Annotated in this window: 106 protein-coding genes (2 of these 106 cut by a window edge); 45 read left to right on the top strand and 61 right to left on the bottom strand. The window is 64.6% G+C overall.

All coding sequences use genetic code 11. The features are described 5' to 3' along the window. A protein-coding gene (locus tag HG549_RS05540; RefSeq protein WP_170028529.1) for a CaiB/BaiF CoA-transferase family protein crosses the window boundary here: on the top strand, positions 1–476 show its 3' portion. 724 nt of this gene lie to the left of the window's left edge; only the last 476 of its 1200 coding nucleotides appear in the window; the start codon falls outside the window, past its left edge; its stop codon occupies positions 474–476. 16 nt (positions 477–492) lie between these two features. Beyond that, positions 493–1368, top strand: coding sequence for a TIGR02285 family protein (locus tag HG549_RS05535; protein ID WP_170028527.1), 876 nt, complete (start codon positions 493–495; stop codon positions 1366–1368). A gap of 149 nt (positions 1369–1517) precedes the next feature. Here HG549_RS05535 and HG549_RS05530 read toward each other — a convergent pair whose 3' ends face one another. The 12 genes from HG549_RS05530 to ffh form a co-directional block, all read right to left on the bottom strand. Beyond that, a complete protein-coding gene (locus HG549_RS05530) occupies positions 1518–1799 on the bottom strand; it encodes a DUF3509 domain-containing protein (RefSeq protein ID WP_170028525.1) in 282 nt (93 codons plus the stop codon). 79 nt (positions 1800–1878) lie between these two features. Further along, on the bottom strand, positions 1879–2298 hold the full coding sequence (locus HG549_RS05525; RefSeq protein ID WP_170028523.1) for a histidine kinase: 420 nt from the start codon (positions 2296–2298) through the stop codon (positions 1879–1881). Between the two features lie 210 nt (positions 2299–2508). Continuing rightward, on the bottom strand, positions 2509–3918 hold the full coding sequence (gene thrC / locus HG549_RS05520; protein WP_170028521.1) for a threonine synthase: 1410 nt from the start codon (positions 3916–3918) through the stop codon (positions 2509–2511). 54 nt (positions 3919–3972) lie between these two features. After that, positions 3973–5277: a homoserine dehydrogenase gene (locus HG549_RS05515; protein ID WP_170028519.1), complete on the bottom strand. Its 1305-nt coding sequence runs from the start codon at positions 5275–5277 to the stop codon at positions 3973–3975. 83 nt (positions 5278–5360) lie between these two features. Further along, positions 5361–6104 carry a thioredoxin fold domain-containing protein gene (locus tag HG549_RS05510; RefSeq protein ID WP_170028516.1) on the bottom strand — a complete coding sequence of 248 codons (744 nt, stop codon included), beginning with the start codon at positions 6102–6104 and terminating at the stop codon, positions 5361–5363. Positions 6105–6257: 153 nt separating this feature from the next. After that, positions 6258–7154 carry a site-specific tyrosine recombinase XerD gene (gene xerD, locus HG549_RS05505; RefSeq protein ID WP_170028514.1) on the bottom strand — a complete coding sequence of 299 codons (897 nt, stop codon included), beginning with the start codon at positions 7152–7154 and terminating at the stop codon, positions 6258–6260. A gap of 168 nt (positions 7155–7322) precedes the next feature. After that, positions 7323–7730 carry an acyl-CoA thioesterase gene (locus HG549_RS05500; protein ID WP_170028512.1) on the bottom strand — a complete coding sequence of 136 codons (408 nt, stop codon included), beginning with the start codon at positions 7728–7730 and terminating at the stop codon, positions 7323–7325. Positions 7731–7823: 93 nt separating this feature from the next. Next, positions 7824–8174 carry a 50S ribosomal protein L19 gene (rplS, locus tag HG549_RS05495; protein WP_003252148.1) on the bottom strand — a complete coding sequence of 117 codons (351 nt, stop codon included), beginning with the start codon at positions 8172–8174 and terminating at the stop codon, positions 7824–7826. 42 nt (positions 8175–8216) lie between these two features. Beyond that, the gene (gene trmD, locus HG549_RS05490) at positions 8217–8969 is read right to left on the bottom strand and encodes a tRNA (guanosine(37)-N1)-methyltransferase TrmD (protein WP_003252146.1); all 753 of its coding nucleotides are present in this window, start codon (positions 8967–8969) and stop codon (positions 8217–8219) included. A 3-nt stretch (positions 8970–8972) separates the two neighbouring features. Continuing rightward, positions 8973–9509: a ribosome maturation factor RimM gene (gene rimM / locus HG549_RS05485; RefSeq protein WP_170028510.1), complete on the bottom strand. Its 537-nt coding sequence runs from the start codon at positions 9507–9509 to the stop codon at positions 8973–8975. Positions 9510–9514: 5 nt separating this feature from the next. Then, positions 9515–9766 carry a 30S ribosomal protein S16 gene (rpsP, locus tag HG549_RS05480; RefSeq protein WP_003259424.1) on the bottom strand — a complete coding sequence of 84 codons (252 nt, stop codon included), beginning with the start codon at positions 9764–9766 and terminating at the stop codon, positions 9515–9517. Between the two features lie 259 nt (positions 9767–10025). Beyond that, complete coding sequence (ffh, locus tag HG549_RS05475) at positions 10026–11402, bottom strand: signal recognition particle protein (protein ID WP_170028509.1); 1377 nt, start codon at positions 11400–11402, stop codon at positions 10026–10028. A gap of 325 nt (positions 11403–11727) precedes the next feature. Between ffh and HG549_RS05470 the strand changes: the two genes are divergently transcribed. From HG549_RS05470 to HG549_RS05460, 3 genes are all read left to right on the top strand, one after another. After that, the gene (locus tag HG549_RS05470; protein WP_170028507.1) at positions 11728–12537 is read left to right on the top strand and encodes an inner membrane protein YpjD; all 810 of its coding nucleotides are present in this window, start codon (positions 11728–11730) and stop codon (positions 12535–12537) included. Positions 12538–12546: 9 nt separating this feature from the next. Beyond that, entirely contained in the window at positions 12547–13746 is a 1200-nt protein-coding gene (locus tag HG549_RS05465; RefSeq protein ID WP_170028505.1) for a transporter associated domain-containing protein, read from the top strand. A gap of 277 nt (positions 13747–14023) precedes the next feature. After that, on the top strand, positions 14024–15325 hold the full coding sequence (locus tag HG549_RS05460) for an MFS transporter (RefSeq protein ID WP_170028504.1): 1302 nt from the start codon (positions 14024–14026) through the stop codon (positions 15323–15325). A 140-nt stretch (positions 15326–15465) separates the two neighbouring features. On the opposite strand, the gene purT is transcribed toward HG549_RS05460, so the two are convergent. The 5 genes from purT to HG549_RS05435 all read right to left on the bottom strand — a co-directional run bounded on the left by purT (position 15466) and on the right by HG549_RS05435 (position 18756). Then, positions 15466–16647: a formate-dependent phosphoribosylglycinamide formyltransferase gene (gene purT / locus HG549_RS05455; RefSeq protein WP_170028503.1), complete on the bottom strand. Its 1182-nt coding sequence runs from the start codon at positions 16645–16647 to the stop codon at positions 15466–15468. A 76-nt stretch (positions 16648–16723) separates the two neighbouring features. Beyond that, positions 16724–17191 (bottom strand): VUT family protein, encoded by a 468-nt coding sequence (locus HG549_RS05450; protein WP_170028502.1) that lies wholly within the window; start codon positions 17189–17191, stop codon positions 16724–16726. A 205-nt stretch (positions 17192–17396) separates the two neighbouring features. Next, positions 17397–17597 carry a DUF1289 domain-containing protein gene (locus tag HG549_RS05445; protein WP_170028501.1) on the bottom strand — a complete coding sequence of 67 codons (201 nt, stop codon included), beginning with the start codon at positions 17595–17597 and terminating at the stop codon, positions 17397–17399. Continuing rightward, positions 17590–18114, bottom strand: a complete 525-nt coding sequence (locus tag HG549_RS05440) for a gamma carbonic anhydrase family protein (RefSeq protein ID WP_170028500.1) — start codon at positions 18112–18114, stop codon at positions 17590–17592. Before HG549_RS05440 ends, HG549_RS05445 begins: the two co-directional genes overlap by 8 nt. A gap of 42 nt (positions 18115–18156) precedes the next feature. Further along, entirely contained in the window at positions 18157–18756 is a 600-nt protein-coding gene (locus HG549_RS05435) for a CoA pyrophosphatase (protein ID WP_170028499.1), read from the bottom strand. A gap of 124 nt (positions 18757–18880) precedes the next feature. Between HG549_RS05435 and HG549_RS05430 the strand changes: the two genes are divergently transcribed. Together HG549_RS05430 and HG549_RS05425 are read left to right on the top strand one after the other, a co-directional pair. Next, the gene (locus tag HG549_RS05430) at positions 18881–19432 is read left to right on the top strand and encodes an NUDIX hydrolase (RefSeq protein ID WP_170028498.1); all 552 of its coding nucleotides are present in this window, start codon (positions 18881–18883) and stop codon (positions 19430–19432) included. A gap of 22 nt (positions 19433–19454) precedes the next feature. After that, positions 19455–20009, top strand: coding sequence for a murein L,D-transpeptidase family protein (locus tag HG549_RS05425; RefSeq protein ID WP_170028497.1), 555 nt, complete (start codon positions 19455–19457; stop codon positions 20007–20009). Between the two features lie 53 nt (positions 20010–20062). Here the strand turns inward: HG549_RS05425 and HG549_RS05420 are convergent, their stop codons facing one another. The 12 genes from HG549_RS05420 to HG549_RS05365 all read right to left on the bottom strand — a co-directional run bounded on the left by HG549_RS05420 (position 20063) and on the right by HG549_RS05365 (position 30586). Beyond that, positions 20063–20722, bottom strand: coding sequence for a general secretion pathway protein GspN (locus tag HG549_RS05420; protein ID WP_170028496.1), 660 nt, complete (start codon positions 20720–20722; stop codon positions 20063–20065). Further along, entirely contained in the window at positions 20719–21105 is a 387-nt protein-coding gene (gene gspM / locus HG549_RS05415; RefSeq protein WP_170028495.1) for a type II secretion system protein GspM, read from the bottom strand. The genes HG549_RS05420 and gspM overlap by 4 nt, the downstream gene beginning before the upstream one ends. Next, positions 21102–22178, bottom strand: a complete 1077-nt coding sequence (gspL, locus tag HG549_RS05410) for a type II secretion system protein GspL (RefSeq protein ID WP_170028494.1) — start codon at positions 22176–22178, stop codon at positions 21102–21104. Before gspL ends, gspM begins: the two co-directional genes overlap by 4 nt. Continuing rightward, positions 22175–22726 carry a type II secretion pathway protein XcpW gene (locus HG549_RS05405; protein WP_178118833.1) on the bottom strand — a complete coding sequence of 184 codons (552 nt, stop codon included), beginning with the start codon at positions 22724–22726 and terminating at the stop codon, positions 22175–22177. The genes gspL and HG549_RS05405 overlap by 4 nt, the downstream gene beginning before the upstream one ends. Before the next feature lie 113 nt (positions 22727–22839). Continuing rightward, positions 22840–23208: a type II secretion system protein GspI gene (locus tag HG549_RS05400; RefSeq protein ID WP_170028492.1), complete on the bottom strand. Its 369-nt coding sequence runs from the start codon at positions 23206–23208 to the stop codon at positions 22840–22842. Continuing rightward, positions 23205–23642, bottom strand: a complete 438-nt coding sequence (gene gspH / locus HG549_RS05395; protein ID WP_170028491.1) for a type II secretion system minor pseudopilin GspH — start codon at positions 23640–23642, stop codon at positions 23205–23207. The genes HG549_RS05400 and gspH overlap by 4 nt, the downstream gene beginning before the upstream one ends. A gap of 3 nt (positions 23643–23645) precedes the next feature. Then, positions 23646–24080: a type II secretion system major pseudopilin GspG gene (gspG, locus tag HG549_RS05390; protein WP_170028490.1), complete on the bottom strand. Its 435-nt coding sequence runs from the start codon at positions 24078–24080 to the stop codon at positions 23646–23648. Positions 24081–24097: 17 nt separating this feature from the next. Next, on the bottom strand, positions 24098–25300 hold the full coding sequence (gene gspF / locus HG549_RS05385) for a type II secretion system inner membrane protein GspF (RefSeq protein WP_170028489.1): 1203 nt from the start codon (positions 25298–25300) through the stop codon (positions 24098–24100). Between the two features lie 2 nt (positions 25301–25302). Further along, entirely contained in the window at positions 25303–26751 is a 1449-nt protein-coding gene (locus tag HG549_RS05380; protein WP_170034058.1) for a GspE/PulE family protein, read from the bottom strand. After that, on the bottom strand, positions 26751–28520 hold the full coding sequence (gene gspD, locus HG549_RS05375) for a type II secretion system secretin GspD (protein WP_170028488.1): 1770 nt from the start codon (positions 28518–28520) through the stop codon (positions 26751–26753). Before gspD ends, HG549_RS05380 begins: the two co-directional genes overlap by 1 nt. 3 nt (positions 28521–28523) lie before the next feature. Beyond that, positions 28524–28946, bottom strand: a complete 423-nt coding sequence (locus HG549_RS05370) for a pilus assembly protein PilZ (protein ID WP_189665758.1) — start codon at positions 28944–28946, stop codon at positions 28524–28526. Continuing rightward, the gene (locus HG549_RS05365; RefSeq protein WP_170028486.1) at positions 28946–30586 is read right to left on the bottom strand and encodes a lipoprotein UxpA; all 1641 of its coding nucleotides are present in this window, start codon (positions 30584–30586) and stop codon (positions 28946–28948) included. The genes HG549_RS05370 and HG549_RS05365 overlap by 1 nt, the downstream gene beginning before the upstream one ends. Positions 30587–30810: 224 nt before the next feature. On the opposite strand from HG549_RS05365, the gene HG549_RS05360 reads away from it, so the two are divergent. Beyond that, entirely contained in the window at positions 30811–32856 is a 2046-nt protein-coding gene (locus HG549_RS05360) for a PhoX family phosphatase (RefSeq protein WP_170028485.1), read from the top strand. A 185-nt stretch (positions 32857–33041) separates the two neighbouring features. Here HG549_RS05360 and gspK read toward each other — a convergent pair whose 3' ends face one another. Continuing rightward, positions 33042–34007, bottom strand: coding sequence for a type II secretion system minor pseudopilin GspK (gspK, locus tag HG549_RS05355; protein ID WP_170028484.1), 966 nt, complete (start codon positions 34005–34007; stop codon positions 33042–33044). A 142-nt stretch (positions 34008–34149) separates the two neighbouring features. Here gspK and tatA point away from each other — a divergent pair, with 142 nt between their 5' ends. The 3 genes from tatA to tatC are packed head-to-tail and all read left to right on the top strand — an operon-like array spanning position 34150 to position 35431. Beyond that, positions 34150–34383: a twin-arginine translocase TatA/TatE family subunit gene (tatA, locus tag HG549_RS26205; protein ID WP_170028483.1), complete on the top strand. Its 234-nt coding sequence runs from the start codon at positions 34150–34152 to the stop codon at positions 34381–34383. Further along, positions 34383–34670, top strand: a complete 288-nt coding sequence (tatB, locus tag HG549_RS05345; RefSeq protein ID WP_170028482.1) for a Sec-independent protein translocase protein TatB — start codon at positions 34383–34385, stop codon at positions 34668–34670. The genes tatA and tatB overlap by 1 nt, the downstream gene beginning before the upstream one ends. Continuing rightward, positions 34670–35431, top strand: a complete 762-nt coding sequence (gene tatC / locus HG549_RS05340) for a twin-arginine translocase subunit TatC (protein WP_170028481.1) — start codon at positions 34670–34672, stop codon at positions 35429–35431. Before tatB ends, tatC begins: the two co-directional genes overlap by 1 nt. A gap of 103 nt (positions 35432–35534) precedes the next feature. On the opposite strand, the gene HG549_RS05335 is transcribed toward tatC, so the two are convergent. Continuing rightward, positions 35535–35846 (bottom strand): NGG1p interacting factor NIF3, encoded by a 312-nt coding sequence (locus HG549_RS05335; RefSeq protein WP_170028480.1) that lies wholly within the window; start codon positions 35844–35846, stop codon positions 35535–35537. Positions 35847–35849: 3 nt separating this feature from the next. Next, complete coding sequence (purL, locus tag HG549_RS05330; protein WP_170028479.1) at positions 35850–39749, bottom strand: phosphoribosylformylglycinamidine synthase; 3900 nt, start codon at positions 39747–39749, stop codon at positions 35850–35852. A 516-nt stretch (positions 39750–40265) separates the two neighbouring features. Between purL and mltF the strand changes: the two genes are divergently transcribed. Then, the gene (gene mltF, locus HG549_RS05325) at positions 40266–41723 is read left to right on the top strand and encodes a membrane-bound lytic murein transglycosylase MltF (RefSeq protein ID WP_170028478.1); all 1458 of its coding nucleotides are present in this window, start codon (positions 40266–40268) and stop codon (positions 41721–41723) included. A gap of 90 nt (positions 41724–41813) precedes the next feature. Here mltF and tadA read toward each other — a convergent pair whose 3' ends face one another. From tadA to HG549_RS05295, 6 genes are all read right to left on the bottom strand, one after another. Next, positions 41814–42293, bottom strand: coding sequence for a tRNA adenosine(34) deaminase TadA (gene tadA / locus HG549_RS05320; RefSeq protein WP_170028477.1), 480 nt, complete (start codon positions 42291–42293; stop codon positions 41814–41816). Further along, positions 42293–43675, bottom strand: a complete 1383-nt coding sequence (locus HG549_RS05315) for a multicopper oxidase family protein (RefSeq protein WP_170028476.1) — start codon at positions 43673–43675, stop codon at positions 42293–42295. The genes tadA and HG549_RS05315 overlap by 1 nt, the downstream gene beginning before the upstream one ends. Positions 43676–43764: 89 nt before the next feature. Beyond that, on the bottom strand, positions 43765–45237 hold the full coding sequence (locus HG549_RS05310) for a M48 family metallopeptidase (RefSeq protein WP_170028475.1): 1473 nt from the start codon (positions 45235–45237) through the stop codon (positions 43765–43767). 31 nt (positions 45238–45268) lie between these two features. After that, the gene (locus HG549_RS05305) at positions 45269–45934 is read right to left on the bottom strand and encodes a hypothetical protein (protein ID WP_170028474.1); all 666 of its coding nucleotides are present in this window, start codon (positions 45932–45934) and stop codon (positions 45269–45271) included. Continuing rightward, positions 45927–46592, bottom strand: coding sequence for a hypothetical protein (locus HG549_RS05300; RefSeq protein ID WP_306092893.1), 666 nt, complete (start codon positions 46590–46592; stop codon positions 45927–45929). Before HG549_RS05300 ends, HG549_RS05305 begins: the two co-directional genes overlap by 8 nt. After that, entirely contained in the window at positions 46589–47035 is a 447-nt protein-coding gene (locus HG549_RS05295) for a hypothetical protein (protein WP_170028473.1), read from the bottom strand. Before HG549_RS05295 ends, HG549_RS05300 begins: the two co-directional genes overlap by 4 nt. Positions 47036–47211: 176 nt before the next feature. On the opposite strand from HG549_RS05295, the gene HG549_RS05290 reads away from it, so the two are divergent. Next, positions 47212–48156: an AraC family transcriptional regulator gene (locus HG549_RS05290; protein WP_170028472.1), complete on the top strand. Its 945-nt coding sequence runs from the start codon at positions 47212–47214 to the stop codon at positions 48154–48156. 64 nt (positions 48157–48220) lie between these two features. Here HG549_RS05290 and guaA read toward each other — a convergent pair whose 3' ends face one another. From guaA to HG549_RS05270, 4 genes are all read right to left on the bottom strand, one after another. After that, positions 48221–49798, bottom strand: a complete 1578-nt coding sequence (gene guaA, locus HG549_RS05285; protein ID WP_170028471.1) for a glutamine-hydrolyzing GMP synthase — start codon at positions 49796–49798, stop codon at positions 48221–48223. A gap of 78 nt (positions 49799–49876) precedes the next feature. Next, complete coding sequence (guaB, locus tag HG549_RS05280) at positions 49877–51346, bottom strand: IMP dehydrogenase (RefSeq protein ID WP_085624113.1); 1470 nt, start codon at positions 51344–51346, stop codon at positions 49877–49879. Between the two features lie 86 nt (positions 51347–51432). Next, entirely contained in the window at positions 51433–51990 is a 558-nt protein-coding gene (locus HG549_RS05275; RefSeq protein WP_170028470.1) for a sugar ABC transporter ATPase, read from the bottom strand. A gap of 50 nt (positions 51991–52040) precedes the next feature. Beyond that, complete coding sequence (locus HG549_RS05270; protein ID WP_170028469.1) at positions 52041–52796, bottom strand: sulfite exporter TauE/SafE family protein; 756 nt, start codon at positions 52794–52796, stop codon at positions 52041–52043. 96 nt (positions 52797–52892) lie between these two features. Here HG549_RS05270 and HG549_RS05265 point away from each other — a divergent pair, with 96 nt between their 5' ends. The 4 genes from HG549_RS05265 (at position 52893) to leuA (ending at position 58224) form a co-directional block, all read left to right on the top strand. Beyond that, positions 52893–53771: a LysR family transcriptional regulator gene (locus tag HG549_RS05265; RefSeq protein ID WP_170028468.1), complete on the top strand. Its 879-nt coding sequence runs from the start codon at positions 52893–52895 to the stop codon at positions 53769–53771. A gap of 136 nt (positions 53772–53907) precedes the next feature. Then, positions 53908–55287: an exodeoxyribonuclease VII large subunit gene (xseA, locus tag HG549_RS05260; RefSeq protein WP_170028467.1), complete on the top strand. Its 1380-nt coding sequence runs from the start codon at positions 53908–53910 to the stop codon at positions 55285–55287. A 3-nt stretch (positions 55288–55290) separates the two neighbouring features. Next, positions 55291–56118 (top strand): M23 family metallopeptidase, encoded by an 828-nt coding sequence (locus tag HG549_RS05255; protein WP_170028466.1) that lies wholly within the window; start codon positions 55291–55293, stop codon positions 56116–56118. 432 nt (positions 56119–56550) lie between these two features. Further along, positions 56551–58224: a 2-isopropylmalate synthase gene (gene leuA / locus HG549_RS05250; RefSeq protein WP_170028465.1), complete on the top strand. Its 1674-nt coding sequence runs from the start codon at positions 56551–56553 to the stop codon at positions 58222–58224. A 228-nt stretch (positions 58225–58452) separates the two neighbouring features. Here leuA and HG549_RS05245 read toward each other — a convergent pair whose 3' ends face one another. Genes HG549_RS05245 through zwf form a run of 3 tightly spaced genes read right to left on the bottom strand, consistent with a single transcriptional unit; the run spans position 58453 to position 61320 of the window. Continuing rightward, positions 58453–59133 (bottom strand): bifunctional 4-hydroxy-2-oxoglutarate aldolase/2-dehydro-3-deoxy-phosphogluconate aldolase, encoded by a 681-nt coding sequence (locus HG549_RS05245; protein WP_170028464.1) that lies wholly within the window; start codon positions 59131–59133, stop codon positions 58453–58455. Between the two features lie 17 nt (positions 59134–59150). Further along, positions 59151–59864 (bottom strand): 6-phosphogluconolactonase, encoded by a 714-nt coding sequence (gene pgl, locus HG549_RS05240; RefSeq protein ID WP_170028463.1) that lies wholly within the window; start codon positions 59862–59864, stop codon positions 59151–59153. Then, the gene (gene zwf / locus HG549_RS05235; RefSeq protein WP_170028462.1) at positions 59851–61320 is read right to left on the bottom strand and encodes a glucose-6-phosphate dehydrogenase; all 1470 of its coding nucleotides are present in this window, start codon (positions 61318–61320) and stop codon (positions 59851–59853) included. Before zwf ends, pgl begins: the two co-directional genes overlap by 14 nt. Before the next feature lie 211 nt (positions 61321–61531). Here zwf and hexR point away from each other — a divergent pair, with 211 nt between their 5' ends. After that, positions 61532–62395 carry a DNA-binding transcriptional regulator HexR gene (gene hexR, locus HG549_RS05230; RefSeq protein ID WP_169774905.1) on the top strand — a complete coding sequence of 288 codons (864 nt, stop codon included), beginning with the start codon at positions 61532–61534 and terminating at the stop codon, positions 62393–62395. On the opposite strand, the gene HG549_RS05225 is transcribed toward hexR, so the two are convergent. From HG549_RS05225 to edd, 11 genes are all read right to left on the bottom strand, one after another. Beyond that, positions 62388–63242 (bottom strand): D-hexose-6-phosphate mutarotase, encoded by an 855-nt coding sequence (locus tag HG549_RS05225; RefSeq protein WP_170028461.1) that lies wholly within the window; start codon positions 63240–63242, stop codon positions 62388–62390. The genes hexR and HG549_RS05225 overlap by 8 nt on opposite strands. Positions 63243–63358: 116 nt before the next feature. Next, positions 63359–64702, bottom strand: coding sequence for a carbohydrate porin (locus tag HG549_RS05220; RefSeq protein WP_170028460.1), 1344 nt, complete (start codon positions 64700–64702; stop codon positions 63359–63361). A gap of 41 nt (positions 64703–64743) precedes the next feature. After that, complete coding sequence (locus HG549_RS05215; protein WP_170028459.1) at positions 64744–65898, bottom strand: ABC transporter ATP-binding protein; 1155 nt, start codon at positions 65896–65898, stop codon at positions 64744–64746. 3 nt (positions 65899–65901) lie between these two features. Then, positions 65902–66747 (bottom strand): carbohydrate ABC transporter permease, encoded by an 846-nt coding sequence (locus HG549_RS05210; RefSeq protein ID WP_170028458.1) that lies wholly within the window; start codon positions 66745–66747, stop codon positions 65902–65904. Beyond that, a complete protein-coding gene (locus tag HG549_RS05205; RefSeq protein WP_170028457.1) occupies positions 66740–67648 on the bottom strand; it encodes a carbohydrate ABC transporter permease in 909 nt (302 codons plus the stop codon). Before HG549_RS05205 ends, HG549_RS05210 begins: the two co-directional genes overlap by 8 nt. A 132-nt stretch (positions 67649–67780) precedes the next feature. Beyond that, positions 67781–69079: an ABC transporter substrate-binding protein gene (locus HG549_RS05200; protein ID WP_170028456.1), complete on the bottom strand. Its 1299-nt coding sequence runs from the start codon at positions 69077–69079 to the stop codon at positions 67781–67783. 107 nt (positions 69080–69186) lie between these two features. After that, positions 69187–70434 carry an AGE family epimerase/isomerase gene (locus HG549_RS05195; protein ID WP_170028455.1) on the bottom strand — a complete coding sequence of 416 codons (1248 nt, stop codon included), beginning with the start codon at positions 70432–70434 and terminating at the stop codon, positions 69187–69189. Positions 70435–70553: 119 nt separating this feature from the next. Next, the gene (locus tag HG549_RS05190) at positions 70554–72008 is read right to left on the bottom strand and encodes an ATP-binding protein (protein WP_170028454.1); all 1455 of its coding nucleotides are present in this window, start codon (positions 72006–72008) and stop codon (positions 70554–70556) included. Further along, positions 71989–72714 carry a two-component system response regulator GltR gene (gltR, locus tag HG549_RS05185; protein ID WP_170028453.1) on the bottom strand — a complete coding sequence of 242 codons (726 nt, stop codon included), beginning with the start codon at positions 72712–72714 and terminating at the stop codon, positions 71989–71991. The genes HG549_RS05190 and gltR overlap by 20 nt, the downstream gene beginning before the upstream one ends. Before the next feature lie 173 nt (positions 72715–72887). Continuing rightward, complete coding sequence (locus HG549_RS05180; RefSeq protein ID WP_170028452.1) at positions 72888–73847, bottom strand: glucokinase; 960 nt, start codon at positions 73845–73847, stop codon at positions 72888–72890. Further along, positions 73844–75670, bottom strand: a complete 1827-nt coding sequence (edd, locus tag HG549_RS05175) for a phosphogluconate dehydratase (protein ID WP_170028451.1) — start codon at positions 75668–75670, stop codon at positions 73844–73846. The genes HG549_RS05180 and edd overlap by 4 nt, the downstream gene beginning before the upstream one ends. Before the next feature lie 265 nt (positions 75671–75935). On the opposite strand from edd, the gene gap reads away from it, so the two are divergent. From gap to HG549_RS05145, 6 genes are all read left to right on the top strand, one after another. Next, positions 75936–76937, top strand: a complete 1002-nt coding sequence (gene gap / locus HG549_RS05170; protein WP_170028450.1) for a type I glyceraldehyde-3-phosphate dehydrogenase — start codon at positions 75936–75938, stop codon at positions 76935–76937. A gap of 236 nt (positions 76938–77173) precedes the next feature. Then, entirely contained in the window at positions 77174–77686 is a 513-nt protein-coding gene (locus HG549_RS05165; protein ID WP_170028449.1) for an RNA polymerase sigma factor, read from the top strand. 73 nt (positions 77687–77759) lie between these two features. Continuing rightward, a complete protein-coding gene (locus HG549_RS05160; protein WP_170028448.1) occupies positions 77760–78722 on the top strand; it encodes a FecR domain-containing protein in 963 nt (320 codons plus the stop codon). A 242-nt stretch (positions 78723–78964) separates the two neighbouring features. Then, entirely contained in the window at positions 78965–81553 is a 2589-nt protein-coding gene (locus HG549_RS05155; RefSeq protein ID WP_170028447.1) for a TonB-dependent receptor, read from the top strand. Positions 81554–81755: 202 nt separating this feature from the next. Further along, the gene (locus HG549_RS05150) at positions 81756–82349 is read left to right on the top strand and encodes a biliverdin-producing heme oxygenase (protein WP_170028446.1); all 594 of its coding nucleotides are present in this window, start codon (positions 81756–81758) and stop codon (positions 82347–82349) included. Positions 82350–82404: 55 nt separating this feature from the next. Further along, positions 82405–82818, top strand: coding sequence for a YbaN family protein (locus HG549_RS05145; RefSeq protein ID WP_170028445.1), 414 nt, complete (start codon positions 82405–82407; stop codon positions 82816–82818). On the opposite strand, the gene arcD (HG549_RS05140) is transcribed toward HG549_RS05145, so the two are convergent. Further along, positions 82798–84225 carry an arginine-ornithine antiporter gene (gene arcD, locus HG549_RS05140; protein ID WP_170028444.1) on the bottom strand — a complete coding sequence of 476 codons (1428 nt, stop codon included), beginning with the start codon at positions 84223–84225 and terminating at the stop codon, positions 82798–82800. The genes HG549_RS05145 and arcD (HG549_RS05140) overlap by 21 nt on opposite strands. Before the next feature lie 435 nt (positions 84226–84660). On the opposite strand from arcD (HG549_RS05140), the gene arcD (HG549_RS05135) reads away from it, so the two are divergent. The 6 genes from arcD (HG549_RS05135) (at position 84661) to HG549_RS05110 (ending at position 91686) form a co-directional block, all read left to right on the top strand. Continuing rightward, positions 84661–86088 carry an arginine-ornithine antiporter gene (arcD, locus tag HG549_RS05135; RefSeq protein ID WP_170028443.1) on the top strand — a complete coding sequence of 476 codons (1428 nt, stop codon included), beginning with the start codon at positions 84661–84663 and terminating at the stop codon, positions 86086–86088. A gap of 32 nt (positions 86089–86120) precedes the next feature. Further along, a complete protein-coding gene (gene arcA / locus HG549_RS05130; RefSeq protein ID WP_170028442.1) occupies positions 86121–87374 on the top strand; it encodes an arginine deiminase in 1254 nt (417 codons plus the stop codon). Between the two features lie 68 nt (positions 87375–87442). Further along, positions 87443–88453 (top strand): ornithine carbamoyltransferase, encoded by a 1011-nt coding sequence (locus HG549_RS05125; RefSeq protein ID WP_170028441.1) that lies wholly within the window; start codon positions 87443–87445, stop codon positions 88451–88453. Positions 88454–88628: 175 nt separating this feature from the next. Further along, positions 88629–89558, top strand: a complete 930-nt coding sequence (gene arcC / locus HG549_RS05120) for a carbamate kinase (RefSeq protein WP_170028440.1) — start codon at positions 88629–88631, stop codon at positions 89556–89558. Positions 89559–89614: 56 nt separating this feature from the next. Then, on the top strand, positions 89615–89983 hold the full coding sequence (locus HG549_RS05115) for a DUF5064 family protein (RefSeq protein WP_170028439.1): 369 nt from the start codon (positions 89615–89617) through the stop codon (positions 89981–89983). 194 nt (positions 89984–90177) lie between these two features. After that, a complete protein-coding gene (locus HG549_RS05110; RefSeq protein WP_170034054.1) occupies positions 90178–91686 on the top strand; it encodes a sigma-54-dependent transcriptional regulator in 1509 nt (502 codons plus the stop codon). Between the two features lie 11 nt (positions 91687–91697). Here the strand turns inward: HG549_RS05110 and HG549_RS05105 are convergent, their stop codons facing one another. Continuing rightward, positions 91698–92567: a LysR family transcriptional regulator gene (locus tag HG549_RS05105; protein WP_170028438.1), complete on the bottom strand. Its 870-nt coding sequence runs from the start codon at positions 92565–92567 to the stop codon at positions 91698–91700. A gap of 118 nt (positions 92568–92685) precedes the next feature. Between HG549_RS05105 and HG549_RS05100 the strand changes: the two genes are divergently transcribed. The 9 genes from HG549_RS05100 to HG549_RS05060 all read left to right on the top strand — a co-directional run bounded on the left by HG549_RS05100 (position 92686) and on the right by HG549_RS05060 (position 103177). Then, on the top strand, positions 92686–93108 hold the full coding sequence (locus HG549_RS05100) for an ester cyclase (RefSeq protein ID WP_170028437.1): 423 nt from the start codon (positions 92686–92688) through the stop codon (positions 93106–93108). Positions 93109–93111: 3 nt separating this feature from the next. Then, on the top strand, positions 93112–94134 hold the full coding sequence (locus HG549_RS05095) for an SDR family oxidoreductase (RefSeq protein ID WP_170028436.1): 1023 nt from the start codon (positions 93112–93114) through the stop codon (positions 94132–94134). A gap of 178 nt (positions 94135–94312) precedes the next feature. Beyond that, positions 94313–95767 (top strand): TrkH family potassium uptake protein, encoded by a 1455-nt coding sequence (locus HG549_RS05090; protein WP_170028435.1) that lies wholly within the window; start codon positions 94313–94315, stop codon positions 95765–95767. Positions 95768–96095: 328 nt separating this feature from the next. Continuing rightward, the gene (gene gcvH / locus HG549_RS05085) at positions 96096–96479 is read left to right on the top strand and encodes a glycine cleavage system protein GcvH (protein ID WP_170028434.1); all 384 of its coding nucleotides are present in this window, start codon (positions 96096–96098) and stop codon (positions 96477–96479) included. A gap of 11 nt (positions 96480–96490) precedes the next feature. After that, complete coding sequence (gene gcvP / locus HG549_RS05080) at positions 96491–99346, top strand: aminomethyl-transferring glycine dehydrogenase (RefSeq protein ID WP_170028433.1); 2856 nt, start codon at positions 96491–96493, stop codon at positions 99344–99346. Positions 99347–99501: 155 nt separating this feature from the next. Continuing rightward, positions 99502–100878: an L-serine ammonia-lyase gene (locus HG549_RS05075; protein WP_170028432.1), complete on the top strand. Its 1377-nt coding sequence runs from the start codon at positions 99502–99504 to the stop codon at positions 100876–100878. A gap of 27 nt (positions 100879–100905) precedes the next feature. Next, positions 100906–102027: a glycine cleavage system aminomethyltransferase GcvT gene (gene gcvT / locus HG549_RS05070; protein ID WP_170028431.1), complete on the top strand. Its 1122-nt coding sequence runs from the start codon at positions 100906–100908 to the stop codon at positions 102025–102027. A 358-nt stretch (positions 102028–102385) separates the two neighbouring features. After that, positions 102386–102598, top strand: a complete 213-nt coding sequence (locus tag HG549_RS05065) for a cold-shock protein (RefSeq protein WP_075043881.1) — start codon at positions 102386–102388, stop codon at positions 102596–102598. A gap of 90 nt (positions 102599–102688) precedes the next feature. Further along, positions 102689–103177, top strand: a complete 489-nt coding sequence (locus HG549_RS05060) for an RDD family protein (protein ID WP_170028430.1) — start codon at positions 102689–102691, stop codon at positions 103175–103177. Between the two features lie 92 nt (positions 103178–103269). Here the strand turns inward: HG549_RS05060 and lptG are convergent, their stop codons facing one another. Together lptG and lptF are read right to left on the bottom strand one after the other, a co-directional pair. After that, entirely contained in the window at positions 103270–104331 is a 1062-nt protein-coding gene (lptG, locus tag HG549_RS05055) for an LPS export ABC transporter permease LptG (protein WP_170028429.1), read from the bottom strand. Continuing rightward, positions 104324–105439, bottom strand: a complete 1116-nt coding sequence (gene lptF / locus HG549_RS05050) for an LPS export ABC transporter permease LptF (protein ID WP_170028428.1) — start codon at positions 105437–105439, stop codon at positions 104324–104326. Before lptF ends, lptG begins: the two co-directional genes overlap by 8 nt. Before the next feature lie 301 nt (positions 105440–105740). Between lptF and HG549_RS05045 the strand changes: the two genes are divergently transcribed. From HG549_RS05045 to rlmF, 5 genes are all read left to right on the top strand, one after another. Then, entirely contained in the window at positions 105741–107234 is a 1494-nt protein-coding gene (locus HG549_RS05045; protein ID WP_170028427.1) for a leucyl aminopeptidase, read from the top strand. Between the two features lie 49 nt (positions 107235–107283). After that, entirely contained in the window at positions 107284–107712 is a 429-nt protein-coding gene (locus HG549_RS05040; protein ID WP_170028426.1) for a DNA polymerase III subunit chi, read from the top strand. A gap of 5 nt (positions 107713–107717) precedes the next feature. Next, positions 107718–108083, top strand: a complete 366-nt coding sequence (locus HG549_RS05035; RefSeq protein ID WP_170028425.1) for a DNA polymerase III subunit chi — start codon at positions 107718–107720, stop codon at positions 108081–108083. Positions 108084–108291: 208 nt separating this feature from the next. Then, complete coding sequence (locus tag HG549_RS05030; RefSeq protein ID WP_170028424.1) at positions 108292–111138, top strand: valine--tRNA ligase; 2847 nt, start codon at positions 108292–108294, stop codon at positions 111136–111138. Positions 111139–111317: 179 nt separating this feature from the next. Next, positions 111318–112271, top strand: coding sequence for a 23S rRNA (adenine(1618)-N(6))-methyltransferase RlmF (gene rlmF / locus HG549_RS05025; protein ID WP_170028423.1), 954 nt, complete (start codon positions 111318–111320; stop codon positions 112269–112271). A gap of 50 nt (positions 112272–112321) precedes the next feature. Here rlmF and HG549_RS05020 read toward each other — a convergent pair whose 3' ends face one another. Further along, positions 112322–112603: an HU family DNA-binding protein gene (locus HG549_RS05020; protein ID WP_112250800.1), complete on the bottom strand. Its 282-nt coding sequence runs from the start codon at positions 112601–112603 to the stop codon at positions 112322–112324. Between the two features lie 371 nt (positions 112604–112974). Here HG549_RS05020 and yejK point away from each other — a divergent pair, with 371 nt between their 5' ends. Next, a protein-coding gene (gene yejK, locus HG549_RS05015; RefSeq protein WP_170028422.1) for a nucleoid-associated protein YejK crosses the window boundary here: on the top strand, positions 112975–113953 show its 5' portion. It continues 29 nt past the right edge of the window; the window shows 979 of its 1008 coding nt (coding positions 1–979); the start codon lies at positions 112975–112977; the stop codon falls past the right edge of the window.

Raw genomic sequence — 113953 nt, 5'->3', positions numbered from 1 at the left:
CCAGCGCCGACGGCAAGCATGTGCAGATCGGCGCCAATGGCGATGCCATCTTCAAGCGTTTCATGCAGGCCATTGGCCGCACCGACCTGGCCGACGACCCGAGCCTGGCCACCAATGATGGCCGCGACTTGCGCCGCGACGAGCTGTACGGGGTGATCGACCGCTGGGCCAACAGCCTGCCGCTGGAGCAACTGATGCAGGTGCTGACCACCGCCGAAGTGCCGGCCAGCCGCATCTATTCGGCCGAAGACATGTTCAACGACCCGCAGTACCTGGCGCGGGAAATGTTCCTGCACGCCAGGCTGCCGGACGGCAAGCCGTTCCGCATGCCCGGCATTGTCCCCAAACTGTCGGATACCCCCGGCTCGGCCGAGTGGGTTGGCCCGGCACTGGGCGAACACACCGAGGCATTGCTCGGCGCCCTGGGCTACGACGCAGCCGCCATCGCCAGCCTGCGTGCAGCCGGCACGGTCTGACCTGGCCCTGCCCCCCATGCGCGCTGCCCGCCGCCTACGTCACCTGGTCCTGCTGTGCGGGCTGCTGCCGGCCTTGCTGTGGCAACCTGCCAGCGCCAAGGAGCGCCTGTTCTGGCTGGTGCGCGACCTGCCACCGTTCACCATTTTCGAAGGGCCGGAAAAAGGCCAGGGGGTGATCGACCAGCTGTTGCCACTGCTCATCGGCCAGATGCCCGAATACGACCACAGCATCGTGCGGGTCAACCGCGCCCGCGGTATCCAGATGCTGCAAGACCACAACAGCTTCACCTGCGATCCGACCTTGCTGTGGACACCGGAGCGCGCCGGGTATGTACGCTTTTCCATGCCTGCTCTGGGCGTGCTCAGCGGCGGCCTGGTACTGCGCAAGGACAGCCAGGCGCTGGTGGCGCCCTACCTCGATGGCCAGCAGGTGGACCTGCATGGCCTGTTGAGCAAGACCACGCTGCAGCTGGGCGTGGTTGCCGAACGCAGTTACGGCACGCAGATCGACGCCATCCTGCGCCAGCTGCCCGACAGCGCCCTCAACCGCCACTACGGCAACGACGCCACTGCCAACCTGCTGCAGATGCAGCAACTGGGGCGCTTGCGCCTGGTGCTTGGCTATTGGCACGAAGTGCGCTACCTGGTCCAGCAGCAAGGCGGGTCACTGGCTGACTATCGGTTCTATCCGGTGCAGGGAGTGCCCCGTTACCAGTTTCTGCATGTAGGGTGCTCGGACACCGAGCTGGGGCGCACCGCCATTGCGCATATCGACCAGTTGCTGCCTACCCTGCGCCAGGAAGTACTGCCGGCACACTATGCGCGCTGGCTGGACCCGGCACTACAGGAAGGCTACCTGGAAGACAGCAAGCGCTTCTTCAAAAACCGCTGACAGGGCTGCTGCGGCCACCCAAAAAGAAACCCCGGACGCTGGGGAACACGCCCGGGGCCAAGCGAAAGTCCTTGGGGACTTCCCGTGACAGCCCTGCCAGTGCCGGAGCAAAGCACTGGCTGGCTGCCCTACAGTGTCTGATCAGCCACTCAGGCAAAGGTTCCAGGGGGCTGCTGGCGCTGCTGCAGTGCTGCGATTACGCAGGGCTGCAATCGCCCCTCGGCGATCTGCAAGTCACGGTGCAAACCATCCACCAGGTCGACCAGCAGGCGTTGCTCCTGCAACTGGCGTTCGCTGACCGTACGCCGCAAGGTTATATCGCCGAGCGGGTCACGCACGGTCAACTGGCGATTACCCTGGGCATCGGCGACGCCAAGGTGGGCCTGGTAAGGGGTCAGGGCTTCGTTGAGCAGTCTGCAGATTCTTTCCATCCGGATCACTCGCTGCGTGGTGGGATATAGAGGAACTGACCAACAGACGCAGCGGAAAGTTCGTCACACCGCGCCTTCGTCAGTGAGCATGCGGGGTGCAGGTGACAGTTTGAATACGCCGCCAGGGGCGCATTTGCAGTGCCTGCAAGGCATGCTGCAGGCGTGGCATCGACAGCGGCCAGGGCAGCTCGGCGAGCACCCACAGGCCACGGCTTCTGGCCTCCTGGGCAAGATCATGGTGCTTGCCGGTAGCCTGGCCGACGAATAGCAACGCGCGTGCGGGGTACCGCTGCTCGAACAGGGCAAGGCCGGCCAGGGTCGGCATGGCATGGTCGAGAATCAGCAGGTCGGGACGACGCTCGGCGCCAAGGCACGCGTCGAGTTCAGTGGTGTTTGCGCTGACGCGAACGTCGAAGACGCCCTGGGCGTTGAGGGCTTGGTGCAGGAGAATCTGGTGAGACGGGCGAGCCTGGTGGATCAACACGTAGGGCTGGTGCATGAGCCGCTCCTGAAGGGAGAGCCGGCTAATTTAGGTGTTGTGAAGGTCGACCTGAATAGGATGTTTCTGAGAGGGGCGAAGGAAAAGGCTGAGGTGCTACGGCCGCTTTGCGGCCTATCGTGACCCAAGGCCGCGCCTGCACGCGACGCGATGTTCTGCAGGAGTGGCCTTGGGGCGCGATGGGCTGCGGCGCAGCCCGATGCAAGGTGATTACAGCGGCTTGCCGCGGTTACCGTGCTGGCTGACAAAGCCCTGCACAGCCTTCAGGTCATTGGCCAGCACCGTGCAGCGTTCTTCACGGCTGAACAGGTCGCTGAGGTGCGCAGGCAGTTCCAGCGCCTTGCCCACACCGGCCTTCTCCACCGCTTCCGGGAACTTCACCGGATGCGCGGTACCCAGGACCACCATCGGCGTGTCGGGGCTGCGCCGGCACTCGCGCGCGGCCTTGACGCCAATCGCGGTGTGCGGGTCGAGCACCTCGCCGGTGGCAGCGAATACCTCGGCGATGGTTTCGCAGGTCTGCTCGTCAGTCACAGCCAGCGAATCGAACAGTTTGCGGGCTTCGGTCCAGCGGTCCTGTTCGACGCTGAAACCACCACCCTGCTTGAAGTTCGCCATCAGCTCGGCAATCGCGCCACCATTGCGGCCGTGCAGGTCGAACAGCAGGCGCTCGAAGTTGGACGACACCATGATGTCCATCGACGGCGACAGGGTCGCATGCAGGGTTTCCTTGACGTACTGATTGCCGCTCATGAAGCGGTGCAGGATGTCGTTGCGGTTGGTGGCGACGATCAGCTGGCTGACCGGCAGGCCCATGTTGCGCGCCAGGTAGCCGGCGAAAATGTCGCCGAAGTTGCCGGTAGGTACCGAGAACGCGACCGAACGGGCCGGGCCACCCAGCTGCAGGGCGGCGTGGAAGTAGTAGACGATCTGGGCCATGATCCGCGCCCAGTTGATCGAGTTCACCGCAACCAGGCGGGTGCCCTTGAGGAACGACTGGTCGGCGAAGCTGGCCTTGACCATTTCCTGGCAGTCATCGAAGTTGCCTTCGATGGCGATGTTGTGGATGTTGTCGCCGAAGATGGTGGTCATCTGCCGACGCTGCACTTCAGACACGCGCTGGTGCGGGTGCAGGATGAAGATGTCGACGTTGTCGCAACGGCGGCAACCTTCGATGGCGGCGGAGCCAGTGTCACCGCTGGTGGCACCGATGATCACCACGCGCTCGTTGCGCTTGGCCAGCACGTGGTCGAGCAGGCGCCCCAGCAGTTGCAGGGCGAAGTCCTTGAACGCCAGGGTCGGGCCGTGGAACAGCTCGAGCACCCACTCGTTGCTGTTCAGCTGGCGCAGCGGCGCCACGGCGGCATGAGCGAACTCACCATAGGTTTCTTCGAGGATCTTCTTGAAGTCGGCATCGGCGATGCTGCCTTCGACGAACGGGCGCATTACCCGGAAGGCCAGCTCGTGGTACGGCAGGCCGGCCCACGAGGCGATTTCTTCCTGGGTGAAGCGTGGCAGGTTCTCTGGCACGTACAGGCCGCCGTCGCTGGCCAGACCAGCCAGCAGGACGTCTTCGAAATTCAGGGCCGGTGCCTGGCCGCGGGTGCTGATATAGCGCATGGGTGCAAACCTTCGATACTGGGGCCGGGCCGCGCAGGCGGCCCGACGGCAAAATTAATTGAGCTGTTCGACGCGAATGCGCACGACCTTGCCGACCACGTCCTGCAGGGCTTCCAGGGCGACGATGGCATCGTTGATGTGCTGCTCGACCACGCCATGGGTGAGCAGGATCATCGGCACCAGGCCGTCCTGTTCCTCGGCTTCCTTCTGCATGATCGACTCGATGTTGATGCCGCGCGCCGAGAGGATGCTGGCCACCTGGGCCAGTACGCCCGGGTGGTCCTTGGCCTGGATGCGCAGGTAGTAGGCGCTTTTGCAGGCTTCGATCGGCAGGATCGGGTGGGCCGACAGCGAGTCCGGCTGGAAGGCCAGGTGCGGTACGCGGTTTTCCGGGTCGGAAGTCATCGCCCGCACCACGTCGACCAGGTCAGCGACCACCGACGAAGCGGTAGGCTCCATGCCGGCACCGGCGCCGTAGTACAGGGTGGAGCCGGCAGCGTCACCATTGACCATGACGGCGTTCATCACGCCATTGACGTTGGCGATCAGGCGGTCGGCCGGGATCAGCGTCGGGTGTACCCGCAGCTCGATGCCGTCGGCGGTGCGGCGCGCCACACCGAGGTGCTTGATGCGGTAGCCCAGGGCCTCGGCGTAGTTCACGTCAGCGGTGGTCAGCTGGGTGATGCCCTCGGTGTAGGCCTTGTCGAACTGCAGCGGGATGCCGAACGCGATCGAGGCGAGAATGGTCAGCTTGTGTGCGGCATCGATGCCTTCGACGTCGAAGGTCGGGTCGGCTTCGGCGTAACCCAGCGCCTGGGCTTCGGCCAGAACGTCAGGGAAGGCCCGGCCCTTCTCACGCATTTCGGTAAGGATGAAGTTGCCGGTACCGTTGATGATGCCGGCCAGCCAGTTGATACGGTTGGCCGACAGCCCTTCGCGGATGGCCTTGATCACCGGAATGCCACCGGCCACGGCGGCTTCGAAGGCGACGATGACGCCCTTCTCGCGCGCCTTGGCAAAGATCTCATTGCCGTGCACGGCAATCAGCGCCTTGTTGGCGGTGACCACGTGCTTGCCGTTTTCAATGGCCTTGAGCACCAGGTCGCGGGCCACGGTGTAGCCACCGATCAGCTCGATGACAATGTCGATCTCCGGGTTGCTGGCAACTTCGAACACGTCAGCGGTAATGGGGGTACCGGTAATCTGGCAGTTCGGGTTCTGCGAGCGCATGGCGATCTGTGCCACTTCAATACCGCGCCCGGCACGGCGGGCAATCTCCTCGGCGTTGCGCTGAAGTACATTGAAGGTTCCGCCACCGACGGTCCCCAACCCACAGATGCCTACTTTGACCGGTTTCACTGTGAACTCCCCATTGAACGGCCGACACCTTTGCCGGCCGTGAAACATGCCGTCACCCCATGACGACGGCGCACTGAATTGGATTACCTGGCCAGTGCCAGCTTGGCCACCTGCGGTGCCGGCTGGTAGCCGGGAATGACCTGGCCGCTTTCAAGCACGATCGCCGGCGTGCCGTTGACACCGATCGACTGGCCCAGCTGGAACTGCTTGCTGACCGGGTTGGCGCACTTGGCAGCCTTGATTTCCTCACCCTCGACCATCTTGTCCATCGCTGCACGGCGGTCGCTGGAGCACCACACGGCCTGCAACTGCTGGTCACCCGGCGAGCCGAGGCCCTGGCGCGGGAAGGCGACATAACGCACTTCGATACCGCGGCGGTTGAGCTCGGGCACTTCGGCGTGCAGCTTGTGGCAGTACGGGCAGGTGGTGTCGGTAAACACGGTGATGTGCGATTTGGTCTCGCCCTTGGCAGGATAAACCACCATCTCGGCGGCTGGAATGCCGTTGATGAGCTTGGCGATACCCAGGCGCTCGGCCTTCTCGGTCAGGTTGACCGGCTTGCCGTCCTGGATCTGGAACAGGTAGCCCTGCATCACGAACTGCCCGTCAGCGCTGGCATACAGCACGCGGCCACCCTGCAGCTTGACTTCATACAGGCCGCTGACCGGGCTGCTGGCCACGCTTTCTACCGGCACTTCCAGCTCGAGGTTCTGCAATGATTTACGGATGGCCTGCTCGGCGCCGGCAGGGCTATCGGTTGCCGCGGCAACGGCAAGGGTACTGGCCAGCGCCAACGCGGCGGCGGCGAAAAACTGGGTCACGCGCATGGGAACTCCTGAAGGCGGACAGGGGCCGGAGGGCGTCAACTGCGCAAAATGCGCGCTGACAATGCGGCCCTTGGTGCAAACCGCTCAAGCCTACCACATCACACTGCCAATGAAGGGCCCTGCAAGGACCGGTCGGCGGAACATGAAAAACATTCATCCACGCGGGTGATGCTGGGCGTGCAACTGCTGCAGGCGGGCCTTGGCGACATGGGTGTAGATCTGCGTGGTCGACAGGTCGCTGTGGCCCAGCAGCATCTGCACCACACGCAGGTCGGCGCCGTGGTTGAGCAAGTGTGTGGCGAAGGCATGGCGCAGGGTGTGCGGCGACAAGGGTTTGTCGATGCCGGCCACCCGGGCGTGGTGCTTGATGCGGTGCCAGAACGTCTGGCGGGTCATCTGCTCGCCACGCTGGCTGGGGAACAGCACGTCGCTGGGGCGGCCATTGAGCAGTTCGGCGCGGCCACCGCGCAGGTAGCGCTGCAGCCACACCACCGCTTCTTCGCCCATGGGCACCAGGCGCTCCTTGCTGCCCTTGCCCATTACCCGCAGCACGCCCTGGCGCAGGTTGACCTGGTCGAGGGTCAGGCTGACCAGTTCGGTAACGCGCAGGCCGCAGGCGTAGAGCACCTCGAGCATGGCGCGGTCACGCTGGCCGATGGCTTCGCCCAGCTCCGGGGCCTGCAGCAAGGCTTCGACGTCGGCTTCGGACAGCGACTTGGGCAGGGGCTTGCCCAGTTGCGGCATGTCCACTTGCAGGGTCGGGTCGATGGCCACCAGCTTTTCCCGCAGCAAGTAGCGGAAGAATCCGCGCAGGCCGGACAGGAAGCGTGCCGTGGAACGTGGCTTGTAGCCCTGGTCGAGGCGCCAGGCCAGGTGGTCGAGAATCAGCTCACGGCCGGCGTCGGGCAGGCTGACGGAACGTTCCTGCAGCCAGCCGTTGAACAGGGCCAGGTCGCTGCGGTAGGACACGCGGGTGTTGTCGGACAGGCCTTTTTCAAGCCACAGGGCGTCGAGGAACTGGTCGATCAGGGGGTGGTCGAGGGCGGGCATGCGGGGCTGCTGGGTGTTGAAGGTGGGCTTAGTGTTTCACAGCCACATGATTTTTGTCTGTACTGGCCTCTTCGCGGCTAAAGCCGCTCCTACAGGGATCGCACAGGCCCTGAGGGCGGTGATCCCTGTAGGAGCGGCTTTAGCCGCGAGAGGCCAGCACAAAAGAACTCAGACCTGAGGCAAGACCGGCACCGGGCGCTTGTCCTCGTCGATGGCGACGAAGCTGAATACCCCATGAATCGCCCGCTCGCGTCCGTCCAGGTACATGTTCTCGACGAACACATCCACCTGCACCTGCAAGCTGGTATTGCCGACCTTGATCACCGAACCCACCAGTTCGACGATCGAACCTGCCGGGATCGGGTGCTTGAAGTCGATACGGTCGGTGGACACGGTCACCAGTGGCAGACGGCAGAAGCGCGTGGCGGCGATGAACGACACTTCGTCCATCCACGCCAGGGCAGTGCCGCCGAACAAGGTGTTGTGGTGGTTGGTGGTGTTGGGGAACACCGCCTTGGTCACGCGGGTCACCGACAGTTCGGTGCGGCGCTGGATTTCCTGGTCTCGGGGGGTCATGACAATCACATCTACGGGTTTCAAAACGCAAAAAAGCAGCCCGAAGGCTGCTTTTTTCTCGCTAGGCGGCCGCGGCCACCGGGCAAACTGCACTCAGGACAGTTTTTCCTTGATGCGAGCGGCTTTGCCGGACAGGTCGCGCAGGTAGTACAGCTTGGCTTTACGCACGTCACCACGACGTTTCACGGCCAGGCTGTCGATCTGCGGGCTGTAGGTCTGGAAGGTACGCTCTACGCCAACGCCGCTGGAGATCTTGCGCACGGTGAAGGCGCTGTTCAGACCGCGGTTACGCTTGGCGATAACGACGCCTTCGAACGCCTGCAGACGGGAACGCTCACCTTCCTTCACTTTAACCTGGACGACAACGGTGTCGCCTGGTGCGAAGGTCGGGATTTCCTTGCTCATCTGCTCGGCTTCGAGCTGCTGGATGATCTTGTTGGTCATGCTGTGCTCCTAAGATGGATACGCGATCCACCATCGATACGTTTAACTATCGTCCCGCTCGCGGAGATATTCCTCGAGCAGCTTCTTCTCTTCTCCAGAAAGCGAGCGACTTTCCAGAAGATCGGCGCGTCGTTCGAAGGTCCTACCAAGGGACTGCTTCATTCTCCAACGCCGGATGTGTGCATGGTTGCCACTTAGCAACACGTCGGGAACACGCTGATCCGCATACACCTCAGGTCGGGTGTAGTGCGGGCAGTCGAGCAGACCGTCGGTGAAGGAATCTTCTTCCGCCGAGTCCACATGCCCTAAAGCTCCGGGCAGCAGCCGTGTAACCGCATCGATCAGTACCATGGCCGGCAGCTCGCCACCGGAAAGCACATAGTCGCCAATCGACCACTCCTCATCGACATGAGCCTCGATAAAGCGCTCGTCGATGCCTTCATAACGACCGGCGATCAGGATCAACGATTCCTGTTCGGCCAGGCCTTTGACCGCCTGCTGGGTCAGCTTGCGGCCTTGTGGCGAAAGGTAGATCACCTTCGCCGCTGCTCCGGTCGCCTGCCTGGCGCTAACCAGGGCGTCTTCCAGAGGCTTGATTTTCATCACCATGCCCGGACCACCGCCAAACGGCCGATCATCCACCGTGTGGTGACGATCTGTGGTGTAGTCCCGCGGGTTCCAGCAAGTCACCTGAAGCAACCCCTGTTTCACCGCGCGGCTGGTAATGCCGTACTCCGTGATGGCCGAGAACATCTCGGGGAACAACGTGATGACGTCTACGCGAAGGTTACCCATCGTCTAGAAGTCCGCGTCCCACTCAACCCGCATCACGCCTGCTTCCAGGTCGATATCGAGCACGCATTGCGCCGTATAGGGCAACAGACGCTCGCGATCATCCAGGCTGCCTGCGCAGGGCTTGACCACCATGACATCGTTCGCACCGGTCTCCAGCAGGTGATCGACCTTGCCGAACAGCTGTTCGTCCTGGTTGATGACCTTCAGGCCTACCAACTGGTACCAGTAGTACTCGTCGGCCGCCAGGCTGGGCAAAAGGCTCCGCGGAATGCAGATTTCGTAACCACTCAGAAGACGGGCTTCATCACGGTCATCGAGGCCTTTCAGTTTCACGACCAGGCCCTTTTGGGAGCCACGACCGTTGACCAGCTCGACCTGCTTTACCTTGCCTTCGTGCCGAAGCGTCCAGCGCGGATAATCCAACAGGTTTTCAATCGGATCGGTAAAGGAATACACCTTCACCTCGCCGCGAACGCCGTGAACCGAAAAAATCTTGCCAACGACGATGAGGTCGTCAGCCTTTTCTGGCGTCGCGTTCATACTGCTCAGGCAGCAGCCTTGGCAGCGTCCTTCAGCAGCTGAGCAACGCGCTCAGACGGCTGTGCACCCTGGCTCAGCCAGTAGTTGACGCGCTCTTGGTTGACCGACAGCTTGACTTCGGCGCCAGCAGCGATCGGGTTGAAGAAACCTACGCGCTCAACGAAACGGCCGTCACGGGCGTTACGCGAGTTGGTCACGGTCAGGTGGTAGAATGGGCGCTTTTTCGAGCCGCCACGGGCCAGACGAATGGTTACCATGTGAACATCGTTCCTATAGTCGGTGCTGCAGTTGATACAGCAGCTGGTACTGCAAATCTGAATGCCAAATAGGCACACGGGTGCCCAAAAGGCCGCATATTCTCGGGGAATACACGGACATTTGCAAATGACTTTTTCGGCAAGGCCCCGCCCTGCCGTCCAGATTCGCCGGTTGCGCCGCAAAATTCGCGGCCGTTGCCCCACCAAGGCGGGGGTTCAGGGCGCCGGCCGGACAAACGGCAGGCACCCGGAATAGGGGTTACAGCTTGGGCATGCCGCCACCTGGCAGCATCCCGCCCAGGCCACGCATCATCTTGGCCATGCCGCCCTTGGCGGAAAACTTCTTCATCATCTTCTGCATCTGCTTGTGCTGCTTGATCAGGCGGCCGACGTCCTGCACCTGGGTGCCGGAACCGATGGCGATACGGCGCTTGCGCGAGCCGCTGATCAGCTCCGGATCACGGCGTTCGGCCGGGGTCATGGAGTTGATGATCGCTTCCATCTGCTTGAACTGCTTCTCGGCCGCGCCCTGGGCATTGCCCATCTGCGACAGGTTGACCCCGCCGATGCTCGGCAGCTTGTCCATCAGCCCGCCCAGGCCGCCCATGTTCTTCATCTGCTGCAACTGGTCGCGGAAGTCTTCGAGGTCGAAGCCCTTGCCCTTCTTCAGCTTCTTGGCCAGCTTGTCGGCCTTGGCCTTGTCGATGTTCTGCTCGGCCTGCTCGATCAGGCTGAGCACGTCGCCCATGCCGAGGATGCGCGAGGCGACGCGGTCGGGGTGGAACGGCTCGAGCGCTTCGGTCTTCTCGCCCATACCGATGAACTTGATCGGCTTGCCGGTGATGGCCCGCACCGACAGGGCGGCACCGCCACGCGCGTCACCGTCGACCTTGGTCAGTACCACGCCGGTCAGCGGCAGCGCCTCGCCAAACGCCTTGGCGGTGTTGGCGGCGTCCTGGCCGGTCATGGCGTCGACCACGAACAGGGTCTCGATCGGCTTGACCGCAGCGTGCAACGCCTTGATCTCGTCCATCATGTCGGCATCGATGTGCAGACGGCCGGCGGTATCGACGATGACCACGTCGATGAACTTCAGCTTGGCTTCACGAATGGCCGCTTCGGCGATGGCCACGGGCTTCTGGCTGATGTCGGAGGGGAAGAAGGTGACACCGATGTCGTTGGCCAGGGTTTCCAGCTGCTTGATCGCCGCCGGGCGGTAGACGTCGGCAGACACCACCATCACGCTCTTCTTCTTGCGCTCCTTGAGGAAGCGCGCCAGCTTGCCGGCGGTGGTGGTCTTGCCCGCGCCCTGCAGGCCGGCCATCAGCACCACGGCAGGTGGCGCAGCGTTCAGCGCGAGGTCTTCGTTGGCCGCGCCCATCAGGCTTTCCAGCTCGGCCTGGACGATCTTCACGAAGGCCTGGCCCGGAGTCAGGCTGCGCGACACTTCGGTGCCGACCGCACGCTCCTTGACGCTGTTGACGAAATCCTTGACCACCGGCAGGGCGACGTCGGCCTCGAGCAGGGCCATGCGCACTTCGCGCAGCGTGTCCTTGATGTTGTCTTCGGTCAGCTTGGCCTTGCCGGTGACATGGCGCAGCGTCTGTGACAGGCGGTCGGTCAGGTTTTCGAACATGGTGATCCTTTCAGGCCCAGTAAAAGCCGAGGTTTGTCAGGCGCCCAGGGGGGGAATGCACACCCGCCGGGCACAGCAAGGCGGCGATTATAGCGAAGTGCGGCGGCGGCGCACACCTTGCTGGCGGCCTGGTAGATATTCGGTGGCTGTGCCGGCCTCTTCGCGGGCATGCCCGCTCCCACAGGCTCCTCACTGCTTGCAGGCCTGCGCCATACCTGTGGGAGCGGGCGTGCCCGCGAATGGCCTGACACCCCCCTTCAGTCTTCCTTGATCAACGGAATCTATGCCAAACTCCGTCTCTTTCAAGGCTCGCCAACCAGGACTTATGGTCTCCTCACCCAGCCTCATCCCCAACCTGATCGCCGCCGTCCTCTATATAGCTGCGGCCATCTACCAGGGCTCGTTCCTGGCCCGCAACCGCAAGGCCGACAAGCGCCTGCTCGCCCTGCTGGGCGCCTTCGCGGTGCTCGCCCAGGGCGGCGCGCTGTTCTTCCAGCTGATCACCCCGCTGGGCCTGAGCCTGGACTTCTTCAGCGCCGCCAGCCTGATCGCCGTGGCAGTCATCGCCCTGACCCTGCTGGCCTGCCTGCGCATACCAGTGGAAAACCTGCTGGTGCTGCTGTTCCCGCTAGGCGCGGTGACCGCGCTGCTGGCGCAGTTCGCGCCCCCCGGCACAGTGCCGCTGATCGACGAGGAACCGGGCATCCTCGCGCATATCCTGCTGTCGATCCTGGCCTACGGCCTGTTCACCATCGCGGTGTTCCAGGCACTGCTGTTGCTGCTGCAGGACCGCCAGTTGAAAAACAAGCACCCGTCCGGGCTGATCCGCAACTTCCCGCCCCTGCAAACCATGGAAAGCCTGCTGTTCGGCTTCCTCTGGGCCGGCTGGTGCCTGCTGTCGCTGTCGCTGATCTCCGGCTGGCTGTTCCTCGACAACCTGTTCGCCCAGCACCTGGTGCACAAGACCTTGCTGGCCTGTGTCGCCTGGGTGGTGTTCAGCGTGCTGCTGTGGGGCCGTACCCGCCTGGGCTGGCGTGGCCACAAGGCCATCCGCTGGACGCTGGCCGGTTTCTGCCTGCTGATGCTGGCCTATTTCGGCAGCAAGCTGGTTCGCGAATTCATCCTGCATATCTGACGGCCGCCCATGGATACCCTGCCGTACGCACCGCTATTCGGCACCCTGGCACTGGCGCTGTTGTGGTCGGCACTGTTCACCGCCGTGGATGCCGCCCGCCAGCTGCTCAATGGTGCGCGCACCGGCGAGGACAGCCCCGCGCTGCCCGCCCAGGCCCTGGTGCTGTGTGCCAGCCTGGGCAAGTTGCTGGTGCTGGGCCTGGCCTGCCTGATCGGCCAGCGCCACAGTGGCGAGCACGGTTTCTGGCTGGCCGGCCTGGCCGCCACCCTCAGCTTGCTGGTGTTCGCCGAGTACCTGCCACGACGCCTGGCGCGGCGCAACCCGCAGGCCTTGGTCAGCCTCGGTGTCAGCCTGCTGAAAGTGCCGCTGGCCCTGTTGCAACCACTGGCCTGCCTGCTGGATGGCATTGCCAGGTTGATCCTGCGCCCATTCCGCGTGCAACCCACGGCTGTGGCCGTGCACCCGCCGGAAGCGGATGACTTCGATGAGGACGACGAGCACGAAGCGCCGCGCCATGGCCTGCTCGACGGCCTGCAATCACTGGACAAAATCACCGTCAACGACATCCTGGTGCCGCGCAACGAAGTGGACGGCATCAACCTCGACGATCCGATCGAGCGCATCATCGAGCAACTGATCGTCAGCCGCCACACCCGCCTGCCGGTGTACCACAGCGACATCAACCAGGTTGAAGCGATCCTCAACACCAAGCTGATCAGCCACCTGCTGCCCAAGGCCGAGCTGACCCTGGAGAAACTCCACAGCGCCTGCTACGAGCCCTATTTCGTGCCGGAAAGCACGCCCCTGCAGATGCAGCTGTTGAACTTCCACAAACAGCAACGCCGCCTGGGCGTGGTGGTGGACGAGTACGGTGAAGTACTGGGCATCGTCACCCTGGAAGACATCCTCGAGGAAATCGTCGGCGAGTTCGAGGACGAGCACACCCTGGACAACCCCCACGTCCACCCGCAGCCCGATGGCACCTTCGTCATCGACGGCACCGCTTCGCTGCGCGAAATCAATCGCACCCTGGGCTGGCACCTGCCCTGCGACGGCGGGCCGAAAACCCTCAACGGGCTGGTCACCGAAGCGCTGGAAAGCATCCCGGAAAGCGCCGTTTGCCTGAAGATCGGCCGCTATCGCCTGGAAATCCTCGAAACAGAGGACAATTGTGCCAGCAAGGTACTGGTATGGACCGTGACCCGCTAGCTATACTCGGGCCACGCTTACCCAGCCTCGCCGTCCCGCCTGCTATCCGCACCCGGCGCTCCACGGCCAGTCCGCCCCACTGACACGCCCTGCGGTCCTGCTTCAACACCCCGAACAGTGCCCGCCCCCGCCCCTATCCCCCTTGGGCTATCGTCAGTCTGGCGCGCACAACAACAAAACGCTCCGGCGTCCGCATGGCCGTGCCTGGCTCTTTCGCTTAGCACGCTGTCGCAGGCCACGCCCATGGAGCCGGATCAGACTGTCAGGGACCTTCCAAATGACAACCAGCAGCACTTATGCCGAAGCGCCTGCCGCGCCGGTCAATTCGCCCGCGCGGGTAGCCACTGCCAGCTTCATCGGCACCGCCATCGAGTTCTATGATTTCTACGTCTACGCCACTGCCGCCGCCCTGGTGATCGGCCCGGTGTTCTTCCCTTCCGGGTCGGGTACCGCGCAGATGCTGGCGGCCTTCCTCACCTTCGGCATCGCTTTCCTGGCGCGCCCGCTGGGCTCGGCACTGTTCGGCCATTTTGGCGACCGCATCGGCCGCAAATCGACCCTGGTCGCCTCACTGTTGCTGATGGGCGTGTCCACCACCGCCATCGGGGTGTTGCCGGGCTATGACAGCATTGGCGTGTGGGCGCCGGTCATCCTCTGCCTGTTGCGCTTCGGCCAAGGTCTGGGCCTGGGTGGCGAATGGGGTGGCGCGGCGTTGCTGGCCACCGAGAACGCGCCGCAAGGCAAACGCGCCTGGTTCGGCATGTTCCCGCAGTTGGGGCCGTCGATTGGCTTCCTCGCCGCCAACGGCCTGTTCCTGACCCTGGCGCTGGTGCTCAGCGACGAGCAGTTCCGTGCCTGGGGCTGGCGCATTCCGTTCCTGCTCAGCGCGGCGCTGGTGCTGGTCGGCCTGTATGTGCGGCTGAAACTCGAGGAAAGCCCGGTGTTCGCCAAGGCAGTCGCGCGCCAGGAACGGGTGAAGATGCCAGTGGTCGACCTGTTTGCCAAACACTGGCGGCCTACCCTGCTGGGCGCGGCGGCCATGGTGGTGTGCTACGCACTGTTCTACATCTCGACGGTGTTCTCGCTGAGCTACGGCGTGACCACGCTAGGCTACAGCCGCGAAACGTTCCTCGGCCTGCTGTGCTTCGCAGTGGTGTTCATGGCCCTGGCCACGCCCCTGTCGGCCTGGCTCAGCGACCGCTACGGACGCAAGCCGGTGCTGGTCGTCGGCGGCCTGCTGGCGGTGCTCTCGGGCTTCACCATGGAACCGCTGCTGACCTCGGGGTCGACCGCAGGCGTGGCGCTGTTCCTGGCCATCGAATTGTTCCTGATGGGCGTGACCTTTGCGCCGATGGGGGCACTGCTGCCGGAACTGTTCCCGACCCATGTGCGTTACACCGGGGCGTCGGCTGCATATAACCTGGGCGGGATCGTCGGGGCTTCGGCGGCACCGTTCTTTGCCCAGAAACTGGTGAGCATGGGTGGCTTGAGCTGGGTCGGCGGCTATGTGTCGGCGGCCGCAGTGATCAGCCTGCTTGCCGTGCTGTGCCTGAAAGAAACCCGCAATACTGCGCTTTGAATGATTAGGGCTGCTTTGCAGCCCTATCGCGCCACAAGGCCGCGCCTGCAGGAGATCGCCCCCGCTTCAGCTTGCGCGATTCCCTGTAGGAACGCCCTTGTGGCGCGACAGGGCCGCAAAGCGGCCCCATGCGGCCTGGATCAGAACTCGACCTTGACCGCCTGCGCGGCACGGGTCGCCTTGGCCCGCGCCAGCTCGACCGACTCGTCCCGCGCCAGGCACACGCCCATGCGCCGCGTCCCGTTGATTTCCGGCTTGCCGAACAGGCGAATGGCGGTATCCGGCTCGCTCAGCGCTGCACCGAGGTTGGCGAAGCTGGTCTGCTGCGACTGGCCGTGCGGCAGGATCACCGCCGAGGCCGATGGGCCGAACTGGCGCACGGCCGGAATCGGCAGGCCAAGAATCGCCCGGGCATGCAGGGCAAACTGCGAGAGGTCCTGGGAAATCAGGGTGACCAGGCCAGTGTCATGCGGGCGTGGCGACACTTCGCTGAACCACACCTGGTCCCCCTTCACGAACAGCTCCACGCCGAACAGGCCACGGCCGCCCAGGGCATCGGTGACCGCCTTGGCCACCCGCTGCGACTCGGCCAGCGCTTTCGGGCTCATGGCCTGCGGCTGCCACGACTCCTGGTAGTCGCCTTTTTCCTGACGATGGCCGACCGGCTCGAGGAAAGTGGTGCCGCCCACGTGGCGCACGGTCAGCAGGGTAATCTCGTATTCGAAGTCGATGAAGCCCTCGACGATCACCCGGCCCTTGCCGGCGCGGCCGCCCTCCTGGGCGTAGGCCCACGACGGCTGCAGGTCGGCATCGCTGCGCAACAGGCTCTGGCCCTTGCCCGACGAACTCATCACCGGCTTGACCACGCACGGGTAACCGACATCGGCCACGGCCTTGGCATAGTCTTCATAGGTGTCGGCGAAGTGGTACGGCGAGGTCGGCAGGTCCAGCTCCTCGGCGGCCAGGCGGCGGATGCCTTCGCGGTTCATGGTCAGCTGGGTGGCGCGGGCCGTCGGCACCACGTTGAAACCTTCGTTTTCCAGTTCGACCAGGGTGGCGGTGGCGATGGCTTCGATTTCGGGAACGATGTAGTGCGGCTTCTCGGCCTCGATCACGGCGCGCAGGGCAACGCCATCGAGCATGTTGACCACGTGGCTGCGGTGCGCCACCTGCATCGCCGGGGCATTGGCGTAGCGGTCGACGGCGATCACTTCGACGCCCAGGCGCTGCAGCTCGATCACCACTTCCTTGCCCAGTTCGCCACAGCCGCACAGCAGTACACGGGTCGCGGTGGGCGACAAGGGGGTTCCGATACGGGTCATTTCAGGTCCTCGAAGGCGTCCGGGGCCGCACCAGGCATGGCGCCGCCCGCTGAAAAAGGACCGCTATTCTACACCATCAACCGACGGCGGCAGCGCGCCGCGCGCGAAATGCCATGGCCAGCCACACGGCGGTGACCCCGGCGAACTTCGAGGCCATGGCCGTGCCGATCACGGCCGGGGCCAGGGCACCGATCATGCCGAAGAAGATGAACGTGTCCACCGGGATGCTCAACGCCGAGCTCAGCCACAGGCGGTCGCGCAATGGCCGGCGGGTGATGCTGAATACCAGCCAGTCGATCAGCTCGGAGATGAAGAACGCGGTGGCGCTGGCCAGCGCAATGGCCGGCTCCGAAGTGACATAGGACAGCACCAGCGCCACCAGCATGGCAACCAGCGCGCCGTGGCCGAAGCGGGTCTGCACCATGTCGCGCAGGATGAACACCAGGCCGCCCCAGGCAGACCAGATGATGTCCAGGTGCGGCGCGCTGGAAAAGGCGTAGTTGATCAGCACTACGCTGCTGATGTAGGCAAGCAGATAGAACATGGCGAGTGGTCTGTGGGCAAGCCGCACAGATTACCGCTGGCTGCCCGAGCAGGCAACGGTACTCCGTGTAGGAGCGGCCTTGCGTCGCGATGGGCTGCGAAGCAGCCCCAATGTTTCGGCGCAGACGCTAACGTTGCTGGGGCTGCTTTCGCAGCCCATCGCGACGCAAGGCCGCTCCTACAAGCGACGCCAGCCTGCGGGGCATTCAGTTGTGGAAAACCAGGCCGGCCTCTTTCGCCCGTTCATGACACAGCGTCAGCACCGCACGACGCTCGTCATTGTCCATCCGCCCCCAGCGGCTGATTTCCGCCACGCTGCGCTGGCAACCGGTGCAGATATCCTGCTCGTCCAGCGCACAAATGCTCACGCACGGCGAGGCCACCGGCCGTTCCACGGCATCACTCATCGTCAACCACCAACTCCCGCGCATAGCGCTGGGCATTGGCCACGTAATGCGCGGCACTGGCTTCGAGCATGCGCTTCTGCTGCTCGGTCAGCTCGCGCACGACCTTGCCCGGCGAGCCCATCACCAGGGAGCCGTCGGGAATCTCCTTGCCCTCGGCAATCAGCGCATTGGCGCCAATGATGCAGTGCTTGCCAATCCGCGCGCCGTTGAGGATGACCGCGTTGATGCCCACCAGGCTGTAGTCGCCCACCGTGCAGCCATGCAGCATGGCGTTGTGGCCGACGGTCACGCCCTTGCCCAGGGTCAGCGGCGAGCCCATGTCGGTGTGCATCACCGTGCCATCCTGCACGTTGCTGCCTTCGCCAATGTCGATCAGCTCGTTGTCGCCGCGCAACACCGCGCCAAACCACACGCTGGCATTGGCCTGCAGGCGTACCTTGCCGATCAGGGTGGCAGTGGGTGCGGCCCAACTGGTGGGGTGGCTCTCGACCCGCAGGTCGCCCAGGCGGTATTTCATGCTTGCTCCTCAGGCTGCGACGCACGGCGGGGTAGGCCCCGCTCAGTTTTCGATGTAACGCTCAGGTGGCTGGTGCAGGCTGATGCCGGCATCGAACAGCAGGTTGACCAGTTCGACGATCATGATCGCCGACAAACCCCAGATCTTGTATTCGCCGTAGCGATAGCTGGGCACGTACCAGCTGCGCCCCTGGTAATCGATACGGTGGGTATGGTCGCGCGGGTCCTGGCGGAAGAATTCCAGCGGCACGCTGAATACTGCCGCGATCTCGGCATCATTGGCGCGGTATTCGACAAAATCCGGAATAAGCCCGACGAATGGCGTTACTTTCAGGCCATGCAGCGAAATCAGCGGGCTGAGCGGGCCGATCACTTCCACCAGGCCAGGCGGCAGGCCGATTTCCTCTTCGGCCTCGCGCAATGCGGTGAACACCAGGTCCGGGTCTTCCGGGTCGCGGCGGCCGCCGGGAAAGGCCACTTCGCCGCCATGTGTGGACAAGCCCTGGGCACGCAGGGTGAGGACCAGCTCGGGCGCTTCGCTACGGGTAATGGGCAAGAGGACCGCCGCTTCAGGGAACCGCCGGTCGGTTTCCATTGAGGCGGGTTGGTGGTTGCTCATTCGGCGAAGTAGCTCGTCCAGCATTGCGCACACTCGTATTCAAGGCCTGCCTTGCATGATGCACCAAAGCCGCGCAGCACCCAAGCCCCGTGCGCTTGCGGCGGCACGGCCGTCGCGCCAAGATAAGCCAGAGCGAAAGGAAACCGACATGAAATTCTGCAGCACGTGCGGCCAGCTGGTCACTCAGCGGATTCCTGCAGGCGACAGCCGCTTGCGGTATGTCTGCGAATCCTGCCAGACCATCCACTACCAGAACCCCAATATCGTTGCCGGCGTACTGCCGACCTGGGGCAGCCAGGTATTGCTGTGCCGGCGCGCCATCGAGCCGCGCCGGGGCTTCTGGACCCTGCCCGCCGGGTTCATGGAAAATGGCGAAACCCTCGACCAGGCCGCCCGTCGTGAAACCGTCGAGGAAGCCTGCGCCCGCCTCGGCAGCATGACCCTGTACCAGCTGTTCGACCTGCCGCACATCAACCAGGTGCATGTGTTCTTCCGCGCCGAGCTGGCGGACCTTGATTTCGCTATCGGTGTGGAAAGCCTGGAGGTGCGGCTGTTCGAGGAACGCGAGATACCGTGGGGCGAGCTGGCTTTCCGCACTGTCACACGCACACTAGAATGCTACTATCGCGACCGCATTGGGCAGCAGTACCCCATAGGCCATGAATACCTGCCGCCGATGCATGTCTCGACCACTACCTAGAAGCCTTCAGGGAAACCGTTACATGCGCTGGTTGCTTGCCCTTTTCTGCCTTTGCGTTACCTCGGTGTCCCAGGCGGCGTTCACCGAGACGATCATCCGCAAACCCCAGCCGGCAGCGCAAACCCAGTCGCCTTCGCAACAGGCCATGCAGCCGCTGATCGACAAGGTGCTGGTGATCAAGTCCGAGCGGCGCCTGCAATTGATCAGCCGTGGCGAACCCCTGAAAACCTACCGCATCTCCCTGGGCAAGCAGCCCAAGGGCCCCAAGGAACGCGAGGGTGACAAGAAAACCCCCGAGGGCCTTTACTGGCTGGACTGGCGCAAGCAAAGCGACCGCTTCAACCTGGCCATCCACATCAACTACCCGAATGTCAGCGATGCCGCCCGCGCGACCCGTGAAGGGGTGAGTGCCGGCAGCATGATCATGATTCATGGCACGCCGATCAACGACGAGTACCCGGAGTGGTACTTCCATACGCTGGACTGGACCGATGGCTGCATTGCCATGCGTAACCGCGACATGCAGGAAGTCTGGGACCTGGTGCGCGATGGCACGCTGATCGAGATCCGCCCTTGATATGAGCGGCTTTGCAGCAGCCTGAAGCGGGGCTCGGCGTTCTCCAGGCGCCCCTACCAGCGAAACTCCCGCTGCCCTGTCAGCGCCTGCGGCCCGAGCCACTGCGCCCCACGCAATAAAGGTGTCAACGCCGCTTCGGGCTGCAATTCGTACACCAACCGGGCCCGGCGCCCAGGCAGGTCTGCGTCCATTGCCAGGTGATGCTGCCCCTGTTGTGCCAGTTGCCCGCGCAGGTGCCAGCCGTTGCCGCAGTCGATTTCCAGCCAGCCCTGCCCCAGGCCCAGCGACCACGGCTCGGTCAAGGCGAGGTCGGTCACCTGCAGGCGGCCGTCACTGCCCTGGCATCGGCGCCCAGCGCCCTCGACCCGCAATCCACCCTGCCATTGCCCAGCCAGGCGGTAATCCGACGTTGTCGTCAGTTGCGGCCCCAGGGCCGTCGCCGTTAGCTGCCACTGCCAGGGCCAGCCTTCAGCACGCAGTTGCCAGGCCTGGCCCTGCCAGCCAACCTGCGCGCTCGCCTGCAAGCGCCACGGCTGTAGCGCCCAGCGCAGCGGCCCGAGCGGCCCCAGCTGCTGTGCCTGGCCTTGCCAGAGGCTGCCACTGGCCTCGCGCAGCGGCAGCTTGAATACATGCGCCACCCAGCTGGCCGGCAGCTCCAGCAATAGCGTGAGGACGAAAACCAGCAGCATCCACGCCGCACTTGTTCGGCTCATGGCTGCACCACCAGCTCGAAGCGCAGCCCCTTGCCGTGGCGTTCCAGCCCCCATTGCCGTAGCTGCACGCCTTCGCCCCGCAGGCTCTGCAGCCAGCCCTGCAACAGAAGCTCGTCGGCCACCTGGCCACGCAATTGCCAGGCCTCGCCTTGCGCATCGACTTCGGCCAGTTCGATGCGTCGGGCCTGGGCTGACTGGCGTAGCCGTTCCAGGTTCAACCCCGGGCCGTTGTGCAGACTGGCGGCCTGTTCGGCCAGCCCGCGCCACTGGCTGAGTTCGCGCCATTGCGCCAGGCCGGCGCGCAGGGCCAGCACGGCCAGCAACAGGGTAATCAGTGCCCAGGCGAAGGTGAAACGGTGACGCTGTATCCAGTCCCGGTTCATGAGGCCGCTCCCAGATCGAACAGCACTTGGTCAGCTTGGACCTGAACAGTCGCACCAGCAGCGGTGGCCATGTCCTGCCAGGGCGGTGCACTGCCCTCGCCCACCAGGCGCACCTGCCAACGCTGGCCATCGAAGCGCACCGCGCCCAGGTGCCAGCCGGGATGGTCACGCAGCCAGGCCTGCAATGCCGCTTGCAGGTCTTCGAGCTGGCGCATGCGCAGTTGCTGTTGCAACGCACCTTCGCGCAGCCGCTTGAGCGCCTGCGCGGCGTGACGCGGGCTGGCCTGAGGGCCGGTCACGGCAATGACCTGGCTGCGCCAGAGTTGCGCCTGGCGCCATTGCTGGGTCATCCACAGCCCAGCCCAGCCCACAGCCAATGCCAGGCAGGCGGCCAGCAGGCGTTGCTGCGGCCGGGATACCGTCGCCAGCACGCGCCTGTTGCGGGCATGCTCGAACAGGCCGGGCAGTTTATCCAGCGGCGGCAACGCCGTTGGCCAGTCACCGCTCAGCGGCACCTTGTGCAGCCCCGCCCACGGTTGGCGAGGCGCATCACCCAATGCATCCGGCCAGGCCAGCCAATGCTCCTGGCCATCTTCGCCCAGCCCTTTGCACAAGCGCAGATCGGCTGTGCGCTGCCAATGCCAGGCAGTGCCGGCCTCGGGTGTCGGCAGTAGCTGCAGCTCCGCCCAGCAACGCTGCGCTGGCAAACCCCACTCGGCACACTGCCGATGCCAACTGTCCAGTTGCTGGCGCGCCACCACCAGCAAGCGAAGGTAACCGGGCCCACGCGCCAGGCAGGCACAGGTCACTTCGTCCGCGGCCTGCAGCAGGCGATCTTCGAGCAACAGTGGCCATTCCTCTCGTTTGAGCCCGGGTGGTGCCGGCACGCGGAAATGGCTGCAGGCCTCGGCAGGCAGAATCAGTGCGACACGCGCCTGCAGGTTCAGCGGCGGCTCGCCCTGCCCCTGGCTTTGCACACGGCCGCCATCGACCAGCGCCCAGTGCCAGGTTGCACCCGGTCGCAGCAACAACCAGGGCCGGGCCGGTGTACGCCGCCGCCATTCAACTTTCATGAGCGCCCCCACGGGAGCGCGAAGGTGCAGACATAGGGGGCTCCATCACGCTGCAATTCCAGGCGCACGCCACGGCCGGGGTGCGCGGGTTGGTCGGAAGGCCAGGCCAGCCAGCGGCCGCCCTGGTAATACAGAATATTCAGGGCGCTGACCCGCTCGAGCCGTTCACGTTCGAGCCAGCGCGGCGCGGCAGCGGCGTACAGGTCGGCCGAGCTTTCCAGCAGCAGGCGCTGCTCGCGGGCCTCGAAGCGCAGGCGCTGGCGTTGCAGGCGCGAGCCACCTTCGGCTGGCGGCAGGCCGGTGGTGGCGACCCATAGCAGTTGGTTGCTGGCTGGCTGCCAGTCCAGCCAGCGGCTGGCCAGGGGTAGGCGCTGCTCGTAGATGCGACGCATCACCGGGCTGTCGAAGCGCCGTTCCAAGGCCAGGCAAAATTCCAGCACCGAGGTTTCCTGGGTGGTGTCCTGCAAGCGTTCGCGCACCTTGAGCCAGCCATTGACCAGGGCGGCGAGCAGAATGCCGAGCACGGCGGTCAGGGCCAGGGCGACCATCAGTTCGATCAGGGTCAGGCCAGCCTGGCGGCGCTTTACAGGTTTGCCGCCCGGGTGGCCGGTGTCCCCCGCTGCTACAGGGGGCAGGCAAGCCTTTGAAGCTGGCGGTCGGCTCATGGGCGCTCCAGGAATACGGTGTACTGGCCCAGCGGCAGGCGCTGGTCGCGATCGGCGAACAGCAGTAATTCCCCGCGACGCAAGTCACGCACGCCAGTGCGGCGCAGCTGCAACTGCCAGTGGCACGCCTGGCCACCCTGGCTCAGCTCACCGTTCACCTGGTTGTTGGCAGGCCAGTACTGCTCGACGGCAAAGCGGGTCTGCAATTCGCGCGCGCACAGCAGGCCGAGGCGGTGTTGCTGCAGGTTGCCCTGCACGGCCAGGCGCTGGCGCAACACCTGGCTGGTGATTACCGCCAGCACGGCAGCGATCGCCAGGGCCACGCTAACCTCGAGCAAGGTGAAACCGCGTTGATGCCGCTTCATGGCGCCACCGTTATGTGCAAGCGGCCATCACGGCTCCAGGCCCAGCGTTGGCTACCATCGGCCCAGCGCCAGTGCACGCTGCCCGGCTGTGCCCAGCCGTGCGGGGTGAACAGCAGCTGAGGTTGCGAGCTGGCTGGCCAATCCGGATGCAGGCCCTTGGGCCAGTCGCCCAGGGCCACCGTCTCGAGCGCCCAGGCATCGCCCTGGCGGCGCACGAACTCCGGGCGCTGGCCGTTCCAGCGCAGGCCACGCAGTTGCCCGGCATGCCGGGCCAGCACGGCCTGGCTGCGGGTCTCTGCCGCCAGCCGCTGCAAGGCCTGGTCGACCGCGGCCTGGCCGTTGCCGAGACTGGCCACCGCCAGCCCGGTCATCAGCCCGGCGATGGCCAGCACCACCAGCAACTCGATCAGGCTGAAACCCCGCTGCCGACGCACGGGCTACAGCTCCCAGTTGCCCAGGTCGGCATCCTGGCCTTCGCCCCCCGGCAGGCCGTCGGCGCCCAGCGAGTAAACATCGACCCGGCCGTGCTCGCCGGGCATGCGGTACTGATACGGGGTGCCCCAGGGGTCTTCAGGCAGGCGGCGCACGTAGCCGTCACTGCGCCAGGCCCGCGGCAGCGGTTCCTGGGCCGGCTTTTTCACCAGCGCGGCCAGGCCCTGCTCGTTACTGGGAAAGCGCAGGTTGTCCAGACGGTACATGTCCAGCGCCTGCTCCAGGGTGGCCAGGTCGGCCATGACTTTCTGTTTCATGGCCTTGTCCTGGTTACCGAGCACGCTGGGCGCGACCACGGCGATGAGCAGACCGATGATGAAGATCACCACCATGATTTCCATGAGGGTGAAACCGCGCTGGCGGTGGCGTCGATGCTGCATGGCAATACTCCTTGCGTTCACAGTTGCAGGCCCTGGTTGAGTTGCATGATCGGCAGCAGCACCGCCAGCACGATGAACAGCACCACGGCGCCCATCACCAGGATCATCAGGGGTTCGAACAGCGCCATGGCGGTGTCGACCTGGCGGGCGAAGCCGCGCTCCTGGTCGTCGGCCACACGCTCGAGCATATCGGCCAGGGTGCCGCTGGCCTCGCCACTGCCGACCATGTTCACCAGCAGTGGCGGGAACTGCTGGCTGGCATCCAGCGCGCGGTGCAGGCTGGTACCGCCCTGCACCTGCAGGCGCACCTGTTCCATGGCCTGGCGGATACGCCGGTTGCCGACGGTTTCGGTGGCCACGTGCAGGGCTTCGAGCAGGGCCACGCCGCTACCAGTGAGAATGGCCAGGCTGCGGGCCAGGCGCGCGCTTTCCAGCACCTGCAGCAGGTTGCCGATACGTGGCAGGCGCAACAGCAGCTGATCGCGGCGCAGGCACCATTGCGGCTTGCGCAGCAACCAGCCGCCGAGCGCCGCGAGCACCACGGCCAGCCCCAGCAGCCAAGGCCCGGCCTGGACCAGCCCTTGGCTCAGGCCGATCAACAGCGAGGTGATCAGCGGCAGGCTCTGCCCGGCATGGGCGAATTGCTCGGTGAGCTTGGGCACGACGAAGGTCATCAGGCCGATGACCACCGCCAGCGACACGCCCATCAGCACCGTGGGGTAGATCAGCGCAGTGCGCGCCTTGTGCTGTTGCCGTTGCACCTGTTCCAGGTGATCGGCCAGGCGGGCCAGGACCTGGGCCAGGCGCCCGGAGCGCTCGCCAGCCTCGACCAGCGCGCAGTACAGGCCGCTGAACGGTGCGCCCTGGCGCGCCAGGCTGCGGGCCAGGCCCAGGCCTTCGGCAAGCGAGCCGCGCAAGGCCACCAGCACGCTGTGCAGGGCAGGCTGGCGCAATTGACGTTCAAGGGTGGCCAGGGCGTCGACCAGGGGGATGCCGGCACCGGTCAGGGTGGCCAGCTGACGGGTCAGTTCGCACAGCTGGGCGCGGCTCAGGCGCTGGCGCCGGGGTTGCCGGGTACCGGCCTCATGGCGCTGCAACTGGCGAGCGAACAGTCCCTGCTCGCGCAACAACTGGCGCGCGTGGCGTTCGCTGTCGGCTTGCAGGCTGGCCTTGCGAGTCTTGCCGGCGAGGTCGACGGCCTGGTAGCGGTAGGTCGGCATGCTCAGCCCTGCACCACGCGCAGCACTTCGGCCAGGCTGGTCTCGCCACGCGCCAGGCAGTCGCTGGCCATCGCCAGCAGGCTCTGCCGGCGTTCGGCCAGGTAGTCGTGCATGGCCAGTTCGCTGGCGCCGTCATACAACAGGCCGACCAGCCCGGGGTCCAGCTCGATGAATTCGTACAGGCCCAGGCGCCCGCGGTAACCGCTGCCCTGGCACTGCTCGCAGCCCACCGCGTGGTAACTGCTGCCGAGTGCCGCCATCTCGGGCCACAGCTCACGTTCTGCCGCCTGCAGCGGGTGCGCCACGGCGCAACTGCACAGGCGCCGCACCAGGCGCTGGGCCAGCACGCCACGCAGGCACGAGGCGATCAGGAACGGTTCGATGCCCATGTCGCGCAGGCGGGTCACCGCGCCTAGCGCACTGTTGGTGTGCAGGGTGGACAGCACCAGGTGGCCGGTGAGGCTGGCCTGTACGGCGATCTGCGCGGTTTCCTGGTCGCGGATTTCGCCGAGCATGATCACGTCCGGGTCCTGGCGCAGTATCGCGCGCAGGCCGCTGGCGAAGGTCAACCCGGCGCGCGGGTTGATGGCAGTCTGGCCGATGCCGGCAATGGCGTACTCCACCGGGTCCTCGACGGTGAGGATATTGCGGCTGCCATCGTTGAGGCTGTTGAGGCTGGCGTACAGGGTGGTGGTCTTGCCGGAACCGGTCGGGCCGGTGGACAGGACTATGCCGTTGGGCCGCGCCAGGCAGCCACGCAGGCCCTGCAGTACCGCCGGCGGCATGCCCAGGTTGCCCAGCGCCAGCAGGCTGGCCTGCTTGTCGAGGACGCGCATCACCACCCGTTCGCCATGGATGCCAGGCAGGGTCGAGACCCGCACGTCCACTTCGCGCCCGGCCGCACGCAAGGTGATCCGGCCATCCTGGGGCTGGCGCTTTTCGGCGATGTCCAGGCGCGCCATCACCTTGATCCGCGACACCAGCATGGCTGACAGCGCACGCGGTGGGCGCAACACCTCGCGCAGGTGGCCATCGACCCGCAGGCGCACCACCAGGCTCTGCTCGAAGGTTTCGATGTGGATATCCGAGGCACGCAGGCGCAGGGCCTGGCCGAACAGGCCGTTGATCAGGCGGATCACCGGGGCCTCGTCGTCGCTTTCCAGCAAGTCCTCGATGCGCGGCATCTCGTTCATCAGGCTGTCCAGGTCCACCTGCTCGCCAATGCCTTCGATCAGTGCCTCGGTGGCGTTGGCACCTGCCTGGTACAGCTGGCCCAGGCGTTCATCGAACAGCGCGGGCTCCAGGTATTCGAGCAGGCTGGGCTGGCCATGCACGCGCAACAGTTCCTGCAGTTGCGCACTGTCGGCATCGGGCCGCAGCCACAGTTGCCAGCCTTGCTCGGCCGGGGCCATGGCTACCCCGCTCTGGCGCGCCTGGCGATATGGCAGCATCACCAGTCACCGCCTTCCAGGCGCGCGCGGCTGGCAGGGAATACCTGCAGCAACTGCGGGCTGCCGGCTGCCAGGTCCGGCAGTTGCAGCGGCGTGGTCTGTTGCAAGGTGCGGTACTTGCCCTCGCTGAGCCCGGCCAGGCTCGGCTCGTCACGCAGGATACGCGGGCGAATGAACACCATCAGGTTCTGCTTGGTGTTCTTGCTGGCATCGGAGCGGAACAGCCGGCCCAGGTACGGGATGTCGCCCAGCAGCGGCACACGCTGGTTGCTGGTGCTCAGCTCGTCGGAGATCAGGCCGCCGAGAATGACCAGGCCGTTGTCCTCGACCATCACCTTGGTCTTGATCTCGCGCTTGTTGGTGATCACGTCGCTGGCCGCGCTGGAGTCGGCGATCGACGACACTTCCTGGACGATGTCCAGGCGCACGCTGTTGTCGATGTTGATCTGCGGCTTGATGCGCAGCTTCACCCCGACTTCCTTGCGCTCGATGGTCTGGTACGGGTTGGCGTTGTTCTGGGTCACCGAACCGGTGACGAAGGGCACTTCCTGGCCGACCAGGATCGAAGCTTCGGCATTGTCCAGGGTCAGCAGGGTGGGCGTGGACAGCAGGTTGAAGCCACTCTTGCCCTTCAGCGCATTGACCAGCATGGCAAAGTTGAAGCCGCCGCCGAAATGGCCGATGCCAGCCGTGGCCCCGCTGGTCGACGACAGCAGCTCGCCCAGCGCCTCGCTGTCACCGCTGGCGGCCGCCCCGGCGATACTGGCGATGTTGACCCCGTTGCTGCCGAAATTGACGATGCCGGCACCGAACTTCTCATCGGCGAACAGCCACTGCACGCCCAGCTCCTGGGCACTGCTGTCGGAGACTTCGGCGATGATCGCCTCCACCACCACCTGGGCGCGGCGGATGTCCAATTGCTCGACGATGCTGCGGTAGGCCGCCAGCTCGCTGTCGGGGCCGACCATGACCACGGCGTTGGTGCCTTCCTCGTACTCCAGGCGGATACCACTGCCACCACCGGCAGCCACCACCGGCCGGTCCTTGGCCTCGGCTTCAGCAGCGCCTTCCGCCGCCACCATGCCCTCCTGGCTGAGGCCGCGCAGCACCTTGACCACTTCGCTGGCACTGGCGTGGCGCAGGTAGATCACCTGGGTGCCGGTGTTGTCCGCCACTTCGCCTGGGCGGTCGAGGTGCTGCAGCAAGCTGGCGATACGATCCAGGTTGCTGCGCCAGTCGGTCACCACCAGTTGCTGCGCTGCGGGGTAAGGGGTGATCACGCCCACCCGTGGATCGATCAGCGGCTTGAGAATACCTAGCACTTGTTCGCTGGCAGCATTGCGCACATTGAAAACCCGGGTAGCCACGCTGTCGCTGCCCTGCCCCTGCTGCCCGGCCGGCTCCACCGGCACCGGTTCCAGGCGCGCCGCCTGGTCGGGGACGATCTTCACGCTGCCGTTGGGCAGGTCGACAGCGGCATAGCCCTGGGCGCGCAGCTGCGCCAGGAAGATGTCGTAGATCGCATCGGCGTCGTGCATGTCGACGGTGCGCACGGTGACCTTGCCTTTGACCCGGGGGTCGACGATGAAGGTGGTGCCGGTAATGCGCGACACGCTGTCGATGAACTCGCCCAGATCGGTGTCGACAAAGTTCACCTCATACAGGGGCGTGCCGTTGTCGTCGAATACCGGCTCTTCGGCATTGGCGGCGGGCAGGCCCATGGACAAGGCCAGGCTCAAGGCGGCCGCTAGGCAATATCTGACAGGCATCGTTCATCCTTGCCGCTTGAAGCCGGTCACGACGGGGCGTGGCGGCCAGGGCAAGCGTTCACGCCGCCCCTGGTTGTTGAAAATCAGGCCATCGCTGTCGATGTCCTGCAGCACGATCCCGGGCGCCAGGCGCTGGCCACGGGCCAGGGTGCGCACCTGCTCGCCATAGCGCAGCACTACCACGCTGGCGGCCAACGGCTGGGCCTTGAGGCCGCCGAGGTAGTGCAGCGGCAGGCGGGTAAGGGCAATGGCGCCGTCGTCCACGGGCAGCTGCCAGTGGCCGACCATCAACCCGGGCAGCGGCGTGTCGGCCATGCCGGGTGCAATCGCAGGTTGCGGCTGGCGGCTCAGTTGCAGCACGCACTGGGCGGCCAGCCAGCCGGCCAGGGTCAGGCCAGCGCCAGTGAGCAGGCGCGAGATGAGCATCACGAGGCCAACTGCCGTGGGTGCCAACCCGGGTGCCCCTGTACGTAGCGCACTTCGGGCAATTGCAGCGGCGCCAATTGCCAGTCCGCAGGCTGGCGGGCGAGCCAGGCCTCAACGCGTTGCCACAGGGGCTCACCCGCCTGGGCCTGGAATTGCAGGCCGAAGGTGCGGCACAGGCCCGGTAGCGGTGCCAGGTCGCTGATGCGCTTGCCTTGCGGGCTGTAGCTGACCCGCCAGGGCTGGCCCTGCCAGCGCGGCAGGTCCTGGCTGTTGTCCAGCAGCAACGGGTCGCCGAACAGTTGCTCCGCAGCGTTCTCCAGCACCTGCTCGACCTGCCGCGCTGGCGCTTCGACCACCGGGGCCGGGTAGCCACCGGTGAGGCTGATCAGGTGTTCGCGGGTAATGGCCGCCCCTGCTGGCAGCGGGTAGTCATAACGCAGGCCGGGCAGCAGCACCGGCATGTCGCTGTCGCCGGCCAGGGCTTGATGCAGCAGGCGGTCCCAACTGCCGCCCCGAGTATCGCGGCGCCACAGGGCCTGGGGCGCGCGGGCCAACGGTTGATCGAGCCAGGCCGCATGGCCGGCGCGCTGTTGGCGCAGTTCGGCCTGCAATGGCGCGACACGCAGCTGCGCCGCGGCGGCCAGCTGGTGTTCAAAGGCCGGGAAGAAATGCCCGTCGAACTGCCACGCCCCGGCCACCCGCCGACAGCGCAGACGGAAGGCGCCGCTACCCCGGCAACCGGCGAACAGCACCGGTACCCGGCGGCCGCTGGCCTGGGTCACCTCAACCGGTGCCGGCCACAAGTCCTGGCCACGGGCAGATAACAGCACGTCGATCTGCGGTACCCGCTCGGCCAGCCACAGCCCTGGGCCAGTGCCCGCATCGGCCAGCGCCACCACCAGGTCGGCGTCGCGCCGGGCCTGCTCGAACACCGGCTGGAGCGCCTGGTACCACTGCTTGAGCGACGCCTTCTGGTCCTGGGCGTAGGGGTCGGTGACACCGACCACGGCGACCCGGGCACCGCCCCGCTCGAAGATATGCAAGCTGTCCAGGCCCAGGGCCTGGCGTTGCCCGTCAGCCAGCCCGGCCCCCAGGGTGATGGCGCTAGCCTGGCGATACAGGCCTGGGCAACGTTGCGGCCACAGCACGCGCTCGTCGCTGCTGACCCGCGCGTCGATTCCCAGCAGCTGGCTGCCCTGCACACCGCTTTCGCCCTGGGTCAGGTAGGCCAGGCCACTGCCATTCCAACCCTGGCCGTTCTCCAGGGTCAGGCTGTTGCCCGCCCCGGCCTCGCCGCGCAACTGCTCCAGCAACGCCGCCAGCACTGCATAGCCGCCCAGCTGGGCAGACGCCGCCTGGCCGGCGTCGAGCAGTGACGCCAGTTGCGGGTGGGCGACGCTGGCGTTGCTGCCGGTCATCCATGGCGCGCGGCCCAGATGGCTGACCGGCCCCAGGCGCGTGGCCGGCACCACGGCCAGGCCAGGCTGGCGGGCATCGAGGGTATCAGCCACGTACAGCAGGTCGAGGCCGGCATTACCGCGCGCTTGCCCAGGAAAGGCGGAGCAGGCGCCGAGCAACGGCGCCAAGGCACCGACACCCATCCAGCCGATCACTTCGCGCCTGTGCACACTGCTTGCCATCGAACCCGCCATCCTTTTCCATGTTCATTCAGGGCACCGGATGTTGCGGCGTTGGCATTACAGTTTGATGGCAGAAATCCGACAGCCATTCCAAACTGATCTGTCGGTCATGTTTTTAAGCGCCCGGTGTTTTAAAGGCGCGTTCACATTTCTGCCAATGAATCATCATATTTGCCCACTAAAGTCGCGGTTTCCTCCAACTCAGCCAACATAAGGACACCCTGATGAGTCGAGATACCGGCGACAACCTGGACCGGAACCACAGCGGCAACCTGCCGATGGCCCGCGTCATGGACGCCTACCTGAGCCGCCGCAGCGTGATGCGCGGCAGCCTGGGCGCTGCCATCGCCATGATTGCCGGTACCGGCCTGACAGGCTGCTTCGACAGTGGCGGTTCGGATCATGATGATCCGGTCACCGAGCCGGAAGTGCCAAAACTGGCGCTGGGCTTCCAGTCCATCCCCGGCTCGCGCACCGATGCCTGCGTGGTTGCCGCTGGCTACAGCGCCTACGTGCTGGCGCCATGGGGCACGCCGATCAACAGCAACGGCAACCCGTGGAAGGCCGACGGCAGCAATACCTCGACCGACCAGGCCAACGCCATGGGCATGCACCACGACGGCATGCACTTCTTCCCCATCAACGGCAGCTCGGAAGACGGCCTGCTGGCAATCAACTTCGAGTACATCGACACCGCCGCCCTGCACCCGGCCGGCCCGACCACCGATATCGACGGCAAACGCCCGGCCGAGGAAGTACGCAAGGAAATCAACGCCCACGGCGCCGGTGTAGTGCGCTTGCAGAAGGTCAGCGGGCGCTGGCAGGTGGTCGACAACGACCCGCTCAACCGCCGCTTCACCACGGCCTCGCGCATGGAAATCACCGGCCCCCTGCGCGGCACCGATCACGTGAAGACCAAGTATTCGCCGGACGGCACCCACTGCCGCGGCACCAACAACAACTGCGGCAACGGCTACACCCCGTGGGGCACCTACCTGACCTGTGAAGAGAACTGGCCAGGTATTTTCGTCAACAAAGGTACCCGCCCCGAAGACCAGCGCCGTATTGGCGTGAGCACTTCCAGCGGCCAGTACAAATGGGAAACCGCGGCGGGTGACAGCAGCGAGGTAGCCGACGAATTCGCCCGTTTCGACGTCACCGTCAAAGCGGCCAGCGCCACCGACGACTATCGCAACGAAGCCAGCACCTACGGCTACATCGTCGAGATCGACCCGTACAACAGCGCCACCCTGGCCACCAAGCGCACCGCGCTGGGCCGTTTCCGTCACGAGGGCTGCGCCCCGGGCCTGGCGGTCGCCGGCAAGCCGCTGGTGTGGTACATGGGTGACGACTCGAACAACGAGTACCTGTACAAGTGGGTATCCAACGCCGTGTGGGATGCCGCCGACGCCAACCCGGCCGACCGCCTGGCCACCGGCGCCAAGTACCTCGACCAGGGCAAGCTGTACGTGGCGCGCTTCAATGCCGATGGCAGCGGGGTATGGTTGCTGCTGGACGTCGCCACCACGACCACTGCCGGCAGCACCCTGGGCGCCCTGTATGGCGACCTGCCGGGGATCATCCTCAACACCCGCGGCGCCGCCGATGCCGTAGGCGCAACGCCGATGGACCGCCCGGAATGGACCACGGTCAACCCGCTGAACGGCGACGTGTACCTGACCCTGACCAACAACAGCGCGCGTACCCCGGACAAGGTCGATGCTGCCAACCCGCGCGGCCCGAACCGTCACGGCCATATCATTCGCTGGCACGACAGCGACGACCAGCTGAGCTTCACCTGGGACATCTTCGTGTTCGGCGCCAACGCGGCCGGCAGCGCCGACATCAACCGCTCGGGCCTGACCGAACTGAACCAGTTCGCCAGCCCTGACGGCATGAGCTTCGATAGCCGTGGCGTGCTGTGGTTCGAGACCGACAACGGCGAGAGCACGGTGACCGACTACACCAACGACCAGCTGTTGGCCGTGATCCCGACCAACCTGGTCGATGCCAGCGGCAAGCAGGTGCCGGTGAATGCGCAGAACCAGGTGGACCTGCGCCGCTTCTTCGTCGGCCCGAATGGTTGCGAGGTGACCGGGATTACCTTCACCCCCGACAACAAGACGCTGTTCGTCAACATCCAGCACCCGGACAACTGGCCATATACCGACAAGGCCACCGATGCCACCCCGGCGGGGACCACGGTAAGGCCGCGAGCGGCGACGGTGGTGATCCAGCGTATCGATGGCGGCGAGATCGGCACCGCCTGATCGAGCTGTGTACGGGGGCCGCTTTGCGGCCCTTTCGCGACGCAAGGCCGCTCCTACAAGGGTGAACTGCGTCCCTAATGGTGGACAGGTGTCCAACATCTGGGAAGCAGCTCAGGTCGCATTCCCCTGCAGGAGCGGCCTTGTGTCGCGAACGGGCTGCAAAGCAGCCGCGGCAATCTCAAGCGCTACCACACCATCGGCTCGCGGCTACGCACCCGCACCTGTTGCGCCGGCACCCGGGCATGCCACTGCACCACCCCCAGCGCTTCCACCTGGAACTCGCTGCGTATCACCCGCCCTTCCTCGGCGAACGACAGCTGCAACAGGAAATACCCGCTGTTCAGCAGCAGCCCTTCGCTCAGCCGCTCGAAGGTTTCGTCATCCACCGCTCCCAGTGCCTGGCGCAGCGCCGCCGCATCCGCATACCCAGACGCCGGTCGGCCGCTGATGATGCGGCTGAGCAGCGAACGCGGATAACGCCCTTCGTACAGCGCCTCCAGCAAAGGCAGATGCGCCAACCCCAGGGCATTGGCATTCAGCCGCCAGCCCGTGGTCTGCGGCAAGGCGCACAGCATCGGGTAGCGCCCCTCACGGCTGGCATCCGGCTCCAGCAACAGGTTCAGCTCGCTGGTGTCGAGCATCGGTTGGTTGGCCGCCAACCGTGCGGGTTGCTGGCGCAGGTACTGGCCGCTCTCGGCGCCCTGCAGGCGGGCATCGCTATCCGCATCGAGCCAGTCGGCCAAGGCATCGACCAGGCGTTCGGCCGCCATGTCGTCGCCCAGCAGGTAGCGCAACTGGCGTTCGGCGCGCTCACCATCCGCCCCGAGCAGCGCGTTGACATTGAAGCAGGTGTGCTGGTCGCGCACCTGCAGCTGCGCCTGGCCGCCACCAAAGTTATAGTTCAATGGCTGCCCGCGCAAGGCCTGCCAGAACAACGGGCTGAGACGCCAGGCGGGATCAAGCAGGGCCTGCTCGGCATAGGCCAGGCCGGCCTGTTCCATGGCCCGTGCCTGCACCCGTTGATGCAACAGGCGCACCTCATCCACCTGACGCCGGCCATCTTCCACCAGCCAGGCCATGCCCGCCGCCAGCATCGCCAGCACCACCATCACCATCAGCAGGGCCGCCCCCTGCTGTTGTCTGCCACCCATCCGTGCGCTCCTCACGCGAATGAAAACGCCAGTCAACACCTCGGGTGTTGCAGCGAGATGGCAGCCACCATCCGTCATGTGCCCGTCATCTACACAAGGCACGATTGCCCTTCCTTTTCATGGCCTTACAGGAGTGGTCGCAATGGGTGGCATTGGAATCTGGCAACTGGTGATCGTACTGCTGATCGTATTCCTGCTGTTTGGTACCAAGCGCCTCAAGGGCCTGGGCAGCGACGTGGGCGAGGCGATCCAGGGCTTTCGCAAGTCCATGGGCGGCGACAATGGCGCCAACGCCGCAGGCCACCCGCAGGTGCAGCAGCAATGCCCGCTGACCGGCCAGGCGGCGCAGCAGCAACAAGCGGAACGCCAGGCCTGATGTTCGAGGTAGGCTTCAGCGAGCTGCTGCTGGTCGGCATCGTCGCATTGTTGGTGCTAGGCCCGGAGCGCCTGCCGCAGGCGGCACGCACGCTCGGGCGTGGCCTGGGCCAGGCGCGCCGGGCGATGCAGGCCTTGCGCATGCAGGTGGAACGGGAGATCGAACTGCCTGGCTTCGACAACGCCCCGTTGCAGCGCCTGGAACAGGAAATTCGCCAAGGCGTGCGCCTGAGTGCAGCCCCCAGCCAAGGCGCGACCACGGTAACGCAGCCCAGGGAGAATGCCTGATGAGCATGGCCACGGAACCGCTTGCCGGCATGCCGCTGACCGAGCACCTGCGCGACTTGCGCAAACGCCTGGTGCGCTGCCTGGGGCTGGTCGCGCTGCTATTCGCCGGCCTGTTCCCCTTCGCCCAAACCCTGTACACCCTGGTTTCCGAACCGCTGCGGCGCTTTCTGCCGGAAGGCGCCAGCATGATTGCCACCAGTGTCACCTCGCCGTTTCTGACGCCGTTCAAGCTGACCGCGATGTGCGCGCTGTTCGTTGCCATGCCGCTGCTGCTGCACCAGGCCTGGGGTTTCATGGCGCCCGGGCTGTATCGCCGCGAACGGCGCATTGCCCTGCCGTTGCTGGTGTCGAGTATCGTGCTGTTCTATGCCGGCATGGCCTTCGCGTTCTTCCTGGTGTTCCCGATGATGTTCGGCTTCTTTGCCAGCGTGACGCCCGAAGGCGTAGCGATGATGACCGACATCAGCCAGTACCTGGACTTCATCCTGGCGCTGTTCCTGGCGTTCGGGCTGGCGTTCGAGATCCCGGTGGCGACCTTCATCGTGGTCTGGGTGGGGTTGGCCGATGTGGCCACGTTGCGGCGCAGCAGGCCCTATGTGATCGTCGGCTGCTTTGTGGTGGGGATGATCCTGACGCCGCCGGATGTGTTTTCGCAGACGATGCTGGCGGTGCCGATGTGGCTGCTGTTCGAGGTGGGGTTGCTGGCTTGTGCCTGGTTGCAGCGGCCTGAGCCAGGCAAGGAGAGTGTGACTGAATTGTAGGGCCCTTTCGCGGGCAAGCCCGCTCCCACAGGGATATCACAGTCTTCAGAACCCGTGATATCCCTGTGGGAGCGGGCTTGCCCGCGAACGGCCTTGATGCGACCTAGAACTCGGCGAGCCGCCAGACCTCGTAGGCTGGCGTCTCGTACGGGTGGCTCTGCCTGAGCGCAGCGACGACCTGGGCAATCAGCTCGTCGGCCACCACCAGCTCCACCTTCCACTCCTCCACCACCTCGACCTGGCCGGTTTGCCCGAGGTACGGCTGGCTGCCGTCCAACGGGCGGAACTGGCCCTGGCCCAGGGTCTGCCAGGCACAGTGGTCATAGTCGCCGATGCGCCCGCCACCTGCGGCGAACACAGCAGCCTTGACCACTTCGACGTGGCTGGCGGGGACGAAGAAGGCGAGCTTGTACACGCCTTAGTTCACCCACACCCGGGCATTACGGAACATGCGCATCAGCGCGGCATCTTCCTGCCACTCGTCCGGGCGCCAGGAGTTCTGCACGGCGCGGAACACCCGCTCCGGGTGCGGCATCATGATGGTCACGCGGCCGTCGCGGCTGGTCAGGCCGGTGATACCACGCGGCGAGCCGTTCGGGTTGGCCGGATAGGCTTCGGTGACCTTGCCGTGGTTGTCGACGTAGCGCAGGGCCACGCAGCCGGACAGGTCCGCAGCCAGCAGGGCCTCTTCGCTGGCGAATTCGGCATGGCCTTCACCGTGGGCGATGGCGATCGGCATGCGCGAACCGGCCATGCCCTGCAGGAAGATCGAGTTGGACTTCTGCACCTCGACCATGGCCACGCGCGCCTCGAACTGCTCCGAACGGTTGCGCACGAAGTGCGGCCAGTGCTCGGTGCCCGGGATCAGCTCGTGCAGGTTGGACATCATCTGGCAACCGTTGCACACGCCCAGGGCGAAGCTGTCGGTACGCGCGAAGAAGGCCTGGAAGGCATCGCGGGCGCGGCTGTTGAACAGCGCCGACTTGGCCCAGCCTTCACCGGCACCCAGCACGTCGCCGTAGGAGAAGCCGCCGCAGGCGACCAGGCCCTTGAACGCTTCGAAGTCGACCCGGCCAGCGAGGATGTCGCTCATGTGCACGTCGATGGCAGCGAAACCGGCGCGGTCGAAGGCGGCAGCCATCTCGACCTGGCCGTTGACGCCCTGCTCGCGCAGGATCGCCACTTGCGGGCGAATGCCTTTCTTGATGTACGGTGCGGCGATGTCGTCGTTGACGTCGAAGCCCAGCTTGACCGACAGGCCCGGGTTGTCTTCCTCGAGCAGCAGGTCGAATTCCTGGTCGGCGCAGTCGGCGTTGTCGCGCAGGCGCTGGATCTGGTAGCTGGTTTCAGCCCACTGGCGCTGCAGCATGCGGCGGTCGTCGTCGAACAGCACTTCGCCGTTCAGGCTGATGGACACCTCACCGTTGTTGACCGGCTTGCCGATCACGGCAACGCATTCTTCGCCCAGGCCAGCGGCGCTGAACTGTGCCAGCACGTCCGGGGTGGCATCCTGGCGAACCTGGATGACCGCGCCCAGCTCTTCGTTGAAGAGGATGGCCGCCACGTCGGCTTTGCTGTCGGTCAGCGGGTCCAGGTGCAGGTCGAGGCCGCAGTGGCCGGCGAAGGCCATTTCCAGCACGGTGGTGATCAGGCCACCATCGGAACGGTCGTGGTAGGCCAGCAGGTGACCGTCGGCGTTCAGGCCCTGGATCACGGCGAAGAATGCCTTCAGGTCTTCGGCATCGTCGACGTCCGGAGCCTCGGCGCCGAGCTTGCCGTAGGTCTGGGCCAGGATCGAGGCGCCCATGCGGTTCTTGCCGCGGCCCAGGTCGATCAGGATCAGGTCGGTCTCGCCCTTGTCCATGCGCAGTTGCGGGGTCAGGGTGCTGCGGATGTCGACCACCGGGGCGAAGCCGCTGACGATCAGCGACATCGGCGCAGTGACGCTCTTCTCGACACCGTCCTCGCTCCACTTGGTCTTCATCGACATGGAGTCCTTGCCGACCGGAATGGTCAGGCCCAGCTCCGGGCACAGCTCCATGCCGACGGCCTTGACGGTGTCGTACAGGCGGGCATCTTCACCGGGGTGGCCGGCAGCGGACATCCAGTTGGCCGACAGCTTGATGTCGGAGAGTTTCTCGATACGCGCGCCGGCCAGGTTGGTCAGCACTTCGCCGATGGCCATGCGGCCCGACGCCGGGGCGTCCAGCAGGGCCAGCGGGGTACGTTCGCCCATGGCCATGGCTTCACCGGTGTAGACGTCGAAGCTGGTGGCGGTGACGGCGCAGTCGGCGACCGGTACCTGCCACGGGCCGACCATCTGGTCGCGGGCCACCAGGCCGGTGATGGTGCGGTCGCCGATGGTGATCAGGAAGCTCTTGCTGGCCACGGCCGGGTGGCTGAGCACGCGCTGTACGGCGTTGTCCAGGTCCAGCTGGCTCGGGTCGAAATCATCGCCCAGCTCGGCTTCGCGGGTAACCGAACGGTGCATGCGCGGCGGCTTGCCCAGCAGCACGTCCAGCGGCATGTCCACCGGGGTGTTGCCGAAGTGGCTGTCGGTAACGGTCAGGTGCGGTTCTGCAGTGGCTTCGCCGACTACCGCGAACGGGCAGCGCTCGCGCTCGCAGATGGCCTGGAAGCGCTCGAAGTCCTCGGCGCTGACGGCCAGCACGTAACGTTCCTGCGACTCGTTGCTCCAGATTTCGTGCGGGGCCATGCCCGGCTCGTCATTGGGCACGTTGCGCAGTTCGAAGCGGCCGCCACGGCCACCGTCGTTGACCAGCTCGGGGAAGGCGTTGGAGATACCGCCAGCGCCAACGTCATGGATGAAGGCGATCGGGTTCTTGTCGCCCAGCTGCCAGCAACGGTCGATGACCTCCTGGCAGCGGCGTTCCATTTCAGGGTTTTCGCGCTGTACCGAAGCGAAGTCGAGATCAGCCGAGCTGGCACCGGTGGCCACCGACGAAGCGGCGCCGCCGCCCAGGCCGATCAGCATGGCCGGGCCACCGAGCACGATCAGCTTGGCGCCGACAGTGATCTCGCCCTTCTGAACGTGGTCTTCACGGATGTTGCCCATGCCGCCGGCGAGCATGATCGGCTTGTGGTAGCCGCGCACTTCTTCACCGCGCGGGGTGTTGATGGCCTGCTCGAAGGTACGGAAGTAGCCAGTCAGGGCCGGGCGACCGAATTCGTTGTTGAACGCGGCGCCACCCAGCGGGCCTTCGACCATGATGTCGAGGGCGTCGACAATGCGGCCGGGCTTGCCGTAGTTCTGCTCCCACGGCTGCTCGAAGCCCGGGATGCGCAGGTTGGACACGGTGAAACCGGTCAGGCCAGCCTTGGGCTTGGCACCACGGCCGGTGGCGCCTTCGTCGCGGATTTCGCCGCCCGAGCCGGTGGACGCACCGGAGAACGGCGCGATGGCGGTCGGGTGGTTGTGGGTTTCCACCTTCATCAGGATGTGCACCGGCTCCTGCACCGCGCCGTACTGGCGGGTTTCAGGGTTCGGGAAGAAGCGGCCGGCCACGTTGCCGACGATCACCGAGGCGTTGTCCTTGTACGCAGACAGCACGCCTTCGCTGTGCATCTGGTAGGTGTTCTTGATCATGCCGAACAGGCTTTTTTCCTGGGCCTGGCCGTCGATGTCCCAACTGGCGTTGAAGATCTTGTGGCGGCAGTGCTCGGAGTTGGCCTGGGCGAACATCATCAGTTCGATGTCGTTCGGGTTGCGCTTGAGGCCCTGGAAGGCGTTGACCAGGTAGTCGATCTCGTCTTCGGCCAGGGCCAGGCCCAGGTCGATGTTGGCCTTGGCCAAGGCGTCACGGCCGCCGGCCAGGATATCCACCGAGGTCATCGGCTTGGGCTGGGCGTGGCTGAACATATCAGCGGCCTGCTCCAGCTGGCCGAGTACGCGCTGGGTCATGCGGTCGTGCAGTTCGGCAGCGATCAGCTCGGCATCGGCGGCGCTCAGGTCGCCGGCGACGTAGTAGGCGATACCGCGCTCCAGGCGCTGGATGGCCTGCAGGCCGCAGTTGTGGGCGATGTCGCTGGCCTTGCTGGCCCACGGCGAAATGGTGCCCAGGCGCGGTACGACCAGGAACAGGCGGCCGCTCGGCTCCTGTACCGGTACGCTCGGGCCGTACTTGAGCAGACGGCCCAGCACCTGCTGCTGGTCGGCGGTCAGCTCGCCGTCGACATCGGCGAAGTGGGCGAATTCGGCATACAAACCAGTAACAGCGGGGACTTTCTGGCTCAGTTGCTCGAGTAATTTACCGTGGCGAAAGGCAGAAAGGGCAGGAGCGCCGCGCAGGATCAACATCGTCGGGACAGCCTCAGGAAGGGGTGTGCTTAGAGGCCGTGCATTCTAGCCTAATTCGAAGGGTTTCGGCACCCGCTCTAAGCCACGACTGCCGGGCGGTGGAACCGGACTTCGGGGTCAGATTTCTGGGGGGGGGGGTATTCGCCTCGACGCATGCTGTGCCTGTGAGACCGAGCGCCGCCCGCGCGGCGCATCGCGGATGAAATCCGCTCCTACACCTGTTGCAACGTGGCCACGCCTGTAAGGCCATGGTTGTCAGCCGGTTTGCACGGCTCAAGTGATGCGCCAAGGCTGGCGACCATGGCGTGACAGGTTCGGCACGTTGCAACAGATGTAGGAGCGGATTTCATCCGCGATGCGCCGCGCGGGCGGCGCTCGATCTCACCGGCGCTGAATGCGTCGAGGCGAGCGCCTGGCGGCCTTGACGCAATCCCCTCCAACCACACAACCCGCTACCAGACAAGCTAACAGTTGTCGAGATATGGTTGGGCCAGTCCTTTGCGTATACTGCAACCTATGTTCGCCCACACTGCTTTGCGCCAGCGTTGCGCCAGATGGCTTTTCGCAACCGGACTCTTTCTGCTGCTCGGTGCCTGCGTTGAAAAACCCAGCACCCTCGAGCGCGTGAAGGAGGATGGCGTGCTGCGCGTGATCACCCGCAACAGCCCGGCCACCTACTTCCAGGACCGCAACGGCGAAACCGGCTTCGAGTACGAGTTGGTCCAGCACTTCGCCGACGATCTCGGCGTGAAGCTGCAGATCGAAACCGCCGACAACCTCGACGAACTGTACGACGCCCTCGGCAAGCCCTCCGGCCCGGTGCTGGCGGCGGCCGGCCTGGTCAGCAGCGAACGGCGCAAGGCTCAGGTCAGGTATTCCCACCCTTACCTGGACGTGACCCCCCAGGTCATCTACCGCAACGGCCGCCCCCGCCCTACCGACGCCAACGGCCTGATCGGCAAGAAGATCATGGTGCTCAAGGGCAGCAGCCATGCCGACCAGCTGGCCGAGCTGAAAAAGCAGTATCCGGCCCTGGAATACGAAGAATCCGACGCCGTCGAGGTGGTCGACCTGCTGCGCATGGTCGACGAAGGGCAAATCGATCTGACCCTGGTCGATTCCAACGAACTGGCGATGAACCAGGTGTACTTCCCCAACGTGCGGGTGGCCTTCGACCTGGGCGACACCCGCGACCAGCGCTGGGCAGTCGCCGCCGGCGAAGACAACAGCCTGCTCAACGAGATCAACGAATTCCTCGACAAGGCGCAGAAGAACGGCACCCTGCAGCGCCTGAAAGACCGCTACTACGGCCATGTCGACGTACTGGGCTATGTCGGCGCCTACACCTTCGCCCAGCACCTGCAGCAGCGCCTGCCCAAGTACGAGAAGCACTTCAAGAGCTACGCCAAGGTCGAGCAGGTTGACTGGCGCCTGCTCGCGGCGATCGGCTACCAGGAGTCGATGTGGCAGCCGGAAGTCACCTCCAAGACCGGCGTACGCGGCCTGATGATGCTGACCCAGCGCACCGCCCAGGCGATGGGTGTGTCCAACCGCCTGGACCCGAAACAGAGCATCCAGGGTGGCGCCAAGTACTTCATGAAGATCAAGGAAGAACTCGACGACAGCATCCAGGAGCCGGACCGCACCTGGTTCGCCCTGGCCGCCTACAACGTCGGCACCGGCCACCTGGAAGACGCGCGCACCCTGGCCAAGCGCGAGAAGCTCAACCCGAACAAGTGGCTGGACGTGAAGAAGATGCTGCCGCGCCTGTCGCAGAAGCAGTGGTATCGGCAGACCAAGTACGGCTATGCCCGTGGCGGCGAACCGGTGCATTTCGTGGCCAACATCCGCCGTTACTACGACATTCTCACCTGGGTGACCCAGCCGCAGCTCGAAGGCCAGATGGCCGAGGGCAACCTGCATGTGCCGGGGGTGAACAAGGACAAGCCGGCGGAACAGTCGCCACCGATGTAGGCCTGTACTGGTCTTTTCGCGGGCGTGCCCGCTCCCACAGGTGCAGCCACAGGCCCCAACGGAGGGTATTCCTGTAGCGACCGGTGCAGGTCAACCCTTGGCCCGGCGCGCCCTGAAGAACTCAGTCAGGATCTGCCCGCACTCCTCGGCCAGCACCCCGCCCTCCACCATCACCCGGTGGTTGAGAAAACCCTGCCCGAAGAACTGCCCCTGGCTCTGCACGATCCCCGCCTTGGGTTCCAGCGCGCCATACACCACCCGCATGACCCGCGAATGCACGATCAGCCCTGCACACATGCTGCAGGGTTCCAGGGTCACGTACAGGGTGCTGCCAGGCAGGCGGTAATTGCTGGCCGACCTGGCCGCCGCCCGGATCGCCACCATTTCGGCATGCGCGCTGGGGTCACTGTCGATGATCGGCCGGTTGAAACCCTGGCCGATCACCTGGCCATGCTGTACCAGTACCGCGCCCACCGGCACTTCGCCCAGGGCCGCGCCCTCGGCGGCCAGGGCCAGGGCCAGGCGCATGAATTCCTGATCGCGGCTGCGGTCGATGATCTGCGGGCGCATCAGACCACCGCGATCGCGGCCATCAGGCCGGTTTCCATGTGGTCGATGACGTGGCAGTGGAACATCCAGGTGCCCGGGTTATCCGCCACCAGCGCCACTTGGGCGCGCTCGTTACGGCCCAGCAGGTAGGTGTCGGTGAACCACGGCTCCTTGATGTCGTGGCGGTTCGAGGCAATCACCTTGAAACTCATGCCATGCAGGTGGATCGGGTGCTGGTACTGGGTCATGTTCTTCAGCTCGAAGATGTAGCTCTTGCCCTTCTTCAACGTGGCGATCGGCCGGTCGGCGCACGTCTTGTCGGTGATGTCCCAGGCCTGGCCGTTGATCTGCCACATGCTCGAGGGTTTGTCCTGGTCTGTGCTGACAGAAACCTTGGCCGCCCATTCGAAATTGAAGTTGAGCTTTTCGGCGTTCTCCAGATCCGGTTCGGCAATCGGGTTGGGCGGCAGCGCCGGCGGCCAGTCGCTTGGTGCATCGCTGCTGGGCAGCGAACGCAGCGTGCCCAGGCGGACAAAGCCGTCACGCAGGGAGATCTCCTCGCCTGCCTGGGGAATGCGGATGGCCAGGCAGATCCGCATGCCTGGGCCAAGCCAGTAGTCGTCGTCCAGCGGCCGTGGCGTCACCGGGCTGCCGTCCAGGGCATAGATCATTGCCTCGCAATTGCCCTTGAGGTTGATGCGGTAGGTCCAGGTGTTGTCCAGGTTCAACAGGCGCACACGCACCACTTGCCCGGCCGGCAGCTCGGTGACCGAATCGGCCTGGCCATTGATGGTGATCAACCGCCCGGCGGTGCCGTTGCGCGCGGCCTCGCGGGGGATGCTGAACGGCAGCCAGGCGCCCTGCTCGTCCACATGCCAGTTCTTCAGGCTCAGGGTGCGCTCATGGCGGAACCCGGTGGGTTCGCGCTCCTCGACGATCAGCGGGCCGACCAGGCCGCGACCCAGCTCCTCGGAGCTGCTGACATGCGGGTGGTACCAGTAGCTGCCGGCATCCGGCACGCGGAACTTGTAGTCGAAGTACTCGCCCGGCTTGACCGGCAGCTGCGACACATAAGGCACGCCGTCCATTTCCAGCGGCAGGCGAATGCCGTGCCAATGGATGGTGGTTTCCACCGGCAGGTGGTTGATGAAGCGCACCCGCAGCCAGGTACCCTGGCGCACGCGCAGTTCGGTGCCCGGGGCCGAGGGGCCAAACGCCCAGGCCTCGGTCTTGAACCCCGGTACCAGCTCGACATCCAGCGGCGCGGCGATCAATTCGTAATCATGCCCGGCATTGTCGTCCTCGACCCGGCCCAGCCAGTAACGCGCCGCGCCACCGGCGCCCAGGCCAACCACAACCAGGCCGGTCAGGCCTTTGAGCATTTGTCGACGGGTGAAGGACATCGGTGCGGGTACCTCATGTTCTGCGCAATCAAGCTGCCAGCATGGCTGGCGATGAAGGGCGAATACGATACACCTGCAAATGGGAAATATTAAGTGAAGTCTCTGGCAACCCCGCCCGCAGCCTTGCCATCGGCACTGCCATCGGGGGCCAGGCAAAGCTCGTTGAACCACCGCTGGTCATCGCTGGACGGCGCGCGCAAGGCCGCCTGCAGCAATTGCGGGTCGAGCAGGACGTTCAGGTTCTGCAAGCGCGTGGCGGTGTCGGGGTGGGTATCGAACGGATGGGTAATGGCCAGCGCCAGCGCCTCTTCGCCCAGCTGCAACGGGGTGCGTTGCAAGTGCAACGCCAACGCCTGCGGCAGGCCTTCGCCACCGCGAGCATGCAGTAACCCATCGATCACCCGGCCCAGGGCAATCGCCCGCAACAGCGCCTGGATGAACAGCTTCGGCCCACCAACCTCGGCGCCCGCCCGGTCAGCCAGCAATTCCTGCGCCCGCCCCCAGTGGTGCACCGCGACCTGGAAGTGATGGAGGAACTGCCCAGCCATCCACAGGATCGGGCGCACCGCCCAAGGCGGGGCGCTGTCGGCGCCAAGCATGGCCTGATAGTGCGCATACATCAGGCTGAAACGCGCGCAGATCTCACTGCCTCGCTCAGTGTCACGGCGGCGGAAATGGCCCAGCTCATGGCCGATCAGCGCAGCCGCCTCCGCCTGGCTCATGGCCGTCAGGCAAGGCAGCGGCAGATACAGGGTCCGCCCGCTGAGCTGGCTGCCGCTGGGCTGCAGCACGACAGGCACGCTGGTGACGAAAAAGCCTTGGTCAAGCCCGACCACGATATGGTCGGGCACAGGCGCATGCAGTTGCGCAGCCAGGCCCTCGACCCAGCGCCACAGCGCCGGCGCCGCCTGCCTGTGGAGTGGCCGGCCAAGAAAGCTCGCACTCGGCGCGCCCATGCCCGGCCACTGTTGGCGCAAGCGCCAGAGGGTGCGCATGCAGACGAAGAGCACAGACGTCAGCGGCAGCACCACGATCAGAACGGTCAGGCCGCCATGCGCGGCATGGCTCAGTCCGAGGCTGGTCTCATAGAGCAATGACAGGCTCAGCGAGCCGGCGAGTAGGACCAGGTAGGCACTCAGCCAGCGGCCCAGCACCAGCCAGTTGGCGGTCATGTGGCCGTGCAGGTACTGCGCTGAGCGTAGCGCTCGCCAGGCGTCGATCCTCAGCCTGAGCCAGGCGCCGATACCGGTGAACAAAGCCCCCAGTGCCAACCAGCCGCTGAGGCTGGCCATCCATTTACGCACGCCCAGCCAGTGACGGTCGGCGTCGAGCACGGCCAACTGCGCCTGCAGCGCTTCGCGCCTGTCGAGCCGCCCGTTGAGCTGCTTGCGTGCGGCCCAAGGCAGGCTTTGCAGCAGGGCATCGCTGGGTGCAGCCAGCCATTGGCGGATGATCCGTGCCTGCTCCTGCGCCGTGTCGGCGCGCCAATGTTGCAGCTGCCCCCAGCCGAACAGCGCCAGTGGCAGCAACAGCAGGGCCAGGCCCCAACCCAAGCGCCTCATCGCCAGCACACGCCGCTAGTCCCGACCTGGCTCATCTGGCCGTTTCGCCCAGGCGCGCCACGCCCGGAAACAGCTGCGCCAAGCTCCGCCTGGCCTGGGCCGCCTGCACATAGGCATAAAACAGATCCACCAGTTCCTGCAGGCTCAGGCGGCGCCCGCCCACCACGGGCGTGCACAGCCACAGCCTGACCCGCAAGCCGCCCGCGAAGGTCACTGCGTCAGGCGAGGCCAGTGCCTTGAAACAGGCCGGCGCCAGGTCTGGCGCGTGGCTGAACGCCGACACGGTAAAGATCAGCCGGGTGGTGAAATAACCCTGCTCGACCTCGATGCCGTCAAAGTCATGCAGGGGTGTCGGTGCCTGTGCGTTGGCAAAGCACAGCGTATCGGGCGTCACGCTCAGCACCCGCTTGCCGTGCCGGCGGTAGAGCACGGCGGCGCAGGCCAGCGCCGCCACCCCGGCACCGACCAAGGCGAGGCCGAAACCAGCCAGCAGCCAGATGGCACCGCGGCTGGCATTGGCACTGAACTGCACCGCCAGGGCGACCAGCCAGGCCCCCAGTCCGCCGAGCAACAGGCCAATCACGGCGCAGGCCAGCGCCTTGCCGAGCGAGTGTTCCAGCAGTTCGAAGCTGTCGGTGGGGCCGTCGGCCTGCGCCTGCAGGTACGTCAGGTGAGCTTCGCGTTCGTCGTTATCCATCAGCCTGCAGCAGCTCCAGTTGCCGTTGTGCATGTGCCGCATCGCGATAGGCCGCCAGCACCGCAAGCACTTCCTCGTTATCCAGCTTGCGCCCGTTGCTGGCCAGGCCTGCGGACATGATGCGGATCTGCGGTCGCGGTTTTTTCAGCACCATGGCCTGGTTGCCGAAGAACTGCAGTTTCACCACATGATGCTTCGGCAGGGCGGCTTCGCTGCTCATCTCCAGGGTCTGCACCGTGACCAGCCCTTCATCCTTGACCGAAACATCTTCCACTTCCGCCAGGTCTACCGGCGCATCCAGCGTATCGACGAACAACTGGCGGCGGGTCAGGCGCATGAATACCTGGGTGCCGGCATTGCGGTGTTGCCAGGTTACCGCTGCAGCAATCAGGGTGATGAAGACCCCTGCTGCCACCGCCCCCAAGCGCTCTGGGTTGAAGGTGACGGCCGTGATAATCAGGGCCCCCAGCAACAGTATCGGCCCCCACACCCGGTAACGTCGGGAGTTGGTGAACTCGCTCTGCTCGGGCACGCGCTCGATCACTTGCTTGAGCTCGGCGATCACCCGGTCGCGCTGGGCGGCACGGCTATCCTCGTAGTCCTGGCCGAGCGAACCGGACAGGTCAGACATCGGGTCGGTGAATTCGCCCATGGTCATTGCCCCTCCTGGTTCTGTGCCGCCAGGTAATCGGTAAGGAATGCCTGCGCATTACCCTGCTGCGACAGCTCTTGCGAATAGCCGACTTGCAGCGCTTGCGCCTCGCCCGGCAGGTAGAGTTCGCCACCCCAGCTGCCCTGGACGATCAGCACGACGAATTTCTTGCCATCCACGGTGGTGGAATAACGGGTATCCCGGCTGGTCTTCTCCACCTGCATTTTCTGAATGCGCATGTTCCAGTCGTGGTCGACGCCTTCAACCTGCACCAGCGCCTCGTTGGCGGCGCGTTCACCAATGCGCAGCGTCCAGACCTTGGCCCCTTGCGCGCCCGTGTAAGCCACTACCTGGTCGGCCACTTGCGGCCGTTGTTCAGCGTGAGCCTGGCCCAGCCACAGGGTGAGCGAAGCCACCAGCAGGGCTGCGAATTTGCGATAAGCGAGCATGTTTTTTCATCCTGAATTGGAACAAACGCACATTGAAATAAGCCTTGTCCGCGCTGCCAACCCCGCTGACCGGTTCGCACAACAGACAACGCCTTGCGCACAATGGCTGTCGCTGAATATGTGCACGCGTTACCATTTGCGGCCATGCCGCCCTCAGCCAAGGATGCGAAGCGCACATGCGATCGAACAGCCCTTACCTCGACACCGCCTTTTCCTTCGACAGCCCCGGCTCACTTGCCGAGGCCGGGGTGCTGGATGCGCGCAGCGCGCGGGTGATGGGCAGCGCGACCGGCCATTACCAGGCGCAGACGGTGCACGGTGGGTTGCAGTACTTCGACTGCAACCTGCAGTTCCCCGAGCCGCTGAGGATCGACAAGGTGCTGCCACAAAGCCTGTGTTTCGTGCAGGTTTTCGACGGCGCGTGGCAGCACAGGATCGACGGCCAACTCAACAGCTATGCCCCTGGCCGGTTGCACATGCTGGGCCTGGGTGAAAGCCTGGAAGCGCAGGACCAGTTACCCGCCAACAGCCACGCCCGCATGGCCGGGGTCCGTCTTGCTGGTGATTACCTGGTCGAACTGGTCCGCGACGACCTGCAGCTCAAGCCATTGCTGGCGCTGTCCGCGGATGGCATGCGCTTCGACCAGTTGCCGCAGTGGCCAACGATCAGCCGCCTGTTCCAGCAGCTGTACCTGTCGCCCTACACAGGCGGGCTCCGGCGCCTGCATTGCGAAAGCCTGAGCCTGGCCATCGTGCTGGAGCTGGCCAACCAGCTCATCGGCCACCGGTTCAGCGGAAAAACCCGGGACCGGGGTTGGCGCGACCTGGCCATCGAAGCGCGCCGCCAGCTCGATGCCAACCTGAGCGCCGCACCGACGGCTGCAACCCTGGCCCGCCAGCTGGGCGTGAGCGAGACCACCTTGCGCCGCGCATTCAGCCAGGAATTTGGCCGCTCGATCCTGCAATACGTGCGGCAACAGCGCCTGGAACTGGCCCGTGCCCTGCTGCTGGAACGTCGCTGGCAGGTTTCGCAAATTGCCTATCACGTCGGCTACGCCAACCCGGCTAACTTCTGCCATGCCTACAAGGCGTATTTCGGGCATCCGCCCGGGGCCGAGTAGGTTTGCCGGATAAAACAAAACGGGCCTGCAATGCAGGCCCGTTTCGTTCAACCGCGAGGCGGGATCATTCCCACTCGATGGTCGCCGGCGGCTTGCTCGACACGTCGTAGGTCACGCGCGAGATACCGTCGATTTCGTTGATGATACGGCCGCTGACGGTTTCCAGCAGCTCGTATGGCAGGTGCGCCCAGCGCGCGGTCATGAAGTCCACGGTTTCGACGGCACGCAGGGCCACGACCCAGGCATAGCGACGGCCATCGCCGACGACACCCACCGACTTGACCGGCTGGAACACCACGAAGGCCTGGCTGGTCTTGTGGTACCAGTCGGCCTTGCGCAGCTCTTCAATGAAGATGTGGTCAGCGCGACGCAGGATGTCGGCGTATTCCTTCTTCACTTCACCGAGGATACGCACGCCCAGGCCCGGGCCCGGGAACGGGTGGCGGTAGACCATGTCGTACGGCAGGCCCAGCTCCAGGCCGATCTTGCGCACTTCGTCCTTGAACAGTTCACGCAGCGGCTCGACCAGCTTGAGGTTCATTTCCTCCGGCAGGCCACCCACGTTGTGGTGCGACTTGATCACGTGGGCCTTGCCGCTCTTGGCGCCAGCCGACTCGATCACGTCCGGGTAGATGGTGCCCTGGGCCAGGAACTGGATGTTTTCCAGCTTGCTGGCTTCAGCGTCGAACACGTCGATGAAGGTGCGGCCGATGATCTTGCGCTTCTTCTCCGGGTCGGCTTCGCCGGCCAGGTTGTCGAGGAACTGCTTTTCAGCGTCGGCGCGGATCACCTTGACGCCCATGTTCTCCTTGAACATGGCCATCACCTGGTCGCCTTCGTGCAGGCGCAGCAGGCCGTTGTCGACGAATACGCAGGTCAGCTGGTCGCCGATGGCACGGTGCAGCAGCGCGGCAACCACCGAGCTGTCGACACCGCCGGACAGGCCCAGCAGGACGTTGGCCGAACCAACTTGCTCACGGACCTGGGCGATGGCGTCTTCAACGATGTTGGAAGGCGTCCACAGGGCTTCGCAGCCGCAGATGTCCTGCACGAAACGGGACAGGATGCGACCGCCCTGCTTGGTGTGGGTCACTTCCGGGTGGAACTGCACGCCGTAGTAGCCACGCGCGTCGTCGAACATGCCGGCGATCGGGCAGCTCGGGGTGCTGGCCAGCACGTGGAAGTTGCTCGGCATCTGGGTGACCTTGTCGCCGTGGCTCATCCACACGTCCAGGCCCAGCAGGCCGTCGGCGTCGATGTGGTCCTCGATGCCATCGAGCAGGCGGCTCTTGCCGACCACGTCCACGCGGGCATAACCGAATTCACGCAGGTCGGAACCTTCGACCTTGCCGCCCATCTGCTCGGCCATGGTCTGCATGCCGTAGCAGATGCCCAGCACCGGGACGTTGAGGTCGAACACCGCCTGCGGGGCACGTGGGCTGTTGGCTTCGTGGACCGACTCGGGGCCGCCGGCGAGGATGATGCCGCGCGGGTTGAATGCACGGATCGCTTCATCGTCCATGTCGAACGGGTGCAGTTCGCAGTACACGCCGATCTCGCGCACGCGGCGGGCGATCAGCTGGGTGTACTGGGAACCGAAATCGAGGATCAGGATGCGGTGAGCGTGAATGTCGAGGGCCATGACTCAATCTCGTCAGTGGAAATCGGAAACGACGCGGGGCTGTCGTGACAGCCCCGCTAACAGGTATTGCCGGAAGCCTCAGCCTACGCGGTAGTTAGGGGCTTCTTTGGTGATCTGCACGTCATGCACGTGGGACTCGGCCATGCCGGCACCGGTGATGCGCACGAACTCCGGCTTGGTACGCATCTCTTCGATGGTCGCGCTGCCGGTGTAGCCCATGGACGAACGCAGGCCGCCCATCAGCTGGTGGATGATCGCTGCCAGCGCGCCCTTGTAGGGAACGCGGCCTTCGATGCCTTCCGGTACCAGCTTCTCGGCACCGGCCGAGGAGTCCTGGAAGTAGCGGTCGGACGAGCCTTGCGCCTGTGCCATGGCACCCAGCGAGCCCATGCCGCGATAGGCCTTGTAGGAACGGCCCTGGAACAGTTCGACCTCACCCGGGGCCTCTTCGGTACCGGCGAACATCGAGCCCATCATCACGCAGGAAGCACCGGCGACGATGGCCTTGGACAGGTCACCGGAGAAACGGATGCCGCCATCGGCGATCAGCGGCACGCCAGTGCCTTCCAGTGCTGCGGCAACGTTGGCGATGGCGCTGATTTGCGGCACGCCGACACCGGCAACGATACGGGTGGTGCAGATCGAGCCTGGGCCGATACCGACCTTGACGGCATCGGCGCCGGCTTCGGCCAGGGCCTTGGCCGCAGCGCCAGTGGCGATGTTGCCGCCGATCACCTGCACTTGCGGGTAGTTCTCCTTCACCCAGCGAACGCGGTCGATAACGCCTTTGGAGTGACCGTGGGCGGTGTCGACAACCACCACGTCAACGCCAGCGGCAACCAGGGCGGCAACGCGCTCGCCGGTGTCCTTGCCGGTACCGACGGCGGCGCCGACGCGCAGGCGACCCTGGTCATCCTTGCTGGCCAGCGGGTAGGCCTTGGCCTTTTCGATGTCCTTGACGGTCATCATGCCCTTGAGGTTGAACTTGTCATCGACGATCAGGACTTTTTCCAGGCGGTGCTTGTGCAGCAGCTCGCGGACTTCGTTCTTGTCGGCGCCTTCGCGGACAGTGACCAGACGCTCTTTCGGGGTCATCACGTCGCGCACCTTGGCGTCCAGGCGGCTTTCGAAGCGCACGTCACGGGAGGTGACGATACCGACCAGGTCGCCATTGGCCAGCACCGGAACACCAGAGATGTTGTTCAGGCGGGTCAGGTCGAACAGGTCGCGCACGGTGGCGTCGGCGTCGATGGTGATCGGGTCCTTGACCACGCCAGCCTCGAACTTCTTGACCTTGCGGACTTCGCTGGCCTGCTGTTCGATGGTCATGTTCTTGTGGATGATGCCGATACCGCCTTCCTGGGCCATGGCAATGGCCAGGCGCGCTTCGGTCACGGTATCCATGGCGGCGGAAACCAGCGGAATGTTCAGCTCGATGCCACGGGTCAAACGGGTCTTGAGACTGACTTCATTGGGCAGTACCTCGGAATAGCCAGGTACAAGGAGGATATCGTCGAAGGTCAGGGCTTCTTGGCTGATACGCAGCATCGCGGGGGCTCCCGGGCGGGAAAAATGGAAGCGCGCCATTATACTCATGCACGGCGCGCCGCTCAATGCAAAATAAGGGCCTTCGGTCAGCCTTGTGGCAGTCTTACCTGTACCACCGCCACCGACTGGTCGAGCCAGTCGGCGAAGCTGTCGAGAAAGGCCGGTGTGAACCCGGCCTCGCCCCAGTTGTTGAAGATGAACCCCAGGTTGGAAAAGGCACATGGCTGCAGAAAAATGAAGCCGTTGATGTCGTCTTCGAAGCCGCACAGCGGGCAGGTGAAGTTGTCGCTCACCGCCGGCATCCATTCCTCCAGGCTTTCGAACAGCGGCTCGCCCACCTCGCGCCGGCATTCCGGGCAACCGGCTTCTTCGAGGAAACCTTCGGTGGGCGTATAGATGCAGCGCTTGAGCATCACTTCCAGGCCGTTGACCGGCTCGCCGAAGGGCAGCCTTTCCGGGTGCAGGGCCACTTTGCGGGCACCTTCGGCCAAGGCATGGCCCATGCGGTTGCCGGTGCGACCACAGGTGGTCAGTTGCTCCTCGACGATCTTTTCGCGCACCAGCCAGCGCAGGATGGCGCGAGCCCGGGCTTCGTGCACCGGGACCGTGGACAGTTTGGGAACGATGATGCTCTGGGTGTTCATGAACGGGGCAAGCCTGAAAACTGCGGTTGTGCTGCAATTCTACCGCCTGCTCAGGTACTCAGGTAGCGACCGATCAGCGCCAGGCCGCTGGCCAGCACCAGCCAGGTGACCAGGCGCACGAAGGCTTCACGGGACAGGCGGTGGGTCAGCCTGCGCCCGGCCCAGAGCCCGGCGCCCATCACCGGCAGCAGGCAGGCGGCGAGTAGCAGCAGGCTCTGGTCGGCATACACGCCGGCGACCAGGAACAGCGTCAGGCGCACCAGCGTACTGCAGCTGATCAACGCGCTCTGGGTGGCGCGGACCTGTTCCTTTGCCTCCAGCCGCGCACTCAGGTACAGCGCGTAAAGGAAGCCGCCGCTGCCGAACAAGGCGCCGAACATTCCGCCCGCCGTGCCCATCGGTGCCGCCCACACACCGGACAGGCTCGCCGGCCGCACCTTCACCGCCAGCCCGTACAGGACATAGGCGGTCACGAACAGCCCCATCAGCAGCAGTAGCAGGTCGGACTTCAGCTGCAACAGGAACACCACGCCCAGCGTGCAACCGATGGCCATGAACGGCAGCAACCGCAGCAGCTCGCCGCGCACCACGTCGCGGCGCGAGGGCAGCAGGTTGCCGAAGGCGGCGACGAAGTCGAGCAGCACCAGCAACGGGATGATCCGCGACAACGGCATGAAGTGGATGAGGATCGGCCCGGCCACCAGCGCGGTGCCGAACCCGGCAATGCCGAACACGATGTAGGCGGCGCCTACACCCAACAGGACGGGTAGCCAGTCGAGGCCGGAAAACGACAATTGAGCGAGCATGGCAGCGGTTCCGAGGAATACAGGCAAAGGTTAGCCAGCGACGAGCCATGCCACTAATATGCCTTTGTTGCCACACCCATCTCGAAAAGGCATGACATGACGTCGATCCGCCAGTTGCGTTACTTCGTGGAAATCGCCGAATGCGGCAGCTTCAGTGCCGCGGCCGAGCGGTTGTACATCGCCCAGTCGGCACTGAGCCGGCAAATCAAGGAGCTGGAACAGCAATTGGCCACTCCGCTGTTCGAGCGCACGGCACGTCTGCCGCGCCTGACATTGGCTGGCCAGGTTTTCCTGGAGCGGGCGCGCCGGCTGCTGGCGGAACTGGCGCAGGCCGAGCGGGTAACCCGCGACATTGGCGAGGGGCGGCAAGGCAGCCTGCGCCTGAACCACTCCAGTACGGTGCCGCTGAGCGGCCTGCTGCTGGCTCGCCTGGGCAGCTACCTGAGCGGCAACCCGGGCATTTCGCTGGAGATCGCCCAGCAATCGTCGGAGGCGCAGCTGGAGGATATCGCCGCGGGGCGGCTGGATGTCGGCCTGCTGCGCTTGCCAGTACTGCGCCAGCATGAAGGGGTAATGCTGCAGGAACTGTTCAGTGAGCCCCTGCTGCTGGCGGTCGCCGCCGGGCATCCCCTGGCCAGCGCGGTACAGGTGCAGTTGGAGCAGTTGCGCGAGGAGCGCTTCATTTCCATCCCGCATCGGGACCGTGGCGGGCTGAGCTACCTGGCGGCCTCGTTGTGCATGGCGGCAGGTTTCTTTCCGCAGGCGGCGCAGGTGCTGTCGCGCAAGACCACGCAGTTGCAGTTGATACAGGCGGGCTTCGGCGTGGCGTTGTTGCCGGAATGCATGCGTGAGATTGCACCGGCTTCGGTCAGCTTCGTGACGCTGGCGGGGGAATGTGAGAGTACCGTGGCGCTGGCCTGTCGGCGTGATGCAGGGCCGCTGGTGCGCCAGTTCGTGACGGCGATGCAGGCCTGAACGGCCCCATCGCCGGCAAGCCGGCCGCCACAGCGACAGCATGGCGCCCAAGCCAGCGCGATAGCGATAGGAGCCGGCTTGCCGGCGATAGGGCCGGGACAGACAACCGGGGCCGATGTCCTTTATGATGCCCGGCATGATCAGAGACCCTTTCGAACGACTCGGCCTGGACCGCGAGGTCCTCACCGTCAGCCAACTCAACGGCCGCGCTCGCGTGCTGCTGGAAGACGTGTTCCGCAGCGTGTGGGTGGAAGGCGAGATTTCCAACCTCGCCCGCCCGGCGTCCGGCCACATGTACTTCACCCTCAAGGACAGCGGCGCGCAAGTGCGCTGCGCGCTGTTCCGGCAAAACGCCACGCGGGTGCGCCAGGCCCTGCGCGACGGCCTGGCGGTGCGGGTACGTGGCAAGGTGTCGTTGTTCGAGGGGCGTGGCGATTACCAACTGATCCTCGATACCGTCGAGCCGGCCGGTGACGGCGCTTTGCGCCTGGCCTTCGAGGCGCTGAAGGAAAAGCTCGGCGCCGAAGGGCTGTTCAGCGCCGAACGCAAGCGACCGCTGCCCGCCCACCCGCAGCGCATCGGCATCATCACCTCGCCCACCGGCGCAGTGATCCGCGACATCATCAGCGTGTTCGGCCGCCGCGCCCCGCAAGTGGAACTGAACCTGATCCCCACCGCCGTGCAGGGTCGCGAAGCGATTGCCCAGATCGTGCGCGCCATCCGCCTGGCCGACAGCCTCGGTTTCGATGCGCTGATCCTGGCCCGGGGCGGCGGCTCGCTGGAAGACTTGTGGTGCTTCAACGAAGAAGCCGTGGCGCGCGCCGTGGCGGCCTGCGTCACGCCGATCGTCAGCGCCGTGGGCCATGAAACCGATGTCTCGATCAGCGATTTCGTCGCTGACGTGCGCGCCCCCACGCCGTCGGCCGCCGCCGAGCTGCTGGCACCCGACAACAGCGGCCTGCAGCAACGCCTGGATGGCCTGCAACGGCGCCTGTTGCTGCGCATGCAGAACCGCCTGAGCCACGACCGCCTGCGCCTCGAATCGCTGACCCGGCGCTTGCGTCACCCGGGCGAGCGCCTGCGCCAGCAGGCGCAGCGCCTGGATGACCTGGACATGCGTCTGCGCCGGGCATTCATGCTCAGCCTCAACAAGCGCCACGAACGCCTGGCACGGCTGGATACCCGCCTGGCTGCGCAGCACCCCGGTCGCACCCTGAAACTGCTGGGCCAGCGCCTGGACAGCCTGGCCGAACGCCTGCCACGGGCCATGCGCGAGGTGCTCAAGGACCGTCGTCAGCGCTTCCAGGCCCAACTGCAGACGCTGCAGGTGGTCAGCCCCTTGGCCACGCTTGCCCGCGGCTACAGCATTCTGCTGGACGAGCAGGGCCAGGCTATCCGCAGCGCCGGACAAACCCGCAATGGCCAGCGCCTGACCGCGCGCCTGAACGAAGGCGAGCTGTTGGTGCGGGTCGAAGACAACCACCTGACCCCGGTCACCCTCTCACTTCTGGACTGACACATGCCTCGCCTGCTCGCGCCCCTGCTTGCCCTTTCCCTCCTGCTGCTGGCCGGCGGCGCCCAGGCCAGCTATATCACCCGCACGCTGAACAAGCCGGTACCCGGCGGCGTTGCGGTGGTCGACCTCGGCCCCGCTGCCAGCGCGCCCAGCGCCCGCTTCGACGGCAAGCCGGTGCTGGTGGTGAAGGAGCAGGACAACTGGCTGGCCATCGTCGGTATCCCGCTGACCCAGAAGCCGGGTACTGCGCTGCTGAGCCAGGGCGACCGCACCCTGCCGTTTACCGTCGGCAGCAAGAAATACCCCGAACAGCGCATCACCCTGAAGAACACCCGCCAGGTCAACCCGAACCCGGCCGACCTCAAACGCATCGACCGCGAACTGGCCGAGCAGATCGCGGCCTACCGCAGCTTCAGTCCAGCGCTGCCGAGCAACCTTATCCTCGACAAACCGGTCAATGGCCCGCTGTCGAGCAAGTTCGGCGTGCGGCGCTTCTTCAATGGCGAAGAACGCAACCCGCATGCCGGGCTGGACTTCGCGGTGCCGGCCGGCACGCCGATCAAGACCCCGGCCAATGGCAAGGTGATCCTGGTGGGCGATTACTTCTTCAATGGCCGCACGGTGTTCGTCGACCATGGGCAGGGCTTCATCAGCATGTTCTGCCACATGTCCAAGATCGACGTGCAGGTGGGCCAGCCACTGCGCCGGGGTGACGTGGTCGGCCGGGTGGGCTCGACCGGGCGGGCTACCGGGCCACATATGCACTGGAATGTCAGCCTGAATGATGCGCGGGTGGATCCGGCGATTTTCATTGGGGCATTCCAGCCCTGAGACCGCGGTGTCTGCTTCGCGGGCATGCCCGCTCCCACAGGCATTGCGCTGCGTCTTGAGGCTGCATCGTACCTGTGGGAGCGGGCGCGCCCGCGAAGAGGAAAACACAGTCGACATCAGTTCAACCGTGTTGCGCCATCGAAAAATACCACGCAAAAATAAATAAGCACTCGGCTCAATCAAGCTATAAAATCTCGCCTAACAGCTTTTTTTAAGCATTCCTCTCAATTTTTTTTGAATGCTTGCCATCCCCCACCCCACTGGTTAGGGTTGAAGGCATGAAAACCTTCAGCACCCTCATCCTGCTCCGACAACATCGCAGCCTCTGCCTGGTCAGCGCCCGACTACCAGGCTGAATCGCGTCGCCTCGCCTATTCATCTCGTTATCGCTCGGCAGGCCCGATCTCGGCCGCACACAAAAGGATTGCTTCCATGACCATGCTCAAAGACCCTTCGAAGAAATACCGTGCTTTCCCGACCATCGACCTGCCTGACCGTACCTGGCCGTCGAAGACCATCACCGCCGCGCCGATCTGGTGCAGCTCCGACCTGCGTGATGGCAACCAGTCGCTGATCGAGCCGATGGATTCGGAGAAGAAACTGCGCTTCTGGAAGACCCTGGTGCAGGTAGGCGTGAAGGAAATCGAAGCCTCGTTCCCGTCTGCCTCGCAAACCGATTTCGACTTCGTGCGCACGCTGATCGAAGACGGCCACATCCCGGACGACACCACCATCCAGGTGCTCACCCAGGCCCGTGAAGACCTGATCGCCCGCACCTTCGAGTCGCTGCGCGGCGCGAAGAAGGCCATCGTCCACCTGTACAACGCCACCAGCCCGTCGTTCCGCCGCATCGTCTTCAACCAGGACAAGCAAGGCGTCAAGGACATCGCGGTGAACGCGGCCAAGCTGTTCGTCAAATACGCCGCGCAGCAGCCGGAAACCCAGTGGACCTTCCAGTACTCGCCAGAAACCTTCAGCGCCACCGAAATGGAGTTCGCCAAGGAAGTCTGCGACGCAGTCATCGAGGTATGGAACCCCACGCCCGAGCACAAGATCATCCTCAACCTGCCGGCCACCGTGGAGGTCTCCACGCCGAACGTGTACGCCGACCAGATCGAGTGGTTCTGCCGCAACATCAACCGCCGCGACAGCGTGATCATCAGCCTGCACTGCCACAACGACCGTGGCACCGGCATCGCCGCCACCGAGCTGGGCCTGATGGCCGGTGCCGACCGCGCCGAAGGCTGCCTGTTCGGCAACGGCGAACGTACCGGCAACGTGGACCTGGTGACCCTGGCGTTGAACCTCTACACCCAGGGCATCGACCCGCTGCTGGACTTCTCCGACATCGATGGCGTGCGCAAGGTGGTCGAAGAGTGCAACCAGTTGCCGGTGCACCCGCGTCATCCGTACGTGGGCGACCTGGTCCACACCGCATTCTCCGGCTCGCACCAGGACGCCATCCGCAAGGGCTTCGCCAAGCAACAGGAAGGCGAGCTGTGGGAAGTGCCGTACCTGCCGATCGACCCTGCCGACATCGGCCGCAGCTATGAAGCGGTGATCCGCGTCAACAGCCAGTCGGGCAAAGGCGGCATCACCTACCTGCTCGAGCAGGAATACGGCATCAGCCTGCCGCGCCGCATGCAGATCGAGTTCAGCCAGGTGGTGCAGGGTGAAACCGACCGCCTGGGCCTGGAAATGACTGCCCAGCAGATCTACAACCTGCTGCACAAGGAATACCTCCAGGCCAACGCGCCGTACGCGCTGGTCAGCCACCGCCTGCAGGAAGAAAACGGCCACAGCGCCGTGGAAGTGGAAGTCGCCGGCGAAGGCGAGACCACCCTGCACTGGCGCGGCAAGGGTAACGGCGCGCTGGAAGCCCTGGTGGCCGGCCTGCCGATTGCCGTCGAGATCATGGACTACAACGAACACGCGATTGGCGCAGGCACCAATGCCAAGGCTGCCGCCTACATCGAGCTGCGCGTAGCCGGCGGTCGTCCGGTGCATGGCGTGGGTATCGATGAAAACATCACCACCGCCAGCTTCAAGGCGCTGTTCAGCGCACTGAACCGCTCGCTGAGCCAGCAGGAAGCCAAGGCCGCCTGAGCCGTACCCCGATGAACAAGAAAGCCCGCATCGTTTGATGCGGGCTTTTTTGTTGGCCCGTGCCGGCCCTTTCGCGGGCTCGCCCGCTCCCACAAGTACTGCACGGCACCTGAGCTTGTGGGAGCGGGCAAGCCCGCGAAAGGGCCGGTACAGACAGCAGAAGAATTCCAGGCAAAAAAAAAGGGGCGCTGACCAAGCGCCCCATAAGCCGTAAAGCACACAACAAATTCAGTTGGCGTCCAGCAGCGCAATCGCCTCCGCACTGCATGCCTCGATCCGCGCCCAGTCGCCATTCTTGATCCAGCTGCTGTCGAGCATCCAGGTCCCGCCCACGCACATCACATTCGGCAGCGCCATGTAGTTGCGCACGTTAGCCGGGTTGACCCCGCCGGTCGGGCAGAAGCGAATGTCGCCGAACGGGCCGCCAAAGGCCTTGATCGCCGCAACGCCGCCGCAAATTTCCGCCGGAAACAGCTTGAAACGGCGATAACCCAGGGCGTAGCCCATCATGATTTCGGAGGGCGTGCTGATACCTGGCAACAGCGGAATCTCGCTGTCTACACCCGCTTCGAGAATGTCCTGGGTGATGCCTGGGGTAACGACGAACTGCGCCCCTGCAGCTTCAACCGCCGCGAACATGCTGCGATCGAGCACGGTGCCGGCGCCGACACAAAGCTCCGGGCGCTGCTCGCGCAGTACCTGGATGGCCTTCAGGCCATGCTGGGAGCGCAAGGTCACTTCCAGGGTACGGATACCGCCAGCGGCCAGGGCATCAGCCAAGGGCAGGATGTCGTCCTCGCGGGCGATGGTGATCACCGGCAGGATGCGCGCCTGTTCGCAAATGGCATCGATCCGTGCGGCTTTGTCGGCCATCGAGAGCTTGGGCTGTGGGCGTTCGAGGGTGGTCATGACTGTGGATCCTTGGCTCATGGGCACCAGTAGATGTCCAGGGGGGCGTGAAGAAAAGCGCGAATCGGCATTTCCGTAAGGTCGGTGCCAGCCAGCGCGGCGCGCAGGGTAGCGAGTTTGCCCTGCCCTTGCACGGACAGCGCGGTGAAAGCGGCACTGGCCAGCAGCGAGCGGGTCATCGACAGGCGCTGGCGCGGTACGCTCGGTGCCAGCAAGGGCAGGCAGCGGCGTGGGTTGGCCAGGTCGAGGGCGGCGTCCAGGTTGGGGCTGGCGGGGAACAGCGAGGCGGTATGGCCATCGTCACCCATGCCCAGCACCAGCACATCGATTGGCGGCAGCTCGGCCAGCGCCTGGTCGGCCTTGACAGCAGCGGCGTCGAGGTTCTGCGCCTGCTGGTACAAGCCAACGAAACGGGCCTTGGCCGCGGCGCCCTTGAGCAGGTGGCGAGCCAGCAGACCGGCGTTGCTGTCGGCGTGTTCCACTGGCACCCAACGCTCATCGGCGAGGCTGACGGTGACCCTGGCCCAGTCGAGGTCTTCGCTGGCCAGCTGTTCGAGGAACGGTACCGGGCTGCGACCGCCCGACAGCACCAGGCAGGCCTGGCCCTTGCTGGCGATCGCCTCGCGCAGGCGTACAGCCACGTCATGTGCCTGGCGCACGGCCAGGGCCTTGGCGTTGGCCAGCTCGTGCACGTTCACCGAGCCGGGCAGTTTCAGTTCAGATATCCCCATACCACGCCCTCCCGTCGCGTGTGATCAGAGCAATCGAGCTCATCGGCCCCCAGGAACCGGCCGCATAAGGTTTCGGTGCATCGCCCGCGTTACGCCAGCCGGCGATCAACTGGTCGCACCACTTCCAGGCATATTCGATTTCGTCCTTGCGCACGAACAGGTTCTGGTTGCCGCGCATCACCTCGAGCAACAGCCGCTCGTAGGCATCCGGAATCCTCGCGCTGCGCCAGGTGTCGGAAAAATTCAGCTGCAACGGGCCGCTGCGCAGTTGCATGCCCTTGTCCAGGCCCTGCTCCTTGGTCATCACCCGCAAGGAAATGCCTTCGTCCGGTTGCAGGCGGATGATCAGCTTGTTACCGATTTGCAAACGCTGCTCCGGGGCAAAGATGTAGTGCGGCGTTTCCTTGAAATGAATGACGATCTGCGACAGTTTCTGCGGCATGCGCTTGCCGGTACGCAGGTAGAACGGCACGCCCGACCAGCGCCAGTTGCGGATGTCGGCACGCAGGGCGACGAAGGTTTCGGTATCGCTCTGGGCGTTGGCGTTGTCTTCTTCGAGGTAACCGGGCACCGGCTTGCCATCGCTGTAGCCGGCAATGTACTGGCCACGCACCACACGGGTGCTCAGCCCTTCGCCAGTGATCGGTGCCAGGGCCTTGAGCACCTTGACCTTCTCGTCACGGATGGCATCGGCGGACAGTTCGCTAGGCGGGTCCATGGCGATCAGGCACAGCAGCTGCAGCAGGTGGTTCTGGATCATGTCGCGCAGCTGGCCGGCCTTGTCGAAATAGCCCCAGCGGCCTTCGATACCGACCTTCTCGGCAACGGTAATCTCCACATGGGAGATGGAATTCTGGTTCCACTGGGTTTCGAACAGGCTGTTGGCAAAGCGCAGGGCGATCAGGTTCTGCACCGTCTCCTTGCCCAGATAGTGGTCGATGCGGTAGACCCGGTTCTCGGGGAAGAACCGTGCCACGGCGTCGTTGACCCGGCGCGACGACTCCAGGTCGTGGCCAATGGGCTTCTCCAGCACCACCCGGGTGCGCGCAGCCAACCCGGCCTTGTCGAGGTTTTCGCAGATGGCGCCGTACACCGCCGCCGCCGTGGCGAAATAGGCGATCAGCGGCTGCTCGCCCTGCACCTGTTCGGCCAAGGCCTGATAGCCCTCGGGCTGGAGGAAGTCGAGGTGCTGGTAGCTCAGCCGGGCAAGGAAGCGGCCCAGCGCTGCAGGCTCTATGTCAGCCTCGGGTACATGCCGGCGCAGGTGCGCTTCGATACTGTTCAGGTGTTCCTGCGCAGTACCGGCCTCGCGGGCCAGGGCCAGCAGGCGGGTATCCGGGTGCAACAGGTTGGCCCGGTCGAGCTGATAAAGCGCAGGAAACAGCTTGCGCAATGCCAGGTCGCCGAGGGCGCCAAACAGGGCAAAGGTGCAAGGTTCGACACTGATCGCAGCCATGATGTTGGTTCTTTCCTAAAGTTGGTCTAGGAATACCGCTTTCACATACGGTTTTCAAGGGATAATGTAGTAAAAACCACAACATTCGACACAAGTGTTACAGACAAGTGGTACGCCAACCGCGCCGACAGTACGATAGACGACCGTGCAAAAAGCCTGCTGCTCCCACAGCCGGCTGTCTTCCCGACCCAAGGACACACCCATGGACCGCGTGCGAAACCTCCTGGAACAGATCCAGGGACGCCTCGACGAGCTGAACAAGGCCGAACGCAAAGTCGCCGAAGTCATCCTGCTCAACCCGCAACAAGCCACCCGTTTCAGCATCGCTGCGCTGGCCCAGGCGGCCAAGGTCAGCGAGCCGACCGTCAACCGCTTCTGCCGCTCGTTCGGCGTCAGCGGCTACCCCGAACTCAAGCTGCAGCTAGCGCAGAGCCTGGCCAGCGGCGCCGCCTATGTCAGCCGCGCGGTGGAGGCCGACGATGATCCGGCCGCCTATACCCAGAAGATCTTCGCCAGCGCCATCGCCTCGCTCGACAGCGCCTGCCAGCAACTCGACCCGCAGCAGGTCAGCCGTGCTGTGGACATGATGATCCAGGCGCGGCAGATCCACTTCTTCGGCCTCGGCGCCTCTGCCCCGGTGGCGCTGGATGCCCAGCACAAGTTCTTCCGCTTCAACCTGGCGGTGTCGGCCCACGCCGACGTACTGATGCAACGCATGCTGGCCTCGGTCGCCCACACCGGCGACCTGTTCGTGATCATTTCCTACACCGGACGCACCCGCGAACTGGTCGAAGTGGCGCGCCTTGCCCGGGAAAATGGCGCCTCGGTGCTGGGCCTGACGGCCGCCGGTTCGCCTTTGGCCAATGCCTGCAGCCTGAGCCTGCATATTCCGTTGCCGGAAGACACCGACATCTACATGCCAATGACCTCGCGGATCATCCAGCTGACCGTGCTCGATGTGCTGGCCACCGGCATGACCCTGCGCCGTGGCGTGGACTTCCAGCCGCACCTGCGCAAGATCAAGGAAAGCCTCAACGCCAGCCGCTACCCGATCGAGGACGACGAACTCAACTGAGCCGGTGCGCCTGCAAACGCAGGTGTGCCCGCTGCCCCGGCGCCAGGCTCAGGCCTTCACCACTGCCACTGGCGGCCTCGACGCAGACGAAGCGCTGGCATTCGCGGCCAGTCACGCCCATCAGCGGGCGGTTGCCCGGGTGCCAGACCACGGTGTCGTCACTGTCGCCGGTGTCGATGCACAGCTCACGCTGCCAGGCCGGGTCCTGCAGTTGCACCCGTGGCGTGCCGGGGTAGACCTTCTGGCAGCCGCCCTTGAGCTTCAGCGCGCCATCCTCACGGCAGGCCTGGCGGTTGAGGCGGTCATAGCCTTCGATGTCCTCGAGCCCGGACAGCGCTATCTCGGACACGTCACTGATACACCAGTAGGCCAGCAGGGCATGGCTCAGCTGGCAGGGTTCGCTGTCCTGGTGCTCGGTGCTCAGGCTCAGCTCCATGCGGCTGCCCAGCCGGGCATGCAGGTCGACCTGCCAGTCGCACAGGTCCAGCCGCCATTTCAGGGTAACGCCCTCCTCGTCCTCGCGGCTGTCGACCAGCTTCCAGTCCAGCAGGCGCGCCCAGCCATGGGCTGGCCACAGGTCTTCGCTGGGGTGACGGCCATACCAGGGCCAGCACACCGGCACGCCACCGCGGATCGCCCCAACCTGCGGCCACTGCTCGGCACACCACAGCCAGGGCCGTTCGCCGGCCGGCTGAAAATGCAGCAGTTGCGCGCCCTGGCGGCTGAACACCGCCTGGCAACGTGGGTGGTCGATGATCAGCACATCGCGCTGCTGGTAACGCTCCCACTCGAATGTCGGCCGGGGCCGCTGCGAGGTGAAGAAGCGATGGAGCGGATGTTCGGGCATGTTCAGGGCTCTTGTTGTTTGAGATAGCGCTGTCTCGGCCTATCCCTGGCACCCACTGCAGGCCAGTGGGTGCCGGGAGCCGAAATTGGATTGGCGTAAATTTACAACAATTGCCCTTAGAATGACGACTGAATCTTCAAGCCTGCGACCAGCGCATTGTCCACCTCATCGACCCCGCCGGGGCTCTTGATGTACTGCAGGTTGGGCCGCACGGTCAGCCAGTTGGTGACGTGGAAGCCGTAATAGAGCTCGGCGTTGTATTCGGTGCGTTGCAGCGGCACGAAGCCGGGGTTGTCGTAATCGTCGATACCGCTCTGGGCATTGAGCAGCTCGGCGCGTTTCTTGACGTCGTCATTCACATGGATGCGTGCCACACCGAAGCCGATATCGTCCTTGGGCCGGGCGTCGAAGGCGCCCTTGTAGACCAGGCCTACCTGCTGGTAGTTGTCGACCACGTTGGTGGCCTTGTCGTGGACGGTGAAGTTGGCGAACAGGCTCAGGCCACGGTTGACATCGCCAGCATGGGCGGTGACTTGCTGTTGCGCCACGACCCACCAGCCGTGCTTGCTGGAGTGTGACTTGAAGGCTTCGCCAGTCAACGCCTGCGGGTTGCCGTTGACATCGTCGAATACATCATCGGCCTTGGCCGTGCTGTAGTAGTAACCCAGGCGGTACTCGCCAGGCAGGCCATTGACCTTGGGTGACCACACCGCTTCCACCGGCAGTATCGCGCCCTTGGTGCCGCTGCCGCTGAGCTTGAAGCCGTTGCCGGTTTCCAGGTTGGAAGGGTTCTGCTCGAAGGCACCGACCTGGACGAAGAATTCCGGGGTGATGTTGTACTTGACCCGCAGTGCCCACTGGCTCACCGGCCAGTTGTACCAGATGCCACCGACCCAGTTGCCCACTTGCGAGCCGCAGAAGGCCAGGTTCTGGAAGTCGCAAGGGAAGCTGTTGAAGTCCTCGCCTTCGCCGAAGCGGCCGAACTTCACGTCCAGCGCACCGTCGAAGTACTTCTGCTTGACCCACATCTGGGTCAGGCGCCAGGTCTGGCCGCGGCCCCACACTTCCTGCACCGAGCTGAACTGCCCGGCGCGCGGGTCGCTGATGCGGTCGTTGGACAGGTTGCGGCCACTGCGCTCGGTGATCGCCAGCTTGAACTCGGCATCGTGCCAGCCGAGGATTTTTTGCAGGTCCAGGTGTGCGCCCAGCGCGAACTGGTCGCTGTAGCGCGCGGTCTTGTCGTCGTTGTAGCCGCCGTGCAGGTTGCCGGCTACCTCACCGACATAATCCAGGGTGAAGTCGTAACCTTTTTCCAGCAGTTCGGTGCGGGTGCCGCCCCAGTCGCCGGTCATCCACTTCGATTCGCTGGAAAAGGCCTCGGCAGCCTGCGCCCCGCTGCTGCCAACGATGGCAAGCAAGGCCAGCGAGCCCAATGTCCTGATGCGTTTGCGCTGTTCCATCCCTTTGCGTCCTCTTTTTTCTTATTGGTGGTGTAGACGAGTCAACGGCCCTTGAAGTGAGCCACGTTGTCCTTTACTGCTGCGGCGGAGCTGGCCAGGTGCAGGCGCTCGCCGCTGTCGGCGTCGAACAGCAGCACCCGGGCCGGGTCGAACTGCAGGTTCAGGTTGTCACCTACCTGGCACGTCACATCCGGCGCCAGGCGGCAGCAAACCTTGGTCTGGTTGAGGGTGACGAACACCAGCAGGTCCGGCCCGGTAGGCTCGGTCACCTGCACCTCGGCGCGGATGCCCGGCAAGCCATTGCCCTCCCCGGTGCCCAGCGCGATCTGCTCGGGACGGATGCCCAGAATGATCTCGCGCCCCTCGAGTTCGTCGGCAGCCAGGCCCAAAGGCAGTTCGCAGCGCGCCTGGCCGCTGTCCAGCAGCGCCAGCAGGCGGCCATCCTGTTTGGTCAGGCGTACCGGGATGAAGTTCATCGGCGGCGAACCGATGAAGCTGGCGACAAACTGGTTGGCCGGGTCGTTGTAGATCTGTTGCGGGGTGCCGAACTGCTGGATGATGCCGTCCTTCATCACCGCCACCTTGTCGCCCAGGGTCATGGCCTCGATCTGGTCATGGGTGACGTACACGGTGGTGGTCTTCAGGCGCTGGTGCATCAGCTTCATTTCGGTGCGCATCTCGACGCGCAGCTTGGCATCGAGGTTGGACAGCGGTTCATCGAACAGGTAGATCTTCGGCCGCCGCGCCAGCGCCCGGCCCATGGCCACGCGCTGTTGCTGGCCGCCGGACAGCTGCGCCGGCTTGCGCGCCAGCAGGTGCTCGATCTGCAGCAGCTTGGCCACCCGCGCCACCTCCTCGTCGATGGCAGCCTGGGGCAGCTTGCGGATCTTCAGGCCGAACTCGATGTTCTCGCGCACGCTCATGGTCGGGTACAGCGCGTAGGACTGGAACACCATGGCGATGTCACGATCCTTGGGGCTCATGCCACTGACATCCTGCTGGTCGATGAGGATCGCCCCGCCGGTGATCTGCTCCAGGCCGGCAATGCAGTTCATCAAGGTCGACTTGCCGCAGCCCGACGGGCCGACCAGGATCAGGAACTCGCCATCCTGGATCGACAGCTGGATGTCCTTGAGGGTGTCCGGCAAGCCGCTGCCGTAGGTCTTGTTCACATTGCGAAGTTCGAGCGTTGCCATGACTTACCCCTTTACCGCGCCAGCCGTCAGGCCGCGGACGAAATATTTGCCTGCCACCACGTAGACCAGCAGGGTTGGCAGGCCGGCAATCATCGCCGCCGCCATGTCGACGTTGTATTCCTTGGCCCCGGTACTGGTGTTGACCAGGTTGTTCAGGGCCACAGTGATCGGTTGCGAGTCGCCGCTGGAGAACACCACGCCAAACAGGAAGTCGTTCCAGATCTGGGTGAACTGCCAGATCAGGCAGACCATGATGATCGGCGTGGACATCGGCAGGATGATGCGGCGGAAGATGGTGAAGAACCCGGCGCCATCCAGCCGCGCAGCCTTGACCAGCGCATCGGGGACGCTCACGTAGAAGTTGCGGAAGAACAGCGTGGTAAAGGCCAGGCCATAGACCACGTGCACCAGCACCAGGCCGCTGGTGGTGCTGGCCAGGCCGAGCTTGCCGAGGGTGAACGAGGCCGGCAGCAGCACGGTCTGGAACGGCAGGAAGCAGCCGAACAGCAGCAGGCCGAAGAACAGCTGCGAACCACGGAAGCGCCACATCGACAGCACGTAGCCGTTCAGCGCGCCGATGGCAGTGGAGATCAGTACCGCCGGCACGGTGATCATGATCGAGTTCCAGAAGTACCCGCTGACCGTGGCCCAGGCCTTGACCCAACCAATACCGCTGAACACCGCCGGCCAGCTCAGCAGGTTGCCGGTGCTGATATCGTCCGGGGTCTTGAAGCTGGTCAGCAGCATCACCACCAGCGGCACCAGGTACAGCAACACGGCCAGCAACAGCACCGCGTGGATGGCGATGCGGCTGAGGCTCAGCACCGGTTTGTCGACAGGGCTATGCATGGCGTTTGCTCCGCAGCTCCGAGTACAGGTAAGGCACGAGGATCGCCAGGATCGCCCCGAGCATGAGGATGGCGCTGGCCGAACCCATGCCCATCTGCCCGCGGCTGAAGGTGAACGAATACATGAACATCGCTGGCAGGTCGGACGAATAGCCCGGGCCGCCGGCGGTCATTGCCGCCACCAGGTCGAAGCTCTTGATGGCAATGTGCGCGAGAATCATCAGCGAGCTGAAGAACACCGGGCGCAGGCTGGGCAGCACCACGCGCCAGTAGATGCGCGGCAGGCTGGCGCCGTCGATTTGCGCGGCGCGGATGATCGACGGGTCGACCCCGCGCAGGCCGGCGAGGAACATCGCCATGATGAAGCCCGATGCCTGCCATACCGCGGCAATCACCAGGCAGTACACCACCCGGTCCGGGTCGATCAGCCAGTCCAGGCGGAAACCTTCCCAGCCCCAGTCTCGCAGCAGCTTGTCCAGGCCCATGCCCGGGTTGAGCAGCCACTTCCAGGCAGTGCCGGTGACGATCATCGACAGCGCCATGGGGTACAGGTAGATGGTGCGGATGAAGCCTTCGCGGCGGATCCGCTGGTCCAGCAGGACCGCCAGCAACACGCCAATGACCAGGCTGATGGCGATGAACAGGCCGCCGAACAGCAGCAGGTTCTTGCTCGCCACCCACCAGCGGTCGTTGTCGAACAGCCGGGCGTACTGGGCCAGGCCGGCCCACTTGTAGGTCGGCAGGAAGGTCGACGTGGTGAAGGACAGGACAAAGGTCCAGAGGATGTAGCCGTAGAAGCCCACCAGGACGATGAACATGCTCGGCGCCAGTACCAGCTTGGGTAGCCAGCGCTGGAGCGCGTCCAGGGGTGAGGCCCGCAGTTGGGCGGTTGTTGTGGTCATGTTGTGGATCTCGAGGTAAAGGCGATGCTTTGCACCGCTTCGCGGGCACGCCCGCTCCCACGGGGGGCCTGCTCACCACAGGTCCTGGGCAGGACGCCGAACCTGTGGGAGCGGGCTTGCCCGCGAATGGCTTTACTGGGCTGCCTTGATCGCCGCCGCCAGCTTCTTCGCCGCATCGGCCGGGTCGGCCTTCGGGTCGTTGATGTAGTTGGTCACCACATCGAAGAACGCGCCCTGCACGGCCAGCGTGGTGGCCATGTTGTGCGCCATGCTCGGCTGCAGCCCGCCGCTCTTGGCATCGGCGAGGAAGTCCTTGGCGGAGGTTTGCGCGCAGGCATCGAAGCCGTACTTGCCCATGTCGGCGAGCATGTCGTTGCGTACCGGGATGGAGCCCTTGTTGATGCTGAACACCTTCTGGAAGTCCTGGCCCAGCACCTTGCGTGCGATGTCCTGCTGGCCGGCGGCGGTGCCTTCGTCGTTCTGCTTGAACACTACCAGCGAGTCGATGTTGTAGAGGAAAGCCTTGTCCGTGCCAGGGAATGGCACGCACTGGTAGTCCTTGCCGGCAGTTTTCTTCGCCAGGGTCCATTCGCTCTTGGCCCAGTCGCCCATGATCTGCATACCGGCCTTGCCGTTGATGACCTTGGCCGCTTCGAGGTTCCAGTCCTGGCCCTTGCCATCCGGGTCCATGTAGGTGGCGACCTTCTTCAGCTCGGTCAGCGCCTTGATCATCTGCGGGCCGGTCAGCGCCTGGCTGTCGAGGTCGACCAGGGCCTTCTTGTAGCCATCGACCCCCATCACGGCCAGCACCACGCTTTCGAATACGGTGCTGTCCTGCCACGGCTGGCCGCCATGGGCGAGCGGGATGAAGCCGGCGGCCTTGAGCTTGTCGGCGGCGGCGTAGAATTCGTCGAGGGTGGTCGGCGCCTTGTCGATGCCGGCCTTCTTGAACACTTCGGGGTTGATCCACAGCCAGTTGATGCGATGGATGTTCACCGGTACGGCGACGTAGTCACCGTCATACTTCACGGTGTCGGCGACCTTCTTGTCGAGCAGCGTGTCCCACTTCTCTTCCTTGGCCACATCCTTGAGCACATCGGCGTCAAGCAGGCCGGTAGCTGCCCAGTCCTGGATGTCCGGGCCCTTGATCTGTGCGACACCCGGCGGGTTGCCCGCCACGGCGCGGCTCTTGAGCACGGTCATGGCCGTGGCCCCACCGCCGCCAGCGACAGCGCCGTCCTTCCAGATGAAGCCATCTTTCTCGACCTGGGCCTTGAGCACATCGACCGCCGCTTTTTCACCACCGGATGTCCACCAGTGCACCACCTCTATACTGCCTTTGGAATCGGCAGCCAGGGCAGTGAGCGGGAACAGGGAGGCCCCTAGCGAGGCAATGGAGATTGCGGCAGCGAGACGAAGCGTAGAGTTCATCGAAGCACCTTTCTTGTTGTTATGCCGTGCAAGTCGGTCGCTTGCGTTGCATTGAGTCTAAACAGCGTGCGCACCTCGTCAGGTAACGAAGCGACGCGTGAATGTCATCATCTGGTTACATTGGCGGCCAGGCTGCTGGCCAGGCTCGGCGCCAGCGGCAAGCCCGGCAGCAGCAATGCCTGGTAGGCGTGGTAGAGGTCGGGCTTGCCCGGCCACAGCGTCCCGGCTGGCTGGTTATGTGCATCGAGCTCGTGGTGCCAGCTGCCCGCAACCAGGTCGATGAAATGCTTGGCAATGAAGTCCCAGCAGCGCTGGTACCACTGCTCGTAGCGTGCCTCGCCAGTACGCTGCAACAGCGCCGCTGCGGCGGCGCAGGCCTCGGCGTGCACCCAATGCAGGCGCGCGTGCACCACCGGCCGATCGGCCCAGTCCAGGGTATAGACAAAGCCCGGCGCGCCATCGACGTGCCACGCGTGCTGGCAGGCCGCGTCGAACAACGCGCGCGCGTCGTCCACCAGCCAGCCCGGCGCAGGCAGGCCGGCCCGTTCGAGGCTGGCCTCCAGGTGCAGCAGCAACCGCGCCCACTCCAGCGCATGCCCGGGGGTGGTGCCATACGGCCGGAAAGGATCAGCCGGACGCTCCAGGTTGTAATGCGGCAGTGGCTGCCAGAAGGCATCGAAGTGCTCGATGACGCGATGGCCATTGGCGGCGGCATGGCCATGAATGACGCGTTCGGCGATGCGCAGGGCGCGTTGCAGCCACAGGCGCTGGCCAGTGACATCGGCCAGGGCGAGGAAGGCTTCGACCGCGTGCATGTTGCTGTTGGCGCCACGGTACGGCTCGGGCGACTGCCAGGTACGGGAGAAGGATTCGCAGAGGGCGCCCTCCGCTTCGCTCCAGAAATGCGCGACAAGCATCTGCACCGCGTCTTCCAGCAGGGCGGGCGCGTCGGCAGCGCCGGCCAGCACCGCCGAGCTGGCGGCCAGGGCGACGAAGGCATGCAGGTAGGCGGCCTTGCCGCTGTCGGTAGCGCCATCGGGGTGGGCGAACCAGCCGCCATGGGTGGCGTCCTGCATGGCGCCACGCAGGGCAGCCACACCGTGTTCGACATAGGCCAGGCAACTGGGCAAGCCCTGCAGTTGGGCCAGGGCGAAGCAGTGGGTCATGCGGGCGGTGTTCAGGGTGTCGGCACGGGCACCGGGGGCAAGCTGCCCCTTGGCATCCAGGCTGCCGAAGCCATCGGGCAGTTTCGCAGCCTTGGCGAACGCCAGCAGGCGCTGTGCTTCGGCCAGGCGCCAGGCGGTGTGGGCCGGGGCATCGAGCCAACGGGTGGCAGGCAGGTTATGCGTATTCATGGGCCAGCTTGATCCTTGCCAGTCGTGGGCGAATTCTAGTCAGCGCGGTCGGGCGGGATGTCACGAAGGGCCGGTGGATTGTCACCGCGCAGTGACATTTCGCTTGCCGGCACCGGCTCTCAGTCCATGCCCCGCGGCAGGTACAAGGTCACCCGCAACCCGCCCTCGCGCAGGTTGAGCAGACTCACCTCGCCGCCATGGCTATGGGCGATGTTGCGCGCGATGCCCAACCCCAGCCCATAGCCCTGCTGCTGCCCCGCCAGGCGGAAGTGCGGCTCGAACACCTGTTCCAGCTGCTGCTCGGGCACCCCCGGCCCCTGGTCATCGACCTGCAGCACGAAGCCCTCGGCACTGTCGATGATGCGTAACCGTGCCCGCTCGCCATACTTGATGGCATTGTCGATCAGGTTGCCGATGCACCGTCGCAACGCCAGCGGCTTGCCCGGATACGGTGCCAGTGCCCGGCCTTCGAGGGTGATGCGGCCATCGCCCAGGTAGGGCTCGGCGAGGATTTCCAGCACCTGGTTGAGGTCGACCGGCTCGATGTTTTCATGAATGTCGGTGTCCTTCACGCACTGCAAGGCCCCTTTGACCAGCAACTCCAGCTCATCCAGGTCCTGGCTGAACTTGGCCTGCAGGCGTTCGTCCTCCAGCAGCTCGACCCGCAGCCGCAGGCGAGTGATCGGCGTGCGCAGGTCGTGCGAGATAGCGCTGAACAGCTGGCTACGTTCGGTCAGGTAGCGGCTGATACGCTCGCGCATGCTGTTGAACGCCCGCCCCACTTCCACCACCTCACTGCCACCGCCTTCGGCCACCGGCGCCACATCGGCACCCAGCGACATTTCGCGCGCCGCCCGTGCCAGGCGCTTGAGCGGCCAGCTCTGCCAGTGCACCAGCAGGCCGATGAACAGCAGCAGCAACACGGTGGTCAGCACGATGAAGCCGATCTGCTGGCGCGGCAGGCGTTCGGCCTCCAGGCTGGTATAGGGCTCGGGCAGCAGCGAGGCGATGTACAGCCACTCGCCCTCACCCAGGCGGATCTGTGTCACCAGCACCGGCGGGTTGAGCGGTTCCAGGGTCAACGAGTAGTGCGCCCATGAGCGCGGCAGCTCGTCGAGCTTGAGGCCGCTGTTGAAGATGCGCAGGTCGTCGGGGCTGACGAACGCCACGGAAATTTCCATCTGCGAACCCAGGCGCTCATGCAGCACTTGCTGGAACACGTCAATCACCACCTGCTTGCGCGGGGTGACCGGCAGTACCGGCATGTCCAGTGGCTTGGCGTTGAGCGACACGAAGAAGCGCGTGCCGCCCATGCTGCGCAGCTGATCGAGCACCATGGGCCGGTAGCCCACCGGCAACGAACGAAAGTAGCTGACGCTGGCGCTCATCGAGTGGGCCAGGCTGCCGGCGCTGGCACGCAGGCCCTGCAGTTGGCTGGCGCGCAACTGGGCGACCCAGATGATGCTGGACAAGCCCTGGGCCAGCAGCACCACCAGCAAGGTCAGCAGCAGCATGCGCCCCAGCAACGAGCGCGGCAGCAGCCGCCAGCGCCGCTCAGGAGCCACTGCAGACATGGGCAGCCAGCAGGTAGCCACTGCCGCGCACGGTGCGGATCAGCCGGGGCGGTTTGTCGGTATCGCGCAGGCGTTGGCGCAGGCGACTCACCGCCATGTCGACGATGCGGTCCAGCGGCATTGGCTCGCGACCGCGGGTGGCGTTGCCGATGGTGTCGCGGTCGAGGATCTGCTGGGGGTGGTCGAGAAACAGCTTGAGCAGGGCAAAGTCGGCGCCGGAGAGCATCACCTCCTCGCCGTCGCGATGAAACAGGCGATGGCTGACCGTGTCCAGGCGCCAGTCGTCGAAAGCCAGCACGGCACTGCCCGGCGCCGCCTGGCCGAACTCGGCACGGCGCAGCAGGGCCTTGATCCGTGCTTGCAATTCGCGCGGGCTGAACGGTTTGCCCAGATAGTCGTCGGCGCCCAGTTCCAGCCCGATGACCCGGTCGGCTTCGTCCGAACTGGCGGTGAGCATGATGATCGGTACCCGTGCCTGGCGCGGGTGCTGGCGTACCCAACGGCACAGGCTGAAGCCGTCTTCGTCGGGCAACATGACGTCGAGGATGACCAGATCGCAAGGGGTGGTTTCCAGGGCGCGGCGAAAGCCCTTGCCGTCGGCTTCGGCATGCACCTGGAAGCCGGAACGGCTCAGGTAGGTTTGCAGCAGTTCGCGGATTTCCTGGTCGTCGTCGACCATCAGGATCGATTTACCGGCAGTGCTCAAGGTGGTCTTTCCTTTTGTCTGGTTACAGGTCTTCGTTGCCTGCTATCGGGGCCGCTGCGCAGCCCATCGCGACCCAAGGCCGCTCCTACAGCGACCGCGCCGGGCCGGAAATCCCAGGTCCCGGTGCAGCAGCGGCGTTGGGTCGCGATGGCCGCGCAGCGACCCTCAATCACCTAGCCGTGATCCAGCGCCTGTTGCAAGGCCACTCCAGCCCCCAGCAACCCGGAAAACTCCGCCGTCACCAGCCATACCGGCACCCCGGCGAAATAACCGCTCATGCAGCCCTTGTCGGCAAAGCTGGCAGCGAACCCGCTGCGCAGGAACAGCTCGGCAAACCGTGGGATCACACCGCCGACAATATAGACCCCACCGCGCGCGCCCAGCGTCAGCACATTGTTACCCGCCACTCGGCCGAGGAACCGGCAGAACTGCTCGATCACCGCCAGCGCCCGTGGTTCGCCGCCCAGCGCAGCATCGGTGATCTGCGCCGGGGTGTTGTGTCGGGGTGTGTCGCCGTCCAGTGCACAGATTGCCTGGTACAGGCGCAGCAGGCCACCGCCACTGAGCACGGTTTCGGCGCTGACATGGCCGATCTGGGCGTGAATCTGTTGGTGTATTGCCGCTTCGCGGGCATTGCCCACCGGCAGGTCGACGTGCCCGCCCTCACCCGGCAAGGCGCACCAACGCTCACCCACTCGCAACAGCGAGCCGACACCCAAACCGGTACCCGGGCCGATGACCAACGCCGGGCGCGAAAGGTCGGCCTGGCCCGGGCACACCTCGCGAAACTCGCCATCGCGCAGGCGGGTCATGCCCAGCGCCATGGCGGTGAAGTCATTGATCAGCAGCAACTGCTCGATCTGCAGCCGCTGGCAGAACGCCTGACGGCTCAGGCGCCAATGGTTGTTGGTGAAGCGGAACTCGTCGCCATTGACCGGCCCGGCCACCGCCAGGCAGGCAGCAGTCACGCCGCCGCAAGCGATGCCAAGGCCTTCCAGGTAAGCCTCGATGGCCTGTTCCGGGCTGGTGTAGTCCTCGGTGGCGAAGACCTTCACCGCATGTAGCTGGTTGTCACGCCACAACGCGAAACGGGCATTGGTGCCGCCGATGTCGCCAACCAGCAGGTCTTTCATTTGAGGTTCTCCAGGGCCGCGGTGAAGGCGCTGGCGCCCTGCTCTGCCGGGCTGAACGCCATGCGCATGAAGCCGAACAGCTCGCGCCCGCAGCCCAGATCGTTGCCCTGGGGTGCGGGTGGCAGGTCGCGGCTGGCCAGTTCTTCGGCCGACACCATTACCCGCAGCGTGCCTTCGACACCATCGACGCGCACGATATCACCGTCGCGCACCCGCGCCAGCGGGCCACCGTCATAGGCCTCAGGGCAGACGTGGATAGCTGCCGGGATCTTGCCGGAGGCACCGGACATGCGCCCATCGGTGACCAGCGCCACCTTGTAGCCACGATCCTGCAGCACACCGAGGAACGGCGTGAGCTTGTGCAGCTCCGGCATACCGTTGCAGCGCGGGCCCTGGAAGCGCACCACGGCAACGAAATCACGCTCCAGCTCGCCGGCCTTGAAGGCATCGGCCAGCGACTGCTGGTCGTGGAACACCCGTGCCGGGGCTTCGACCACCTGGTGCTCCGGGGCGACCGCCGACACCTTCATCACGCCGCGGCCAAGGTTGCCTTCCATTACCCGCAGGCCGCCTTCGGCCGAGAATGGTCGAGCCACCGGGCGCAGGATGCTTTCGTCCAGGCTGTGCTGCGGCCCTTCGCGCCACACCAGCTTGCCGTCGTCGAGGAACGGTTCCTGGGTGTAGCGACGCAGGCCATGGCCGGCCACGGTGTTGACGTCCTCGTGCAGCAACCCGGCATCGAGCAGCTCGCGGATCAGGAAGGCCATGCCGCCAGCGGCCTGGAAGTGATTGATGTCGGCCTTGCCGTTGGGGTAGACGTGGGACAGGGTCGGCACCACTTCGGACAGGTCGGCCATGTCCTGCCAGGTCAGCTGGATCCCCGCCGCCTGGGCAATTGCCGGGATATGCAAGGTGTGGTTGGTGGAACCGCCAGTGGCATGCAGGGCGACGATGGAGTTGACCAGCGCCTTCTCATCCACAATTTCGCCCAGCGGCATGAAGTTGCCGCTGGCCTTGGTCATGCGCGTGACCTGCTGCGCGGCCTCGGCAGTGAGCGCGTCACGCAGCGGCGTGTACGGGTTGACGAAGGAGGCGCCGGGCAGGTGCAGGCCCATCACTTCCATCACCAGCTGGTTGGTGTTGGCCGTGCCGTAGAAGGTACAGGTACCCGGGCTGTGGTAGGACTTCATCTCCGACTCCAGCAGCTCCTCGCGGCTGGCCTTGCCTTCGGCGTAGCGCTGGCGCACGTCGGCCTTCTGCTTGTTGGAGATGCCGGACACCATCGGCCCGCCCGGGACGAAAATGGTCGGCAGGTGGCCGAAGCGCAATGCGCCCATCATCAGCCCGGGGACGATCTTGTCGCAGATGCCCAGCATCAGCGCAGCGTCGAACATGTTGTGCGACAGCGCCACGGCGGTGGACATGGCGATCACTTCACGGCTGGCAATCGCCAGCTCCATGCCCGGCTCGCCCTGGGTCACGCCGTCGCACATGGCCGGCACGCCACCGGCGAACTGGCCGACCGAACCGACTTCGCGCAAGGCCTGCTTGATCTGCTCGGGGAAGTGCAGGTACGGCTGGTGCGCCGAGAGCATGTCGTTGTAGGCCGAGACGATGGCCACGTTGGCCGCGTTCATCAGGCGCAGGGTCTGCTTGTCCTCGCTGCCGCAACCGGCCACGCCGTGGGCGAAGTTGGCGCATTGCAGGCTGGCACGCATGGGGCCTTCACTGGCCGCGCCGCGAATCAGCTGCAGGTAGCGTTCGCGGGTGGCACGGCTGCGCTCGACCAGCCGCTGGGTGACCTCAAGGATGCGCGGATGCATGTACTGGACTCCAGGCTAATTGTAAGGGCGGTTTACCAGGCATTTCCCCTCCAAACGATTGCGGCCTAGGCTCAAGGTAGAGGAGCCCGCTGCATCGGTGGAGGCACGTCGCCCGACCACTCGTTGTATGTTTAAACAAAATATTGCCACTAAAAAGGCTTGTTTTCTATCGGTCAGTGAATAATCTTGTAATTCCAACAACAAAACCGTTTCAGTGAAGCTCCTTTGTGCCACAGGTTTCACTCGGACTGCCAGAGGTACTGCCATGACTTTACGCATCGCCATCAATGGATTCGGCCGCATCGGGCGCAACGTCCTGCGCGCACTGTATACCCAAGGCTACCGCCAGGACCTGCAGGTCGTCGCCATCAACGATCTGGGCGACAGCGCCATGAACGCCCATCTGCTCAAATACGACAGCGTGCATGGCACCTTTGACGCCAGCGTCGAGGCCGACCACGAAAGCCTGACGGTCAATGGTGACCGTATCGCCGTCAGCGCCATCCGCAACCCGGCCGAACTACCGTGGAAGGCCGAGGCGATCGACGTGGTGTTCGAATGCACCGGGCTGTTCACCGAGCGCGCCAAGGCCGCCGCGCACCTGGCTGCGGGGGCAGGCAAGGTGATCGTCTCGGCACCCGCCAAAGGCGCCGATGCTACCGTGGTATACGGCGTCAACCATGATGTCCTGCGGGCCTCGCACCAGGTCATCTCCAACGCCTCCTGCACCACCAACTGCCTGGCGCCGATTGCCCAGGTGCTGCACCGCGAGTTCGGTATCGAGCAGGGCCTGATGACCACCATCCATGCCTATACCAACGACCAGGTGCTGACCGACGTGTATCACGGCGACCCGTACCGCGCACGCTCGGCGACCCAGTCGATGATCCCCAGCAAGACCGGGGCCGCCGAGGCGGTAGGCCTGGTGCTGCCGGAACTGGCCGGCAAGCTGACCGGCATGGCGGTGCGCGTGCCGGTGATCAACGTGTCGCTGGTGGATCTCACGGTCAACCTCCGGCGCGAGGCCACGGCCGAGCAGGTCAACCAGCTGTTCCTCGAAGCCAGCAAGCATTCGCGGGTGCTGGGTTACAACGCCTTGCCGCTGGTTTCCTGCGATTTCAACCACAACCCGCTGTCGTCGATCTTCGATGCCAACCATACCCGGGCCAACGGGCGCATGCTCAAGGTGCTGGCCTGGTATGACAACGAGTGGGGCTTCTCCAACCGCATGCTGGATAACTGCCTGGCGCTGTGCCGGGCCGGCTGAGTGCCGGGTAGGAGCGGCCTTGCGTCGCGAGGGGCCGCAAAGCGGCCCCGGCCAAATGTGCTGGGGTCGCGATCCCGGGGCCGCTCCGCGCCCCATCGCGACGCAAGGCCGCTCCTACACAGGGATCGCGCAAGGCGCGGCACTCACAATCTTTACCTTTTCCTAACATCTCCAAGCTTGACCTTCGACAAGGATGATAAGCATTATCATTAACCCCTTGTCGCCCAGGTCCCCTCGTGAGTCAGTCCCGGTTCAATTCCGTCTTCCTCGTCCAGCGCCTGAGCCTGCTGCGTACCCTGCAGCGCATGGTTGGCAACCCGAACACGGCCGAGGACCTGTTGCAGGAGACCTACCTGCGGGTATCCCGCGCCCTCGCTGAGCGGCGCGTCGAACACATCGAACCGTTCGTGTTCCAGACCGCGCGCAACCTGGCCCTCGACCACCTGCGCGCACGCCGGGTGCAATCGCGCATGCTGGTCGACGATGTGCCCGACGAGGTGCTGCATAGCGTGGCCGCGCCGGCCTCCAGCAGCGAGGATGCCGCGCATGCCGAACAGTTGCTCAAGCAGTTGAGCGTCAGCCTTGGCCAGCTGAGCGAACGCCAGCAACGCATTTTCATCCTCAGCCGCCTGCATGGCGCCACCTACCTGGAAATTGCCGAACAACTGAAAGTTTCGCCCAGCACGGTCCAGAAGGAACTGAAACTGATCATGGCGATCTGCATGGGTGTTGCCGACCGCCTCAAGTGAGGCAACGCAAAGCCCTTGCTACCACCCGCCCCAGCCTTGATCATTCGCAGAAAAGACCATTCAGGGATTCACCGTGACCGACAGCCCCGCCCCCCGCCCGTCACCCGCCGGCCCAGACGCCCGTGCCCGTGCCATGGACGAGGCGCTGGACTGGCTGGTACGCCTGCAATGCGCCGACGCCGAGGAGACCCTGGCCTTCGAAGCCTGGCTGAGCGCAGCAGCGGAAAACGCCGAAGCCTATGTCGAGGCCGAAGCCCTGTGGCACGGCGCACCGCTGCGCCAGGTGGCCGTGCAGATGCATCTGCAACAGCGCCGGTCGTGGCGTGGGCGCCTGCGCAGCCACTGGAAACCGCTGGCTACCGCCGCGCTGCTGCTGGTCGGGCTGTGCACCTTTGGCAACCTGCCCCTGCGCCTGCAGGCCGATCACCTGACGCTGGTCGGCGAACGCCAGCGCCTGCAACTGGATAACGGGGCGAAAGTGTTGCTCAACACCGATTCGGCATTCGCCAGCGAGTACCGTGACGGCCGCCAGGTCGCCCGCCTGCTGCAAGGCGAGGCCTATTTCCAGGTTGCCGGAGGAGCACGGTTGCCACTGGAAGTACAGGCCGGGCCGCTGCGCGCCCAGGTGGGCGATACCGACTTTGCCGTGCGCTACCTTGGCGGCGAGGCACAAGTGCGGGTGCAGCGCGGCGATGTCGACTTGCAGGGCGCCCGCGACCAGCGTATCCGCCTGAGTGCCGGCGAAAGCATCAGCGTCGGCCCCCATGGTTTTGGCCAGCGCCAGCGCCCCGACATGCGCAAGGACCTGGCCTGGGTGGATGGCCGCCTGGTGTTTGAAGACTGCCCGCTGAGCCAGGTGCTGGCAGAGCTGCGGCGCTACTACCCAGGCTGGATCATCAACCGCAATACGCAGCTGGAAAACGTGACGGTGACTGGCAACTACCGCCTCGACCAGCCCCTGCAGACCCTGCGCGCGCTGGCCCACATCACCTCGGCCCGGCTGCATGAGTACCCGGCGCTGGTCATCCTGAACTGATCTTTTGCCTAGGCCGGCTTGATCGCTGGCGACCCCGCACACACCGCGCCGCCTGCATCGCGGATAAATCCGCTCCTACAGGTAACGCGCTGGCTTGCCGGCGCTAGGGCGCACGGTCTTGTATTTATTTTTACGCGGTCGCGTCACCTCGCCCGTCTCGTTATAGCCAATGCGACTGATTCTTGTTTCAAAACAGGAACAGCCAACACCTATAACAGTCCGCGCGTCAGGGAGCGCTTTCGATGTCCACAGGTCCTACCCGCCCCTCCACCCTTCCCCGCCGTACAGTGCCACTGTCCCTGCTGACCCTGGCCCTGCTCGCCAGCGGCACCTGCAGCCTGCCGACGCTGGCCGCCGAGCCGGCCCAGGCCAGCAGCCCGCGCATGGGTGAATACCGCTTCAACATCGGCCAGCAACCACTGGTGACGGCCATCAATGCCTTCAGCCAGGTCACCGGCTGGCAGGTCGGCTTCAGTGCCGAGCTGGCCGACGGCGTAGTTTCGCCAGGCGTGCACGGCGCGCTACTGCCGGAAGCCGCACTCAAGCGCCTGCTGCACGGCACCGGCCTGGGCGTGCGCAAGATCGGCAACGGCAATGTGGTGCTCGAACGCCAGGCCGGCAATAACGTGGTCGCCCTGCAGCAGGTCACCGTCAGCGCCACCCGCAGCGCCCAGGACGTCAGCCAGGTGCCGAGCACCGTCAGCGTGCAGACCCGCGAACAACTGGACCGGCAGAACGTCAACACTATCCACGACCTGGTGCGCTATGAGCCAGGGGTGTCAGTGGCCGGCACCGGCCAGCGCAGCGGCCTGAACGGCTACAACATCCGTGGCATCGACGGCGAGCGAATCCTCACCCAGGTCGACGGCGTGTCGATCCCCGACAGTTTCTTCTATGGCCCCTACGCCCAGACCCAGCGCAACTACGTCGACCCGGAAATCGTCAAACGCGTGGAAATCCTGCGCGGCCCAGCCTCGGTGCTGTATGGCAGCAACGCCATCGGCGGCGCGGTCAGCTATTTCACCCTCGACCCGGACGACATCATCAAGCCCGGCAAGGACGCCGGCGCCCGCCTGAAGAGCGGCTACAGCTCGGCCGACGAAAGCTGGCTGACCTCCGCCACTGTCGCCGCTCGCCAAGGTGACGTCGACGGCCTGCTGCACCTGAGCCAGCGCAACGGCCATGAGACCGAGACCCACGGCGGCCACAGCGGCGCCGGGCTGTCGCGTAGCGAAGCCAACCCGATGGACGCACGCACCACCAACGTGCTGGCCAAGCTGGGCTGGGATTACGCCGAGGATGCTCGCCTGGGCTTTACCTACGAACACTACAAGGATGACCGCGAGCAGAATATCCTCAGCGCGGTGGGCGGGCCGTTCACCGGCGGCGGCAAGGGCATGGGGTTCTACAAGGCGCGTAGGGGCAACGACGTCATCACCCGTGAGCGCTTCGGCATCAGCCATGAGTTGGGCCTGGCATCGCCGGTGGCCGACCACCTGAAGTGGAGCCTCAACTACCAGGTTGCCAAGACCGACCAGCATACCGAGGAAATCTACGCCCCGTTTACCCGCCAGGTGTTGCGCACCCGCGATACCCTCTACAAGGATCGCCAGTGGGTGTTCGATGCGCAGCTGGACAAGGCCTTCAGCATTGGCGCCAGCGACCACCTGCTGACCTACGGCACCACCCTCAGGCATGAGAAGGTCACCGGCTCGCGCAGCGGCACCGGTACCTGCCTGGCCGTTGGCGCAGGCTGCCCTGCCGCCGGCGCTGACCGCCCGGCCGATGGCCAGGCCCTGGTCAGCGACTTCCCCGACCCGACCGTGAACACCTACAGCCTGTTCGTGCAGGATGAAATCCGCTGGAACGACTGGACCTTCCTGCCCGGCGCACGCTACGACTACACGCGCATGGAGCCAAGGTTCACCGAGGAATACCTGCGCGGCCTGGAATCCACCGGCGCGGCGCCCACCTCCCAGGACGATTCCACCAGGAAGTGGCACCGTGTCTCACCCAAGTTCGGCCTCACCTATGCCTTCAACGATAACTACACCTGGTACGGCCAGTACGCCGAAGGCTTCCGCACGCCGACCGCCAAAGCCATGTTTGGCAAATTCCAGAACCTCGACCAGGGCTACCGCGTGGAAGGCAACCCAGGCCTGGAACCGGAGAAGAGCAAAAGCTATGAAACCGGCCTGCGCGGCAACTTCGACGCCGGCAGCTTCGATGTGGCGGTGTTCTACAACAAGTACCGCGACTTCATCGATGAAGACGCGGTGCAGAGCGCCAACCTGGAGCAGACTTTCCGCGCCAGCAACATCGAGCACGCCACCATCAAGGGCGCCGAGTTCAAGGGCCGCCTGAACCTCGACCGCTTCGGCGCGCCGCAGGGCCTGTATGGCCAGGGCTCGCTTGCCTATACCTACGGCCGCAACGATGACAGCGGCGCACCGCTGAACAGCGTCAACCCGCTCAAGGGTGTGTTCGGCCTGGGTTACGAGCAACAGCAATATGGTGGCCTGCTGAGCTGGACACTGGTCAAGCGCAAGACCCGCGTCGACGACAGCAGCTTCCATTCGCCCGACGGCTCCGCCAGCAAGTTCCGCACCCCGGGCTACGGCGTACTGGACCTGACCGGCTACTACCGGGTCAGCGACGACGTCACCATCAATGCTGGCCTGTACAACCTCACCGACAAGAAGTACTGGCAGTGGGATTCGGTGCGCAGCTACGACGGCCAGGGTGAAGCGGCAGTGACCCAGCCAGCCAACATCGACCGCCTGAGCATGCCGGGACGCAACTTCGGCATCAATGTGGTCTGGGATATCTGACCCTTTGCACCTGTAACGGCCTCTTCGCGGGCTCGCCCACTCCCACAGGTACTGCGCAAGCCTTGGGCCTGCGCTGGACCTGTGGGAGCGGGCATGCCCGCGAAGAGGCCAGTACAGGCAACACGAAAACCCGATTTTTTTACTGTTCCGTCCCCGCTGTTTCGTCTTGTCTCTAGATGCCCCCCTTTCCAAGGACTGCCCCATGACCGACCGCCCAGCCCTGCGCTCCCAGCGCCTCAACCAGATCACCCACGCCCCCCATGCCGAACTGGATGCCCTGGTCAAAGCCCACGCACCCTTCGACAGCCGCGAAAGCTTCGCCCGCTTCGTGGTCGCCCAGTACCTGTTCCAGGCCGAACTGCAGGCCCTGTACAACGACCCGCAACTGATCGCCATCGTTCCCGACCTGGCCGAGCGCTGCCGCGCCGAACAGGCCCGCCTGGACCTCGCCGACCTCGACACCGAAGTGCCACCCGCCGTGCCAGGTGCCCTGCGCAATCCAGGCCTGGGCGAGGCAATGGGCTGGATCTTCGTCTCCGAAGGCTCCAAACTGGGCGCGGCGTTTCTGATCAAGCGCGCCATGGCTCTGGGCCTGTCCGACAGCTTCGGTGCCCGCCACCTCGGCGAGCCGGCCGGGGGCCGCGCCGAAGGCTGGAAACAGTTCACCCGTATCATTGATGGCCTGGCGCTGTCGGCCGACGACGAGGCTGCTGCCGAACGCGGCGCAGTGGCTGCCTTCGAGCGCTTCACCGAACTGCTCAGGCACGCCTATGCTACGCATGCCGCGCTGGCTTGACAGGCCATACCCGGCCACCCTGTCGGTGGCCGACCGCTTTTTATGCAGTGAGACCATGACCCGACCCGCCCGCTCGAAACTCGCCCGCCTGCTGTATGCGATCCTGGCTTATGTCAGCCTGGGCGTGGGCCTGGTGGCGATTGTCATTCCCGGCCTGCCGACCACCGAATTCATCCTGCTGGCGGCCTGGGCGGCTACCCGCAGTTCACCGCGGCTGTCGGCCTGGCTGGAAAGCCACCGGCTGTTCGGGCCGATCCTGTACAACTGGCGCAATGGCAAGGTGATCCAGCGGCGGGCGAAAGTGAGCGCGACACTCAGCATGCTGCTGTGCGCAGGGCTGATGCTGACGCTGCTGCAACACCACTGGCCGGTATACCTGGCCATTGCCGGCATGACCCTGGGCAACCTGTGGATCTGGTCACGCCCCGAGCATCCCAGCCCTGCCCCTTCACAGGCTCAGCAGCCCTGAGTACAGGGCATAGGCGGCCAATGCGGCGCCTGCCAGCACGGCGGTAAATATCAGCTTTTCCCAATGGCTGAACAAGGTCTGGCCCTGCTCACGCTTGGCCCTGGCGAACAAAATCACCCCCGGGGCGTAGAGCAACGCCGACAACAGCAGGTACTTGAGACCGCCGGCATAGAGCAGCCAAATGGCATACAGCAAGGCAACCAGCGCCACCAGCAGGTCCTTGCGGCGCAGCGCCGGCTGCCCGGCGTAGGTTTCTCCGCGTACCGCCAGCAGCACGGCGTAGGCCGCCGACCACAGGTAGGGCACCAGGATCATCGACGAGGCCAGGTAGATCAGGCTGGTATAGGTACCGGCGGAAACCAGCGTGATCAGCAGAAACCCCTGGATCATGCAGTTGGTCAGCCACAGGGCGTTGGCCGGCACATGGTTGGCGTTTTCCTTGGCCAGGAAACGCGGCATGGTCTTGTCGCGCGCCGTGGCGTAGAGGATCTCGGCACACAGCAGCGCCCACGACAACAGCGCGCCGAGCAGCGAAACCGCCAGGCCGAGGCTGATCAGCAGGGCGCCCCAGGGCCCGACGATATGCTCCAGCACCGAGGCCAGCGACGGGTTCTGCAACCCGGCCAGCTCCGGCTGGGTCATGGTGCCCAAGGACAGCACGTTGACCAGTACCAGCAGCGCCAGCACCCCGAGAAAGCCGATCACCGTGGCCTTGCCCACATCCGAACGGCGCTGGGCACGCCCGGAATACACGCTGGCACCTTCGATGCCGATGAACACGAACACGGTCACCAGCATCATGTTGCGCACCTGCTCCAGCACGCTGCCGAACTGCGGGTTGCCCAGGCCCCAGATGTCCCGGGTGAAGATATCGGCACGGAAGGCGAACGCTGCAATCACCACGAAAATCAGCAACGGCACGACCTTGGCCACGGTGGTCACCTGGTTGATGAACGCCGCTTCCTTGATGCCGCGCAGCACCAGGAAATGCACCGCCCACAGCAGCAGCGAGGCACAGCCGATGGCGATCGGCGTGTTGCCTTCGCCAAATACAGGGAAGTAGAACCCCAGGGTGCTGAACAACAGTACGAAGTAGCCGACGTTGCCCAGCCAGGCGCTGATCCAGTAGCCCCAGGCCGAGGAAAAGCCCATGTAGTCGCCAAAGCCGGCCTTGGCGTAGGCGTATACCCCTGAATCCAGCGCCGGCTTGCGGTTGGCCAAGGTCTGGAACACGAACGCCAGCGCCAGCATGCCGACCGCGGTAATGGCCCAGCCGATCAGCACCGCCCCCACTTCAGCACGCGCCGCCATGTTCTGCGGCAGCGAGAAGATCCCGCCACCAATCATCGAGCCGACCACCAGCGCGATCAGCGCGCCGAGGCGCAGCTTCTGTCCCGGTTCGCTCATGTGCCTCCTGTTTTTTTGCCCGCTGTCACAGGTTTGAAACAGCCAAGCGGGCTATATAGATATTGTTACTTATAATGTTAGTGATCGATGAAGCTAGAGGACTCATAACTGCTCTGTCTATAACGCAGCTACGGGAAAACTAGCACCTGCCGGGCAACTAGGAAAGCGCCTGATAAAACTCGAAATTCTTGTCAAAAATTTGCGAAAGCGGCAAAAGCGGCTAGCTTCAAGCTTCGCAGGCGGAACAGAGCGTTTGCTCTAGAAGGACATGGAGGTGCCAGTGCGCAAGGCCTGCAGCAGAAGCTGTCGGCACTCTCCAGGAGTATCGTGAAGGATTTTTCCCACTTCACGTCGCCATGAACTGACCTAAGTCAGCGTATGGCAGCGGCGTCGGATTTACTCTGTCGTCAACTTTCTCCTGGCAGGAGTTGTTAAATGTCTGATTCGTCCGGAAAACTAAAACTCGGCGCGTTAGTTGCACTTGTCGTCGGTTCGATGATTGGTGGCGGGATCTTCTCGCTGCCGCAAAACATGGCGGCCAGCGCCGGGGTCGGCGCAGTGCTGATCGGCTGGGCCATCACCGCGGTCGGCATGCTGACCCTGGCGTTCGTGTTCCAGACCCTGGCCAACCGCAAGCCTGACCTGGATGGCGGGGTGTATGCCTACGCCAAGGCCGGTTTCGGTGACTACATGGGTTTCTCCTCGGCCTGGGGCTACTGGATCAGTGCCTGGCTGGGCAACGTCGGCTACTTCGTGCTGTTGTTCAGCACCTTGGGCTACTTCTTCCCGATCTTTGGCGAAGGCAACACCCCGGCCGCCATCATCGGCGCCTCGGTGCTGCTGTGGGCGGTGCACTTCCTGGTACTGCGCGGCATCAAGGAAGCGGCATTCATCAACCTGGTCACCACCATCGCCAAAGTGGTGCCGCTGGTGCTGTTCGCCCTGATCTGCCTGTTCGCCTTCAAACTCGACATCTTCACCGCCGACATCTGGGGCCTGGGCACGCCAGAGCTGGGCAGCGTGATGAACCAGGTGCGCAACATGATGCTGGTCACCGTGTGGGTGTTCATCGGCATCGAAGGCGCGAGCATCTTCTCGGCGCGGGCGGAAAAACGCAGCGACGTGGGCAAGGCCACGGTGATCGGCTTCGTGACCGTGCTGTTGTTCCTGGTACTGGTCAACGTGCTGTCGCTGGGCATCATGACCCAGCCGGAACTGGCCAAGCTGCAGAACCCGTCGATGGCCGCCGTGCTGGAACATGTAGTCGGCCACTGGGGCGCGGTGCTGATCAGCGTCGGCCTGGTCATCTCGCTGCTCGGGGCCCTGCTGTCGTGGGTGCTGCTGTGCGCCGAGATCATGTTCGCCGCCGCCAAGGACCACACCATGCCGGAGTTCCTGCGCCGCGAGAACGCCAAGCAGGTACCGGCCAACGCCCTGTGGCTGACCAACGCCATGGTGCAGATCTTCCTGGTGATCACGCTGTTCTCCGAAAGCACCTACCTGTCGCTGATCTACCTGGCCACGTCGATGATCCTGGTGCCCTACCTGTGGTCGGCCGCCTATGCCGTGCTGCTGGCAGTGCGCAGCGAAACCTACGAACAGGCCCTGGCCGAACGGCAGAAGGACCTGATCATCGGTGGCATCGCCCTGGTGTACGCGATCTGGCTGCTGTACGCCGGCGGCGTGAAATACCTGCTGCTCTCGGCCCTGCTCTACGCACCTGGGGCGATCCTGTTCGCCAAGGCCAAGCGTGAGGTTGGCCAGCCTGTCTTCACCAACGTGGAAAAACTGATCTTCGCAGCCGTGGTCATCGGTGCCCTGGTGGCAGCCTTCGGCCTGTACGACGGCTTCCTGACCCTGTGATCCACGTCTTCGTTCAATTGGAGGAATGAACCATGTCCGCTGAAAAACAGAAGTACGGTGTCCACTCCGAAGCCGGCAAACTGCGCAAAGTGATGGTTTGCTCGCCGGGCCTGGCGCACAAGCGCCTGACGCCGAGCAACTGTGACGAGCTGCTGTTCGACGATGTGATCTGGGTCGACCAGGCCAAGCGTGACCATTTCGACTTCGTCACCAAGATGCGCGAACGGGGCGTGGATGTGCTGGAGATGCACAACCTGCTGACCGACATCGTCCAGCAACCCGAAGCGCTGAAGTGGATTCTCGATCGCAAGATCACCCCTGACACTGTCGGTGTTGGCCTGATCAACGAAGTGCGCAGCTGGCTCGAAGGCCTCGAACCGCGCCATCTGGCCGAGTTCCTGATTGGCGGCGTGGCTGGTCAGGACCTGCCGCAGAGCGAAGGTGCCGAAGTGGTCAAGATGTACAACGACTACCTGGGCCACTCCAGCTTCATCCTGCCACCGCTGCCCAACACCCAGTTCACCCGTGACACCACCTGCTGGATCTACGGCGGCGTGACGCTGAACCCGATGTACTGGCCGGCGCGACGTCAGGAAACCCTGCTGACCACCGCCATCTACAAGTTCCACCCGCAGTTCACCAATGCCGACTTCCAGATCTGGTACGGCGACCCGGACAAGGAACACGGCCAGTCCACCCTCGAAGGCGGCGATGTCATGCCGATCGGCAAGGGTATCGTGCTGATCGGCATGGGCGAGCGCACCTCGCGCCAGGCCATCGGCCAGCTGGCACAGAACCTGTTCGCCAAGGGTGCGGTGGAAAAGGTCATTGTTGCCGGCCTGCCCAAATCGCGTGCCGCCATGCACCTGGATACCGTGTTCAGCTTCTGCGACCGCGACCTGGTCACGGTCTTCCCGGAAGTGGTCAAGGAGATCGTGCCGTTCATCATCCGCCCGGACGAGAGCAAGCCATACGGCATGGACGTGCGCCGCGAACACAAGTCGTTCATCGAGGTGGTGGGCGAGCAACTGGGGGTCAAGCTGCGCGTGGTCGAAACCGGCGGCAACAGCTTCGCCGCCGAACGCGAGCAGTGGGATGACGGCAACAACGTGGTGGCCATCGAGCCGGGCGTGGTCATTGGCTACGACCGCAACACCTACACCAATACCCTGCTGCGCAAGGCCGGGATCGAAGTCATCACCATCAGCGCCGGTGAACTGGGCCGCGGCCGTGGCGGCGGCCACTGCATGACCTGCCCGATCGTACGCGACCCGATCGACTACTAACGACCATACCCCCGGCCGCCCATACCCAGCGGCGGCCGGTGCGTTCACCAAACTCAAGGAGATAAGTCATGGCGTTCAACATTCACAACCGCAACCTGCTCAGCCTGGAACACCACACCACCCGCGAGCTGCGCTACCTGCTGGACCTGTCCCGCGACCTCAAGCGCGCCAAGTACACCGGCACCGAGCAACAGCACCTGAAGGGCAACAACATCGCCCTGATCTTTGAAAAGACCTCCACCCGTACCCGCTGCGCCTTCGAAGTGGCCGCCTATGACCAGGGCGCCAACGTTACCTACATCGACCCGACCTCCTCGCAGATCGGCCACAAGGAAAGCATGAAGGACACCGCCCGCGTGCTCGGGCGCATGTACGACGCCATCGAGTACCGTGGCTTCAAGCAGGAAATCGTCGAGGAGCTGGCCAAGTTCGCCGGCGTGCCGGTGTTCAACGGCCTGACCGACGAATACCACCCGACCCAGATGATCGCCGACGTGCTGACCATGCGCGAGCACAGCGACAAGCCGTTGCACGACATCAGCTACGCCTACCTGGGCGATGCCCGCAACAACATGGGCAACTCGCTGCTGCTGATCGGTGCCAAGCTCGGCATGGACGTGCGCATCGCCGCGCCCAAGGCACTGTGGCCGCATGACGACCTGGTCGAGCGCTGCCGCAAGTACGCCGAGGAAAGCGGCGCGCGCATCACCCTCACCGAGGACCCGGTGGCCGCGGTCAAAGGCGTGGACTTCGTGCACACCGACGTCTGGGTATCGATGGGCGAGCCGATCGAGGCCTGGGGCGAGCGCATCAAGCTGCTCAAGCCGTACCAGGTCAACACGCAGCTGATGAAGTCCACCGGCAACCCGCGGACCAAGTTCATGCACTGCCTGCCGGCGTTCCACAACTCCGAAACCAAGGTGGGCAAGCAGATCGCCGAACAGTACCCGGACCTGGCCAACGGTATCGAAGTGACCGACGACGTGTTCGAGTCGCCGGCCTGCATCGCCTTCGAGCAGGCGGAAAACCGCATGCACACGATCAAGGCGATCCTGGTGTCGACCCTGGCTGACCTGTAAGCCTCGCCCGCCTACCGGGGGACTGCGCTGTACTTGTGGGAGCGGGCATGCCCGCGAATGCGTCAGCCGCACCAGTGATGGTGCCTGGCCTCTTCGCGGGCACGCCCGCTGCCACAGGGAACCCCGCAACCCCCGTGTAGCGGCAGCTCATTCTTTTCGTTAAAGGACATTCCCCATGCGTATCGTTGTTGCATTGGGCGGCAACGCCCTGCTGCGTCGCGGCGAGCCCATGACCGCTGACAACCAGCGCGCCAATATCCGCACCGCCACCGAGCAGATCGCCAAGATCCACCCTGGCAACGAACTGGTCATCGCCCACGGCAACGGCCCGCAAGTCGGCCTGCTGTCGCTGCAAGGGCTTTCCTACAAGCCCGACGAGGCCTACCCGCTGGACGTGCTCGGTGCCGAGACCGAGGGCATGATCGGCTACATGATCGAGCAGGAGCTGGGCAACCTGCTGGCCTTCGAAGTGCCGTTCGCCACCCTGCTGACCCAGGTGGAGGTGGACGCCAACGACCCCGCCTTCAAGGACCCGACCAAGTTCATCGGCCCGGTGTATGCCAAGGAAGAGGCCGAGCGCCTGGCCAAGGAGAAAGGCTGGGTGGTCAAGGCCGACGGCGACAAGTACCGCCGCGTGGTGGCCAGCCCGAAACCCAAGCGCATCTTCGAGATCCGCCCGATCAAGTGGTTGCTGGAAAAAAACAGCATCGTGATCTGCGCCGGCGGTGGCGGCATCCCCACCATGTACGACGAAAACCGCAAGCTCAAGGGTATCGAGGCGGTGATCGACAAGGACCTGTGCTCGGCCTTGCTGGCCGAGCAGCTGGATGCCGACCTTCTGATAATCGCCACCGATGTCGATGCCGCCTATATTGACTGGGGCAAACCCACGCAGAAAGCCATCGCCCAGGCCCACCCCGACGAACTCGAACGCCTGGGTTTCGCCGCCGGCTCCATGGGGCCCAAGGTGCAGGCCGCCTGCGACTTTGCCCGCCACACCGGCAAGGTGGCGGTGATCAGTTCGCTGGAAAACATCGAGGACATCGTCAAAGGCACCGCCGGTACCCGCGTTTCCACCGCGAAGCCGGGTATCAGCTACCGTTGAATGCAGTGGGCGGGCGCTTGATGCCCGCCATTTTCGACCTTCCAAAGGAGCTTGCCATGGCCCAGTACCAACCCGGTCATGTACATATCGAGCGCACCGCGCTGAACAAGAACGACCACAGCTATGACCTGAACATCGAATACGAGGCTGCGTCGGACCCCAAGGAAGGCAGAGGCATCCAGTTTCGTATGCATGGCAGCATCGAAGGCAAGCCAGTGGAAGAAAAGTTCTTCCTGGCCAAGGACCAGGTGCTGCCCAGTTTTCTCATGGTCCTGAGCCGCAAGGCCCAGTCATACCTGGCGCCGCCCAAGAAATTCGAGAGCCTGGGTTCGCCGCACAAACTCTACGACCATATGTTCTCGGACATCCGTGAAAAACTCGATGTGAAATCGGGCGACCCGATCAAGCCTGAACATCTGGAGTGATGCCACCATTGCGGGGCCGCTCCTACAAAGGTGATGTATTCTGAGCTGCGCCCCAGAGGGTGGACAGATGTCCAACATCTGGGGCGCAGCTCATTCCCCTGTAGAAGCGGCCGTGCGTCGCGATGGGCCGCAAGGCGGTCCCGGCGTTGTTGAGGCATACTACCGCCGTCCCTGGCCACCACCTCACCGTCCCCATGCGCATCCACGTCAGCTTCATCGACCGCGTCGGCATCACCCAGGAAGTCCTCGCCCTGCTCGGTGCCCGCAACCTCAACCTGGACGCAGTGGAGATGGTCCCGCCGAACGTCTACATCGACGCCCCCACCCTCAGCCCCGCCGTGCTCGAAGAACTCCACGACGCGCTGTTCGAGGTACAGGGCGTGCAGTCGGTGGAGGTGGTCGACATCCTTCCCGGCCAACGCCGCCACCTGCAGCTCGACGCCCTGCTGGCGGCGATGAGCGACCCGGTACTGGCGGTGGACAGTGCCGGCAAGGTGCTGCTGGCCAACCCGGCACTGATCGAGCTGTGCGGCCGCGAATCCGCAGGGCGCTCGGTGGGCGAGTTGTTCGGCGACCCGGCACTGCTGCAGGCTTTGCTGGACAACAACTTCCACCTGCCGATGCGCGAGATGCAGCTCAACGGCCAGAGCCTGCTGCTGGACGCCACGCCGATCACCAACGCCGGTGGCCTGCTGACCCTGTACCCGCCCACACGCATGGGCGAACGCCTGTCGGCCCTGCACCATGACCATGCCGAGGGCTTCGATGCCTTGCTCGGCGAGTCGCCGGCCATCCGCACCCTCAAGGCCCGCGCCCTGCGTGTGGCGACGCTCGATGCGCCGCTGCTGGTGCACGGCGAAACCGGCACCGGCAAAGAGCTGGTAGCCCGCGCCTGCCACGCCATCAGCAGCCGCCACGCGGCGCCCTTCCTGGCGCTGAACTGCGCTGCGCTGCCCGAGAGCCTGGCCGAAAGCGAACTGTTCGGCTACGCCCCGGGCGCCTTCACCGGCGCGCAACGAGGCGGCAAGCCCGGGCTGATGGAGCTGGCCAACCAGGGCACGGTGTTTCTCGATGAAATCGGCGAAATGTCGCCGTACCTGCAGGCCAAGCTGCTGCGCTTTCTCAGCGATGGCAGTTTCCGCCGGGTAGGTGGCGACCGGGAAGTGAAGGTGGATGTACGCATCATCAGCGCCACCCACCGTGACCTGGAACGCATGGTCGCCGACGGTAGCTTCCGTGAAGACCTGTTCTACCGCCTCAACGTGCTCAACCTGCAGGTACCGCCGCTGCGCGATCGAGGCCAGGACATCCTGATGCTGGCGCATTTCTTCATGCAACAGGCCTGCACGCAGATCCAGCGCCCGCCCTGCCGGCTGGCCCCGGCCACCCATTGCGCACTGCTGGCCAACCCTTGGCCAGGCAATGTGCGCCAGTTGCAGAACGTGATCTTTCGCGCTGCGGCCATCTGCGAGGGCAACCTGGTGGATATCGGCGACCTGGACATCGCCGGCACCTCGGTGGCGCGTGGCCAGGACGGCGAAGTGGCCAGCCTGGAGCAGGCGGTGGCCGATTTCGAGCGCGAGCTGCTGCAACGCCTGTACACCAGCTACCCATCGACACGGCAACTGGCCGGGCGCTTGCAAACCTCGCACACCGCCATTGCCCAGCGCCTGCGTAAATATGGCATACCCGGCAAGGCTTGATCGGATGTTGTTCAGCCGGTTCCCAGGGCTTCCTGCAGCACCTGCTCAAGGATTACGAAATACGCCCTTATGTGGGCCTGCTTCAAGGCCTGCGGCCGAGTAACCATGTAGACCTCCATGTCTGGCAGGCGCAGGTCCGGGAACAGCTCGATCAGATCGTTCGCCAGTATCCTCGGCAGTACGGCAACGCCCATGCCCCGTCTCACCGATTCGAGTTGTGCGGTGAACGAGCTCACGCGGATGGGCGCGCGGTCCAGCCCCCCTGCCTTGGCCGCACGCAGTTGCGGTAACGCATCCAGCGGCGGCAGCAGGCCGATATTGACCGCCGTCGCCGGGGTGACGCCCGGGTAGCGCTGCAGGTAACCAGCAGCGGCGAACACGCCATAGCCAAGCCGGCCCATGGGCCGATAGATCAGTGAGGGTTCCCCCAGGTGGACCGTGCGCACGGCAATGTCCGCCACGCCGCGGGCAATCTTGTGAAAGTCGGCGGTCACGGTCAGCTCCACCGAACAACCCGGGTGCAGGCTGGTAAAGCGATCGGCCGCCTCCAGCACGCTCGTCGAGAAGCCGTCCCCTGCGCTCACCTGGACAGTGCCAGAGAGTGCACAAGGCAGATCGTCGTCGCCGCCTCGGGTTTGCCGGCGCAGGCCAGCTTCTGCTGCCAGGGCCACCTCTACCAGCGCTTGGCCGCGCGAAGTCAGCCTGCAACCTTCTACGCCCCGCTCCACCAGCGGCTCGGCCAGTGCGGCCTCAAGCTGGGTCAGGCGACGCGACACGGTCGACGCCGCGATGCCCAGCAACTCGCCAGCGCGAAGAAAGCTGCCACGCCGCGCTACCGCCAGCAGCAGCCGAAGATCATCCCAGTTTTCCTGCAACGCCATCTGTGCTGGCCTCTCCACGCTTTGCGAATATGCAAAGCGATTATGCAGTAGCCGCTGTTTTTCGACAGCAAGCCCGGGAGTACCTTGGGCCCTCCCCTGAACGAATGGAATGCAATGCATGATGACTGGCCCCAAGGACTATGCCCAGCGTGCCGCCAACGCCTTCAACCAGCGTGATGTGCAAGGGCTGCTGGCATTGGTTGACGAGGACTTCGTGTACCTGGATGGCATGACCAGGCAAACCGGGCGCGAAGCCATGCGCGCCCGCGAGTTGGCGTTGTTCAGCGCTTTCCCTGATGCCCAGGTGGCCCTGACCCCGTTCATGGTCGCGGACGATCGGCTGGCCATGAGCGCCGTCCTGACCGGCACCTTCAGCTCGCCGCTGTGGCTGCCGGCAGGGGTGATCGTTCCGGCCCATGGGCGCCGGGCCTGCCTGCAGTATGCGGCCCACTTCACCTTCAGAAACGGCCTGGCGGTTCGCGAAACGGTGTTTTTCGACAGTGCCACGTTGCGGCCATCGGCCGAACAGGGCGAGGGTTGAGCCATGCGCAATGTGTTCGTGACCGGCGCAACCGGCTTGCTGGGCAACAACCTGGTGCGTGAACTGGTCGCACGTGGCTACACGGTCAAAGGGCTGGTGCGGTCGAGCGCAAAGGGCCGACAGCAGTTTGCCGATCTGCCCGAAGTGGAGCTGGTCGAGGGCGACATGGCCAATGTCGATGCTTTCGCGGCGTCGTTGCACGGCTGCGATACGGTATTCCATACGGCGGCGTTCTTTCGCGACAACTACAAGGGCGGCAGCCATTGGCAAGCACTTGAGCAGATCAATGTGAGCGGTACCCGCCGCCTGCTGGAACAGGCCTACCAGGCCGGCATCCGCCGGTTCATTCACACCTCGTCCATTGCGGTGCTCGACGGCGCACCTGGCACCGCCATCGATGAGACATGCCTGCGGGCCGAAGCAGATGCCGATGACTACTACCGCAGCAAGATCCTCGCTGACCGTGTGGTGGCTGCGTTTCTCCAGGCCCACCCCGACATGTACGCCTGCATGGTACTCCCAGGCTGGATGTGGGGCCCTGGCGACATCGGCCCGACGTCGGCCGGGCAACTGGTCAACGATGTGGTGCAGGGCAAGCTGCCTGGCTTGATCCCGGGTAGTTTTTCGGTGGTGGATGCCCGCGATGTGGCTTTGGCGCAGATTGCCGCGGCCACCCAGGGACGCAGCGGTGAACGCTACCTGGCCGCTGGGCGGCATATGACCATGGCCGAACTGGTACCGATAGTTGGCCGTCTGGCCGGCGTACCGACGCCCACACGGCATTTGCCGTTGCCGTTGCTGTTCTGCCTGGCCGCAGTCCAGGAAATGTATGCGCGGCTCACCGGCAAGCCCATCCTGCTAAGCTTGGCCACGCTGCGCCTGCTGGTGCGGGAAAAGGACCGTACGCGCTTCAACCACAGCAAAAGCGAACACGCGCTCGGCCTGAGTTTCAGGGCGCTGGAACTGACTGTCGCCGATACCGTGGCGTGGTATCGAGACCACGGCTGGTTTGCAGAACAAGGCTAGCCCGCGACACAGGGGAGACGCACCACTGCACAAAGTCCCATGACGCAAACGCACCGCTGATAAACTGTCGAACAGCCCTTACGAAGCCACGGCCGGGTCAGGACCTTTACGGTTTTTTTACTCGACAATGCCGTGGCGCTGTAAATACTGCCCGGCATATTCCAAGCGAGCTTGTTCGATGCCTCTCCCCGCGCTGCGCTTCATCGCCTTCATCATCGGTGTCTTCCTGATCACGTTGTCCCTCAGCATGGTCGTGCCCATGGCCACGCTGATCCTGTACAGCCGCAGCGACGATCTTGGCGCATTTCTCTGGTCGAGCCTGATCGCGCTGTGCGCTGGCCTGGTGCTGGTAGCCCGCGGCGTACCTGAGGCGCCGCAGATCCGCGCCAGGGACATGTATTTCCTGACCACCGCGAGCTGGATCGTGGTTTGCGCGTTCGCCGCCTTGCCCATGGTGCTGATCCGGCACATCAGCTACACCGATGCATTCTTCGAAACCATGTCGGGCATCACCACCACCGGTTCCACGGTCCTGACCGGCCTCGACAGCGCCTCGCCCGGGCTGTTGATCTGGCGCTCGATGCTGCACTGGCTCGGCGGCATCGGCTTCATTGGCATGGCCGTCGCGGTCTTGCCGCTGTTGCGCGTCGGTGGCATGCGCCTGTTCCAGACCGAATCTTCAGACTGGTCGGACAAAGTCACACCACGCTCGCACGTCGCGGCGAAGATGATTCTGGCGGTGTACCTGGGGCTCACCGCAGTCGGCACGCTGGCGCTGTGGGCCGCCGGGATGACCCCGTTCGAAGCCATCAACCATGCGATGTCACTGATCTCGACCGGTGGCTTCTCGACTTCCGATGCATCGCTCGGGCACTGGACCCAGCCCGCAGTGCACTGGGTGGCGGTGGTCATCATGATCCTCGGCAGCCTGCCCTTCACCTTGTATGTGGCGACCTTGCGCGGCCACCGCCGGGCCTTGATCAAGGATCATCAGGTACGCGGCTTCCTCGGCTTTCTGGCTTTCGTGTCGGTCACGGTGGGCACGTGGCTCTGCTGGCACAGCGACTTGTCGTGGTGGGACGCGTTGCGGATCGTGGCGGTCAATGTCACCTCGGTGGTCACCACGACGGGGATTGCGGTCGGTGACTACACGCTGTGGGGCAGCTTTGCCGTACTGTTGTTCTTCTACCTGACCTTCGTCGGGGGCTGTTCAGGGTCGACGGCCGGGGGCCTGAAAATCTTCCGCTTCCAGGTGGCGGCATCGTTGCTGGTCAGCAGCCTGAAGCAGTTGATCCATCCGCGCGCGACGATTTCGAAGAAGTACAATGGCCACCCCATCGACGAAGATATCGTGCGTTCGCTGCTGACCTTCTCGTTCTTCTTTTTCATCACCATCGCGGTGATTGCCCTGCTGCTGACCCTGATCGGCCTCGACTGGACCACGGCCTTGAGCGGTGCCGCCACCGCCGTGTGCAATGTCGGGCCCGGATTGGGCAATCTGATTGGACCGGCCGGCAATTTTGCTTCGCTACCCGATGCAGCGAAGTGGTTGCTGACGATCGGCATGCTGCTGGGCCGGCTCGAAATCCTTACTGTGCTGGTACTCATCGCGCCCGCATTCTGGCGCTTCTAGGCACACCTGAGACGCGCCTGCAGGGCAGTTCAGGCGCGACGGCCTGTGGTGCTGACGGGCACCACTGTATCCATTTCATTACACTGTATTGAATTCGCTACAGCCTAGCCTGGGAGGCGCTGGACAAGGGTTTGATCCTCCAACGCTTTTCCCGCAACGATCACGTGTAGCGTTTTCATTCCAGCGTGGACACGACAAGCGTTAGAAAAAAACATAACCAATTGATTTAAAAGGCTTTTGTTTGATTGGCCGCATTTTTGCTAAGGGAATCCCAACCCAAGAGCGCGGAACCACCGCGCCCAACGCCCCTGCTTCCCGAGGATTCCCCATGAGCGAGTTGCGTTTCACTGAAGATCACGAATGGCTGCGCGTCGAAGCCGATGGCAGCGTTACCGTGGGCATTACCGCCTACGCCCAGAACGCCCTTGGCGACGTGGTTTTCGTGCAACTGCCAGAGTTGCAGCTGTATGAGAAAGGCAGCGAAGCGTCCACCGTCGAGTCGGTCAAGGCCGCCAGCGGCGTATACATGCCGCTGACCGGTGAAGTGGTGCAGGTCAATGGCCAGCTTGAAGACAGCCCGGAACTGGTCAACGAAGACCCGCTGGGTGAAGGCTGGTTCTTCCGCTTCATCCCTGCCGATGCCAGTGCCGTAGCCGCCCTGCTCGACCAGGACGCCTACAACCGCCTGATCAAAGCCAACGACGACGCCTGAGGACCTGCGCCATGACCATTAACCTCGGCACCGCCAACGAATTCATCGCCCGTCACATCGGCCCGCGTGCCGCTGACGAACAAGCCATGCTGGCCGCCCTCGGCTTCGACTCGCTGGACGCCATGACCGACGCGGTCATCCCCGACAGCATCAAGGGCACCAGCGTGCTGGGTGCGCACGACGGCCACAGCGAAGCCGACGCGCTCGCTGCGCTCAAGGCCATTGCCGGCAAGAACCAGCTGTACAAGAGCTACATCGGCCAGGGCTACTACAACACCCACACCCCGGCACCGATCCTGCGCAACCTGCTGGAAAACCCGGCCTGGTACACCGCCTACACCCCCTACCAGCCAGAAATCTCCCAGGGCCGCCTGGAAGCGCTGCTGAACTTCCAGACCCTGATCAGCGACCTGACCGGGCTGCCGATCGCCAACGCCTCGCTGCTCGACGAAGCTACCGCTGCGGCCGAGGCCATGACGTTCTGCAAGCGCTTGTCGAAGAACAAGGCCAGCCATGCCTTCTTCGCCTCGGTGCACTGCCACCCGCAAACCCTCGACGTGCTGCGCACCCGTGCCGAGCCGCTGGGTATCGAGATCGTGGTCGGCGACGAGCGCGAGCTGGGTGATGTCAGCGCGTTCTTCGGCGCCCTGCTGCAATACCCGGCCAGCAACGGTGAAGTGTTCGACTACCGCGAGGTGGTGCAGCGCTTCCACGCGGCCAATGCGCTGGTCGCCGTGGCCGCCGACCTGCTGGCCCTGACCCTGCTGACCCCGCCGGGTGAGTTCGACGCCGACGTGGCCATCGGCAGCGCCCAGCGCTTCGGCGTGCCACTGGGCTTCGGCGGCCCGCATGCGGCCTACTTCGCCACCCGCGATGCGTTCAAGCGCGACATGCCGGGCCGCCTGGTCGGCGTGTCGATCGACCGCTTCGGCAAGACCGCCCTGCGCCTGGCCATGCAAACCCGCGAGCAGCACATCCGCCGCGAGAAGGCCACCAGCAACATCTGCACCGCCCAGGTGCTGCTGGCCAACATCGCTAGCATGTTCGCCGTGTACCACGGTCCGGCCGGCCTCAAGCGCATCGCCGAACGCACCCATGCGCTGACCGCGATCCTGGCCGCCGGCCTGAAGGCACTGGGCCTCCAGGTAGTCGGCAGCAGCGCCTTCGACACCCTCACCCTGGCCACCGGCAGTGCCACCGCCAGCCTGCATGAAAAGGCCCGTGCGCAGGGTATCAACCTGCGCCAGATCGACGCCGACCACCTCGGCCTGTCGCTTGACGAAACCAGCAGCCAGGCCGATGTCGAAGCCCTGTGGCAGTTGCTCGGTGGCGACCAGGCGCAGCCAGACTTCAACGCCCTGGCCAGCAGCACCGGCTCGCTGCTGCCTGCGGCGCTGCTGCGTCAGTCGGCCATCCTCCAGCACCCGGTGTTCAACCGCTACCACAGCGAAACCGAGCTGATGCGCTACCTGCGCCGCCTGGCCGACAAGGACCTGGCGCTGGACCGCAGCATGATCCCGCTGGGCTCGTGCACCATGAAACTCAATGCTGCCAGCGAAATGATCCCGGTCACCTGGGCCGAGTTCGGCAACCTGCACCCGTTCGCCCCGGCCGAGCAGAGCCAGGGCTACCTGCAGCTGACCACCGAGCTGGAGGCCATGCTCTGCGCCGCCACCGGCTATGACGCCGTGTCGCTGCAGCCCAACGCCGGTTCGCAGGGCGAGTACGCCGGCCTGCTGGCCATCCGCGCCTACCACCGCAGCCGTGGCGAAGGCCACCGCGACATCTGCCTGATCCCGTCGTCGGCCCACGGCACCAACCCGGCCACCGCGCACATGGCCGGTATGCGCGTGGTGGTCACCGCCTGTGACGCCCGCGGCAACGTCGATGTCGAGGACCTGCGTGCCAAGGCCATCGAACACCGCGAGCGCCTGGCCGCGATCATGATCACCTACCCGTCGACCCACGGTGTGTTCGAGGAAGCGATCGGCGAAATCTGCGCGATCATCCACGACAACGGCGGCCAGGTGTACATCGATGGCGCCAACATGAACGCCATGGTCGGCCTGTGCGCGCCGGGCAAGTTCGGTGGCGATGTTTCCCACCTGAACCTGCACAAGACCTTCTGCATCCCGCACGGCGGCGGCGGCCCAGGCGTCGGCCCGATCGGCGTCAAGTCGCACCTGGCACCGTTCCTGCCCGGCCACGCGCAGCTCGACAACACCGCAGGCGCGGTATGTGCCGCACCGTTCGGCAGCGCCAGCATCCTGCCGATCACCTGGATGTACATTCGCATGATGGGTGGTGCCGGCCTCAAGCGTGCCTCGCAGATGGCGATCCTCAACGCCAACTACATCGCTCGCCGCCTGGAAGAGCACTATCCTGTTCTGTACACCGGCGGCAATGGCCTGGTGGCTCACGAGTGCATCCTCGACCTGCGCCCGCTGAAGGACACCAGCGGCATCAGCGTCGACGACGTGGCCAAGCGCCTGATCGACTTCGGTTTCCACGCCCCGACCATGTCCTTCCCGGTGGCCGGTACGTTGATGATCGAACCGACCGAAAGCGAGTCCAAGGAAGAACTGGACCGCTTCTGCGACGCGATGATCCAGATCCGCGAAGAAATCCGCGCGGTCGAGAACGGCAGCCTGGACAAGGACGACAACCCGCTGAAGAACGCGCCGCACACGGCGGCCGAGCTGGTTGGCGAATGGGCCCACGGCTACAGCCGCGAGCAGGCGGTGTACCCGCTGCCGAGCCTGGTGGAAGGCAAGTACTGGCCGCCGGTCGGTCGGGTCGACAACGTGTTCGGCGACCGCAACCTGGTCTGCGCCTGCCCGTCGATCGAGAGCTATCAGGACGCCTGATAGCCCTCGGGCCCGCTACCTTGCTTGAGGTGTGGGCCTCTGTGGGAGCGGGCGTGCCTGCGAATGCGCTGTTGGCTTCAACGACGCATTCGCGGGCATGCCCGCTCCCACAGGGTTCACCAAATCCGCCCAATATTCCTGGCTGGAGGTCTCCCATGTCACTGAGCGTCTTCGACCTGTTCAAGATCGGCATCGGCCCCTCCAGCTCCCACACGGTCGGCCCGATGCGCGCAGCCGCACGGTTCGCCGAGGGGCTGCGCCGTGATGGCCTGCTCGCCCGTACCCGCAGCGTCAAAGCCGAGCTGTATGGCTCGCTGGGCGCCACCGGCAAGGGCCACGGCAGCGACAAGGCCGTGCTGCTGGGCCTTGAAGGCGAACACCCCGACAGCGTCGATACCGACACCATCCCCGCCCGCCTGCAGGCGATCCGCGACAGCGGCCGGATCAACCTGCTCGGCGAGCACAGCATCGCGTTCGTCGAAAAACAGCACCTGGCGATGATCCGCAAACCGCTGGACTACCACCCCAACGGCATGATCTTCCGCGCCTTCGACGAAGCCGGCCTGCAGATCCGCAGCCGCGAGTACTACTCGGTGGGCGGTGGTTTCGTGGTTGACGAGGATGCCGCCGGCCACGACCGCATCGTCGAGGACAGTACGCCACTGCCCTACCCGTTCAAGACCGCCAAGGAGCTGCTCGGCCATTGCACCGCGCAAAACCTGTCGATAAGCCAGGTGATGCTGGCCAACGAAGCGGCCTGGCGCCCGGAGGCGCAAACCCGTGCCGGCCTGCTGCGCATCTGGCAGGTGATGCAGGGCTGCGTGGACGCCGGCTGCCGGCATGAAGGCATCCTGCCGGGCGGGCTGAAGGTCAAGCGCCGGGCACCGGCGCTGTACCGCCAGTTGAGCGGCCACCCGGAAGCCAGCCTGCGCGATGCCCTGTCGGTACTCGACTGGGTCAACCTCTACGCCCTGGCCGTGAACGAGGAAAACGCCAACGGCGGGCGCGTGGTCACCGCGCCCACCAATGGTGCGGCGGGTATCGTGCCGGCGGTGCTGCACTACTACATGCGCTTTGTGCCAGGCGCCAGCGAAGACGGGGTGGTGCGCTTCCTGCTCACCGCCGCGGCGATCGGCATCCTGTACAAGGAAAACGCCTCCATCTCCGGCGCCGAAGTGGGCTGCCAGGGCGAGGTCGGCGTGGCCTGCTCGATGGCCGCCGGGGCGCTGTGCGAGGTGATGGGTGGTAGCGTGCAGCAAGTGGAAAACGCCGCCGAAATCGGCATGGAACATAACCTGGGCCTGACCTGCGACCCGATTGGCGGGCTGGTCCAGGTGCCTTGCATCGAGCGCAACGCCATGGGCTCGGTGAAGGCGATCAATGCGGTGCGCATGGCCTTGCGCGGCGACGGGCAGCACTACGTGTCGCTCGACAAGGTGATCCGTACCATGCGCCAGACCGGCGCCGACATGAAAAGCAAATACAAAGAGACCGCCCGAGGCGGCCTGGCCGTCAACATCATCGAATGTTGACCCGACAACTACAGCAAGGAGTCACCGATGTCCGAAACACTGCTCAAGACCCCGCTGCACGCCCTGCACCTGGAACTGGGTGCGCGCATGGTGCCGTTCGCCGGCTACGACATGCCAGTGCAGTACCCGCTGGGCGTGCTCAAGGAGCACCTGCACACCCGCGAGCAGGCCGGCCTGTTCGATGTCTCGCACATGGGCCAGATCAAGCTGCACGGCAGCGACGCCGCCAAGGCCCTGGAAAGCCTGGTGCCGGTGGATATCCTCGACCTGCCGGTAGGCATGCAGCGCTATGCCATGTTCACCAATGAGCAAGGCGGTATCCTCGACGACCTGATGGTCGCCAACCTGGGCAACGACACCCTGTTCCTGGTAGTCAATGCTGCCTGCAAGGACCAGGACCTGGCCCACCTGCGAGCGCATATCGGTGGCCGCTGCGAGGTGCAAGCGCTGTTCGAGGAGCGTGCCCTGCTGGCCCTGCAAGGCCCGGCGGCAGCCGAGGTGCTGGCGCGCCTGGCCCCGGAAGTAGCCAGCATGACCTTCATGCAGTTCCGCGCAGTAAAGTTGCTGGGTGAAGACTGCTACGTCAGCCGCTCGGGTTATACCGGCGAAGACGGCTACGAGATTTCGGTACCGGCACACGCTGCCGAAGCCCTGGCCCGTCGCCTGCTGGCCGAGCCGCAAGTGCAGCCGATCGGCCTGGGCGCGCGCGACTCGCTGCGCCTGGAAGCCGGCCTGTGCCTGTACGGCCACGACATGAACAGCGAAACCACCCCGGTCGAAGCCAGCCTGCTGTGGGCCATTTCCAAGGTACGCCGGGCCGATGGCGCGCGTGCCGGCGGCTTCCCTGGGGCCGAGCACATCTTCGCCCAGCAGCGCGATGGCGTGCCGCGCAAACGCGTGGGCCTGCTGCCGCAGGAACGTACGCCAGTACGCGAAGGCGCTGACATTGTCGATGCCAACGATCAACCGGTAGGCAAAGTGTGCAGTGGCGGCTTTGGCCCGACACTCGGCGCACCGGTCGCAATGGGTTATATCGATAGCGAACATGCAGCAATCGACACGCCACTGTTTGCCGTGGTGCGTGGCAAGAAGGTGGCTTTGAAAGTCAGTAAAATGCCTTTCGTGGCGCAACGTTACTACCGAGGCTGAAGCCGTTTTGTGAAGCGTGCAGGCAGGTTCGGCTTATTCGTTTCCGAACCTGCCTAATAACTTTTGAACATGGCGCCAGGCCAGGCGCCATGCCGTTTCCGACAAACTGGTCGGTTATCGGCAAACGGCCGATTTTCCAGACGAGCAAGGGCTTGTTTTTCGCTCGGGAGTTGGCGTAGAGTCACTGCACTGTGTTTGCATGGGTCGCAACAGTTCGTGACCTGGGCCAGTAGCCGCAATCTGCTACAACCCGTTTGACGTCTCTTACTTTCCTGCAACCCAGCCCAGTAATCTTTTGCTTACTATTTATTGCAAAAGAAACTGTCATCAAAATTCAAGCTTCATAGGAAATAAGACAATGGCTGAGCGTCAGAACGGTACCGTCAAGTGGTTCAATGACGAAAAAGGTTACGGTTTCATCACCCCAGAAAGCGGTGCTGATCTGTTCGTGCACTTCCGCGCTATTGAAGGCAACGGCTTCAAGAGCCTGAAAGAAGGCCAGAAGGTCTCCTTCGAAGCAGTGCAGGGCCAGAAAGGCCTGCAAGCTGACAAAGTTCAGGTCATCGGCTAAGCTGAGCCCGACTTCGAAAAAGCCCCTGCCAAGTGCAGGGGCTTTTTTTTGCCCGTAGAATATCGGCTTCGTCTTCTGGAGCCGTTCTGCATGTCCAAGCCTCTGCTCACACCCCAGGGTGATTTTCCGCCGGTCGGCCTGGGCCGGCGCCTGGCGGCGATGTTCTACGACTTTTTGCTGTGCACGGCACTGCTGATCGTGACCGCTGGCGCCTACAAGATGATCCAGATGGCAATCATCGGCGAAGCACGCATGCGCGAGCTGACCGAGGCCGGCGCGCTGGATGGCGACCCGCTGCTGTCGACGCTACTGCTGTTTGCCCTGTTCGGCTTTTTTGCCAAGTTCTGGACCCATGGCGGGCAGACCCTGGGCATGCAGGTGTGGGGGGTGCGGGTGCAGAACGCCGATGGCACGGCCATCAGCCTGTGGCAGGCGCTGTTGCGCTTCGTGGTGTCGATCGCCTCATGGCTGTGCCTGGGGCTGGGTTTCTTCTGGGCGTTGATCGACAAGCGCAAGCGCGGCTGGCATGACATCTATTCGGAAAGCCAGCTGGTGCGGGTGCCGAAGCAGAAGAAATGAGCTGAGACCTGTATTGCCTGCCCGCGAAGAAGCCAACACAAATGCCAGCAAAAAGCCGACCCTGAGGTCGGCTTTTTGTACGGTTCAGGCCATTACCCCGCCCGGCGCAACAGCCACATCCCTGCCAGCGCACAGATGCCGGCCGGGATCACCACCGCCAACAGCGGTGGGAAGCCGAACACCTGGCTCGATGGCCCCAGCAGGTCCTGGGCAATGCGGAACACGAAGCCCACCAGCACACCGGTGAACACGCGCTGGCCAAGGGTCACCGAACGCAGCGGGCCGAAGATGAACGAGATCGCCATCAGCACCAGCGCCGCGGTCACCATCGGTTGCAGCACCTTGGTCCAGAACGCCAGCCAGTAACGGGCGTTGTTCAGGCCCTGGTCGGACAAGTAGTGGATGTAATCCCACAAGCCGGTAATCGATAGCGACTCAGGCGCCAGGATCACGGTATTGAGCAATTGCGGGGTGAGCGAAACGTCCCAGCGCTCCTGCGGTGTGTTCACCACTTCGGTATGGTCACCACGGAAGAAGGTGGTGCGCACGTCGGCAAGCAGCCAGTGATCGTCCTGGTATTGGGCACGGCGGGCGAAACTCGAAGTGACGATCTTGCGTTCGCTGTCGAAGCGGTAGCGGGTCACGCCCAGCAGCAGGCCGTTGGGCTGCACGGCGTTGATGTGCACGAACTCGTCACCCTGGCGGTGCCACATGCCACGCTTGGAGCTTTGTGCCTCACCCCCACCCTGGGCCAGCGAACGGTCGGCCTGGGCCTTGTTCTCGGTCACCGGTGCCACGTATTCGCCGATCAGCAGGCCGACCAGCATCAGCACCAGCATCGGCTTCATCACCGCCCAGACGATGCGGCCGATCGATACCCCGGCAGCACGCATGATCGTCAGTTCGCTGCTGCTGGCCAGGCTGCCCAGGCCAATCAGGCAACCGATCAGGGCGGCCATCGGCAGCATTTCGTACAGGCGCCGTGGGGCGGTCAGCAAAACGAAGTTGCCCGCCTCCATCACCGTGTAGGTATCGCTGAGGTCGCTCATTTCATCAATGAAGGCGAACAGCGAGGCCAGGCCAAGGATGATGCCCAGTACGGCGAGAATGGCCAGCAGCACGCTCTGGCCGATGTAACGGTCGAGCTTAGCCATGGGCCACCTCCGCACGGCGGGCGGCGCGCTTGAGGCGCAGCGGCTCCCAGTACATCAGGCCCAGGCCGATCAGCAGGAACAGGCCGTGGACCCACCACATGCCCAGGGCGATCGGCAACTTGCCCTTCTCGAGGGCGCCGCGTGCGGAAATCAGCATTGTCAGGTAGGCCATGTACAGAAGAATTGCCGGCAGCAGCTTGAGGAAGCGGCCTTGGCGCGGGTTTACTCGGGACAGCGGTACTGCCAGCAGGGTGACGACGAACACCAGGATGGGCAGCGACAGGCGCCATTGCAGCTCGGCACGCTCACGCAGGCCCGGCTTGCCGATCAGCTCGGAGGTGGGGATGGCTTCGCGCTCGGTCACTTCCTCGCTGACCTCCGGCTTGGGCAGCAGCACGCCGTAGGTGTCGTACTTGATGGCGCGGTAGTCGGCCTGGCCGGGGTTGCCGTCGTAACGGTAGCCGTTTTCCAGCACCAGGTAGCGGTTGCCGTCGGCCTGGATTTCCTGGTGGCCTTTTTCCGCGACCAGCACCGACGGAGCGCGGTCCTTGGTCTTGTCCTGGTTGAAGCGTTTCTCGGAGATGAACACCCCGGCCAGGTTGATGCGATCGTCAGACAACTGTTCGGTGTAGGTTACCCGCGAACCATCGCGCAGGGTCTGGAAGCGGCCCGGCACCAGGGTGTCGAACTCGGTCAGGGCATCCTGCTGGCTGATGATCTGCTGCACCTGGGCAACGCCCTGCGGCGCCAGGCTCAGGCTCAGCCAGGCCACCAGCAGGGCAACCAGGGCGGCCGGCGCCATGGTCAGGCCGAGCAAGCGCTGCTGGCTCATGCCAGTGGCCGACAGCACGGTCATCTCGCTTTCCAGGTACAGGCGCCCGTACGCCAGGAGAATGCCGAGGAACAGCCCCAAAGGCAGGATCAGCTGCAGGAAACCCGGCAGGCGGAAGCCCATGATCAGGAACAGCACGCTCGGGTCGAGCACACCCTGGGCAGCCTGGGCCAGGTACTTGATGAAGCGCCCGCTCATGATGATCACCAGCAGCACGGCGCTGACGGCGCTCAAGGTCACCAGGACCTCGCGGGACAGATAACGAAAGACGATCAAACCAGACACTCCTGGGTTGTCAGGGCGGACTGCCAAGCAATGGCGCCAGACAATGACTTAGTACATCCAAGACCAATGCCGGTTCGCCAAAGGCGAACCTCCATGTAAAGTGCGCGCATTATCCTGTGATTGAACGCCCCTGTCACTTCGCTGCGCATGAAGGCGTACAACGGGGTTGTCAGCACGCTTGCCGCAGGCTCAAACTGGCAGCTTTTCCGCTGGCGCGCGATAACGCAGCCAGGCCCGTCCAGAGCGCTGGAGCACACAGCGCCGACTGCATCGATCATTCGGGGATCCTGACATGGAACTGGTTGTAAAAAGCGTAGCTGCTGCATCCGTAAAAACCGCCACCCTGGTCATTCCGGTAGGTGAAAACCGCAAGCTCGGCGCCGTGGCCAAGGCCGTCGACCAGGCCAGCGAAGGCGCTATCAGTGCCGTGCTCAAGCGTGGCGACCTGGCTGGCAAGCCGGGCCAGACCCTGCTGCTGCAGAGCGTCGCCGGCCTGAAGGCCGAACGCGTGCTGCTGGTGGGCAGCGGTAAGGACGACGCCCTGGGCGACCGCGCCTGGCGCAAACTGGTCAACAGCGTCGCCGGCGTGCTCAAGGGCCTGAACGGCAGCGATGCCGTGCTGGCCCTGGACGACATTGCGGTCAGCAACCGCGATGCCCATTACGGCAAATACCGCCTGCTGGCCGAAACCCTGCTCGATGGCGAGTACGCGTTCGACCGCTTCAAGAGCCAGAAGGCCGAGCCGCGCGCCCTGAAAAAGGTCACTCTGCTGGCCGACAAGGCCGGCCAGGCCGAGGTCGAGCGCGCGGTCAAGCACGCCAGTGCCATCGCCACCGGCATGGCCTTCACCCGCGACCTCGGCAACCTGCCGCCCAACCTGTGCCACCCAAGCTTCCTCGCCGAACAGGCCAAGGACCTGGGCAAGGCGCACAAGGCGCTGAAGGTCGAGGTACTGGACGAGAAGAAGATCAAGGACCTGGGCATGGGCGCGTTCTACGCCGTCGGCCAGGGCAGCGACCAGCCGCCACGCCTGATCGTGCTCAACTACCAGGGCGGCAAGAAAGCCGAAAAGCCGTTCGTGCTGGTGGGCAAGGGCATTACTTTCGACACCGGCGGCATCAGCCTCAAGCCAGGTGCCGGCATGGATGAGATGAAATACGACATGTGCGGCGCGGCCAGCGTGCTCGGCACCCTGCGTGCGGTGCTCGAGCTGCAACTGCCGATCAACCTGGTGTGCCTGCTGGCCTGTGCCGAAAACATGCCGAGCGGCGGCGCCACCCGCCCGGGTGACATCGTCACCACCATGAGCGGCCAGACCGTGGAAATCCTCAACACCGACGCCGAAGGCCGCCTGGTGCTGTGCGACACCCTGACCTACGCCGAACGCTTCAAGCCCCAGGCGGTGATCGACATCGCCACCCTCACCGGCGCCTGCATCGTCGCCCTGGGCAGCCACACCTCCGGCCTGATGGGCAACAATGACGACCTGGTCGGCCAGTTGCTCGACGCCGGCAAGCGCGCCGACGACCGCGCCTGGCAGCTGCCGCTGTTCGATGAATACCAGGAGCAGCTGGACAGCCCGTTCGCCGACATGGGCAACATCGGTGGGCCGAAAGCCGGCACCATCACCGCCGGCTGCTTCCTGTCGCGCTTCGCCAAGGCCTACGACTGGGCACACCTGGACATCGCCGGCACGGCCTGGGTCAGCGGTGGCAAGGACAAGGGTGCCACCGGCCGCCCGGTGCCCCTGCTGACCCAGTACCTGCTGGACCGCGCTGGCGCCTGACGCCGTGCAGCCGGTGGCGCCTCGTGCGCCATCGGCCGGCGATACCACCATGAGCAAAGTCGATTTCTACATCCTGCCCACCGACGCACTGTCGGCGCGCCTGGACTTCGCCTGCAAGCTGTGTGAAAAGGCCTGGCGCCTCGGCCACCGGGTCTACCTGCATTGCCAGGATGCCGACCAGCGCGACCAGCTGGACCAACGCCTGTGGCACTTCAAGGGCGAAGCTTTCGTGCCTCACGACCTGGCAGAGGTGCACGCCGACGCGCGCGTGGCCCTGGGCCTGGCCGACGACGCCGGCGACCATCGCGACCTGCTGATCAACCTGGGCGCCGGCGTGCCGGGCTTCGTCGGCCAGTTCGAGCGCATCGCCGAGATCGTCGTCGAAGAACCTGGCATCCGCCAATCGGCACGTGAGCGATTCCGTTTCTACCGTGAACAGGGCTATGCTCTGCAAGACCACCGCTTACAGCGACTTTGACGACGATGGACAAACCCTCCCCGCTACCCGATTCCGCCCATCTGCTCGATGACCTCGAGTCGATCCGCCAGTTGCTTGGCGATGCCGACCTGCAACCGCCACTGCTGACCGAGACGGTCGAACAGATCCCCTTGCTGCTGGAAGCAGCGCCCGACACTACCGCAGCGGCTGCCGCAACGGCCGAACCCGAGGCCGTGGACGACCCGCAGACGCGGCGCCAGGACACCCTGCTGCACCTGGAAAGCGAACTGCGCGCGGCGGCGCAGATGATCATGCAGGACGTGATCAACGACTTTACCCCGCATATCGAGAACGAGATCAAACGCCGGCTGGATGCGCGGATCGAGCGGTTGATCAAGCGTTCCGAGTAAACCGGGTATCAGCGGCGCCTGCTTCGCGGGCACGCCCGCTCCCACAGGTACGGTGCAAGCTTCGAGACATGCACGTACCTGTGGGAGCGGGCGTGCCCGCGAAGCAGGCGCCACGGTTCCGTCAGTTGTCAGCAGCTTGTCGCCTGCGGCCCCCAGCTTGGTTATACTTCCCGGCTTTCCCGAATAAATGCACAGGGTCCCGCCGCGCATGGATAAGACCTACCAGCCGCACGCCATCGAAACTTCCTGGTACAACACCTGGGAGTCCGAGAATTATTTCGCCCCACAAGGTGCAGGCGAGTCCTACACCATCATGATCCCGCCGCCGAACGTGACCGGCAGCCTGCACATGGGCCATGGCTTCAACAACGCGATCATGGATGCCCTGATCCGTTTCCGCCGCATGCAAGGCCGCGACACCCTGTGGCAGCCCGGCACCGACCACGCCGGTATCGCCACCCAGATGCTGGTCGAGCGCCAGCTCGAGGCCAAGGGCCAGAACCGCCATGACCTGGGCCGCGAAAAGTTCCTGGAAAAGGTCTGGGAATGGAAGGACCAGTCCGGCGGCAACATCAGCCGCCAGATCCGCCGCCTGGGCTCGTCGGTAGACTGGAGCCGCGAGCGCTTCACCATGGACGACGGCCTGTCCGAAGCGGTCAAGGAAGCCTTCGTGCGCCTGCACGAGGACGGTCTGATCTACCGCGGCAAGCGCCTGGTCAACTGGGACACCAAGCTGCACACCGCCATCTCCGACCTCGAAGTGGAAAACCACGACGAGAAGGGCCACCTGTGGAACCTGCGCTACCCGCTGGCCGATGGCGCCAAGACCGCCGAAGGCAAGGATTACCTGGTCGTCGCCACCACCCGCCCGGAAACCCTGCTGGGTGACGCCGCGGTAGCGGTCAACCCGAACGACGAGCGCTACCAGGCGCTGATCGGCAAGTTCGTCGAACTGCCGCTGGTCGGCCGTCGCATCCCGATCATCGCCGACGACTATTGCGATCCCGAGTTCGGTACCGGTTGCGTGAAGATCACCCCGGCCCACGATTTCAACGACTACGAAGTCGGCAAGCGCCACAACCTGCCGCTGCTGAACATCTTCGACAAGAACGCCTTCGTGCTGGCCAGCGCCCAGGCCTTCAACCTCGACGGCAGCGTCAACGAGCAGGTCGACACCCGCCTGCCCGCCCAGTACGCCAACCTCGACCGCTTCGTCGCGCGCAAGCAGATCGTCGCCGACCTGGACGCCCAGGGCCTGCTGGTGAGCATCGACGACCACGCCCTGAAGGTGCCGAAAGGCGACCGTTCGGGCACCGTCATCGAGCCGTGGCTGACCGACCAGTGGTACGTCTCCACCAAGCCGTTGGCAGAACCTGCCATCGCTGCCGTGGAAGACGGCCGCATCCAGTTCGTGCCCAAGCAGTACGAGAACATGTATTTCTCCTGGATGCGCGACATCCAGGACTGGTGCATCAGCCGCCAGCTGTGGTGGGGCCACCGTATCCCGGCGTGGTACGACGAGGCCGGCCAGGTCTATGTCGGCCGCAACGAGGCAGAAGTGCGCGCCAAGCACAACCTGGGCGCCGACGTTGCCCTGCGCCAGGACGACGACGTGCTCGACACCTGGTTCAGTTCCGGGCTGTGGACCTTCTCCACCCTGGGCTGGCCGGAGCAGACCGAATTCCTCAAGAAGTTCCACTCCACCGATGTGCTGGTGACCGGCTTCGACATCATCTTCTTCTGGGTTGCGCGCATGATCATGCTGACCATGCACCTGATCAAGAACGAAGACGGCACCCCGCAGGTACCGTTCAAGACCGTGTACGTGCACGGCCTGGTGCGGGACGGCCAGGGCCAGAAGATGTCCAAGTCCAAAGGCAACGTGCTGGACCCGCTGGATATCGTCGACGGCATCACCCTCGACGCCCTGCTGGAAAAACGCACCAGCGGCATGATGCAGCCGAAGCTGGCCGAGAAGATCGCCAAGCAGACCAAGGCCGAGTTCCCTGAAGGTATTGCCAGCTACGGCACCGATGCCCTGCGCTTCACCTTCTGCTCGCTGGCCTCCACCGGCCGCGACATCAAGTTCGACATGGGCCGCGTCGAAGGCTACCGCAACTTCTGCAACAAGATCTGGAACGCCGCCCGTTACGTGCTGGACAAGGGCGAGGACTGCGGCCAGAACGGCGAGGCCGTCGAACTGTCGCTGGCCGACCGCTGGATCATCTCGCAGCTGCAGCGCACCGAAGCCGAAGTGACCCGCCAGCTGGAGCAGTTCCGCTTCGACCTGGCCAGCCAGGCACTGTACGAGTTCATCTGGAACCAGTACTGCGACTGGTACCTGGAACTGTCCAAGCCGGTATTGTGGGACGAAAACGCACCGGTCGAGCGCGCCCGTGGCACCCGCCGTACCCTGGTGCGCGTGCTGGAAGTGGCACTGCGCCTAGCGCATCCGTTCATGCCGTTCATCACCGAGGAAATCTGGCAGCGCATCGCGCCGCTGGCGGGCATCAGCGGCAAGACCATCATGCTGCAGCCATGGCCGGTGGCCAATGAAAGCCGCATCGACCCGGCCGCCGAAGGCGACATCGAATGGCTCAAGGAGCTGATGGTCGGCCTGCGCAACATCCGCGCCGAGATGAACATCGGCCCGGGCAAGCCGCTGCCGCTGTTCCTGAAGAACGCCAACGCCGACGACCAGCGTCGCCTGCAGGAAAACGAAGCGCTGCTGAAGAAGCTGGCCAAGGTCGAATCGTTCACCGTGCTGAGCGATGCCGACGAAGCCCCGCTGTCGGCCACCGCCCTGGTTGGTGACCTGCAGGTGCTGGTACCGATGGCCGGCCTGATCGACAAGGATGCCGAGCTGGCGCGCCTGAACAAGGAAATCCAGCGCCTGCAAGGCGAAGTGGCACGCGTGGGCGGCAAGCTGTCCAACGCTGCCTTCGTCGACAAGGCTCCGCCTGCGGTGATCGAGAAGGAACGCGCCAAGCTGGCCGAGTCCGAACAGGCCCTGGCCAACTTCACCGAGCAGCACGCGCGGATTGCGGCGCTTTAATCACTAGAGAAACAGCTGGGGCCGCTGTGCGGCCCTTTCGCGACACAAGGCCGCTCCTGCAGGGACGGCGCCGGTTTGAAGGGCGCCGCTATCCTGCAGGAGCGGCCTTGTGTCGCGAAAGGGCTGCACAGCAGCCCCAGGCTCTATCAGCCACCGCTCGTATAGGGCTGGACACTGCCATGACCCCGAACAAACCCACCCTGCACCCGCGCAACCGCCACCAGGGCCGCTACGACTTCCCCAGCCTGATCAAGGCCCTCCCCGAGCTGGCGCGTTTCACCATCACCAACCCTTACGGCAAGCCCAGCATCGACTTCGCCAACCCCGAAGCCGTACGGGTATTCAACCGCGCCCTGCTCAAGGCCCAATACGGCATCCAGCACTGGGACATCCCGGCCGACTACCTGTGCCCGCCGATCCCCGGCCGCGCCGACTACCTCCACGTGGCCGCCGACCTGTTGGCCGACGACAATGCCGGCGAGATCCCCAAGGGCGCGCAGGTTCGCGTACTGGACATCGGCGTCGGCGCCAACTGCATCTACCCGCTGCTCGGCCACAGCGACTACCGCTGGCGCTTCCTCGGTTCGGACATCGACCCGGTGGCCCTGGCCTCGGCCAAGGCCATCGTCCAGGCCAACCGCCTCGACAAGGCCATCTCCCTGCGCCAGCAGGCCAACCGTGCCCACATCCTCAGCGGCCTGCTGCAAGAGGACGAACGCTTTGACCTGACCCTGTGCAACCCGCCCTTCCACGCCTCGCGCGACGAAGCCACGCGCGGCAGCCAGCGCAAGTGGAAGAACCTCGGCAAGCAAGACCCCAAGCGCAAGTTGCCGGTGCTGAACTTCGGTGGCCAGAACAATGAACTGTGGTGCGAGGGCGGCGAGATCCGCTTTGTCACCCAGCTGGTTGGCGAAAGCGTGCAGTACGCAGAACGGGTGCTGTGGTTCACCAGCCTGGTGTCCAAGGCCAGCAACCTGCCAGGGATCGAGGCCGCGCTGAAGAAGGCCGGCGCCAAGGCCGTACGCATCGCCGAAATGGGCCAGGGGCAGAAACAGAGCCGCATGGTCGCCTGGAGCTTCCTCGACGAGGCGGCACGCCAGGCCTGGCACGCCCGGCGTAGACAACAGGCATGAAAAAACCGCGCCCGGGCAAGCCGGGCGCGGTTTCGTCAAAGCTTCAACAATTACTTGTTGATGGCGTCGGTCAGCACTTTGGCTGGAACGAACTTGACGACTTTCTTGGCAGCGATTTCGATGGCAGCGCCAGTCGACGGGTTGCGGCCGGTACGGGCAGGACGCTCGGTGACTTTCAGCTTGCCGATGCCTGGCAGAGTGATTTCAGCGCCGTTTTCCAGCTGGTCGGCAACGATCTGGCCCAGTTGCTCCAGAGCGTTCTTGGCGGTGGCTTTTGGCGCGGCGATCGATTCGGCGATGTCGGCAATCAGTTGGTCTTTGGTCAATGCCATGGTGGTGTTCCTTCCCTATCAAATTCGATGGTTATGCAGCGGACTAACGACGTTATCGGGCCAGCCCCTGAAAGTGGAGGGCCGCGCCAATCGCGTATGTAGATACGCAAATCGGCGTTTGGTTCGACACGCCGGCAGCACGTTGCCAGCAATGCGCCACATGCTGGGCGCAAGACCGCGCAAAGCTACCACAGGAACGGATAAATATCCGCTGCGCACTTCGATTAAATGCAGGTTTTTCGGGGGTTTTAGCCTCGAACGCACAAATTTGCACAAAAAACGAACAACCGGCATTTCTGCCAACATCCGGCCACTGCATCACCTGGCGTCTGGGGTAAACTTGGCACCTTTTGCAGCCCGCCGAGAATTCCATGCCAATCCGTCATTGCATCGTTCACCTGATCGACAAAAAGCCCGATGGCAGCCCCGCCGTGCTGCATGCCCGCGATTCCGAACTGGCCGCCTCCGATGCCATCGAAAACCTCCTGGCCGACCTCAATGACAGCTACAACGCCAAGCAAGGCAAGGCCTGGGGCTTCTTTCACGGTGAGTCCGGTGCCTACCCGCTGAGCGGCTGGCTGAAGCAGTACCTGGACCAGGAAAAGGACTTCACCGCCTTCAGCCGCGTGGCCGTGGAGCACCTGCAAAAGCTCATGGAAGAATCCAACCTGTCCACCGGCGGCCACATCCTGTTTGCCCATTACCAGCAAGGCATGACCGAGTACCTGGCGATCGCCCTGCTGCACCATAGCGAAGGCGTGGCGGTGAACGCCGAACTCGATGTGACGCCTTCGCGCCACCTTGACCTCGGGCAGTTGCACCTGGCGGCGCGCATCAACCTGTCGGAATGGAAGAACAACCAGAACTCCAAGCAGTACATCTCGTTCATCAAGGGCAAGAACGGCAAGAAGGTTTCCGACTACTTCCGCGATTTCGTCGGCTGCCAGGAAGGTGTCGACGGCCCGGGCGAAACCCGCACCCTGCTCAAGGCCTTCAGTGACTTCGTCGAGAGCGAAGACCTGCCGGAGGAGTCCGCCCGCGAAAAAACCCAGACCCTGGTCGACTACGCCACCACCCAGACCAAGCTGGGCGAGCCAGTGACCCTGGAAGAGCTGTCCAGCCTGATCGACGAGGACCGACCGAAGGCGTTCTACGACCACATCCGTAACAAGGATTACGGCCTGTCACCGGAAATCCCCGCGGACAAACGCACCCTCAACCAGTTCCGTCGCTTCACCGGGCGTGCCGAGGGGCTGTCGATCAGCTTCGAAGCGCATCTGCTGGGGGACAGGGTGGAATATGACGAAGCGGCCGGGACCTTGATCATCAAGGGGCTGCCGACCACCCTGG

The organism is Pseudomonas sp. SK (assembly GCF_012975065.1).
In the GTDB taxonomy this organism is placed as follows: Bacteria; Pseudomonadota; Gammaproteobacteria; order Pseudomonadales; family Pseudomonadaceae; genus Aquipseudomonas; species Aquipseudomonas anuradhapurensis.
This window is presented reverse-complemented; position numbering and strand designations above follow the sequence as displayed.

Excerpts from the sequence above, each read along its gene's own strand:
- tatB (WP_170028482.1), top strand. The coding sequence starts at position 34,383 with ATGTTCGAGGTAGGCTTCAGCGAGCTGCTGCTGGTCGGCATCGTCGCA.
- guaB (WP_085624113.1), bottom strand. The coding sequence starts at position 51,346 with ATGCTGCGTATCAGCCAAGAAGCCCTGACCTTCGACGATATCCTCCTT.
- HG549_RS05145 (WP_170028445.1), top strand. The coding sequence starts at position 82,405 with ATGACCCGACCCGCCCGCTCGAAACTCGCCCGCCTGCTGTATGCGATC.
- HG549_RS05365 (WP_170028486.1), bottom strand. The coding sequence starts at position 30,586 with ATGGCAAGCAGTGTGCACAGGCGCGAAGTGATCGGCTGGATGGGTGTC.
- HG549_RS05105 (WP_170028438.1), bottom strand. The coding sequence starts at position 92,567 with ATGGCGTTGCAGGAAAACTGGGATGATCTTCGGCTGCTGCTGGCGGTA.
- purL (WP_170028479.1), bottom strand. The coding sequence starts at position 39,749 with ATGTTGATCCTGCGCGGCGCTCCTGCCCTTTCTGCCTTTCGCCACGGT.
- HG549_RS05370 (WP_189665758.1), bottom strand. The coding sequence starts at position 28,946 with ATGCTCATCTCGCGCCTGCTCACTGGCGCTGGCCTGACCCTGGCCGGC.
- mltF (WP_170028478.1), top strand. The coding sequence starts at position 40,266 with ATGTTCGCCCACACTGCTTTGCGCCAGCGTTGCGCCAGATGGCTTTTC.
- gspF (WP_170028489.1), bottom strand. The coding sequence starts at position 25,300 with ATGCCGACCTACCGCTACCAGGCCGTCGACCTCGCCGGCAAGACTCGC.
- HG549_RS05360 (WP_170028485.1), top strand. The coding sequence starts at position 30,811 with ATGAGTCGAGATACCGGCGACAACCTGGACCGGAACCACAGCGGCAAC.
- HG549_RS05450 (WP_170028502.1), bottom strand. The coding sequence starts at position 17,191 with ATGTTCTATCTGCTTGCCTACATCAGCAGCGTAGTGCTGATCAACTAC.
- edd (WP_170028451.1), bottom strand. The coding sequence starts at position 75,670 with ATGCATCCGCGCATCCTTGAGGTCACCCAGCGGCTGGTCGAGCGCAGC.
- HG549_RS05150 (WP_170028446.1), top strand. The coding sequence starts at position 81,756 with ATGACCGACCGCCCAGCCCTGCGCTCCCAGCGCCTCAACCAGATCACC.
- HG549_RS05530 (WP_170028525.1), bottom strand. The coding sequence starts at position 1,799 with ATGGAAAGAATCTGCAGACTGCTCAACGAAGCCCTGACCCCTTACCAG.
- arcA (WP_170028442.1), top strand. The coding sequence starts at position 86,121 with ATGTCCGCTGAAAAACAGAAGTACGGTGTCCACTCCGAAGCCGGCAAA.
- HG549_RS05315 (WP_170028476.1), bottom strand. The coding sequence starts at position 43,675 with ATGTCCTTCACCCGTCGACAAATGCTCAAAGGCCTGACCGGCCTGGTT.
- xseA (WP_170028467.1), top strand. The coding sequence starts at position 53,908 with ATGATCAGAGACCCTTTCGAACGACTCGGCCTGGACCGCGAGGTCCTC.
- purT (WP_170028503.1), bottom strand. The coding sequence starts at position 16,647 with ATGACCCGTATCGGAACCCCCTTGTCGCCCACCGCGACCCGTGTACTG.
- rplS (WP_003252148.1), bottom strand. The coding sequence starts at position 8,174 with ATGACCAACAAGATCATCCAGCAGCTCGAAGCCGAGCAGATGAGCAAG.
- HG549_RS05470 (WP_170028507.1), top strand. The coding sequence starts at position 11,728 with ATGGTCTCCTCACCCAGCCTCATCCCCAACCTGATCGCCGCCGTCCTC.
- HG549_RS05225 (WP_170028461.1), bottom strand. The coding sequence starts at position 63,242 with ATGCCCGAACATCCGCTCCATCGCTTCTTCACCTCGCAGCGGCCCCGG.
- HG549_RS05190 (WP_170028454.1), bottom strand. The coding sequence starts at position 72,008 with ATGTCTGCAGTGGCTCCTGAGCGGCGCTGGCGGCTGCTGCCGCGCTCG.
- rpsP (WP_003259424.1), bottom strand. The coding sequence starts at position 9,766 with ATGGTAACCATTCGTCTGGCCCGTGGCGGCTCGAAAAAGCGCCCATTC.
- HG549_RS05075 (WP_170028432.1), top strand. The coding sequence starts at position 99,502 with ATGTCACTGAGCGTCTTCGACCTGTTCAAGATCGGCATCGGCCCCTCC.
- gspM (WP_170028495.1), bottom strand. The coding sequence starts at position 21,105 with ATGAACCGGGACTGGATACAGCGTCACCGTTTCACCTTCGCCTGGGCA.
- HG549_RS05110 (WP_170034054.1), top strand. The coding sequence starts at position 90,178 with ATGCGCATCCACGTCAGCTTCATCGACCGCGTCGGCATCACCCAGGAA.
- HG549_RS05040 (WP_170028426.1), top strand. The coding sequence starts at position 107,284 with ATGAGCAAAGTCGATTTCTACATCCTGCCCACCGACGCACTGTCGGCG.
- trmD (WP_003252146.1), bottom strand. The coding sequence starts at position 8,969 with ATGGGTAACCTTCGCGTAGACGTCATCACGTTGTTCCCCGAGATGTTC.
- HG549_RS05435 (WP_170028499.1), bottom strand. The coding sequence starts at position 18,756 with ATGCTGGACGAGCTACTTCGCCGAATGAGCAACCACCAACCCGCCTCA.
- HG549_RS05095 (WP_170028436.1), top strand. The coding sequence starts at position 93,112 with ATGCGCAATGTGTTCGTGACCGGCGCAACCGGCTTGCTGGGCAACAAC.
- HG549_RS05255 (WP_170028466.1), top strand. The coding sequence starts at position 55,291 with ATGCCTCGCCTGCTCGCGCCCCTGCTTGCCCTTTCCCTCCTGCTGCTG.
- rimM (WP_170028510.1), bottom strand. The coding sequence starts at position 9,509 with ATGAACGCGACGCCAGAAAAGGCTGACGACCTCATCGTCGTTGGCAAG.
- HG549_RS05180 (WP_170028452.1), bottom strand. The coding sequence starts at position 73,847 with ATGAAAGACCTGCTGGTTGGCGACATCGGCGGCACCAATGCCCGTTTC.
- HG549_RS05425 (WP_170028497.1), top strand. The coding sequence starts at position 19,455 with ATGCGCTGGTTGCTTGCCCTTTTCTGCCTTTGCGTTACCTCGGTGTCC.
- arcD (WP_170028443.1), top strand. The coding sequence starts at position 84,661 with ATGTCTGATTCGTCCGGAAAACTAAAACTCGGCGCGTTAGTTGCACTT.
- HG549_RS05020 (WP_112250800.1), bottom strand. The coding sequence starts at position 112,603 with ATGGCATTGACCAAAGACCAACTGATTGCCGACATCGCCGAATCGATC.
- HG549_RS05065 (WP_075043881.1), top strand. The coding sequence starts at position 102,386 with ATGGCTGAGCGTCAGAACGGTACCGTCAAGTGGTTCAATGACGAAAAA.
- rlmF (WP_170028423.1), top strand. The coding sequence starts at position 111,318 with ATGACCCCGAACAAACCCACCCTGCACCCGCGCAACCGCCACCAGGGC.
- HG549_RS05030 (WP_170028424.1), top strand. The coding sequence starts at position 108,292 with ATGGATAAGACCTACCAGCCGCACGCCATCGAAACTTCCTGGTACAAC.
- HG549_RS05270 (WP_170028469.1), bottom strand. The coding sequence starts at position 52,796 with ATGCTCGCTCAATTGTCGTTTTCCGGCCTCGACTGGCTACCCGTCCTG.
- HG549_RS05510 (WP_170028516.1), bottom strand. The coding sequence starts at position 6,104 with ATGCGCGTGACCCAGTTTTTCGCCGCCGCCGCGTTGGCGCTGGCCAGT.
- tatC (WP_170028481.1), top strand. The coding sequence starts at position 34,670 with ATGAGCATGGCCACGGAACCGCTTGCCGGCATGCCGCTGACCGAGCAC.
- HG549_RS05245 (WP_170028464.1), bottom strand. The coding sequence starts at position 59,133 with ATGACCACCCTCGAACGCCCACAGCCCAAGCTCTCGATGGCCGACAAA.
- HG549_RS05100 (WP_170028437.1), top strand. The coding sequence starts at position 92,686 with ATGATGACTGGCCCCAAGGACTATGCCCAGCGTGCCGCCAACGCCTTC.
- HG549_RS05155 (WP_170028447.1), top strand. The coding sequence starts at position 78,965 with ATGTCCACAGGTCCTACCCGCCCCTCCACCCTTCCCCGCCGTACAGTG.
- HG549_RS05045 (WP_170028427.1), top strand. The coding sequence starts at position 105,741 with ATGGAACTGGTTGTAAAAAGCGTAGCTGCTGCATCCGTAAAAACCGCC.
- ffh (WP_170028509.1), bottom strand. The coding sequence starts at position 11,402 with ATGTTCGAAAACCTGACCGACCGCCTGTCACAGACGCTGCGCCATGTC.
- zwf (WP_170028462.1), bottom strand. The coding sequence starts at position 61,320 with ATGGCTGCGATCAGTGTCGAACCTTGCACCTTTGCCCTGTTTGGCGCC.
- tadA (WP_170028477.1), bottom strand. The coding sequence starts at position 42,293 with ATGCGCCCGCAGATCATCGACCGCAGCCGCGATCAGGAATTCATGCGC.
- pgl (WP_170028463.1), bottom strand. The coding sequence starts at position 59,864 with ATGGGGATATCTGAACTGAAACTGCCCGGCTCGGTGAACGTGCACGAG.
- HG549_RS05220 (WP_170028460.1), bottom strand. The coding sequence starts at position 64,702 with ATGGAACAGCGCAAACGCATCAGGACATTGGGCTCGCTGGCCTTGCTT.
- HG549_RS05535 (WP_170028527.1), top strand. The coding sequence starts at position 493 with ATGCGCGCTGCCCGCCGCCTACGTCACCTGGTCCTGCTGTGCGGGCTG.
- HG549_RS05460 (WP_170028504.1), top strand. The coding sequence starts at position 14,024 with ATGACAACCAGCAGCACTTATGCCGAAGCGCCTGCCGCGCCGGTCAAT.
- tatA (WP_170028483.1), top strand. The coding sequence starts at position 34,150 with ATGGGTGGCATTGGAATCTGGCAACTGGTGATCGTACTGCTGATCGTA.
- HG549_RS05310 (WP_170028475.1), bottom strand. The coding sequence starts at position 45,237 with ATGAGGCGCTTGGGTTGGGGCCTGGCCCTGCTGTTGCTGCCACTGGCG.
- HG549_RS05275 (WP_170028470.1), bottom strand. The coding sequence starts at position 51,990 with ATGAACACCCAGAGCATCATCGTTCCCAAACTGTCCACGGTCCCGGTG.
- HG549_RS05265 (WP_170028468.1), top strand. The coding sequence starts at position 52,893 with ATGACGTCGATCCGCCAGTTGCGTTACTTCGTGGAAATCGCCGAATGC.
- gcvT (WP_170028431.1), top strand. The coding sequence starts at position 100,906 with ATGTCCGAAACACTGCTCAAGACCCCGCTGCACGCCCTGCACCTGGAA.
- arcD (WP_170028444.1), bottom strand. The coding sequence starts at position 84,225 with ATGAGCGAACCGGGACAGAAGCTGCGCCTCGGCGCGCTGATCGCGCTG.
- HG549_RS05035 (WP_170028425.1), top strand. The coding sequence starts at position 107,718 with ATGGACAAACCCTCCCCGCTACCCGATTCCGCCCATCTGCTCGATGAC.
- gap (WP_170028450.1), top strand. The coding sequence starts at position 75,936 with ATGACTTTACGCATCGCCATCAATGGATTCGGCCGCATCGGGCGCAAC.
- arcC (WP_170028440.1), top strand. The coding sequence starts at position 88,629 with ATGCGTATCGTTGTTGCATTGGGCGGCAACGCCCTGCTGCGTCGCGGC.
- HG549_RS05300 (WP_306092893.1), bottom strand. The coding sequence starts at position 46,592 with ATGACCATGGGCGAATTCACCGACCCGATGTCTGACCTGTCCGGTTCG.
- guaA (WP_170028471.1), bottom strand. The coding sequence starts at position 49,798 with ATGGCCCTCGACATTCACGCTCACCGCATCCTGATCCTCGATTTCGGT.
- thrC (WP_170028521.1), bottom strand. The coding sequence starts at position 3,918 with ATGCGCTATATCAGCACCCGCGGCCAGGCACCGGCCCTGAATTTCGAA.
- HG549_RS05060 (WP_170028430.1), top strand. The coding sequence starts at position 102,689 with ATGTCCAAGCCTCTGCTCACACCCCAGGGTGATTTTCCGCCGGTCGGC.
- HG549_RS05295 (WP_170028473.1), bottom strand. The coding sequence starts at position 47,035 with ATGCTCGCTTATCGCAAATTCGCAGCCCTGCTGGTGGCTTCGCTCACC.
- gspD (WP_170028488.1), bottom strand. The coding sequence starts at position 28,520 with ATGCCTGTCAGATATTGCCTAGCGGCCGCCTTGAGCCTGGCCTTGTCC.
- HG549_RS05440 (WP_170028500.1), bottom strand. The coding sequence starts at position 18,114 with ATGAAATACCGCCTGGGCGACCTGCGGGTCGAGAGCCACCCCACCAGT.
- HG549_RS05090 (WP_170028435.1), top strand. The coding sequence starts at position 94,313 with ATGCCTCTCCCCGCGCTGCGCTTCATCGCCTTCATCATCGGTGTCTTC.
- gcvP (WP_170028433.1), top strand. The coding sequence starts at position 96,491 with ATGACCATTAACCTCGGCACCGCCAACGAATTCATCGCCCGTCACATC.
- HG549_RS05430 (WP_170028498.1), top strand. The coding sequence starts at position 18,881 with ATGAAATTCTGCAGCACGTGCGGCCAGCTGGTCACTCAGCGGATTCCT.
- HG549_RS05465 (WP_170028505.1), top strand. The coding sequence starts at position 12,547 with ATGGATACCCTGCCGTACGCACCGCTATTCGGCACCCTGGCACTGGCG.
- HG549_RS05200 (WP_170028456.1), bottom strand. The coding sequence starts at position 69,079 with ATGAACTCTACGCTTCGTCTCGCTGCCGCAATCTCCATTGCCTCGCTA.
- HG549_RS05215 (WP_170028459.1), bottom strand. The coding sequence starts at position 65,898 with ATGGCAACGCTCGAACTTCGCAATGTGAACAAGACCTACGGCAGCGGC.
- HG549_RS05305 (WP_170028474.1), bottom strand. The coding sequence starts at position 45,934 with ATGGATAACGACGAACGCGAAGCTCACCTGACGTACCTGCAGGCGCAG.
- HG549_RS05500 (WP_170028512.1), bottom strand. The coding sequence starts at position 7,730 with ATGACCCCCCGAGACCAGGAAATCCAGCGCCGCACCGAACTGTCGGTG.
- HG549_RS05195 (WP_170028455.1), bottom strand. The coding sequence starts at position 70,434 with ATGAATACGCATAACCTGCCTGCCACCCGTTGGCTCGATGCCCCGGCC.
- gspG (WP_170028490.1), bottom strand. The coding sequence starts at position 24,080 with ATGCAGCATCGACGCCACCGCCAGCGCGGTTTCACCCTCATGGAAATC.
- HG549_RS05445 (WP_170028501.1), bottom strand. The coding sequence starts at position 17,597 with ATGAGTGATGCCGTGGAACGGCCGGTGGCCTCGCCGTGCGTGAGCATT.
- HG549_RS05210 (WP_170028458.1), bottom strand. The coding sequence starts at position 66,747 with ATGCATAGCCCTGTCGACAAACCGGTGCTGAGCCTCAGCCGCATCGCC.
- HG549_RS05380 (WP_170034058.1), bottom strand. The coding sequence starts at position 26,751 with ATGCTGCCATATCGCCAGGCGCGCCAGAGCGGGGTAGCCATGGCCCCG.
- lptG (WP_170028429.1), bottom strand. The coding sequence starts at position 104,331 with ATGGCTAAGCTCGACCGTTACATCGGCCAGAGCGTGCTGCTGGCCATT.
- gspK (WP_170028484.1), bottom strand. The coding sequence starts at position 34,007 with ATGGGTGGCAGACAACAGCAGGGGGCGGCCCTGCTGATGGTGATGGTG.
- HG549_RS05405 (WP_178118833.1), bottom strand. The coding sequence starts at position 22,726 with ATGGTCGCCCTGGCCCTGACCGCCGTGCTCGGCATTCTGCTCGCCGCC.
- HG549_RS05125 (WP_170028441.1), top strand. The coding sequence starts at position 87,443 with ATGGCGTTCAACATTCACAACCGCAACCTGCTCAGCCTGGAACACCAC.
- HG549_RS05205 (WP_170028457.1), bottom strand. The coding sequence starts at position 67,648 with ATGACCACAACAACCGCCCAACTGCGGGCCTCACCCCTGGACGCGCTC.
- HG549_RS05115 (WP_170028439.1), top strand. The coding sequence starts at position 89,615 with ATGGCCCAGTACCAACCCGGTCATGTACATATCGAGCGCACCGCGCTG.
- HG549_RS05400 (WP_170028492.1), bottom strand. The coding sequence starts at position 23,208 with ATGAAGCGGCATCAACGCGGTTTCACCTTGCTCGAGGTTAGCGTGGCC.
- gspL (WP_170028494.1), bottom strand. The coding sequence starts at position 22,178 with ATGAAAGTTGAATGGCGGCGGCGTACACCGGCCCGGCCCTGGTTGTTG.
- HG549_RS05525 (WP_170028523.1), bottom strand. The coding sequence starts at position 2,298 with ATGCACCAGCCCTACGTGTTGATCCACCAGGCTCGCCCGTCTCACCAG.
- HG549_RS05290 (WP_170028472.1), top strand. The coding sequence starts at position 47,212 with ATGCGATCGAACAGCCCTTACCTCGACACCGCCTTTTCCTTCGACAGC.
- HG549_RS05420 (WP_170028496.1), bottom strand. The coding sequence starts at position 20,722 with ATGAGCCGAACAAGTGCGGCGTGGATGCTGCTGGTTTTCGTCCTCACG.
- gcvH (WP_170028434.1), top strand. The coding sequence starts at position 96,096 with ATGAGCGAGTTGCGTTTCACTGAAGATCACGAATGGCTGCGCGTCGAA.
- xerD (WP_170028514.1), bottom strand. The coding sequence starts at position 7,154 with ATGCCCGCCCTCGACCACCCCCTGATCGACCAGTTCCTCGACGCCCTG.
- leuA (WP_170028465.1), top strand. The coding sequence starts at position 56,551 with ATGACCATGCTCAAAGACCCTTCGAAGAAATACCGTGCTTTCCCGACC.